Consider the following 112484-nt stretch of genomic DNA (forward strand, 5'->3'; position numbering starts at 1 on the left):
CCGGCGCGCTGCTGACCGGCGCCGGCTTTTCGCTGGTCTTCCCGGCGCTAGGCGTGGTGGCGGTGAAAGCGGTGCCGCAGGCGAATCAGGGCAGCGCGCTGGCGACCTACACCGCCTTTATGGATTTAGCGTTGGGGATCACCGGGCCGATCGCGGGCTTTATTATGAGCTTTGCGGGCGTGCCGCTGGTCTATCTGCTGACGGCGCTGCTGGTCTGTCTGGGGCTGTTCTGCACGCTGCGGCTGGCGCGTCGGCTGCCGACGGCGTCGGAAGAGGCGCAGGAAGGGTAAAAAAGCGGCCTCCGACCGAGGCCAAAAAAGTGTCGCAAGACACAGATAAGGGTAGGGCGACGCGGCGGACGAAAAGCCCGCCGCGCGATAGTCAGGCCTGCAGCAGCGCGATGCTGTGGCGGATCTGGCGCTCAATCTCAGCGGGGCTCCAGCCGTTAAGCTCGGACGAGAAGGGCTCGAAGGCGTAGACGCCTTTATAGCCGAGCATCTCCAGCCGCTTCACCTGCGCCACGCTGTTCAGCACGTCGCGGTCGCTCAGCATAATGCGCTCTTCATCGGTGAGTTCGGCGGTGGCGCGCCGATCTTCCACGCCGGAAAGGTGCACCAGGCCAATCATCTCGACGTCGATCTCCGCCGGAAACTCCTGCTCGGCATGCTCATACAGATGGTGGTGAAAGGTGTCGATCACCAGCTTAAATGGCGCCTGCGCGTCGCGGATCAGCTGCTGCGCCTGCACCGCCGAGCGCAGCGAGCTGACCGGGAAGCCTAGCGGCTCGACCAGCCCCTGTACGCCATGCTGCGCAAAGCGCGGCGCCAGCGTGCGGAGCGCTGCCAGCGTTTCCTCCGGCGTAATCTCGACGCCTTCGTTCAGCGGGCACATCACCAGCGCTCTGGCGCCGATCGCCTGCGCGTCGCGCAGCAGCGCGTCAGCGTTGGCCAGCAGCGCCTCATCTACGCGGTTAAAGGGGTAGAGCGCGTTGATGGTCACTACGTCGATATTGTATTTCGCTATCAGGTCGCGCGTCTGCTCATGGGTCAGATCGTCACACACCTTTCCGCTCGGCATGTCGTTACGCAGTTCCACCTTGTTCAGGCCCAGGCGCTGAACCAGCTGGAAAAAGGCTTCTAATGAAAGGGTCGGCGCAATTTTACGGTTAATACAGAAACGGGTCGGATCGATGGCCATGCTGCGGCTCCTGTAGCGATGCAAGAGATAAGGGAATAAGCTGAGGGAGAAGAGAACATTTATTTCATAAATAGTGAATTATGAAATGTAAAGGTTGAGATCTGCCTCTCATTAATTTCATTTTGCGTCTTCGCCGCGCTGCTTTATCCCTTCTGATAAACAGTAAATCGCGCTTAATTCGCCTGGCAACATGCACTCTGCGCCCTTACCGCGCGCGGTTTTTTACGCCAGCGGGAAAAATGCGATCCATGCCGCTAAAAGGGAATTTTTCAAAAACTTTTATTTGAAAAATTTATTTCACTGTAATAGCTTCATAGCATGCTTTCGGTTTTGCCTGGTCAGACAGCATGGCGTCACGCTGAGGCTCTGCAGGGAACTCACACATCTTAAGAGGCTATGAAATGAACATCACAGGAAACTTCATTGGCGGTCAGATTACCTACAGCGCCAGCAACGAAACCATCCCTGTCTATGACCCGGCGACCGGAAAAGTGGCGCGCGAGCTTACCCAGAGCACCGGCGCGGAAGTCGCCGAAGCGATTAAAGTCGCCCATGAGGCCTTTCCCGCCTGGTCGAAAACCTCGCCGCTGCGCCGCGCCCGCGTGCTGTTTAACTTCAAGGCGCTGATGGAGCAGCATCGCGACGAACTGGCTGAACTGATTGTGTCCGAACACGGCAAGGTATGGTCGGACGCGCAGGGCGAGCTGACGCGCGGGCTGGAAGTCGTGGAGTTCGCCTGCGGCATTCCGCATCTGATCAAAGGCGAATATTCCGCCAACGTCGGCACCGGCGTCGACAGCTACTCGCTGATGCAGCCGGTCGGCGTAGTAGCGGGCATTACGCCGTTTAACTTCCCGGCGATGGTGCCGCTGTGGATGTTCCCCATTGCGCTGGCCTGCGGCAACACTTTCGTGCTTAAGCCACCGGCGCTCGATCCCTCGGCGGCGGTGCGTATGGCCGAACTGCTGAAAGAGGCGGGTCTGCCGGACGGCGTGTTCAACGTGGTCCACTCCTCTAACGAAGACGCCGAACAGCTTTATAAAGATCCGCGCATCGCGGCGGTAAGCTTCGTCGGCTCGTCCGGCGTCGCCGAACATATCTACAAAACCGCGAGCGCCCACGGCAAACGCGTGCAGGCGTTCGGCGCGGCGAAAAACCACGCCATCGTCATGCCGGACGCCGATCTCGATGCGACGGTAAACGCCATTATGGGCGGCGCGTTCGGCTCGGCCGGCGAGCGCTGCATGGCGCTGCCGGTGGTGGTCGCGGTCGGCGACGACACCGCCGACAAACTGATTGCGCGCCTGACGCCGCTGATTAACGCGCTGCGCGTCGGGCCTGGCATTAAGCAGGGGGCGGAAGAGAATGAGATGGGGCCGGTCGTCTCCGCCGCGCACCAGAAAAAGGTGCTGGGCTATATTGATAAGGGCGAGCAAGAGGGCGCGAAGCTGGTGGTCGATGGCCGCAACTTCCAGGTAGCGGGCCATGCGGAAGGTTACTACGTTGGCGGCACGCTGTTCGACAACGTGACGCCGGAGATGACCATCTGGCGCGAAGAGATTTTCGGGCCGGTGCTGAGCATTATGCGCGCGCCGGACTACGCCAGCGCGCTGCAGCTGGTTAACAGCCATGAGTTCGGCAACGGCAGCGCCATTTTCACCAGCAACGGCAATATCGCGCGCGAGTTCGTGCAGGATGTGGAAGCGGGCATGGTCGGCGTCAACGTACCGGTGCCGGTGCCGATGGCGTTCCACAGCTTCGGCGGCTGGAAGCGTTCGGTGTTCGGCGCGCTCAACGTGCACGGGCCGGATGGCGTGCGCTTCTATACCCGCATGAAAACCGCCACCGCGCGCTGGCCGAGCGGCCAGCAGACGGTCTCGGAATTCAGCATGCCGACCCTGAGCTAAACCCATAACGCCATCATTACCGCTACAGGCCTGCGGCGACGCGCCTGTAGCGGCTTGTTTGCAGATTAAAACAGGAGAGTGGGATGTCTTTTCTTGCAAAAGCGCAGCAGCCGGACGCCAGCGGCCGCATCCAGCACGTCACCCCGGAAAGCGCGGGATGGCGCTATGTCGGTTTTGATGCCTATCTGTTGAAAAAAGGCGACAGGCTGCGGCTGAGCAGCGGTGACAATGAGCTTTGCCTGGTGCTGGTCGCAGGGCTCGCCTCGGTGAAAACGCGCCACGCTGAATTTCCCGGCATCGGCAAGCGCATGTCGCCCTTCGAGCGCGTGCCGCCCTATTCGGTGTATGTGCCACATCACGACGAGGTGGAGATCGTCGCCGACAGCGATCTGGAGCTGGCGGTCTGCAACGCTCCTGGCCAGGGCAACCTGCCGGCGCGCCTGATCGCGCCAGCGGATGTCGGCGTCGAGCAGCGCGGCAAGGGGCGCAATCAGCGTCTGGTGCACAATATTCTGCCGGACAACCAACCGGCCGACAGCCTGCTGGTGGTCGAGGTCTATACCAACGAGGGCGATACCAGCTCTTATCCGAGCCATAAGCACGACGAAGAAAACAGCGAAAACGAAACCTACCTGGAAGAGACCTACTATCACCGTTTCGATCCGGAGCAGGGCTTCGCCATGCAGCGCGTCTACACCGACGATCGCTCGCTCGATGAGTGTATGGCGCCCTACAACCGCGACGTGGTGACCGTGCCGCGCGGCTACCATCCGGTGGCGACCATTGCCGGCTACAACAACTACTATCTGAACGTGATGGCCGGCCCGGTGCGGCTGTGGAAATTCACCTGGGAGAAAGATCACGCCTGGGTAAACAGCGATAGCTATCCGCGCGGCTAGCGGAGGCTGCATTCAGAAATAAAAAAGGGCAACTCTGGAGTTGCCCTTTTTAATGCTACAAACTGGATTTACGCGCTGGCGTTATTCAACGCCAGCGACACCGCCAGCGTCTGCGCCAGGCAGAGCGAGGCGACCTGCGAACGGAACCCGTCCACCTGCGCTTCGCGCACCACAAAACAGACGTCGCTAAAGGCCGCCAGCGGGCTGACCTGGCTGTCGGTAATGGCGATTTGATGCGCGCCGCGCTTCGCGCCCATCTCCACCAGCTCTACCGCTTCGCGCGCGTAGGGAGAGTAGCTGATGGCGATAACCACATCCTTCGGGTTCACCAGGCTGAGCTGCTCGGTGAACATGCCGCCCAGGCCATCGATCAGGAAAGCGCGACGTTCAAGATGACGCAGCGCGTAAACCAGATAGGAGGCGACGCTAAACGAGCGGCGCAGGCCGATGACATAGATATTCTCCGCCTCGTTCAGCAGCTGCACCGCTTTGTTGAGCTGGTCAGGATTGACCTGCATCGCCAGCTGCTGCAAGGCCTGGCTGTTGACCATAGTGAAGACGTTCAGGATCTCGGCCGGGCTTTCCGGCGAAGTAGCGGCGTCGTCGGTGGCGGTCTGGCGGAACAGACGCGCGCGCTCGGTATAGTTGACCGTCTCTTCCATCAGGTGCTGACGAAAAACCTGTTTCATTTCGTTGAAGCCGCTAAAGCCGAACGCGTTGGCGAAGCGAATCAGCGTCGACGGCGGCACGTCAGCCTGCGCGGCGATAGAGGCCACGGTGTCAAAGGCGATGCTGTTGCTGTTGTCGAGAATATAACGAGCCACCTGTTTCAGGCGCTTGCTCAGCGTTTCGTAGCGGCGACGAATATCATCCTGTAACAGAGAGAGTTGGGTTGGGTTATTGGTCATTACTTCGGCCCGTCAAAAAAGAAATATGGCTGGATAATGAGCGCTATAGTACCAGATGGATGGAAAATTTCATTTGTTTGCGCCCACAGCGGGGTTTATTTCATCGCTTTATGAATTACCTCACATAATGCAGGGAATGTGGCGGGAATAGCGGTGAAAAGCAGAGGAAAAAGCGGAACGGACCATTCTGCGCGGCAGTGAAGCGCGCAGGATGGTCCGGCGACCGAGATTACAGTCCGGCGTGTTCGCGAATATATTTGCGCGCCTTCACCGCATATTCAAACGGATTGGCCAGCGCCGGATCCTGCTCGGCTTCTACCACCATCCAGCCCTTATAGCCGTAATCATCCAGCATCTTAAACACCGGCTTAAAGTCGATAACGCCGTCGCCCGGCACGGTGAAGGTGCCTTTCTTCACGCCGTCGAGGAAGCAGAGGTGGTTATCCCGTACTTCGGCGACGATCTCGTCGCGAACATCTTTCAGGTGAACGTGAAAAATACGCGGCAGGTATTTCTGCAGCACGTCGAGCATCGCCTGCTGCGAGCCTTCGGAGTAGTAGATATGCCCGGTATCGTAGAGCAGCCCGACATTGTCATTGGTCAACGCCATAAAGCGGTCGATCTCTTCCACGGTCTGAATGCCGGTGCCCATATGATGGTGGAGCGTCACGCGCATCCCTTTCGCCGCGGCGATCTCCGCCAGTTCGTTATAGCCTTCGGCCGTCAGGCGCCACTCTTCGTCAGTAAAGATCGGCTTTTGCTCCAGCACCGGCAGCGTGGTGCCCTGGATGCTTTTGCTCTGCTCGGAACAGCCGATAACGCGCGCGCCCATGGCGTGCAGAAAATTCATATGGTTGACGAATTCGTCGATGGTTTTCGCTTTCTCGCCGCTGGCGAAAAAGGTGCTGAACCAGGCGTTGCAAATTTCGATGCCGCGAATGTCGAGCATCGGCTTCAGGACCGCCGGATCGCGCGGATATTTGCTGCCGACTTCGCTGCCGGTAAAGCCCGCCAGCGCCATCTCGCTCACCGTCTGCTGAAAGGTGTTCTCTTTGCCCAGCTCCGGCATATCATCGTTGGTCCAGCCGATCGGCGCGATGGCCAGTTTTACATTCTCTTTGTTCATCTGTTTAGTCCTGACGGGTCAGGGCGGCCGCAGCCGCCCGCAGGGAAAGGGAAAGGCTTATTTTTTGTCGTAGAAGGCGGGACGCGGCGGCATTTCCACCGGCTCGATGGCGCCGCTCTGCTGCGCTTTCAGGCAGGCGTCGGCGGCCACCGAGGCGGCGAAGCCGTCCCAGGCGGACGGGCCGGTTAGTTCGCCCGCCTTCACGTCGTTGATAAAGGCCTGCAACTCAACGTCATACGCCTCGATAAAACGATCTTTCCAGTCGGTCAGGATGGTGGTGGAGAGTTTGGCTTCGCTGCGCAGCTGCACCGAGGCGGGCTCCGGCAGCTTCGCGATGCCGGTTTCGCCGACGACCTCGCACTGGATGTCGTAGCCGTAGGCGCAGTTAACGAAGATCTCCACGTCGATGCGCACCCCTTTTTGCGTTTCGAACAGCACGATTTGCGGATCTTTCAGGCGCGCGTGCGATTTCGACGTTACGCGCGGGAAGACCACCTGCACGCTTTTATAGTCGTCGTTGGTCAGCCAGCGCAGCACGTCCAGCTCGTGGATCAGGGTATTGGTGATCGCCATGTCGGTGGTGTAGCTCTCTGGCACCGACGGGTTGCGGTGCGCGCAGTGCAGCATCAGCGGCTCGCCGATGCCGCCGTCGGCGATCGCTTTCTTCAGCGCGCGGTAGCCCGCGTCATATGGACGCATAAAGCCGACCTGCACCAGACGCTTGCCGTGCTGGATCTCCGCATCCACCACGCGACGGCAGCCTTCCGCGCTCAGCGCCAGCGGCTTTTCGCAGAACACCGGCTTGCCGGCGGCGATGGCCGCCAGCGTGAACTCTTCATGCGTCGGGTCCCAGGAGGTCACCAGAATCGCGTCGACTTCCGGCGACCGGATAACCTGATGGCCGTCGGCGTAGACCTCCGCTTCGATATTCAGACGCTGCAGCGCGGCGCGCGCGCCGTCGACGTTGATATCCGATACCGCCACCACTTTTGCCCCCTGCAGGACATTATTGCAGCGACGAATATGTTCCTGGCCGATTGCGCCGGCACCGATAACGCCAAGTTTCAAAGTCATAATTACACCTGTAGGGTTCATAGCGAGGAATAAAGGGCCGGATGTTCCGACCGGAATATTAGTATTTGCGCGCCTGGTCGAGGTGGGCGTTAAGCTTCTCCGCCACCGCCTGCGTGCGCTCGGAGGTGGAGGCCTGCGCCACGCCGACGTGCCACCAGCTGAAATATTTGTGCACCATGGTTTTCGGCAGCACCTTGATGTCGATAAGCGTGGAAACGCTCTGCTTCTGCGCATCTTCCAGCGCCTCCGCTAGCTGCTCCAGCGTCGTCACGCGATAAGTTTTGCAGCCGTAGCCCGCCGCGATGGCGGCGAAGTCCACCGGCACGAAGCCGCCGTCCAGCTTGCCGCCTTCCGGATTGCGGAAACGGAACTCGGTGCTGAAGCTGTCCATGCCGTGCTCCATCTGCAGATTGTTGATGCAGCCGTTGGTCATATTGTCGAACAGCACCACGTTGATCTTGGCGCGCTCCTGAATCGAGGTGACCAGCTCGGAGTGCAGCATCATAAAAGAGCCGTCGCCCAGCAGCGCGTAGACCTCGCGGTGCGGCTGCGCCAGCTTCGCGCCCAGCGCGGCGTTGACCTCATAGCCCATACAGGAGTAGCCGTACTCAACGTGGTACGAGTTGTAGTCGCGGGTGCGCCAGACGCGCTGCAGATCGCCCGGCAGACTGCCCGCTGCCGCGACAATCACTGCATCCTTTGGGAGCTGCTCGTTTAGCGTGCCGAGCACGCGGCTCTGGGTGAGCACTGACTGCGTCAGGCGATTGAATTCGGCGAACACCGCGTCGCGATCGAGATGGTCGGCAATTTCCGGGATAAAGCCGTCGCCGCTGTATTCCACCTGATAGACGCGCTGCGTCTCTTTCAGCAGTTTGCTCTGCGCCTGCGCGATCTGATCGCCCCAGTCGTTGCGGTAGTTTTTATCCGCCAGCCCCGCCTCCAGCGCGACAAGCGCCTCGCGCGCGTCCGCCAGCAGCTGCACGCCGTCGAGCTTGTAGCTGTCGAAGTTGCTGACGTTGACGTTAAGGAAGCTGACCTCGGGATGCTGGAAGATCCATTTTGATGCGGTGGTGAAGTCGGTGTAGCGCGTGCCGACGCCAATCACCAGGTCCGCCTCTTTCGCCAGCAGGTTGGCGGCCAGACAGCCGGTTTCGCCCACGCCGCCAACGTTGAGCGGATGGTCAGAGACGATTGTGCCTTTGCCCGCCTGGGTTTCGGCGAAGGGGATCTGATAGCGCTCGGCGAACTGGCGCAGCGCCTCGCCCGCTTCGGAATACTTCACGCCGCCGCCCAGCACGATCATCGGCTTGCGCTTGCGGCCGATCAGCGTCAGCGCGTCGCCGAGCTGCGCGGCGGTCGGCAGGCGGCGATCGAGACGGTGTACGCGTTTCTGGAAGAAGTAGTCCGGGAAATCCCAGGCTTCGCTCTGCACGTCCTGCGGCAGCGCGAGGGTCACCGCGCCGGTTTCGGCGGGATCGGTTAGCACGCGCAGCGCGTTGATGCAGGCGGTCATCAGCTGCTCAGGACGGCTGACGCGATCCCAGTATTTGCTGACGGCGCGGAAGGCGTCGTTAGTGCTGATGCTGAGATCGTGGCTCTGCTCAATCTGTTGCAGCACCGGATCGGGCTGACGCGTCGCGAAGACGTCGCCCGGCAGCAGCAGTAAAGGAATGCGGTTGGCGGTGGCGGTGGCCGCCGCGGTGATCATATTGGCGGCGCCCGGCCCGACCGACGAACTGCAGGCGATGATCTGACGGCGCAGAGACTGTTTAGCAAAGCCCATCGCGGCGTGCGCCATGCCCTGTTCATTGCGGCCCTGATAAACAATCAGATCGCCGCTATCCTGCTCCAGCGCCTGTCCCAGCCCCAGCACGTTGCCGTGACCAAAGATAGCGAAGAGGCCTTTTACGAACTTCGTTTCCACGCCGTCAACATTAATGTATTGATTATCAAGAAACTTAACCAGCGCCTGCGCGGTGGTCATTCTGATCGTGGCCATATGCTTTTCCTTTACATGCTGCAACCTGGTAGCAGGTCAGCGACGTGGCGTGCCGCAGAAGCGACCGCAGGTAACTGAAACGTGAAGCGATTATAAACAAATATATTTTTCATAAAATACGATTACAGAAGAAACATTTCATTTTGCGATTGAGATCAAATTTAACCGCGAAACGCGCTCTTCAGCGTAAAGGGGAGCAGGCTAAGTGAAACAACAAGCGAGAAAAGAGGCAGATCTGAATAATTTCATTCTCTTTCAGCGGCTTCTGTGCGGATCGGCGCAGCTGGCGCGGTACGCCGCCTGGCCTTGAAACAGGGCGAAACAGCGTAAACATGGCGCGCATAATAGGCAGGCGATGCAGAGTTTTACCTGGTTCACAAAATCGCGACGGACGTTTCATTTCATATTGTGTTTGGAATATTTATTCCTCATACTCGCCTTATCGTCAGTCTGGCAAAGGCCAAAACCAGACGCACGCCGGGATGTCGGCTCTCTTGCCCGCGTGTCTGCTTATCACAGAAGGAAAACACAGGTATGAGTACACAACAGAAGCGGCTTGATGTGATTTGTATTGGGCGCATCGCCGTCGACCTTTACGGTCAGCAAATTGGCGCGCGGCTGGAGGATATGAGCACCTTTGCCAAATATCTCGGCGGCTCCTCCGGCAACGTCGCTTACGGCACCGCGATTCAGGGGCTGAAGTCGGCGATGCTGGCGCGCGTGGGTGATGAGCACAACGGCCGCTTTCTGCGCGAAGAGCTGGAACGCGTAGGGTGTAATACCGACGGACTGATTACCGATAAGCAGCGCCTGACCGGGCTGGTGATCCTCGGCATCAAAGATGAAGAGAGCTTTCCGCTGATTTTCTACCGCGATAACTGCGCGGATATGGGGCTGGTGCCGGACGATATCGACGAAGATTTTATCAATGCGTCGCGCGCGGTGGCGGTGACCGGCACCCATCTGTCGCATCCGCAGACGCGCGCCGCGGTGCTGAAAGCGCTCGACATCGCGAAGCGCAACGGCCTGCGCACCGCGCTCGATATTGATTATCGCCCGGTGTTGTGGGGGCTGACCTCGCTCGGCGACGGCGAAACGCGTTTTATCGAGTCGCAGCAGGTGACGCGCCAGCTGCAGGAAGTGCTGCACTATTTCGACCTGATCGTCGGCACGGAAGAGGAGTTCCATATCGCGGGCGGCAGCACCGATACGCTGGCGGCGCTAAAAAGCGTGCGCCAGGCGACGCAGGCGACGCTGGTGTGCAAGCGCGGTCCGCTGGGCTGCGTGGTGTTCGAGGGCGATATCCCTGACAGCTGGGAGCAGACGCGCCTGCACAGCGGCGTGCGGGTCGAGGTCCTTAACGTGCTGGGCGCGGGCGACGCTTTTATGTCCGGCCTGCTGCGCGGCTGGCTTAACGACGAGGGCTGGGAGCAGGCGTGCCGTTACGCCAATGCCTGCGGCGCGCTGGTGGTCTCGCGTCACGGCTGCGCGCCGGCGATGCCGACCAAAGCGGAGCTGGATGATTTCCTCAGCCGCGACCGCGAGGTGAAACGCCCCGATCTCGACGCGCGCCTTAACCATCTGCATCGCGTCACCACGCGCAAACAGCGCTGGCCGGAGCTGAACGTCTTCGCCTTCGACCATCGCAAACAGCTGGCCGATATGGCGCGCGAAGCGGGCGTCGACGAGAGCAGGATCCCGGCGCTGAAGGTGCTGTTGCTGAAGGCCGCTGAAGAGGCGGCGCGCGAGGCGGGGCTGGAGAGCAAGAGCGGCATTCTGGCCGATACCACTTACGGCCAGAAGGCGCTGAACGCCATTACCGGCAAAGGCTGGTGGATTGGCCGTCCCATCGAGCTGCCCGGCTCGCGGCCGCTGCGGCTGGAGCACGGCAATATCGGCTCGCAGCTGATCGACTGGCCCGCCGAGCACGTGGTGAAATGTCTGGTGTTCTACCATCCAGACGACAGCGCCGAGATGCGCAAAGAGCAGGACGATCTGGTGCTCGACGTCTGGAAAGGCTGCAACAAGAGCGGGCATGAACTGCTGCTCGAGGTGATTCTGCCAGAGAGCAATCCCGATCGTGACGAGGCCCACTATCTCACCATTCTCAGCCACTTTTATCAGCTGGGCATTCAGCCCGACTGGTGGAAGCTGCCGCCGCTGTCGGCGGAGAGCTGGCAGGCGATCGGCGGCCTGATCGAACAGCAGGATCCCCACTGCCGCGGCATTTTGCTGCTGGGACTCGACGCGCCGGAAGAGAAGCTGAAAGCGGGGTTCGCCGCGGCGGCGCAGGCGCCCTGGGTGAAAGGTTTTGCCGTCGGGCGCACGATTTTCGGCCAGCCGTCGCGCCAGTGGCTGCAGGGCGAGCTGGATGACGCGGCGCTGGTGGAGAAGGTGAAGGGTAACTATCTGCGGCTGATCGGCTACTGGCGCGACGCGCGCGGTTAAAGATAAAAAAACGGCGGGAATATCCCGCCGTTTTTGTTTGGGGCATAGTGCTAGCGCGGGCGGCATGGCGCGATCGCAAAGTCGCTCAAGGCTTCCCTGCTCGCTCGGCCCGCGCCTTCCCTGGCGCGGGACGCTTTGCTCTTCGCGCCATGCCGCCCACGCTTAAACTTCTCAGCCGTCTGTTAAAACCGCCTTATTTCAGCGTGATGCTCTGAACGATGCTGTCCGCGTCGCTCTGCGCCTGCTGCTGGTTGTCGCCCGGCAGCGTAATCTGCAGCGTCAGCAGTTTGCCGTCGACCTTCGCCAGAATCACCGAGGACCATGAGGTCTGGTTATTGGCGGAGACCACGCTGTCCAGACGCTGCGCAGGCTGATCTTTCAGGGTAATGGCTTTATCGGACACCACCTGCAGCTGCGGGTCGCGGTTGCGCTGCTGCTGTTCCAGACGCTGCGCCAGCACGTCCAGCCCTTCGCTGGTGGCCTCGCCGGCGATGACGATAACGGCGCGCGCGCCGGTTTCATCGGCGTACACGTGCATATTGGTGGTCTGGTTGCCCAGCTTGCCGCTCTTGTCCGACATGCCTGCCGGCAGCGAGAAGCTCAGCTTGCCGTCCATCAGCGTAACGTTCTGCGCCGACTGGCTGGCGCTGGTGCCGTTGCTGCCGGTCGCGTCATCTTTCTTCTGATCGCAGGCCGCCAGGCCCAGCACCAGTAAGCCAATACCCGCATATTTCACTAAGTTTCGCATCTGAATCCCTTTATTTGATTCCAGTAAGGCGTTCATACAACTCGAATCAGGCGGCAAAAGCAACCGCCCGATTGTCAGAAGATCTTAGCGGGTCATTGCGAAAGGCTCTATCGCCGGTTAGCCGAAATTTATCTGCGGGCGCTGCGAGCGCTCCGCCAGACGTTTCAGCATCGCATTGAGCAGCACGCCATAGGCGGGCAGGAAGAAGACCAGGCAAATCAGGACCTTAAAGCTGTAGTCCACCAGCGCGATCTCGACCCAGTGCGCGGCCATAAACGGGTCCGTGCTCTTATAGAAGGCGATAAAGAAGAAGGCGAGCGTATCGCTGATATTGCCGAGGAACATGGCGCAGCCCGGCGCGATCCACCACTGCGGCAGCTGGCGCAGGCGGTTAAAGACGTGAACGTCGAGGATCTGCCCGAGCGCGTAGGCCATAAAGCTGGCGCAGGCGATGCGTGCGACAAACAGGTTAACGTTTTGCAGCGCCGCCAGGCCCTGCCACTGGCCCTGATAAAACAGGCTGGAGACCAGATAGGAGACAAACAGCGCCGGGATCATCACCGCGAGGATAATGCGGCGTGCCAGCGGCGCGCCGAAAATGCGCACGGTCAGGTCGGTCGCCAGAAAAATAAACGGAAAGCTGAATGCGCCCCAGGTGGTATTGAAGCCGAAAATGGAGACCGGCAGCTGCACCAGATAGTTACTGGAGATAATCACCAGCAGATGAAACAGAGAGAGCCAGATCAGCGCATGCTGACGCTGACGCAGAGAAAATGCGATCATAGTGGACCTTTTTCATATTGGGGTGAGGGAACCCATTGCCGCGCAAAGCTGAGCCCGCGCGACGGTGTCGATGTTAAAAACCGCGGCATCTTACCGCGTTGTGCTATTTACGCAATGGTTAATTTTAACGCAATCGTTCTCGTCTTGCGTCTGCGGGGCGCCGCGTTAAAATGAGCGCCCCCTGTTTAGAACCGAGTGATTTATGAGCGACAACTTCTCCCATGCCGACCATCAGCTGGATGCCCTGGGCCTGCGCTGCCCGGAGCCGGTAATGATGGTGCGTAAAACGGTCCGCACCATGCAGGATGGGGAAACGCTGCTGATTATCGCCGACGATCCGGCCACCACGCGCGATATTCCCGGCTTCTGCCGCTTTATGGAACATCGCCTGCTGGCGCAGCAGACCGACACCCTGCCTTATCATTATCTGATCCAGAAGGGCCTCGGCGCCTGATCGTCGAGGCGGCTACCTGCGACGCGCGCGCAGCAGCCGCAGCGCGTTAGCGGTCACCAGCGCCGTCGCCCCGGAGTCGGCGAGCACCGCCAGCCACAGGCCGGTCAGGCCCAGCAGCGTGGTGACCAGAAACAGCGCCTTCAGCCCCAGCGCAATGGCGATATTTTGCCGCAGCGTGGCGCGCGTGCGTCGCGCCAGCGCCACCAGCAGCGGCAGCAGCGGCAACGCATCGCGCGTCAGCGCGGCGTCGGCGGTCTCCAGCGCGATATCGCTGCCGCTTCCCATGGCGATGCCGATAGTGGCCGCCTTCATCGCGGGCGCGTCGTTGATGCCGTCGCCGACCATCGCCAGCGGGCGCTGCTGGCCCAGCGCGCGAAGGGCGTCGACCTTGTCGCCAGGCAGCAGACCGGCGCGAAAGTCGATGCCGAGTTCGCCGGCGATCGCCGCCGCCGCCCGCGGGTTGTCGCCGGTGAGCATCAGGCTCTCAATGCCCATTCTTTTCAGCTCCTCCAGGGCGTCGCGCGCGTCGGCGCGCAGGTTGTCGCGCAGCGCCAGCGCGCCCAGCGGTTCGCCGTCGCGCAGGATCGCCACCAGCGTTTGCCCCTGTTCTTCCTGCTGCAGGATCTGCGCGCGCTGCGCGGCGCTCAACGTGTCGACGCGGCCGGGCGACAGCAGCTCGATCTGCGCGCCTTCGACCTGCGCGGCGATGCCGCTGCCCGCCAGCGTCATCTGCTGACTGGCGGAGGGCAGGGCCAGCTGCCGCTCGCTGGCGGCCGCGACGATCGCGGCGGCCAGCGGATGCGTCGAGCCCTGTTCCACCGCCGCCGCCAGCGCCAGCAGCTCATCCTGCGAGGCTGAGGCGAAGCAGAGCACGGCGGTAACCTGCGGTTTGCCCTGCGTCAGGGTGCCGGTTTTGTCGAAGGCGACGGCGCGTATCTGGCTGAGGCGCTCCAGCGCCGCGCCGCCTTTAATCAGCGCGCCCTGGCGCGCGGCGGCGGCGAGGCCGGAGGTGATGGCGGCGGGCGTGGCGATCACCAGCGCGCAGGGGCAGCCGATCAGCAGCAGCGTCAGCCCTTTATAGATCCACGGCAGCCAGCCGCCGAAGCCGAGCAGCGGCGGCGCCACCATCACCAGCGCGGCCAGCAGCATAATCAGCGGCGTATAGAGGCGGCTGAAGCGATCGATAAAACGCTCGACCGGCGCGCGATGGCTTTCCGCCTCTTCAATCAGGGTGAGAATACGGTCGATAGCGCTGGCGCCGGGTTCAGAGGTCACTTCGAGCCGAATCAGCCGATCGACGCTGGTGGCGCCCGCCAGCAGCGCATCCCCTTTTTCACGCGTCACCGGCAGCGATTCGCCGGTCAGCGCGCTTTCATCCAGGCTCGCCTCGTCGCTCAGCAGGCGACCATCTACCGGCAGGCGTCCGCCCGCCGCCACTTCGATAACGTCGCCGGGGCGCAGCGCCGCCAGCGCCACGGTCTCCCGCCTGCCGCCATTAAGCCGCGTGGCGTTTTCCGGGCGTAGCGCCATCAGCTGCGTCACGCCGCTGCGCGCGCGGGCGGCGGCAAAAGCTTCCAGCCGTTCGCCCAGCAAAAACAGCAGCAGCACCATCGCCGCTTCGGCGTGGGCGCCGATCAGCAGCGCGCCGGCGGCCGCGACGCTCATCAGCATTTCGATAGTAAAGGGCGAGCCGCTGCGCGCGCGTTGCCAGGCGCCGCGCGCCACAGGCCACAGGCCGATCAGCGTCGTGAGGATAAACAGCCCGTCGCCCCAGCGCGGCATAAACTGGCTCAGTATCACGCTGGCGAGCAGCAAAGCGGCAAGCAGCAGCAGGGCGCGGTTTTCGCGCCAGCGGGAAGCGGGGCGGGGCGTTGGGGCGTCGTCGATCAGCGAGAAGCCGGCGCGCGTGACCGCCTGTTCAACCGCGGCGGAGACATCGGCGCTGGCCTCGACCAGCAGCTTTTCGCTGGCGAAGACGACGCGGGTGCGTAATACCTCGGGCAGCTGGCTGACGGCGGTTTCAACGGTGCGGGCGCAGCTCGGACAGTCCATGCCGCTGACGCGCCAGCTAAAGCGCCAGCCGCCGTGCCTGTCGCTCTCTTCGTCGCTGCCGCCGGAATGCTCCTCGCCGCCTGGGCTGCTGTCCGCCTCGCAGCAACCGCCGCCGCAGGCTGGCTGAACAGGCGAAGCGGCGCGGATATTGAGCCGCGCGGACGCGGCCCCAGGCAGGGCGCAGAGCGGTTTAGCGGCGGAATGGGGATGGCGAGAGCGGCCGCAGCCGCAGGCGTGTTCGTGATGATATTGCTGCATAAAACCTCCAGTAACGGACGGGCGATCCCGCCCGCTACTGCATCCTACACTCTGGAGTCGACTCCAGAGTCAAGGCTGGTTTTACATCAGAAGAGCCACAGCGAACGGACAATCATAAAGTGCCCGGCAAAGTAGCAGGCGGCGACGATGGCGCTGTCGGCGCGAAAACGGCGGCGATAGTGGCTGACGAACCAGACGATATTCGCCAGCAGCAGCAGGCTCGCGCCCACCACCAGCGTGAAGCTGTCGTCGGTAGGACGGAAAACATACTGCTCGGCGGCCAGCCAGGTCATCACCAGCGTCATGCCGATCAGCGTGCAAATCGGCCAGCGCAGCGTCTCCAGGCGATTCCAGATGGTCGCGATGGTGATGGCGCCGATAATCAGCAGCGTCAGCGGAATCGGCCAGTAAAAAGTCATCGTCATACTGGCGGCGAAGCAGATGGTGTACAGCAGGTGAGAGAGGAAGAAGGCGCCCAGCGCGTAGAGCATCTGCTGACGCGGCAGCAGCAGCAGCGCGTCGCCGACCAGCGTCGCGAGCAGCCCGGCGATAATCAAGTAATCGGTAGGTTTCAGCACCGGCGCCTGCCAGGCCCAGCCCACCATCAGCAACAGCGTAATAGGTTTGAATAGCCAGCGCTGCCACTGCGGGCCGCGATAGGATGCGTCAACATAGAGCCAACCGGAGAAAAGTACGGCAAGAAATGACCAAAGCATTGCTGCTCCCTTAAGGACAACCTGTCCATCAGATGGTGAAAATTCCCAATAAGTCGATCTCAGTTTAGGTTACGGCCTCGCAATGTGACAATCGGGCAACTCTGGTTGTATGCTTCTCCCGCATTGCTTTTCAGAGCTTAACGAGACGAGAAAAAACCATGAGCAAACCACCGCTACTCTTTTTTATCGTACTGGCCGTTATCGCCGTGCTGGCGACCCGCCAGTTTATCAAGCAGCGGCGCGAGACGGCGGTGAACGACGCCTCGCCGGTGCGCACGCTGATGGTGAAGGTCAAGACCAAACGGGAGTATCCGTCGCCCAACCGGCGTTCGCGCCAGCGCGAAGTCATCGCGGGGGAAGAGATGCGCTACGAAGCCTGGTTCCATCCTCTGAACGGCGCCAGCGATATTAAAGCGATTGTGGGCGAGCGTGACTACAACCAGATGGATACCGGCGCGAAGGGCGAGCTGAAGATGCAGGGGTCGCGTTTCGTCAGCTTTACCCCGGCGCCTTAAAAAGCGGGCTGTTCAGCCCGCTACGTTTACTTCTTCTTCGGAAAATTGGCCTTCTGCCACGCCAGCAGTTCAAACACGCCGAACAGAAAGATTTTGCACTGCGTCCAGCGATCGATCGGCGGCGCGTCCTTCGGCTGGGTGGCGCGCAGCAGCGTCAGCTGCAGCCCGTGCATCAGGATCATAAAGAATAGCGCGACGTGGATAAAATAGCGCAGCGGTTTAGGGTAGGGATCGACCAGGTTAAAAAGTAAAAAAGCCCAGACGCACAGCATTAACAGGCGGCCTAAATTAAGCAACATCGGATGTCTCTTGTTGTCGGTGATATAAACGATACGCCACTTGTCCGGCGATCTTCTCGCGATGCAGCGCCCAGCTAGCGGGCACCGGCGGCGCGCCGTGCTCGACTTCGCTCTCTACATAAATCATCGCCTCGTCCGCCAGCCAGCCATTCTGCTCCAGCAGCTGCAGCGTTTGCTCCAGCAACCCTTTGCGGAACGGCGGGTCGACGAACACCACGTCGTACGGCTCGCCGGAAGCGGCCAGCCAGTTGAGGGTATTGACGTTGATTACCTGCGCGTCGCTGGCGCGCAGGGTGTGTAAATTCTTCTCCAGCTGCTGCGCCACCGGACGTTCCAGCTCCAGCAGCGTCACCGAACCGGCGAAGCGCGACAGCGCCTCCAGGCCGAGCGCGCCGCTGCCGGCGAAACAGTCAAGGCAGCGCGCCTGCTGTAGCACCGGCGCCAGCCAGTTAAACAAGGTTTCACGCACGCGATCGGTGGTCGGGCGCAGACCGGCGCTGTCGGGCACCGGCAGTTTGCGTCCGCGCCACTGACCGCCGATGATGCGGATTTGTCCGGCACCGCCTGTGCCACGAGGGGTTTTACTCATCTTGCTCACAACTCGTCATAATTTGTTGCGTAGTTTAACGGGCGAACGGGTGAGAAGAAACGGTAAAAAAGGGTGCTGTGGTGCGCTGGCTGGAAAGTGTTAGACTAGTGAGTTGCTGAAGTCATACATAATTCTGCCGTTTTTCGCCCTTTCGGCGGTAAAAACCAGAGCTAATTTTTATCCCCTGGGAACAGCGAGCGACCGGGATTAAGCCATCGAGGAGTGTCGTCACACAATGGCAAAAGAGAAAAAACGTGGCTTTTTTTCCTGGCTGGGATTTGGCAAAGAAGAAGAGACACAACAGCCTGCTGAAGCGCCTGAACAGCAGCCAGATGAGGCCAGGCTAGCGCAGGCGGAAACCGAAGCGGCGCATACCGTCGAGCTGACCGAGCAGGTCGCCGAGGCGCAGCGCGAAGCGCCTGCGCCTGCCGCGGAAGAGCATGTCGCGGCGGAAGAGCATATTGCCGCAGAAGAGCACGTCGCCGCGGAGCCGGAAGCGATCGTCCAGAAAGCGCAGGACGCGGAAATTATCGCGCCGCTGGAGGAGATTGTTCCGGAAGAAGAGCCGGAGCTGGCGCCGACGCCTGTCGCAGACGAAATATTGCCGGAAACGCTGCCGGAAGAAGAGCAGCCGCTGGATGACGAAGAGCTGGCCGCGCTGGCGCTGGCGGAAGCGCCGCAGGACGAGGCGGCGGCAGAGATCGCCGCAGAAGCGGAAGCGATCGCCGTTGAGAGCGACGCGCAGAGTACGGTCAGCGATTTGCCGCTCGCCGCCGCGCCCGTTATTTCCCAGGAGCAGGAGCGTCCCACCAAAGAGGGATTCTTCGCGCGCCTGAAGCGCAGCCTGGTCAAAACGCGCCAGAACCTCGGCTCCGGCTTTATCAGCCTGTTCCGCGGTAAAAAAATCGACGACGAGCTGTTCGAAGAGCTGGAAGAGCAGCTGCTGATCGCCGACGTCGGCGTCGAGACCACGCGCCGCATTATTACTAACCTGACGCAGCAGGCGAACCGCAAACAGCTGCGCGACGCGGAAGCGCTCTACGGCCTGCTGAAAGCGGAAATGTCGGGCATTCTGGCGAAAGTGGACGCGCCGCTCGACGTCAGCGGCAAAGGGCCGTTCGTGATCCTGATGGTCGGCGTCAACGGCGTCGGCAAAACCACCACCATCGGCAAGCTGGCGCGCCAGTATCAGGCGCAGGGCAAATCGGTGATGCTGGCGGCGGGCGATACCTTCCGTGCGGCGGCCGTGGAGCAGCTGCAGGTGTGGGGCGAACGCAACAATATTCCGGTGGTGGCGCAGCATACCGGCGCAGATTCCGCCTCGGTGATTTTCGACGCCATTCAGGCGGCGAAAGCGCGCGGCGTCGACGTGCTGATCGCCGATACGGCTGGCCGTCTGCAGAACAAATCGCACCTGATGGAAGAGCTGAAGAAAATCACCCGCGTGATGAAAAAACTGGACGAAGAGGCGCCGCACGAAGTGATGCTCACCCTCGACGCCAGCACCGGCCAGAACGCCATCAGCCAGGCGAAGCTTTTCCATGAAGCGGTCGGCCTGACCGGCATTACCCTGACCAAGCTGGACGGTACGGCAAAAGGCGGCGTGATCTTCTCGGTGGCCGATCAGTTCGGCATCCCGATTCGCTATATCGGCGTCGGGGAAGGCATAGAAGATTTACGGCCCTTCAAGGCCGAGGATTTTATTGAGGCACTGTTTGCCCGAGAGGACTAATTGGGATGATTCGCTTTGAAGAGGTCAGTAAGGCATATCTCGGCGGGCGTCAGGCGCTGCAGGGCGTAGATTTTCATCTGCGTCCGGGCGAAATGGCGTTCCTGACCGGCCATTCCGGCGCCGGTAAGAGTACCCTGCTGAAGCTGATTTGTGGCATTGAGCGTCCGAGCGCGGGCCATATCTGGTTCAGCGGTCACGATATTTCACGGCTGCGCCACAGCGAGGTGCCGTTCCTGCGTCGCCAGATTGGCATGATCTTTCAGGATCACCACCTGCTGATGGATCGCTCGGTCTACGACAACGTGGCGATCCCGCTGATCATCTCCGGCGCCAGCGGCGAAGATATTCGCCGCCGCGTGTCGGCGGCGCTGGATAAAGTCGGTCTGCTCGATAAAGCGAAAAGCTTTCCGATTCAGCTCTCCGGCGGCGAACAGCAGCGCGTCGGCATTGCGCGCGCCGTGGTGAACAAGCCCGCCGTGCTGCTGGCGGACGAACCGACCGGCAACCTGGACGACGCGCTGTCGGAAGATATCCTGCGTCTGTTCGAAGAGTTCAACCGCGTGGGCGTCACCGTACTGATGGCGACGCACGACAGCGGGCTGATCGCGCGGCGACGCTATCGCGTCATGACGCTCAATCAGGGACGCCTGCATGGAGGCCACGATGGTCAATAAACGCAACAAGCGCCCCGCTGCGCCAAAAGCGAAAGCGCCGTCTAAAAGCAAAGCGCTGAAGGGCGGCTGGCAGGAACAGTGGCGCTATGCGTGGCGCGGCACCCTGTCGGATATGTATCGCCAGCCGCTGGCGACGCTGCTGACGGTGATGGTGATCGCCATCTCGCTGACGCTGCCCAGCGTCTGCTACATGGTGTGGAAAAACGTCAGCCAGGCCGCGACGCAGTGGTATCCCGCGCCGCAGCTGACGGTTTATCTGTCGAAAACGCTCGACGATACCGCCGCGGAAAATGTGGTGGCGCAGCTCAAGCAGGTCGACGGCGTGGATAACGTCAACTACCTGACGCGAGAAGAGGCGCTGAACGAGTTCCGCAACTGGTCGGGCTTTGGCGGCGCGATGGATATGCTGGAGCAGAATCCGCTGCCGGCGGTGGCGATCATCACGCCGAAGCTTAACTTCCAGAATTCCGACACCATGCAGAACCTGCGCGACAGCGTGGCGAAAGTGCAGGGCGTCGACGAAGTGCGCATGGACGACAGCTGGTTCGCCCGCCTGGCGGCGCTGACCGGGCTGGTAGGCCAGGTCGCGTCGATGATTGGCATTCTGATGATTGTCGCGGTGTTCCTGGTGATCGGCAACAGCGTGCGGCTCAGCATCTTCGCGCGGCGCGACACCATCAACGTGCAGAAGCTAATCGGCGCCACCGACGGCTTTATTCTGCGGCCGTTCCTCTACGGCGGCGCGCTGCTCGGCTTAAGCGGCGCGGTGCTGTCGCTGATCCTCTCTGAGGTGCTGGTGCTGCGTCTGCAGTCGGTGGTGGCGCAGGTGGCGCAGGTCTTCGGCACCACGTTCTCGCTGGAAGGCTTCTCGTGGGATGAGGGGTTGCTGCTGCTGCTGATCGCCGCGATCATCGGCTGGATCGCCGCCTGGCTGGCGACGGTACAACATTTACGTCGTTTTACGCCCCAGTAACCGCCTGCAACGTTTTTTTGGTATAATGTTCCTCTGCTGCCGACGATCCGGACGCAGAGGAATCTTCCTCTCTTCCCGCCTCGTCATCTGTGTGTAAAATATTCACTGCTATAATTGAACTTGTGGATAACTTGGCTACTCTAAGTAGCACAGATTGCTTTCGGGTTTTCCCCGGCGTTGACTTAAGGTAACGTCTGCTCAAAAGGGAAGACGCAGCAACTTAATAACCATGTGAGGGTTTGAATGACCAAAGAAATGCAAACTTTAGCTATTGCTCCTCTTGGCAACCTGGAATCTTACGTCCGGGCCGCCAACGTCTGGCCGATGCTGTCGGCAGAAGAGGAAAAAGCGCTGGCTGAACGGCTGCATTACCAGGGCGATCTGGATGCGGCTAAGACGCTGATCCTGTCTCACCTGCGCTTTGTAGTTCATATCGCTCGTAATTACTCCGGTTACGGCCTGCCTCAGGCGGACCTGATTCAGGAAGGGAACATCGGCCTGATGAAGGCGGTGCGTCGCTTTAATCCTGAAGTGGGCGTGCGTCTGGTCTCATTTGCCGTGCACTGGATTAAAGCCGAGATTCACGAATACGTGCTGCGTAACTGGCGTATCGTGAAGGTCGCTACCACGAAAGCGCAGCGCAAGCTGTTCTTTAACCTGCGTAAAACCAAGCAGCGTCTGGGCTGGTTCAATCAGGACGAAGTCGAGATGGTGGCGCGTGAACTGGGCGTAAGCAGCAAAGACGTGCGTGAAATGGAATCGCGTATGGCTGCGCAGGATATGACCTTCGATATGTCCGCCGACGATGAGAGCGGCGAAGGCAAAGCGATGGCGCCGGTGCTTTATCTGCAGGATAAAACCTCCGACTTCGCTGACGGCATCGAAGAGGATAACTGGGAATCGCACGCGGCGGACAAGCTGAGCGACGCGATGCAGGGCCTCGACGAGCGCAGCCAGCACATTATCCGCGCCCGCTGGCTGGACGAAGACAACAAAACCACGCTGCAGGAGCTGGCGGATCGCTACGGCGTGTCGGCCGAACGCGTACGGCAGCTGGAAAAGAACGCCATGAAAAAACTGCGCATGGCGATCGAAGCATAACGGAACCGCAAAAACGGGCGACGCGAAGTCGCCCTTTTTTTTGCCCGCTATTTAACCCAGCCATCCGCCTGTGCGCGAAAACCGCAGGCCTGCATAAACGCGGCGCGCTCGCCCTGATCCGCGCTGCCGTCGTCCGCCACCCACCAGCTTGAGATCGAGCCGTTCTGCGCGATGGTCTCTTCCACCAGATAACGCCCTACGCCGCGACGTCGCGTCACCTCGCGCACGTCCAGCTGTGAGATGTTTCCCTGCGTTCCCGCTATCGTCAGCTTTAACGCCCCCAGCAGCCGCGCATTGAAACGCGCGGCGTAAAGCCGGGCATTTTCATTCAGGCTGGCTTCCAGCGCCTCGATATCCTTATCCGGCCAGATTTTCGCAAGGTCGATGCGGTCCTGCGCGCTCAGCGTGGTCAGGCGCAGAATAGTGAGTTTCATAACAAACACCTGTACTAGTCGAAAGGGCATAGTGTAGCGAATTTAGACAGTCAGAGCGCCGTCACTTTTTTAAGTTGAAAACAGGTCAAAAGATGGCCTGGATGCCAGGATAGAGGAGAGAAAGAACAATTAGAGGCGCAAAAGCCAGCATAACGCGCTGGAGAAATGGCGGTATTGCCTGCATAACAACCAGATGATTATGCTGTTTCAGCTGGCTATTTCCCAATGTGTCAGTTGATTTACAGAAGAAACTTCCTGTTTAATAACCTGAAAAATAAAGCCTTATTACCAAAAAATACCGGAAAAGCACGCTAAATCATTCATAAACATCATTTTTCGGCTTTATCCGGTAGCAACAGCAAACCACAAATCACAGACACAACAAGATGGGGAAGTCCGCATGAAAATGAGTAAAGGCCGCGCATTACTGGCGGGTTGCGTTGCGCTGGCGATGAGCCACGCCGCCCTGGCTGCCGACATCAAAATCGCTATCGTCGGCGCCGTAACCGGCCCGGTCGCGCAGTATGGCGATATGCAGTTCACCGGCGCCGCGCAGGCGATTAAGGATATCAACGCCAAAGGCGGCGTAAACGGCAACAAGCTGGTGGGCGTAGAGTATGACGACGCCTGCGACCCGAAACAGGCCGTGGCGGTGGCGAACAAGGTCGTCAACGACGGCATCAAGTACGTTATCGGCCATCTTTGCTCCTCTTCTACCCAGCCTGCGTCAGACATCTATAACGACGAAGGCGTGCTGATGATTACCCCGGCGGCCACCGCGCCGGAGCTGACCGCGCGCGGTTACGAAACCATTATGCGCACCACCGGCCTGGACTCCGACCAGGGCCCGACCGCTGCAAGCTATATCCTCGATCAGATCAAGCCTAAACGTATCGCCGTGGTGCATGACAAGCAGCAGTACGGCCAGGGCCTGGCGGAGTCGGTGCAGAAAACCCTGAAGGCCAAAGGCGGCAACGTGGTGCTGTTTGAAGGCATCACCGCGGGCGATAAAGACTTCTCCACGCTGATCGCGCGCCTGAAGAAAGAGAACGTCGACTTCGTTTACTACGGCGGCTACTACCCGGAAATGGGCCAGATCCTGCGCCAGGCGAAAGCGGCTGGCCTGAACGCCGGCTTTATGGGGCCGGAAGGGGTGGGCAACGCCTCGCTCTCTAATATCGCAGGCGACGCCTCGGAAGGCATCTATGTGACGCTGCCGAAGCGCTACGACCAGCTGCCGGAGAACAAGGCGATCGTCGACGCCATTAAGACCAACAGCGCGCAGAACCGCAAAGATCCGACCGGTCCGTTCGTCTGGACCACCTATGCGGCGATCCAGTCGCTGGCGGCCGGCATTGAGCGCAGCAAGAGCGACGAGCCGGAAGAGATTGCGAAAAACCTGAAGGGCGGCGAGCCGGTACCGACAGTGATGGGCAACCTGAGCTGGGACCAGAAAGGCGATCTGAAAGGCTTCGAGTTCGGCGTATTTAAATGGCACAAAGACGGTTCCTCTACCGCAGTTAAGTAATCGTCCCATCGGCAGACCAATCCCTTGCCGCGTCGGCAGGGGATTTTCCCGTTCTTATGCAGGTCTTCACTATGTCCGAGCAGTTTCTTTATTTTATTCAGCAGATGCTTAACGGGGTTACCCTCGGCAGCACCTACGCGCTGATCGCCATCGGTTACACCATGGTTTACGGCATTATCGGCATGATCAACTTCGCCCACGGCGAGGTCTATATGATCGGCAGCTATGTCTCCTTTATCGTGATCGCCGCCCTGATGATGATGGGCATCGACACCGGCTGGCTGATGATCGCCGCCGGCTTCGTGATGGCGATCCTGATCTCCAGCGCCTACGGCTGGAGTATCGAGCGCGTCGCCTATAAGCCGGTGCGATCCTCGAAGCGCCTGATCGCGCTGATCTCCGCCATCGGCATGTCGATCTTCCTGCAAAACTACGTCAGCCTGACGCAGGGCTCGCGCGACCTCGCGCTGCCGAGCCTGATCACCGGCCAGTGGACGCTGGGCCAGAGCAACGGCTTCGCCGCTACCGTCTCCACCATGCAGATCGTGATCTGGCTGGTGACCTTCCTGGCGATGCTGGCGCTGACGCTGTTTATCCGCTATTCGCGTATGGGCCGCGCCTGCCGCGCCTGCGCCGAAGATCTGAAAATGGCGAGCCTGCTCGGCATTAACACCGACCGCGTGATTTCGCTGACCTTTGTGATCGGCGCGGCGATGGCGGCGGTGGCGGGCGTGCTGCTCGGCCAGTTCTACGGCTCGATTAACCCCTTTATCGGCTTTATGGCCGGTATGAAGGCCTTTACCGCCGCGGTGCTGGGCGGCATCGGCAGCATTCCAGGCGCGATGATCGGCGGCCTGGTGCTCGGCATCGCCGAAGCGCTGACCTCGGCCTATCTCAGCACCGAATATAAAGACGTGGTCTCTTTTGCGCTGCTGATCGTGGTGCTGCTGGTGATGCCTACCGGTATTCTGGGCCGCCCGGAGGTCGAGAAAGTATGAAATCCTCCTTTATTAATGCGCTGCTCTCCTCCGTGATGCTGCTGGTGCTGGCCAGCTTCTTTATGGGCATGCGCCTTGGCCTCGACGGTACGCGGCTGGTGGTGGAGAGCGCGGGAGACGTGCGCTGGAACTGGATTTTCGTCGGCTGCGGCGTGGTCTTTCTCTTTCAGCTGCTGCGTCCGTTCTGGCAGCGCGGCCTGAAAAAGATCTCCGGGCCGGCGCTGGTGCTGCCCGGCATTGACGGCTCCACGCCGAAGCAGAAGCTGTTTATGCTGGCGCTGATCGTCGTGGCGGTGGCCTGGCCCTTTTTCGTTTCGCGCGGCGCGGTGGATATCGCGACGCTGACCCTGATCTACGTGATGCTCGGCCTGGGCCTTAACGTGGTGGTCGGCCTCTCGGGTCTGCTGGTGCTCGGCTACGGCGGCTTCTATGCTATCGGCGCCTACACCTTCGCGCTGCTGAATCACTACTTCGGCCTCGGCTTCTGGGAGTGTCTGCCGCTGGCGGGCATCGTCTCGGCGCTGTTCGGGCTGCTGCTCGGCTTTCCGGTGCTGCGTCTGCGCGGCGACTATCTGGCGATCGTCACGCTCGGCTTCGGCGAGATCGTGCGTATTCTGCTGCTGAACAATACCTCTATAACCGGCGGCCCCAACGGTATCGCGCAGATCCCGAAACCCTCGCTGTTCGGTCTGGAGTTCGGTCGTAAAGTCTCCGAAGGCGGCTGGAGCACCTTCCATGAATTTTTCGGCCTGAAATATGACCCCAGCGACCGCGTGATTTTCCTCTATCTGGTGGCGCTGCTGCTGGTGGCGCTGACGCTGTTCGTGATTAACCGCCTGCTGCGCATGCCGCTGGGCCGCGCGTGGGAAGCGCTGCGCGAAGATGAGATCGCCTGTCGCTCGCTCGGCCTGAGCCCGACGCGCATCAAGCTGACCGCTTTTACCATTAGCGCCGCGTTCGCCGGCTTCGCGGGAACGCTGTTCGCCGCGCGCCAGGGCTTTGTCAGTCCGGAGTCCTTTACCTTCGTCGAATCCGCCTTCGTGCTGGCGATTGTGGTGCTGGGCGGCATGGGTTCGCAGTTCGCGGTGATCCTCGCCGCTATCCTGCTGGTGGTGTCGCGCGAGCTGATGCGCGACCTGAACGAATACAGCATGCTGGTGCTGGGCGGCCTGATGGTGCTGATGATGATCTGGCGTCCGCAGGGGCTGCTGCCGATGAAGCGTCCGCACCTGAAACTGAAGCAGAAACAAGGAGAGCAGGCATGAGTCAGCCTTTATTAGCCGTTGAAGGCCTGATGATGCGCTTCGGCGGCCTGCTGGCGGTCAATAACGTGGCGCTGGAGCTGCGCCCGCAGGAGATCGTTTCGCTGATCGGTCCCAACGGCGCGGGAAAGACCACCGTATTCAACTGCCTGACCGGCTTCTACAAGCCGACCGGCGGCACCATCAAGCTGCGCGATCAGCATCTGGAAGGCCTGCCGGGCCAGCAGATCGCCCGCATGGGCGTGGTGCGCACCTTTCAGCACGTTCGTCTGTTCCGTGAGATGACGGTAATTGAGAACCTGCTGGTGGCGCAGCATCAGCATCTGAAAAGCGGCCTCTTTTCAGGCCTGTTCAAAACCCCGGCGTTTCGTCGCGGCGAGAGCGAGGCGCTGGATCGCGCCGCCACCTGGCTGGAGCGCATCGGACTGCTCGATCTCGCCAACCGCCAGGCGGGGAATCTCGCCTACGGTCAGCAGCGCCGCCTGGAGATCGCGCGCTGCATGGTGACGCGCCCGGAGATCCTGATGCTGGACGAACCGGCGGCCGGACTCAACCCGAAAGAGACGCACGAGCTGGATGAGCTGATCGCCGAACTGCGCGGCGAGCACAAGGTCTCCGTTCTGCTGATTGAGCACGATATGAAGCTGGTGATGGGCATTTCCGACCGTATCTACGTGGTGAACCAGGGTACGCCGCTGGCTAACGGCACGCCGGAAGAGGTGCGTAACAATCCGGACGTGATCCGAGCCTATTTAGGAGAGGCGTAACATGGCAAACCCAATGTTATCCGTTAACAACGTCAGCGCGCACTACGGTAAGATCCAGGCGCTGCACAACGTCAGCCTGCATATCAGTCAGGGCGAAATCGTCACGCTGATCGGCGCCAACGGCGCGGGAAAAACCACGCTGCTCGGCACGCTGTGCGGCGAACCGCGCGCCACCCAGGGCAGCATTACCTTCGACGGCAAAACCATTACCGACTGGCAAACCGCGCGCATCATGCGCGAGGCGATCGCCATCGTGCCGGAGGGACGCCGGGTGTTTTCGCGCATGACGGTAGAAGAGAATCTGGCGATGGGCGGCTTTTTCGCCAGCCGTCAGGAGTATCAGACGCGCATCGCGCGCGTCTATGATCTCTTTCCGCGTCTGGCGGAGCGTAAAATCCAGCGCGCAGGCACCATGTCCGGCGGCGAGCAGCAGATGCTGGCGATCGGCCGCGCGCTGATGAGCCAGCCGCGTCTGCTGCTGCTGGACGAGCCTTCGCTGGGGCTGGCGCCGATAATTATCCAGCAGATCTTCGACACCATCGAGCAGCTGCGCAAAGAGGGGATGACCATCTTCCTGGTGGAGCAGAATGCGAATCAGGCGCTGAAGCTGGCGGATCGCGGCTATGTGCTGGAGAACGGGCACGTGGTGCTGGAGGATACGGGCGAGGCTCTGCTCTCCAACGAAGCCGTCCGCAGCGCTTACTTAGGCGCCTAGGCCTGGTTTACTTGCCATTTCGACGCCGGGCAGTGCTCGCCATCCTCACGTACTACGTGTACGCTCCGGTGGCTGTGCGCTGGCCGTCGTCGAACTGGCTGCGACACCGACGGCCCTTTGGCATTGAATAAGGCCTGGCTGCGCCGCCGACGGCCTTGCATCGGTGCGATAAAACATTTTAGGTAACTCCTTCATCTGGCCGTCATGCGGCTGTCATCTCGCTGTTATTAATCCGTCATTTTCCCGTGTCATGTTACTTCGCGAACAAAAAATGCGTGATATCGCGCGTAGCTACCTGCACAGGAAAATTCTATGTCCGTGTTTAAGACACAAAGCAGACTGATGAGTGTGGTTCTGGGCCTGGCCATCAGCGGCAACGCGCTGGCCGCCACTGAAATTCCTTTCTGGCACTCGATGGAGGGGGAGTTAGGCAAAGAGGTCGACTCTCTGGCGCAGCGTTTCAACCAGGCGCACCCCGACTATAAAATCGTGCCGACCTACAAAGGCAACTACGAGCAGAGCCTCGCGGCAGGCATCGCAGCGGTGCGTACCGGCAAAGCGCCGGTCCTTTTGCAGGTCTATGAAGTCGGCACCGCCACCATGATGGCTTCGAAAGCGATCGTGCCGGTGCATCAGGTCTTCCAGGACGCGGGCATTCCCTTCGATGAAAAACAGTTCGTGCCGACCGTGGCGGGCTACTACAGCGACGCCAGCGGCCATCTGATTTCTCAGCCGTTCAACAGCTCTACGCCGGTGCTCTACTACAACAAAGACGCCTTTAAAAAAGCGGGCCTGAACCCGGATCAGCCGCCGAAAACCTGGCAGGAGCTGGCGAAGGATGCCGACGCGCTGCGTAAAGCGGGCCTGAGCTGCGGCTACGCCAGCGGCTGGCAGGGCTGGATCCAGATCGAAAACTTCAGCGCCTGGCACGCCTTGCCGGTCGCCAGCAAAAACAACGGCTTCGACGGCACCGACGCGGTGCTGGAGTTCAACCAGCCGGTGCAGGTGCGCCATATCCAGATGCTGGAGGAGATGAACAAGAAAGGCGACTTCACCTACTTCGGCCGGAAAGATGAATCCACCGCCAAGTTCTATAACGGCGACTGCGGCATCACCACCGCCTCTTCGGGTTCGCTGGCGGATATCAAACACTACGCCAAATTCAACTTCGGCGTCGGCATGATGCCCTATGACGAAAACGTGCCGAACGCGCCGCAGAACGCCATTATCGGCGGCGCCAGCCTGTGGGTGATGAAAGGCAAAGACGCCAACACCTATAAGGGCGCCGCGGAGTTTATGCAGTTCCTCGCGCAGCCGGAAATCGCCGCCGAATGGCATCAGAAAACCGGCTACCTGCCGATCACCACCGCCGCTTACGAGCTGAGCAAGCAGCAGGGCTTCTATGACAAGAACCCTGGCGCGGATATCGCCACGCGTCAGATGCTGAACAAAGATCCGCTGCCGTTCACCAAGGGCATGCGTCTGGGCAATATGCCGCAGATCCGCACCATCGTCGACGAAGAGCTGGAAGGCGTCTGGACCGGCAAGCAGTCGCCGCAGGCCGCGCTGGATAGCGCGGTGAAACGCGGCAACGAACTGCTGCGCCGCTTTGAACAGCAGGTGAAATAATCTTAAAGGGCCGGCGCGTGCCGGCCCTGTTCTCTTTCTCAGACAGAGTACGCTATGTCTTCATCTCGTCCGGTGTTTCGCACCAGTCTGTTGCCCTATCTGCTGGTGCTGCCGCAGCTGCTGATTACCGCCATCTTTTTCCTCTGGCCCGCGGGCGAAGCCCTGTGGTATTCGCTGCAAAACCTCGATCCCTTCGGCATCTCCAGCACCTTTGTCGGGCTGGACAATTTCAGGCGCCTGTTTCAGGACAGCTACTATCTCGACGCCTTCTGGACCACCATCGTCTTCAGCACGCTGGTCACGGTGTGCGGCATGGTGCTGTCGCTGCTGTTAGCGGCGCTGGTGGATTACGTTATCCGGCTGCGCAAGCTCTATCAGACGCTGCTACTGCTGCCCTACGCGGTGGCGCCGGTGGTCGCGGCGGTGATGTGGATGTTTCTGTTCAATCCCGGCCTCGGCCTGATTAGCCACTTTCTCAACCAGCTTGGCTATAGCTGGAACTATGCTCAGAACAGCGGTCAGGCGATGTTCCTGATTGTCGTCGCCTCGATCTGGCAGCAGATGAGCTACAACTTCCTGTTCTTTTTCGCCGCGCTGCAGTCGATTCCGAAATCGCTGGTGGAGGCCGCGGCGATCGACGGCGCCGGGCCGGTGCGTCGCTTCTTCAACCTGTCGCTGCCGCTGATTACGCCGGTGAGCTTTTTCCTGCTGGTGGTGAACCTGATCTACGCCTTCTTCGACACCTTCCCGGTGATCGACGCCGCGACCGGCGGCGGGCCGGTGCAGGCCACCACCACGCTGATCTACAAAATCTATCGCGAAGGTTTTACCGGGCTGGATCTCTCTTCATCGGCGGCGCAGTCGGTGGTGCTGATGCTGCTGGTGATCGGTCTGACCGTTATACAGTTCCGCTTTGTTGAGCGTAAGGTGCAGTACCAATGATTGAAAACCGTCGCGGGCTGGATATCTTCAGCCACACGCTGCTGGTGCTGGGCGTGCTCACTATTCTTTTTCCGCTCTACGTCGCCTTCGTCGCCGCCACGCTGGACAACGAGGCGGTCTATCAGGTGCCGATGACCCTCATCCCCGGCACTCACCTGTGGGAGAACATCTCGCGCATCTGGACCCAGGGGGTTAACGGCAGCGGCCCGGCGTTCAGCCTGATGCTGCTGAACAGTCTGATTATGGCGTTCGGCATTACCGTCGGCAAAATCACGGTGTCGATGCTCTCCGCCTTTGCGCTGGTCTGGTTTCGCTTTCCGCTGCGCACGCTCTTTTTCTGGCTGATCTTTATCACGCTGATGCTGCCGGTCGAGGTGCGTATTTTCCCTACCGTGCAGGTGATCGCCGATCTCAATATGCTCGACAGCTACAGCGGCCTGACGCTGCCGCTGATGGCGTCAGCCACGGCGACCTTTCTGTTCCGCCAGTTCTTTATGTCGCTGCCGGACGAGCTGATCGAGGCGGCGCGCATCGACGGCGCCAGCGCGCTGCGCTTCTTTTGGGACATCGTGCTGCCGCTGTCGAAAACCAACCTCGCGGCGCTGTTCGTGATCACCTTTATCTACGGCTGGAATCAGTATCTCTGGCCGCTGCTGATCGTCAATGACGCCTCGCTCAGCACCGCGGTGGCGGGGATCAAAAGCATGATCTCCACCAGCGGATCGCCGACGCAGTGGAACGAAGTGATGGCGGCAATGTTATTAACCCTGATCCCACCGGTGGTGGTGGTGCTGGTCATGCAGCGCGCGTTCGTGCGTGGCCTGGTCGAGAGCGAGAAATAAGCATGGCAGGCGTAACCCTTCAGGCGGTAACCAAGTCCTACGACGGCAAGAATCAAATCATTCAGCCGCTGAATGTCACCGTCAACGACGGCGAATTTATGGTGATGGTCGGTCCCTCCGGCTGCGGCAAATCGACGCTGCTGCGCATGGTGGCCGGGCTGGAGCGCGTCACCTCCGGCGATATCTATATCGATGACAGATGCGTCACCCAGCTGGAGCCGAAAGATCGCGGCATCGCCATGGTGTTCCAGAACTACGCGCTCTACCCGCATATGACGGTCGAGGAGAATATGGCCTACGGGCTGAAGATCCGCGGCATGCGCAAAGAGCATATCCGCCTGCGCGTGCTGGAGGCGGCGCGCAGCCTGGAGCTGGATCAGCTGCTGAGCCGCCGTCCGCGCGAGCTTTCCGGCGGGCAGCGCCAGCGCGTGGCGATGGGCCGCGCTATCGTGCGCGAGCCCTCGGTGTTCCTGTTCGACGAGCCGCTCTCCAACCTGGACGCGCGGCTGCGCGTGCAGATGCGGCTGGAGCTGCAGCAGCTGCATCGCCGCCTGCAAACCACCAGCCTTTACGTGACGCACGATCAGGTCGAAGCGATGACGCTGGCGCAGCGCGTGATGGTATTGAACAAGGGCTTTGTCGAGCAGATCGGCACGCCGGTAGAGATCTACGAGCGTCCGGCCAGCCAGTTCGTCGCCTCCTTTATCGGCGCGCCGGCGATGAACCTGATTGACGGCCAGATCGGCAGCGACGGGACGCGCTTCAATATCGACAACTCCTGGTCCCTGACGCTCGGCGACATCAAGGCGAAGTGGGCGAGTCGCGCCGTGACGCTCGGCATCCGTCCGGAGCATGTGCGCATCAGCCCGCGCGAGCGCGAGGGCATTCCGCTGCGCATAGAGACGCTGGAGCTGCTCGGCGCGGACAACCTGGCGCACGGGCGCATCGGCGAGACGCCGCTGGTGGTGCGTCTGCCGCACAGCGAACGCCCGCAGGCGGGCAGCACGCTGTGGCTGCATCTGCCGTCGGATGCGTTACACTATTTCGATTCAACTACCGGAAAGCGTCTGGAATGAGCACATACAGCTGGCCCTATCCCCCTATCGTCGCCCATCGCGGCGGCGGCAAACTGGCCCCGGAAAATACCCTGGCGGCGATCGACGTCGGCGCGGAGTGGGGCCATACCATGATCGAGTTCGACGCGAAGCTGTCGCAGGATAAGCAGATTTTTCTGCTGCACGACGACACGCTGGATCGCACCAGCAACGGCTGGGGCGTAGCGGGAGAGCTGCCGTGGGAAAAACTGGCGCAGCTCGATGCGGGCGGCTGGTTCGGCAAGGCGTTCGACGGCGAACCGCTGGCGCTGCTTCCCGACGTGGCGGCGCGCTGTCGCCAGTACGGCATGATGGCGAATATCGAAATCAAACCCACTACCGGCAGCGAGGCGGAAACCGGCCGCGCCATCGCCCATGCGGCGAAGAGGTTGTGGCAGGGTATGACTGCGCCGCTGCTGTCGTCGTTCTCTTACGTGGCGCTAGAGTCGGCGATGCAGGCGGAGCCGGATCTGCCGCGCGGCCTGCTGCTTGATGAATGGGATGAGGCGTGGCAAAGCAAAACCGCCGCGCTGGCGTGCGTTTCAATTCACCTTAACCACAGGCTGCTCGACGCCGGGCGCGTCGCGGCGCTGAAGGCTGCCGGCCTGCATATTCTGGTCTACACGGTGAACGACCCGGAGCGGGCGCGCACGCTGCTGAAATGGGGCGTCGACGCCATCTGCACCGATCGCATCGACATCATTGGCCCCGACTTCCGTTAATTACGGTTTTGCTGCTGTCCCGGCTGCGTGTTGATGACGCGCTGCTGGGCGCTGCTGCGCTGTTCCTGCATTTTGCGCTGTATCTGCTGCGTCTGCTGCTGCTGATCCTGCTGCAGTTTGCTCTGCTGCTGCTGCTGCTGGATTTGCATCTGCGTCTGCATACGCTGCTGGCTTGGATTGTAGCCCGGCTGATTAGGTTGATTAGTGTTGTTCAGCATATTAGCCATGCCGCTAAGGGGCAGCAGCGCGGCAAAGACGATTAACCATTTTTTCATGTGACTTCCTCCGTCAGCGCGGCCTCACCGGCGTGTGATGCGCCGTGGCCGCAGCTATAAGTTTAGCAATCTCACAAACTTCTCCCCCAGGAACGCACCGAATTTGACTTAGATGTTATTTTTTTGCTGTATTTGTAAACACTTGCCTGCGTGATAACAAATGTAAACAACTGAAAAGGGTAGAGGGATGATGATGCGAGGAAATATACGCCAGCTTGGCTGGGCTGTGATGATGAGTTTAACGGTAGTCAGCGTCGCTGATGCCGCCGCGCCTGCCAGCGCGCCGCCCGTCTCTTATGGCGTCGAGGATGATACCTTTCATCCCGTTCGCGCGCAGAACGGCATGGTTGCTTCGGTGGATGCGCTGGCGACGCAGGTGGGCGTGGATATTCTGCGCCAGGGCGGTAATGCGGTGGACGCCGCTGTCGCCGTCGGCTTTGCGCTGGCGGTGACGCATCCGCAGGCGGGCAACCTGGGCGGCGGCGGCTTTATGCTGCTGCGCACCGCATCCGGCCGCGCCACCTCTATCGACTTCCGCGAAATGGCGCCGGGCCGCGCCTCGCGCGATATGTTCCTCGACAAACAGGGCAACGCCGACAGCAAGCTGTCGCTGACTTCGCATCTCGCCTCGGGCACGCCCGGCAGCGTGGCGGGCTTTGCGCTGGCGGCGCAAAAATATGGCACGCTGCCGCTCAGCACGCTGCTGGCGCCGGCGATTAAACTGGCGCGCGAAGGCTATGTGGTCAACGACGCGCTGGCGGACGATCTGAAAACCTACGGTAAGGAAGTGCTGCTGGCGCATCCCAACAGCAAGGCGATTTTCTTTAAGCCTGACGGCACGCCGTGGCAGAAGGGCGATCGTCTGGTGCAGAAGAATCTCGCTCACAGCCTGCAACTCATTGCGCAGCAGGGGCCGGACGCCTTCTATAAAGGCGAAATCGCCGATGAGATCGCCAGCGAGATGGCGCAGCATGGCGGCCTGATCGGCAAAGCGGATCTGGCGGCCTACCGCGCCGTTGAGCGTAAGCCGATCAGCGGCACCTATCGCGGCTATGAGATCTTCTCTATGCCGCCGCCCTCATCGGGCGGGATCCATATCGTGCAGATCCTCAATATCCTGGAAAACTTCGATCTGGCGAAAATGGGCTTTGGCAGCGCCGACGCGATGCAGGTGGTCGCCGAAGCGGAGAAATACGCCTATGCCGACCGCTCGGAGTATCTTGGCGATCCCGATTTCGTCAAAGTGCCGTGGCAGGCGCTCACCAGCAAAGCCTACGCGAAGTCGATCGCGCAGCAGATTGATGTGGCGAAAGCGCGTCCGTCGAGCGAGATTAAGCCCGGCAAGCTGGAACCTTATGAAAGCAACCAGACCACGCATTTTTCGGTTGTAGATAAGCAGGGCACGGCGGTCGCGGTGACCTATACCCTGAACACCAATTTCGGCAGCGGCATCGTTGCGGGCAACAGCGGCATCCTGCTGAACAACGAGATGGACGACTTCTCCGCCAAGCCGGGCACGCCGAACGTCTACGGACTGGTCGGCGGCGAAGCGAATGCGGTACAGCCCGCCAAGCGTCCGCTCTCCTCGATGTCGCCGACCATCGTGGCGAAAGGGGGCAAAACCTGGCTGGTGACCGGCAGCCCCGGCGGCAGCCGCATTATCACTACCGTGCTGCAAATGGTGGTGAACAGCGTCGATTTCGGGATGAACGTCGCAGAGGCGACCAATGCGCCGCGCTTCCACCATCAGTGGCTGCCGGATCAGCTGCGCGTTGAGAAGGGGTTTAGCCCGGATACGCTGCGTTTGCTGGAGAATAAAGGGCAGCATGTGAAGGTGTTGCCGGCGATGGGCAGCACGCAGAGCATTATGATTGGGCCGGACGGCACGCTGTATGGCGCGTCCGATCCGCGCACGCCAGGGGATTTGAGCGCGGGATATTAAGAGTTCGGGGCCAGGCTGGCCCCGTTTGCTATTTCAGCCGCGCCATATAGTGCGTGTCGATCATCTCGCCATGCCGCATAGCAAAAGCCTTCGCCGTGCCTTCAACTTCAAAGCCGAAATGGCGGTAGAGGGCAATGGCGGCGGGATTGTCGGCGAATACCGTTAGCTCCATGCGCGTCACCTGCAGCCAGTTGTCGCAAAGATCGACCGCCGCGCCAAGCAGCGCTTTGCCGACGCCGCGGTTGCGATACGCTTCATCGACGCCCATGCCCAGCGTGGCGCAGTGGCGACGGCGCGCAGGCGCGAGAATCTCCAGCGTCAGCTGGCCAACCACTTTTTCTTCGATGCAAGCGACCAGCGAATGTCCCGTCGGAGAGAGGTTGCTTAGCCGCTGCTGCCATTTTTGCAGCGAAGGCAGCGGTAGCTGTAGCGTATTCGCCATAGTGTCCGGCTGGCTGTAAATATGCATTAAGGCGGCGGCATCTTCAGGCGTAACGTGTCGCACCACAATCTCGCTCATCATCCTTCTCCTTGCGTTGACGGGAAAACCCTTTCAAACATCAAGGAAATCTTATTAATAATCAACAGAAAAGATCACAAAAGGCTTTACAGACGCGAATGATAATGATTATTATTGCGATGCGTTCTCGGGGCGTCCTCAGACAAACCGGAAAGCACGACATTGCTCACATTGCTTCCAGTATTACTTAGCCAGCTCGGGTGCTGGCTTTTTTTTGCCCGCCGCATTATTCAGCCCTGCTCATCATCCGCAAAGCGCTTGTTCACCTTTTTTGAACAGAGGCGTGAAGTTTTTCAGCTATCAATAGGTTCGCCTCAGGTTCAGACTGTTCTAAAACATTGAGGAGAACTGAACATGATTTACTTACGCAAAGCAGAAGAACGCGGCTACGCTAATCACGGCTGGCTGGAAAGCTGGCACACCTTCTCTTTCGCCAGCTATCACGACGCGAATTTTATGGGCTTTTCAGCGCTGCGCGTCATTAACGAAGATATCGTCGCCGCCGGGCAGGGCTTCGGCACGCACCCGCACAAAGATATGGAGATCCTGACCTATGTGCTCTCCGGCACCGTCGAGCATCAGGACAGCATGGGCAACAAAGAGCAGATCCCGGCGGGCGAATTTCAGATCATGAGCGCGGGCACCGGCGTGCGTCACTCTGAGTACAACGCCAGCAGCAGCGACCCGCTGCACCTGTATCAGATCTGGATTATTCCAGAGCGTACCGGCATCGAACCGCGTTACGCCCAGCGCCGCTTCCCGGACGTAAAAGGACGTCAGTTTGTGCTGACGCCGGACGCCCGTGAAGGATCGCTGAAGGTCTATCAGGATATGACGCTGTCGCGCTGGGTTTTCAGCGCAGGCGAAAAAGATGAGGTCGCTATCGAAACCGGCCGCCGCGTCTGGGTGCAGGTGGTTAAAGGCGAGATCCGCGTCAACGGCGAAACCGCCCGCACCAGCGACGCGTTTGCCGTCTGGGATGAGGCGAGCGTCACTCTGGAAGCCAGCAGCGACGCCGAAGTGCTGCTGTTCGATCTGCCGCCGGTTTAAGCGGTGACGGGGCGCGCACCGTCGCGCCCCGGTTTACAATTCTCCCGCCGAATAGTGATAGACTCATCGTAATTGTGACCCTGGGCGCATACGATGAAGAAAAAAAGACCGGTATTACAGGATGTTGCCGATCGTGTCGGCGTAACGAAAATGACCGTCAGCCGCTACCTGCGCAATCCTGAGCAGGTTTCCGCGCCGCTACGCGACAAGATTGCCGTCGCGCTTGATGAGCTGGGCTATATCCCCAACCGCGCGCCGGATATGCTCTCCAACGCCACCAGCCGCGCCATCGGCGTGCTGCTGCCCTCGCTGACCAACCAGGTGTTCGCCGACGTGCTGCGCGGCATCGAAGCGGTAACCGACGAGGCGGGCTATCAGACGCTGGTCGCCCACTTCGGCTACAGCCCGCAAAAAGAGGAGCTGCAGCTGCGTTCGCTGCTGGGCTGGAACATCGACGGCGTTATTCTCACCGAGCGCACCCATACTCCCGCCACGCTGCGCATGCTGGAAGTGGCGGGCATTCCGGTGATTGAGATGATGGACAGCGTTTCGCCGTGCCTCGACATGGCGGTGGGCTTCGACAACGTCGAGGCGGCGCGCCAGATGACGCACGCTATCCTGCGCAAAGGGCATCGCCATACGGTTTATCTGGGCGCGCGTCTTGATGAGCGCACCCTGCAGAAGCAGCAGGGCTACGAAAAAGCGATGCGCGAAGCGGGGCTGGAGCCGCGCAGTGTGATGATGGAAGAGGCCTCCTCTTTCAGCGCGGGCGGCATGCTGCTGTGCGAGGCGCAGCGTCGCTATCCGCAAACCGACAGTCTGTTCTGCACCAACGACGACCTGGCGGTCGGCGCGATGTTCGAATGCCAGCGTCAGGGATTAAAAGTCCCGTCGCAAATGGCGATTGCCGGCTTTCACGGCCATGATATTAGTCAGGTTGTGACGCCGCAGCTGGCGACCGTCCTGACGCCGCGCGAACGCATGGGACGCGAAGCGGCCGCCATGCTGCTGGCGCGTATCAGCGGCGATTTCAGCGTCTCCGCGCCGCTGGATATCGGCTTTGACATCAGCGAAGGCGGCAGCATCTGAATCTGGCATTTTTATGAGTCAGTTCACACTTTCGTGCTTTTCCGGCTAAACAGGGTTGCCAGCCTGGAGTGGGCTTAACACAATGGCAACCAGCATTGTTATCGGTAACATTGGCGAATTTACCTGCCGGAGCAGAAAAATGACTACTCAATCTTCGTCGCATCACGTCTTTATTCTGATGGGCGTTTCAGGCAGCGGAAAGTCCGTTGTCGCTAACCAGGTCTCCCACCAGCTCAATACCGCGTTTCTTGACGGCGATTTTCTTCATCCGCGCGCCAATATTTTAAAAATGGCCGACGGCCATCCGCTGGACGATAACGATCGTCAGCCATGGTTACAGGCGCTCAACGACGCCGCGTTCGCCATGCAGCGCACCCAGGCGATCTCTATCATCGTCTGTTCCGCGCTGAAAAAGCGCTACCGCGACATTCTGCGTCAGGGCAACGACAACCTGCGCTTTATCTACCTTAAGGGCGACTTCGACACCATCGAGTCTCGTCTGAAGGCGCGCAAAGGTCACTTCTTTAAACCGCAGATGCTGGTGACGCAGTTCGCCACGCTGGAAGAGCCGGGCGCAGACGAGCCGGACGTGCTGACGGTCGATATCAATCATTCAGTGGACGAAGTTGTTGCGGCTACGGTTGCGGCTATCGGGAAAGCCATCAACAAGGGTTAGTCATGAGTACCGCAACGCTGGTGTTAACCGCAGCAGGCTCTGTCCTGCTGCTGCTTTTTTTGGTGATGAAAGCGCGGATGCACGCTTTTGTCGCGCTGATGCTGGTATCGATTGGCGCAGGCCTCTGCTCCGGCATGCCGCTGGACAAGATCGCCGATACCATGCAGAAAGGCATGGGCGGCACGCTGGGCTTCCTGGCTATCGTCGTCGCGCTGGGCGCGATGTTCGGCAAAATCCTGCATGAGACGGGCGCGGTGGATCAGATCGCCATCCGCATGCTGAAAACCTTCGGCGAAAGCCGCGCCCACTACGCCATGGGCATCGCCGGCCTGATCTGCGCGCTGCCGCTCTTCTTTGAGGTGGCGGTGGTGCTGTTGATCAGCATCGCCTTCGCCGTGGCGCGCCGCACCCACGATAACCTGGTGAAGCTGGTGATCCCGCTGTTCGCCGGCGTGGCGGCGTCGGCGGCCTTTCTGCTGCCGGGCCCGGCGCCGATGCTGCTCGCCTCGCAGATGCACGCCGACTTCGGCTGGATGATCCTGCTCGGCCTGTGCGCCGCCATTCCCGGCATGTTGATCGCCGGTCCGCTGTTCGGTTCGCTGATTGCGCGTCACGTGACCTTTAGCGCGCCGCCGGAAGATCATCAGCCGGACGTCGACGCGGCGAAGCTGCCGTCGTTCGGCTTCAGCCTGGCGCTGATCCTGTTTCCGCTGATGCTGGTGGGGCTGAAAACCATCGGCGCGCGCTTTACCGAGCAGGGCTCTTCGCTGTATGAGTGGCTGGAGTTTATCGGCCATCCCTTTACGGCGATCCTCATCGCCTGCCTGGTGGCGATTTACGGCCTGGCCTACCGACAGGGCATGGATAAAGAGAAGGTGATGCAGGTGTGCGGCAGCGCGCTGCAGCCGGCGGGCATTATTCTGCTGGTCATCGGCGCGGGCGGCGTGTTCAAGCAGGTGCTGGTCGATTCCGGCGTCGGCCCGGTGCTGGGCCATGCGCTGACCGGCGCGGGGCTGCCCGTCGCGCTGGCCTGCTTTATCCTTTCCGGCGCGGTGCGCGTGATTCAGGGGTCGGCCACGGTCGCCTGCCTTACCACGGTCGGGCTGGTGATGCCGGTTATCGAGCCGCTGCACTACAGCGGCGCGCAGCTGGCGGCGCTCTCTATCTGCATCGGCGGCGGCTCCATCATCATCAGCCACGTTAACGATGCGGGCTTCTGGCTGTTCGGCCGCTTTACCGGCGCCACCGAAGGGGAAACCCTGAAGACCTGGACGCTGATGGAGACCATCCTCGGCACCGTCGGCGCCATTGTCGGCATGATCGCCTTTCAGCTGCTGTCGTAAATCAAAGCCGTCACGCCTGCGTGACGGCTTCTCGCTTAAGCCTCGAAAAACTCAACTTTGCCGCCGGACAGATGGTACATGCTGCCGACGATTTTGATTTTTTTCTGCTCTTCCAGCTGCTTCAGCACCGGGCTGTTGTTACGGATGCTTTCGATGGTCAGCTCGACGTTTTTGCGCGCCACCGCGTCGACGAAATCGTAGTTGCTGCCGCTACGCTCGCCGCTGTAGACGGTTTGCTCGATGGCCGGCTTAATCTCCTCCAGCAGGCCGGTCAGGTTGCCCAGCTCTGCGTTATCGATCGCGCCGCGCACCGCGCCGCAGCGCGTATGGCCCATTACCAGCACCACCTTCGCGCCGGCAACGGCGCAGGCGAACTCCATGCTGCCCAGCATATCGCGGTTGCTGATATTGCCGGCGACGCGCGCGTTGAAGGTTTCGCCGATACCGGCGTCCAGCACAATCTCAGCGGGCGCGCGCGAGTCGATGCAGCTCAGGATCACCGCCGCCGGGTACTGACCGGCAATGCTGTTGCGCTTCTGCGCCAGGTAATCATGTTTAACCGGGCGGTTTTCGCGAAAGCGCAGGTTGCCCTGCTTAAAGTGGGCGATGACCGCGTCCGGCGTCATGGCGTCGCGCTCCTCTTTGCTCAGCGAGGCGGCGAAAGAGAGGGTCGGCAGGCCCAGCGCGCCGACGCCGGTTACGGAGATCGCAGAAAGCGCGAGCGTTTTTTTCAGAATGGATCGACGGCCGGGCTGGGTAGGTTGAGCGGTTTTCATAGTGCGGTCCTGGTATGAAATTAATGGTTAACCGGCGCGATAATACGCAGCGAAACATTAATCAACTCAAAACCATACTAAGATAAAGGCTATTGGCGTCCAGAGGTTACAGCTTGAGGTAGACGCGAATGCCGTCCAGGAACATCTGCGTCGCCAGCATAATCAAAATCAGCCCCATCAGGCGCTCCAGCGCGTTGACGCCCTTGTCGCCCAGCAGCCGTAAAAACAGCCCCGACAGCAGCAGAATCGTCACTGTGACGCCCCAGGCGATCAGCAGCGCGCCGACCAGATGCCCCATCTGATTAGGATACTGATGCGATAGCAGCATCAGCGTGGCGAGCAGCGACGGGCCGGCGACCAGCGGGATCGCCAGCGGCACCAGAAAGGGCTCTTCGCCCGCGGGCAGGCCGCTGCTGCTGCTCTCGTCCGACGGGAAAATCATGCGGATGGCGATAAGAAACAGGATCACGCCGCCGGAAATCGAGACGGTTTCGGTGCGCAGATTAAGGAACGTCAGAATGCGTTCGCCCGCGAACAGAAACAGCAGCATCAGCACCAGCGCGATCAGCAGCTCGCGGATCAGCACCGCGCGCCGCCGCTTCGGCTCCAGATGCTTGAGCACCGACATAAAAATCGGCAGGTTGCCCAGCGGATCCATAATCAGCAGCAGTAAGATGGTCGCAGAAATCATTTCAGTCATTTTTTTGGTTATTCCTTTCATCCCGACGCGGGGTTATTAGCCGCGCTGCTGAAAAAGTTGGCGCAATCGAATTAATTCACTTGCCAGAAAAGCTGCATTTTGTAGAGTTGTTGGTCACAGGTAAATCCATTTATGACGCAGAGCGGAGTGAAACCCATTCCGTTCTTCCCTTCGGTAAGCAGGTCGGCCCTTATCGCTGACTGAGACGGACAGAAAATGAAGAATGTAGGTTTTATTGGTTGGCGCGGTATGGTCGGCTCCGTGCTGATGTCGCGCATGAGCGAAGAGCGTGATTTTGACGTGATCAATCCGGTCTTCTTCTCCACTTCGCAACTGGGACAGGCTGCGCCGACGTTTGGCGGCAAGTCCACCGGTGCGCTGCAGGATGCGTTTGATATCGAGGCGCTCAAGGCGCTGGATATCATTATCACCTGTCAGGGCGGCGATTATACCAGTGAAGTCTACCCGAAGCTGCGCGCCAGCGGCTGGCAGGGCTACTGGATTGACGCGGCCTCGACGCTGCGCATGAAAGACGACGCCATCATTATTCTCGATCCGGTCAACCATCAGGTGATTCGTCAGGGCCTCGACAAAGGCATCAACACCTTCGTCGGCGGCAACTGCACCGTCAGCCTGATGCTGATGTCGCTGGGCGGCCTGTTCGCCCAGGATCTGGTGGAGTGGGCCTCTGTCGCCACCTATCAGGCGGCGTCTGGCGGCGGCGCGCGCCATATGCGCGAACTGCTGACCCAGATGGGCATGCTGCATAACCACGTCGCCACCTCGCTGCAGGATCCGGCGTCGGCCATTCTCGACATTGAGCGCAGCGTCACCGAGCTGACCCGCTCCGGCACGCTGCCGACCGATAACTTCGGCGTGCCGCTGGCCGGCAGCCTGATCCCGTGGATCGACAAGCAGCTCGACAACGGCCAGAGCCGCGAAGAGTGGAAGGGCCAGGCGGAAACCAACAAGATCCTCGGCACGCAAAAAACCATTCCGGTCGACGGCCTCTGCGTGCGCGTCGGCGCGCTGCGCTGCCATAGCCAGGCCTTTACGCTGAAGCTGAAAAAAGATGTGCCGCTGGCAGAGATCGAACAGCTGCTGGCGTCGCATAACGAGTGGGTGAAAGTGGTGCCTAACGACCGCGAGCTGACCATGCGCGAGCTGACGCCGGCGGCGGTGACCGGCACCCTGACCACGCCGGTCGGCCGCCTGCGCAAGCTCAATATGGGCCCGGAATATCTCTCCGCCTTTACCGTCGGCGATCAGCTGCTGTGGGGCGCGGCCGAGCCGCTGCGCCGCATGCTGCGTCTGCTGGTCGACTAAAACAAAATACTAAGCGAGGCCGGGATGTTCCCGGCCTTTTGCCTGATTATTCTGAAATAAGTCAAACCGCTTAGCGTCTGTAAGTGATCGGCTTCCCTTTTTTACGTCCCCGCTAACAATTTTTCGCTTTCCGGGCTGGCAACCTGCAAGCCCAAGCTATGATTTAACAATGATGTGCCGGTTGTTGACTGTTTTGCATTTCGCACTGAATAGTTGTTGTACACGGCAAAGTTATTTTCCCACGGAGCGGTTTCCTTTCTCTGCCGTTGTACGCATGGCTCAATGAAGAGCAGCGCACCTGATGCGTGGCATAAGCCGCGCTCATTTCGGCTGCCATATAATCACAGGAAGAAAGTCATGTCAGAGCTTCCCGATCGCCTGGCGATCAATGCCCTGTTTGCGGGTAATTACTCCGATCCCTTCGCTTTGCTGGGGATGCACCAGACAGCCAACGGGCTGGAAGTCAGGGCGCTGCTGCCCGACGCTTCGGAAGTATGGGTAATAGAAACCAACACCGGGCGCAAAGTCGCCCAGCTAAAATGCCTCGATTCGCGCGGCTTTTTCAGCGCGGTGGTGCCGCGCCGTAAGAATATGTTTCGCTACCAGCTGGCGGTGAACTGGCACGGTCAGCAGAATCTGATCGACGACGCCTATCGCTTCGGGCCGCTGCTGCAGGAGATGGACGCCTGGCTGCTGGCGGAAGGCACCCATTTGCGCCCCTACGAAACCCTGGGCGCGCACGGCGCGGTGATTGACGACGTGCATGGCACGCGCTTTAGCGTCTGGGCGCCTAACGCGCAGCGCGTCTCGGTGGTGGGCGATTTCAACTTCTGGGACGGCCGCCGCCATCCGATGCGCTTCCGCCGCGAAATGGGCATCTGGGAGCTGTTTGTGCCCGGCGCGTACAACGGTCAGCTCTACAAATTCGAAATCGTCGATAACAGCGGCCAGCTGCGTATTAAAGCGGACCCTTATGCCTTCGAGGCGCAGATGCGCCCGCAAACCGCCTCGATGATCTGCGGCCTGCCGCCAAAGGTCGAGATGGCCGAAGAGCGTAAGGCGCGCAACGCATTCGATGCGCCGATCTCCATCTACGAGGTGCACCTCGGCTCGTGGCGTCGCCACACCGAGAACAACTTCTGGCTTAGCTACAAAGAGCTGGCGGAGCAGCTGGTGCCCTATGTTAAAGAGATGGGCTTCACCCATATCGAGCTGCTGCCGATTAACGAACATCCCTTCGACGGCAGCTGGGGCTATCAGCCGCTCGGCATGTATGCGCCGACGCGCCGCTTCGGCACGCGCGACGAATTTCTCTATTTCATCAACGCCGCGCACGAAGCGGGCCTGAACGTGCTGCTCGACTGGGTGCCGGGCCACTTCCCCAGCGACGATTTCGGCCTGGCGAAGTTCGACGGCACCGAGCTTTACGAGCACAGCGATCCGCGCGAAGGCTATCATCAGGACTGGAACACCCTGATCTACAACTTTGGCCGCCGCGAAGTGAGCAACTATCTGGCGGGCAACGCGCTCTACTGGCTGGAGCGCTACGGTATCGACGGTTTGCGCGTCGATGCCGTGGCCTCGATGATCTACCGCGACTACAGCCGCGCCGAAGGCGAATGGGTGCCGAACCACTACGGCGGCCGCGAAAACCTCGAGGCGATCGCCTTTCTGCGCTACACCAACCGCACGCTGGGGCGCGCCGCGCCAGGCACCGTCACCATCGCCGAAGAGTCCACCGACTTCGACGGCGTGTCGCGTCCGCCGGAATCGGGCGGCCTCGGCTTCTGGTACAAATGGAACCTGGGCTGGATGCACGACACCCTCGACTACATGAAGCTCGACCCGGTCTACCGCAGCCACCATCACGACCTGATGAGCTTCGGCATGATGTACAACTACACCGAAAACTTCGTGCTGCCGCTCTCGCACGACGAAGTGGTGCACGGCAAGAAGTCGCTGCTGGACCGCATGCCGGGCGATCCCTGGCAGAAGTTCGCCAACCTGCGCGCCTACTATGGCTGGATGTGGGCCTTCCCCGGCAAGAAACTGATGTTTATGGGCGGCGAGTTCGCGCAGGGCAAAGAGTGGAACCACGACGTCAGCCTGGACTGGCATCTGCTGGAGGGCGCCGATAACTGGCACCACGGCATACAGCGGCTGGTGCGCGATCTCAACCACACCTATCGCCACTACGCGCCGATGCACCAGCTCGATTTCGACCCGGCCGGCTTTGAGTGGCTGGTGGTCGACGATCGCGAAAACTCGGTCTTCGTCTTTGTGCGCCGCGACCGCGACGGCAACGAAATTATCGTCGCCAGCAACTTTACGCCGGTGCCGCGCCACAACTATCGCTTCGGCGTTAATCAGGCGGGGAACTGGCGCGAAGTGATCAACACCGATCAGCACAGCTATCACGGCAGCGATACGCGCAACCCGGTGGTGCATACCGATGAGATCGCCAGCCACAACCGGCCGCAGTCGCTGTCGCTGACGCTGCCGCCGCTGGCGACAATCTGGCTGGTGAAGGAGGCGGAATGACGCTGCTTCCGGGACGTGCTGAGCCGCCAGGCGCCAGTTACGACGGCAAGGGCGTTAACTTTACGCTCTTCTCCCGGCATGCTGCGCGCGTCGAGCTTTGCCTGTTCGATCAGGGCAAAGAGAGACGCTTCGATCTTCCGGCGCGAACCGGTGATATCTGGCACGGCTACGCGGCCGCGCTAAAACCGGGGCAGCGCTACGGCTTCCGCGTTCATGGCCCCTGGGCGCCAGAGCGCGGGCACCGTTTTAATCCTGCCAAGCTGCTGGTCGATCCCTGCGCTCGCGCGGTTGAGGGCGACGTAACCGACGACCCGCGTCTCTACGGCGGCATTGAGCGGCCTGACGAGCAGGACAGCGCCGCCGTGGCGCCTAAATCGCTGGTGGTGGCGGAGGACTTCGACTGGGAAGGCGACGTTGCCCCGCGTACGCCCTGGGGCAACACGGTGATTTACGAGGCGCACGTCCGCGGCTTAACACAGCGGCATCCGGAAATTCCGGAATCGCTGCGCGGGACTTACGCTGCGCTCGGCCATCCTGTTATGGTGAATTACCTGCGCCATCTCGGCGTCACCGCGCTGGAGCTGCTGCCGGTGGCCCATTTCGCCAGCGAGCCGCGCCTGCAGCGCCTTGGATTAAGCAACTACTGGGGCTACAACCCGTTTGCGCTCTGGGCCGTCGATCCGCGCTACGCCTCGCAGGAGAGCGCGTCGCCTCTGCAGGAGTTTCAGCAGGCGGTGAAAAATCTGCACGCGGCGGGCATCGAAGTGCTGCTGGACGTGGTGTTCAACCACACCGCCGAGCTGGAGGAGATCGGCCCGACGCTGTCGCAGCGCGGCGTCGATAACGCCAGCTACTACTGGCTGAGCCCGCAGGGCGACTATGAAAACTGGACCGGCTGCGGCAATACCCTGAATCTCAGCGATCCTGAGGTGATGAACTGGGCGCTGGAGGCGCTGCGCTACTGGGTGCGCGTCTGCCACGTCGACGGCTTTCGCTTCGATCTGGCGCCGGTGCTGGGACGCACGCCCGATTTCTCAGCGCACGCGCCGCTGTTCGAGGCGATCAGAGCCTGCCCGCTGCTCTCGCAGGTCAAGCTGATCGCCGAACCCTGGGATATCGGGCCAGGCGGCTATCAGGTCGGCAATTTTCCGCCGCTGTTCGCCGAGTGGAACGACCATTTCCGCGACGATATGCGGCGCTTCTGGCTGCACCGCGACGTCAGTAACGGGGCGTTCGCGCGCCGCTTCGCCGCCTCCAGCGATCTGTTCCAGCGCGACGGCCGACTGCCGCACGCCGCGGTTAACCTGGTCACCGCGCATGACGGCTTTACGCTGCGCGACGTGGTGAGCTTTAACCATAAGCATAACCAGGCCAACGGCGAGGATAACCGCGACGGCAGCAACGGCAATTTTAGCTATAACCACGGCGTAGAGGGGCTGCGCGCCAGCTTCGACGTGATTGAGCGCCGTCGCCTGAGCACGCATGCGCTGCTGACGTCGCTGCTGCTGGCGCAGGGCACGCCGATGCTGCTCGCCGGCGACGAGCGCGGCCACAGCCAGCACGGCAACAACAACGCCTACTGTCAGGACAATATCCTGACCTGGCTCGACTGGCAGGAAGAAGAGAGCAGTCTGGTAGATTTTACCGCCGCCCTGATCCGTTTGCGTCAGCAGATCCCGGCGTTAACCGCCGATCGCTGGTGGCAAGAGGGCGACGGCAATGTGCAGTGGTTCAATGCCAGCGGCAGACCACTGCAGCGAGAGGAGTGGGAGCAGAAGGCGCACAGAATGCAGATCCTGCTCTCCGGCCGCTGGTTAATAACAATAAACGCCACGGATTCGGTGAGTGACATCGCCTTACCAGACGGAGAATGGCGTGCCGTTCCTCCTTTCGCCGGGGATGACAACCCCATTTTGTCGACTGTCTGGCATGGTCCCGCACACGGCGTGTGCGTGTTCCAAAAGCAATCATAAGGAGTCAGACATGGTTAAGTTAGACAGAACCGATCACCTGATGCTGGCCCGCCAGCTCCCTACACAGACGGTTGCGCTGATCCTCGCCGGGGGAAGGGGTACGCGCCTGAAAGACCTGACCGCCAAACGCGCCAAGCCAGCGGTGCATTTCGGCGGCAAGTTTCGCATCATCGACTTTGCGCTTTCCAACTGCATTAACTCCGGTATCCGCCGCATCGGCGTGATAACGCAGTACCAGTCGCACACGCTAACGCAGCACGTTCAGCGCGGCTGGTCTATCTTCAACGAAGAGATGAACGAGTTTGTGGATTTGCTGCCGGCGCAGCAGCGCACCTTAACTGAACACTGGTATCGCGGCACCGCAGACGCCGTGACCCAGAACCTCGACATTATTCGCCGCTATCAGGCGCAGTACATCGTGATTCTGGCCGGGGATCATATTTATAAAATGGACTATTCGCGCATGCTGCTCGACCACGTCGACGCCAACGCGAAGTGCACCATCGCCTGCCTGCCCGTGCCGCTGCACGAAGCGACCGCCTTTGGCGTGATGGCGGTGGATGAAAACAATAAAGTGATCGACTTTGTAGAGAAGCCGCCGCAGCCGCCCGCCATGCCCGGCGACGATACGCAGGCGCTGGCCAGTATGGGGATCTACGTGTTTAACGCCGATTATCTCTATCAGCTACTGGAGGAAGATCTACAGGAGCCTAATTCTAACCACGACTTCGGCAAAGATATTCTGCCGAAAGTGGTCGCGAGCGGCGAAGGATACGCCCATTCGTTTACGCTCTCCTGCGTGCAGCAGGATGAAAGTTCGCCGCCCTACTGGCGCGACGTAGGGACGCTGGAAGCTTACTGGCGCGCTAACCTCGATCTGGCGTCGGTGACGCCGGAGCTGGATATGTATGACCATACCTGGCCGATCCGAACGCATATGGAGCCGTTGCCGCCCGCCAAGTTCGTGCAGGACCGCTCGGGCAGCCATGGCATGACGATGAATTCGCTGATCTCCGGCGGCACCATCATCTCCGGCTCGGTCGTGGTGAACTCAGTACTGTTTCCACGCGTGCGCATTAACTCGTTTTGCAATATCGATTCTGCCGTACTGCTGCCGGACGTGGTGGTGGGACGCTCCTGTCGCCTGCGTCGCTGCGTGATCGATCGCGCCTGCGTGCTGCCCGAAGGCATGGTGATAGGAGAGAATCCTGATGAGGATAGTCGTCGGTTTTACCGTTCAGAAGAGGGTATCGTTCTGGTCACACGCGCCATGCTTGCCAGGCTGGCCAGCGCGTAGCCGCCAACGATAAAAAGCACCATATAATCGACGCGAGGATCGCGCCCGATCACTTATTAAGAGGCCGAGGATGCAGGTTTTACATGTCTGTTCAGAACTTTTTCCGCTGCTAAAAACCGGCGGGTTGGCTGATGTTGTTGGGGCATTGCCGCAGGCGCAGATTGCGGATGGTACGGATACGCGGGTGCTGCTGCCCGCTTTTCCCGATCTGCTTAAAGGGATCCCTGAAACGGAGGTGGTGGCCGAGTTGCAGACTTTCGCCGGTCCAACGCGGCTGCTGTTTGGCCATTTTAACGGCGTCGGCATCTATCTGATCGACGTGCCGACGCTCTACGATCGACCCGGCAGCCCGTATCACGATACGTCGCAGTTCGCCTATGTGGATAACTATTTGCGCTTCGCGCTGCTTGGCTGGATGGGGTGCGAAATCGCCAGCGGGCTGGATACTTACTGGCGGCCCGATATCGTTCATGCGCACGACTGGCATGCGGGTCTGACCTGCGCCTATCTGGAGGCGCGCGGACGTCCGGCAAAGTCGGTGTTTACCGTCCACAACCTGGCCTATCAGGGGCTGTTCGACGCGCGTCATCTGGAAGAGATCCAGCTGCCGAGAGCTTTCTTCGACATGCACGGGCTGGAGTTCTACGGACAGATCTCCTATCTGAAGGCGGGCCTCTTCTTCGCCGATCACATCACCGCCGTCAGCCCGACCTATGCGCATGAAATCACGCGCCCGGAGTTCGGCTACGGCATGGAATCGCTGCTGGAGCAGCGGCTGCGCGAAGGGCGTCTGAGCGGCATCCTTAACGGCGTCGATCCCGGCATCTGGGATCCGGCGCACGACCTGCTGCTGAGCGCGCGCTACAACCGCGACACGCTGGAGGCGAAGGCCGAGAACAAACGGCAGCTGCAAATCGCCATGGGGCTGAAGGTCGACGACAGCGTGCCGGTGTTCGCGGTGATCAGCCGTCTGACGCGGCAAAAAGGGCTGGACCTGGTGCTGGAGGCGCTGCCTGGCCTGCTGGCGCAGGGCGGACAGCTGGTGCTGCTCGGACAGGGCGACGCGGAGCTACAGCAGGGCTTTCTCGCCGCGGCGGCGGAGCATCCCGGCAGCGTCGGCGTGCAGATCGGCTATCACGAAGCCTTCTCGCACCGCATTGTCGGCGGCGCGGACGTCATCATGGTGCCGAGCCGCTTTGAACCCTGCGGCCTGACGCAGCTCTACGGCCTGAAATATGGCACGCTGCCGCTGGTGCGGCGCACGGGCGGCCTGGCCGATACGGTTAACGACAGTTCGCTGGAGAACCTGGCTGACGGCATCGCCAGCGGATTCAGCTTTGAAGACAGCAACGCCTGGTCGCTGCTGCGGGCGATTCGACGTGCTTTTGTATTGTGGTCGCGGCCTTCTCTCTGGCGTTACGTTCAGCGACAGGCGATGGGGATGGATTTCAGTTGGCAAGTGGCCGCGCAGGCCTACCGCGATCTTTACCAACGTTTGCTGTAACGAGAGACTGGGATAACTGATATGAATGCTCCTTTCACCTATACGTCGCCGACACTCACGGTCGAAGCGCTGAAACACTCGATTGCCTATAAGCTGATGTTCACCATAGGCAAGGATCCCTCCGTGGCGAACCAGCATGACTGGCTCAACGCCTCGCTACTGGCGGTGCGCGACCGCATGGTGGAGCGCTGGCTGCGCTCCAGCCGCGCGCAGCTGTCGCAGGATGTCCGTCAGGTCTACTACCTGTCGATGGAGTTTCTGCTGGGCCGAACGTTAGGCAACGCATTGATGGCGATGGGCATTTATGACGATCTCAATCAGGCGCTGGACGAGATGGGATTAAATCTGGCCGACCTGATGGAAGAAGAGAACGATCCCGGCCTCGGCAATGGCGGCCTCGGGCGCCTGGCCGCCTGTTTTCTCGATTCGCTCGCCACGCTGGGTCTGCCGGGACGCGGGTACGGCATCCGCTACGATTACGGCATGTTCCGGCAGAATATTATCGACGGCGAGCAGAAAGAGTCGCCCGATTACTGGCTGGAGTACGGCAATCCCTGGGAGTTCCAGCGCTACAACACGCGCTACAAAGTGCGCTTTGGCGGCCGTATCCAGCACGAAGGAGCGAAGGTGCGCTGGCTGGAAACCGAAGAGATCGTCGCGATGGCGTACGATCAAATCATCCCTGGCTTCGACACCGACGCCACCAATACGCTGCGCCTGTGGGGCGCGCAGGCGAGCAACGAGATCAACCTCGGTAAGTTCAACCAGGGCGATTACTTTGCCGCGGTAGAAGATAAAAACCATTCGGAAAACGTCTCACGCGTGCTCTATCCCGACGACTCCACCTATTCGGGACGCGAGCTGCGTCTGCGTCAGGAGTATTTTCTGGTTTCCGCCACGGTGCAGGATATTCTCAACCGCCACTGGCAGATGCACAAAACCTGGTCCAACCTTGCGGACAAAATCGCCATCCACCTGAACGATACCCATCCAGTGCTGGCGATCCCGGAGCTGATGCGTCTGTTAATCGACGAGCATAAATTCACCTGGGACGATGCGTTCGAAGTGACCTGCCAGGTCTTCTCTTACACCAACCATACGCTGATGAGCGAGGCGCTGGAAACCTGGCCGGTAGAGATGATCGGCAAGATCCTGCCGCGCCATCTCGGCATTATTTTCGAAATTAACGACTACTTCCTGAAGACCATTCAGGAGTATTACCCGGAAGACTGGGATCTGCTGTCGCGCATCTCGATCATCGATGAGAACAACGGCCGCCGCATTCGCATGGCGTGGCTGGCGGTAGTGGTGAGCCACAAAGTCAATGGCGTCTCTGAACTGCACTCCAACCTGATGGTGCAGTCGCTGTTCGCCGATTTCGCGCGTCTCTTTCCGGGCCGTTTCTGCAACAAGACCAACGGCGTGACGCCGCGTCGCTGGCTGGCGCTGGCGAACCCGGCGCTGTCGGAGCTGCTGGACGAAGAGATTGGCCGCACCTGGCGCACCGATCTTAGCCAGCTTGCCGAGCTTAACCAGCAGATCGACTATCCGGCGTTTATCGAGAAGGTGGCCGACGCCAAGTTCGATAACAAGCGTCGCCTGGCGGACTGGGTGGCGAAGAACATGGATGTGGTGCTGGATCCCCACGCCCTGTTCGACGTGCAGATCAAGCGTATCCATGAATATAAACGTCAGCTGCTGAACGTGCTGCACGTGATTACCCGCTATAACCGTATTAAAGCCGATCCGGGCGCCGACTGGGTGCCGCGCGTCAATATCTTCGCCGGCAAGGCGGCCTCGGCCTACTATACCGCTAAGCACATTATTCACCTGATCAACGACGTGGCGAGCGTGATCAACAACGATCCGCAGGTGAAGAACAAGCTGAAGGTGGTGTTTATCCCGAACTACAGCGTCAGCCTGGCGCAGATCATTATTCCGGCGGCGGATCTTTCCGAACAGATTTCCACAGCGGGCACCGAGGCGTCGGGCACCAGCAATATGAAGTTCGCGCTCAACGGCGCGCTGACCATCGGCACGCTGGACGGCGCCAACGTCGAGATGCTGGAGCACGTCGGCGAGGAGAATATCTTTATTTTCGGCAACACCACGCCGCAGGTGGAAGCCCTGCGCAGCAGCGGCTACAACCCGCGTAAATATTACGAAGAGGATGCCGAGCTGCATCAGGTGCTGACGCAGATCGCCTCCGGCGTTTTCAGTCCTCAGGAGCCAGGCCGCTACCGCAATCTGTTCGATTCGCTGGTGAACTTCGGCGACCACTATCAGCTGCTGGCGGATTACCGCAGCTATGTGGATACCCAGGATAAGGTGGATGAGCTTTACCGCAAGCCGGAAGAGTGGCAGCGCCGCGCGGCGCTGAATATCGCTAATATGGGGTACTTCTCTTCTGACCGGACCATCCAGGAGTATGCGGATGAGATTTGGCATATTAAGCCAGTGAGGCTCTGAGCGGGTTCCCGCCCGCTGGCGGGGTTGCCTGCTGCGCAAGCGGGCTTAGGTTCGCTGCGCGAACCGGCTCTGAGCGGGTTCCGCCCGCCAGGCGGCAGGGAGTTTCAGCCGCTCCGCTGCTGGCGTGCGTGTTAAGGGGCTCGCCAGCCCCTTAACAATCCCGGCTTCCGGCAGCCTCCACGCCGCGCTGCGCGCGGTCCCTTCGTTGCTTACGTCGGCCGACGGACCGCGCGGATTCGACATCCTGTCTCATGCCGCGCTCTCGCCGACGTCCTGTCGGCTCGTCCTGGCCGCCGTGCGCGCCTCAGCGTGTCAGATGCCTCGACCACACCCCCGCCTGCAACTCCTCAGCTTTTCGTTAACGGCTGTGCGGTCTGAAAGCAGTGTTCATGCTTACAGCAATAATGGTCGTCATGAAACAGATGAGACTTGCAGCGGGGGTTGTGGGGGCCATCGTAGCCGCTGAGCGGAGGAAGGATTTCAGGACGAGCGGCAGGGATGCCGCGAAGAGGCTGGCATGAGCCAGGGATGGCGAATCCAGCCGGTCCGTCAGAAATCCTGAGGGAGCGAAGGGACCCGCGCAGCGGGCGGGTGAGCTGGCCCGGGGCGCGGGTGCAGGGCCGGCGCCTACCGGCCCTGCTCGGTCGCCCGCAGCGGGCGAAATGAAACTGCCTCGCTGTTGGGCGAACGAAACCAGCACCTCAGCCCGCCTGCGCAGCAGGCAAAAAAAACGGGGCCGAAGCCCCGTTGATCTTATTTAGCTCGCCAGCGACAGGCTGGGCTTCTGGCTGTGCGTCGCCAGCCACTCCGCCACGCGCGCCTGCTGCGCTTCGTTCAGCCACATCCCTTGCTTGGTGCGTCGCCAGATAGCGTCATCCAGCTCGCGCACCCACTCGTTCTGCACCAGATAGCGCAGCTCGGCTTCATAAAAGTCGTGACCGAAATTCTCGCCCAGATCCTCAAGGCGCGTCGCGCCGTCGAGCAGCGTCTCGGTGCTGCTGCCGTAGGTGCGGGCGAAGTGACGCGCCATACCTTCGGTAATAAACGGATAACGACGACGCAGGCTGGCGGCGTAATCTTCACGCGTACCGGCGATATCGCCGCCCGGCAGCACGCAGTTTTTCGTCCATGCCGGACCGGCATTGGGGAAATACTTCGTCAGCTTCTCCAGCGCATGCTCCGCCAGCTTGCGGTAGGTGGTCAGCTTGCCGCCGAATACCGACAGCAGCGGCGCCTGGCCGTTGTCGTCGCGCACGTCCAGCGTATAGTCGCGGGTAATCGCCTGCGGTGAATCGGACTCGTCATCGCACAGCGGACGCACGCCGGAGTAGCTCCAGACCACATCGTCACGCACCAGCTGCTTTTTAAAATGGCTGTTGTAAATTTTAAGCAGATAGTCGATCTCGCTGTCGTCGATTTTGACGTTCTTCGGATCGCCTTTGTACTCGACGTCGGTGGTGCCGATAATCGAGAAGTCATCCATCCAGGGAATAACGAACACGATACGGTTGTCTTCGTTCTGCAGGATGTATGACTGCTTCTCGTTATGCACGCGCGGCACCACGATATGGCTGCCTTTAATCAGGCGGATGCCATACGGGGATTTCAGCTTCAGGCCGTCGTCAAACAGCTGTTTTACCCACGGGCCCGCCGCGTTCACCAGCGCTTTGGCGCGCCAGGTATAGGTTTTGCCGCTGTCGACATCTTCCGCTTCCACCATCCACAGGCCGCTTTCGCGCCAGGCGCGCGTCACGCGAGTGCGGGTGCGGACGTCGCCGCCACGCTTCACCACTTCCTGCGCGTTCAATACCACCAGACGGGCATCGTCTACCCAACAGTCAGAATATTCGAATCCGCGCGTGATTTCCGGCTTGAGGGCCGAATCCGCGCCAAAACGCAGGCTTTTACTGCCCGGCAGACTGGTGCGCTTGCCCAGGTGATCGTATAAAAACAGACCGGCGCGAATCATCCATGCCGGGCGCAGATGCGGACGGTGCGGCAGACGGAAGCGCATCGGGAAAGCGATATGCGGCGCCATTTTCAGCAGCACTTCGCGCTCGGCCAGCGCTTCGCTGACCAGGCGGAATTCATAGTGTTCGAGGTAGCGCAGGCCGCCGTGAATCAGCTTTGAACTGGCGGAAGAGGTCGCGCAAGCCAGGTCCCGCGCCTCCAGCATCAGCACTGACAGGCCGCGTCCTGCAGCGTCTGCTGCAATGCCGGCACCGTTGATGCCGCCGCCGATCACGATCAGGTCTTTGGTTTCCACGTCATCTCCTCCGATGTTCGGAATAGTTCATTAATGTTCGTTTTCGAGCATAATCATAATCGCAAACCAACATTGATGCCAGTGTTTAACGCTGCAAAAACATTTTTGCGTGATATAGCTAACATTCTTGTTGAGAAATAAATACAAGCCCGGACGCTTTGTCAGGTTATTGGGGCTGCTTATCGGGTTACACTAGGCGGTAATTGTGTCGTCTTAACGAGAGAATCATGGAAACCTTCGAATGCATTAACGTTCAGCAGGCCAGCGAGCATCTGGCGCAAGGCGCGCAGCTGGTCGATATTCGCGATCCGCAGAGCTTCGCGCTCGGCCATGCGGAAAATGCGCTGCACCTGAGCAACGGCAACCTTAACGCCTTTCTGGCCAGCGCCAGCCGTGAACTGCCGGTGCTGGTGATGTGCTACCACGGCAACAGCAGCAAAGGCGCCGCGCAATATCTGCTGAGTCAGGGCTTCAGCGCCGCCTACAGCATCGACGGCGGCTTCGACGCCTGGCGCGCCGCGTTTCCGACTCAGGTTGTCGCCGGCGGCGAGTGAGCCGCGCCCGATGAACAAGGAGAGTGATTAATGGTGCGCATTACCCAGTTTAATAACCCGCGCATGGCGCAGGCGTTCGTCGACTATATGGCGACGCGCGGCGTCGTGCTGCGCATCGAACAGGATGGCCATTACGTTATTCTGCTCGATGACGAGAGTCGCCTTGAAATGGTCGAAAACGAACTTCAGCAGTTCGTGCGCCAGCCGGACCATCCTCGCTATCAGGCCGCCAGCTGGCATACCGGCGACACCAAAAGCGGCCTGCGCTACGAGCGTAGCAATCTGTGGGGCAATATTCGCGATCGCGCCGGTCCGCTCACCATGACCGTGCTTTTTGCCTGTGTCGCGGTGTTTATCCTGATGCAGATTTTTGGCGATCAGACGGTGCTGCTGTGGCTGAGCTGGCCGGACGGCCCGGGCCAGTATCTCCAGGTATGGCGCTGGTTCAGCCACGCGCTGCTGCACTTTTCGCTGCTGCATATCCTGTTTAACCTGATGTGGTGGTGGTATCTCGGCGGCGCGGTGGAGAAGCGGCTCGGCAGCGGCAAGCTGTTTGTGATTATGCTGATCTCGGCGCTGCTCAGCGGTTTCGTACAGGCGAAATTTAGCGGCATCTGGTTCGGCGGTTTGTCGGGCGTGGTCTATGCGCTGATGGGCTACTGCTGGCTGCGCGGCGAGCGCGACCCTGAAAGCGGCGTCTATCTGGAACGCGGACTAATTGGTTTTGCTATCGTGTGGCTGGTCATCGGCTGGTATGGCGCGTTCGGGCTCGCTATCGCCAACGGCGCTCACGTCGCCGGTCTGCTGGTCGGGCTGGCGATGGCGTTTGTCGATACCCGTGCAGTGCGGCGCCGTTAGCGCCGGATAAGAAAAGAAAACAGGAGAGTAATGTGAAGCAGACGCAACGTCATGACGCCATTATCGATCTGGTCCGGCGTCAGGGATATGTCAGTACCGAAGAGCTGGTAGAACATTTTGAGGTAAGCCCGCAAACCATTCGCCGCGATCTCAACGACCTCGCCGATCAGAATAAAATTCAGCGTCATCACGGCGGCGCGGCGCTGCCTTCCAGCTCTGAAAATACCGCCTGGCAGGAACGTAAGATGATGTGGTCGGCGGAGAAAGCGCGCATCGCCGAACGCGTCGCCAGCGAAATTCCAGACGGCGCGACCTTATTTATCGATATCGGCACCACGCCGGAAGCGGTGGCCTATGCGCTGCTGAATCATAAAAATCTGCGCGTGGTGACCAACAATATCAACGTGGCCACGCTGCTGATGTGCAAGCCCGATTTTCGGCTGATTATCGCAGGCGGCGAGGTGCGCACGCGCGACGGCGGCATTATGGGCGAAGCGACGCTCGACTTTATCTCTCAGTTCCGCCTCGATTACGGCATTCTCGGCATCAGCGGCATCGATATGGACGGGTCGCTGCTGGAGTTCGACTATCACGAGGTGCGCACCAAGCGCGCCATTATCGAAAACTCACGCTGCGTGATGCTGGTGGTCGACCATTCGAAGTTCGGCCGCAACGCGATGGTGAATCTCGGCAATATGGGCCTGATCGACCAGCTCTATACTGACAAGCAGCCGCCCGCCAGCATTATGAAGGTGATCGAGCAGCATGAGGTGCAGCTCGAACTCTGCTGATTAAGTCTCTTTCGCCTCTGCGCTGTCGCGAGCGGTATCGCCTTAACCTGGGCTATATCGCTCGCTGATTTCAAAACCCGCCTTTTTCTTTGTTTCCTGTCGATTTTTTCCCCGCTGCCGTCTTTACTTAATGCTCAGTTTGCCTGTGCGCAGACGTTCATCACACCGCAACTCAACGGCTTTGGATTAAGACGCTAAGGGGAGAGCATGAAAGAGAGCGCACTGGATCGCGCGGCAGTCGCCGCCGGAATTTCCCTCACCTACACCAACGCCAAAGGCGAGCCGGAAGCGATCGGCGACGACACCAAAAGGGCGCTGCTCGCGGTTATGGGCGACGCTCGGCAAGAGAAGGGCGCGCCGCTGCCGCCGGTGCAGGTTTTTAGCGGCGGCGCGGCGCGGCAGCTCAATCCGCAAGGGCGCGGCCGCTATCAGTGGCGGCTGCGCAGCGAAAAAGGCCGCGAGTTTAGCGGCGAACTTGAGGCAGGCGAGCCATTTATGCTGCCGTCGCCGCTCGGACACGGCTATCACCAGCTGACGCTGAGCAAGGGCAAAAAAGCGTGGCAGACGCGCATTATCCTGACGCCGCGCCGCTGCTGGCTACCGGCGCCGCTGCGCAACGGCGAGAAGCGCTGGGGGGCGCTGGTGCAGCTCTATACCGTGCGCTCCACCGATAACTGGGGCATCGGCGATTTCGGCGATCTGCAGCAGTTTCTGGAACAGGTGGCGCAGCAGGGCGGCGACTTCGTCGGGCTCAATCCGCTGCACGCGCTCTATCCCGCGACGCCCGATTTCGCCAGCCCTTACAGTCCCTCATCGCGCCGCTGGCTGAACATTATCTATATCAGCGTGGCGCAGCTGGAGGATTTCCAGCAGAGCGCGGCGGCGCAAAAGTGGTGGAAAGCGGCGAAAACCCAGCGCGCGCTGGCGAAGGCGCGCGAGAGCGAATTTGTCGATTACGCCGCGGTGATGGCGCTGAAGCTCGCCGCGCTGCGTCACGCCTGGGCGCAGTTCAGCCTGCGCGCGGAAGATGACGCGCAGCGGCAGGCGTTCGCCGCGTTTGTGCGCGACGGCGGCGACAGCCTGCGCTATCAGGCGGCCTACGACGGCCTGCAGGCGGAGCGGAGCGCCGAAGATGCGGACGCCTGGGGTTGGCCAGCCTGGCCGGAAGGCTGGCGCAACAGCCAGTCGCCTGAGGTGCAGCGCTGGTGCGAAAGCCACGAAGAGGAGATCGCCTTCTGGCAGTGGCTGCAGTGGCTGGCGCAAAACCAGTTCGCTCAGTGCTGGGCGCGCAGTCAGGCGCTGAAGATGACGGTGGGGCTCTATCGCGATCTGGCGGTAGGCGTGGCGGAAGGCAGCGCGGAGACCTGGCACGATCCTGAGCTTTATCGCCTTGAGGCGTCGGTCGGCGCGCCGCCGGATCGCCTCGGACCGCTGGGACAGAACTGGGGCCTGCCGCCGATGGATCCGCACGTGATGCGCGCGCGCGGCTATCAGCCTTTTATCGACATGCTGCGCGCCAATATGCGCGACTGCGGCGCGCTGCGCATCGATCACGTGATGGCGCTGCTGCGGCTATGGTGGGTGCCGAAAGGAGAGACCGCCGATAAAGGCGCCTACGTCAGCTATCCGGTGCATGACCTGCTGGGCATTCTGGCGCTGGAGAGCCAGCGGCATCGCTGCATGGTGATCGGCGAAGATCTCGGCACGGTGCCGCCGGAAATCGTCGGTCTGCTGCGCGCCAGCGGCGTTTTCTCATGGAAGGTGATGTGGTTCGAGCAGCAGCGCGACGGCAGCTATCGCCTGCCCGGCGACTATCCGCGTCAGTCGATCGCCAGCGCCAGCACGCACGATCTGCCGACGCTGACCGGCTTCTGGGACGCGGGCGATTTCGCGCTGGGAGAAAAGCTCAAGCTCTATCCCAGCAAGGAGGTGCTGCAATCGCTGCATGAACAGCGCGCAAAACAGAAGCAGGCGCTGCTGGATGCGCTGCATCAGGCGGGCGTGATGCCGGCGCGCAGCGCGCGTCAGGCGGACAAGCTGGCGATGACGCCCGCGCTTAATCTGGCGATGCATAAGTTTCTCGCCGCGACCGGCAGCGCGCTGCTGGGGCTGCAGCCAGAAGACTGGACAGGAATGACCACGCCGGTAAACGTGCCCGGCACCGTCGATCAATATCCCAACTGGCGACGCAAGCTGGCGCAGCCGCTGGAGGCGATCTTTACGGATAAAGCGGTGACAAAGCTATTGAAGGCGGTAAGTCAGACGCGCAAAGGGGAGTAGCGAACGGCGCGCGACAGTCAGCGACTGTCGCGCGGAGGCGATTAGTAGTAGGAGTGCTCGCCGCGCTGGTGCTCGGTGAGATCGCGCACGCCTTTCAGATCGGGGAAAGCGGCCAGCAGCTCTTTCTCGATGCCGTCTTTCAGGGTGACGTCGATCATCGAGCAGCCGTTACAGCCGCCGCCGAACTGCAGAATGGCGAAACCGTCGTCGGTAATCTCCATCAGCGACACGCGACCGCCGTGACCGGCCAGCTGCGGGTTGATCTGCGCCTGCAGCAGATACTCGACGCGTTCCGTCAGCGGCGCGTCGTCAGAGACTTTGCGCATTTTGGCGTTCGGCGCTTTCAGCGTCAGCTGCGAACCGAGATTGTCGGTGACGAAGTCGATTTCGGCGTCTTCGAGGTAAGGCGCGCTCAGTTCGTCAACGTAGGCTGAAAGCTTCTCGAACTTCAGCTCCGTGTCGGTCGCTTCTACCGCGTCTGGCGGACAGTAAGAGACGCCGCACTCGGCGGTTGGCGTACCCGGGTTAATGACGAATACGCGGATCTGGGTGCCATCTTCCTGTTTTGACAGCAGTTTAGAGAAGTGCTCCTGGGCAGAGTCTGTAATTCGGATCATGGCAATTGCTCAATAGTTGACTAATTTAGTTGGTTATAATACGCCCATCACCGACGCTCTACAAGGTACGGCACAGGCACCAGATTTGTACGCTGGCCGCGCCGTGCGCCAGCAAAATGCGGCTGATCTCTCCCACGGTATGACCCGTTGTCACCACATCGTCTAGTAGCGCGATATGGCGCCCGCGCACGGCGATTTCAAGGCGGAAGGCGCCGCGCACGTTGCCGCGACGCTGCGAGGCGCGCAGTCGGTGCTGCAGCGCGCCGCGTCGCCTGCGGCGGACGCCGTCGCGGAATTCGCAGCCCAGCCAGCGCGCCAGCGGCTGCGCCAGCAGCGCCGCCTGATTGTAGCCGCGTCGGCAGGCGCGGCTTTTATGCAGCGGCACGCACAGCAGCAAATCCGGGCGCGTCAGCCCGCGCGTGCGGTGAGCGTTTAGCCAGCTTAGCAAAAGCAGCCGCGCCAGCATCACCCTGAGTGCGGTTACGCGGCAAAACTTCAGCTGATGCACCCAGCGGCGCAGCGGCGGTTGATAGTCGCCGACGCAGACCAGCGCCTGCCACGCGGGCGGCGAACGCAGACAGCGGCCGCAGGCGACACGAGACGATCCGGCCGGCAGGCCGCAGCGCGGACAGAGGATCGGCGGCGGCGGCAGGGCGCGCAGGCAGACGCTGCATAAGCCGTGCGCCGCGACGCGCAGCGGCAGCTGGCATAGCCAACAGAGGGCGGGCATTGGTAGCATAGCGGCCTCCTTAACCTTTTTACGGGATAGTAACTGATGACCTCGCTTTACTGGCGCACCTGCGGAGAAGGGAATGTGGATCTTGTGCTGCTGCACGGATGGGGCCTGAACGCCGAGGTGTGGCAAAGCATCGTGCCGCGACTCAGCCCCCATTTTCGCCTGCACCTGGTCGATCTGCCGGGCTATGGCCGCAGTCAGGCGTTCGGCGCGCTTTCGCTGGCGGAGATGGCGCAGCGGCTGCTGCCGCATCTGCCGCCGCGCGCGCTGCTGCTGGGCTGGTCGCTGGGCGGGCTGGTGGCGACCGAACTGGCGCTGCGCGCGCCGCAGCAGATCGCGGGAGCGATCAGCGTCGCCTCTTCGCCCTGTTTTACCGCTGGCGAAGAGTGGCCAGGCATCAAGCCGGAGACCCTGGCGACCTTTCGCGCGCAGCTTAACAGCGATTTCCAGCGCACCTTCGAGCGCTTCCTGGCGCTGCAGACGCTGGGCACCGACAGCGCGCGGCAGGACGCGCGCCGCTTAAAAGAGGTGGTGCTGGCGCAGCCGATGCCGCCGGTGGCGGTGCTGGATAGTGGGCTGGCGATCCTGCGCGAGGTGGATCTGCGCAGTCGGCTGTCTCACCTCGAGATGCCGTTTCTGCGTCTCTATGGCGCGCTGGACGGTCTGGTGCCGCGTCGTATCGCCTCATTGCTCGACGCCGCGCTGCCCGCGTCGCCTTCCATCGTGATGGAAAAAGCCGCGCACGCGCCCTTTATTTCGCATCCAGAGGCCTTCTGTCAGCATATTCTTGATTTCAGACAGGAGTTTTACCGTTAAACCGGACGCGAAGCTGGCAATTTTCTCATCAGCGACAATACTTTTCGGGTAGGCATGGCCGCTTAATGATGTGAATTATCCAGGGAGAGGATGATGCCGTTCCATCTCGCCTGACGCATCCGGCGTCTGCTTACATCTCACATAACGGAAATGAATGAGGGGTACTGTAATGAAGGTGATGAAATGGGTTGTAGCTTCTATGGTAATGGGCGCAGTGTCGTTTTCGGCGGTTGCGGCCAAGGAAGTGACCAAAGAAGAAGTGAAAAAGATGAATCTTCAGAAGATCGGTACGGTGAACACCACGGCGGAAACCACCTCGCCAATGGACGCCAAACGCGAACTTTCTAAACAGGCTGATGAAAAAGGAGGCAAATACTTCCTGGTGATCGCGGGCCGTGAACACGGCAAATTCAGCGCCACCGCGGAAGTCTATAAGTAATCAGCTACGCAGCCAGACAAATTGCCAGGCATCCAGCGTAAGCGGCTGGGTGCCATCAATTTTCTTATCCGTAATCACATCCTGAAAAAGTCGCGCCTCCGGCAGTTTCGCCTCCACCCTTTTTGCGCTCAGATTAAACACGCACAGCAGACCGCTATCCTCCTGCTGCGGATCGTGACGCCTCAGCACCAGTAGCGCGTTGTCGCTGTCGTAGAGCCTCATTGGGTTATCGGGATGAAAAGCGGGCTGGCGCGTGCGCAGCTGGATGAGCCGACTGAGGCGGGTATAGATGGCGTGGCGCAGGCTATCGCCGTCCGCCAGCGCCGCTTCAATCATCTTCAGGTCGAACTTCTGGCGGTTGATGGCGCGGTTGTGGCCCGCGGCTTTAACCCCTTCGTAGTCGTTGCGCGAGCCGAGAATGCTCTGAATATAGATAGCGGGCACGCCGGGGAAGGCCAGCAGAATCGCGTGCGCCAGCAGAAAGCGACGCAGGCGCGTCTCGTCGTCGTCGTTCTGGTGATTGAGGGCGTCAAGATAGGTGACGTTGATCTCATAGGGGCTAGTGGTGCCGTCGGGATTGTTTTTATAGGAGACCAGCGCCCCTTCCAGCGCCAGGTCGCGCACCAGCGCCACAATCTCCACCTCGGAGAGAATGCCGCGCGCCGGATTAAGCCCGATGCCGTCGTGCGACGCGAGAAAGTTAAAGAAGGTGGTGCCGCCTTTGCCGTGCTCCAGCGCGCCCGCCCACTGGCGCAGCGCGCGTCCGGAGCCGGAATGGATGGCGTGCAGCACCAGCGGCGGCAGGGAAAACTGATAGACCATCTGCGCTTCGTCATGCCCGTCGCCGAAGTAGCTGACGTTGTCTTTATGCGGCACGTTGGTTTCCGTGATGATCACCGTGCCGGGCGCGACCAGGTCGGCAATGGCGCGGAACAGCTTCACCAGCAAATGGGTTTTTTCCAGATGGATGCAGCGCGTGCCGGGCGTTTTCCACATATAGCCGACGGCGTCGAGGCGCACATAGTCCGCCCCTTTTTGCAGGTAGTCGAGCAGCACCTCCACCATGCGGATCAGCACCTCGGGATTGCCGAAGTTAAGATCGATCTGATCGGCGCTGAAGGTGGTCCAGATAAAGCGCATTTCGCCGTTCGCCATCTCGAACGGCGTCAGCAGCGGCGAGGTGCGCGGCCGCGTCACGCCGCTGAGATCGGTGGCGGGCGGCATGCTGATAAAGAAGTCGTCCCAGCCGGGATCGAGCGCCAGATAGTGTTTAAACCAGGCGCTGTGCGCCGACATATGGTTGCAGACAAAGTCGAACATCAGGCGCGTTTCCTGATGCAGCCTGGCGACATCCGCCCAGTCGCCGCACAGCGGGTTGACCTGATGGTAATCGATGACGGAAAAGCCGTCGTCGGAGGAGTAGGGGAAAAAGGGCAGCAGATGCACCAGCGGAAAAGTGGACTGCAGATGCTGCTGGTAAAAGCGGGAGAAGCTTTGCAGCGTCGGCACCTCCGCTTCGCGGAACTGATCGGCGTAGGTGATCAGCACCACGTCCTGTTCGTCCCAGTGCGCCTTGCGCGGCAGCTTAGTCGCGTCGCGCGCGGCGGCGATATGGCTCAGCAGACGCTCGCGCGCCGCCTGAGGAAAGGTATCGGCATAGATTTTATCGAGCAGCGCTGTGATCGTTTCCATCGCGAATTGGGTGCCACGTCCCGGGTTGTTTTTTATGCAGGCGTGTTTTCAGCGTAGCGTTAAGAGAGGGATTTTCAACTTTACAGAGGAGGTTACGCGCGCCCGACCCAGAATAAGTCGGGCGCGCGCAGGATTTAGCGTTTTTTGCCGAACGCCGCCGCCAGCGCATCGCCCATCGCGCTGTTGCCTGCGGGCTGGCTGTTCTGGCGCGCGCGCGGCTTCGCGCCGCCGGCCGGACGCGCACCGTCGCGCGGGGCGCCGCGGGCGCTGCTGCGCGCGTTGCTGTCGCCCGGCTGCTCATCCAGACGCATGGTGAGCGCGATACGCTTGCGCGGCAGATCGACCTCCAGCACTTTCACCTTCACGATATCGCCCGCTTTCACCACCTGATGCGGATCCTCGACGAACTTGTCCGACAGCGAGGAGATATGCACCAGGCCATCCTGATGCACGCCGATATCGACAAAGGCGCCGAAGTTGGTGACGTTGGTCACCGCGCCTTCCAGCACCATGCCCGGCAGCAGATCGTTAAGGGTTTCGACCCCTTCGGCGAACTGCGCGGTTTTAAACTCAGGGCGCGGGTCGCGGCCCGGTTTTTCCAGCTCTTTGATAATGTCGGTGACGGTCGGCAGGCCGAAGCGATCGTCGGTGAAGTCGACCGCCTTAACGTTGCGCAGGCTGCTGGGGTTGCCCATCAGATCCTGTAGCGCCTGCTCGGTCGCCGCCAGGATACGCTCCACCACCGGGTAGGCTTCCGGGTGTACCGTCGAGGCGTCGAGCGGGTTGTCGCCGTGGTTGATGCGCAGGAAGCCCGCGCACTGTTCAAAGGCTTTGGGGCCAAGACGGCTCACCTTGAGCAGCTGCTGGCGATTCTGGAAGCGGCCGTTTTCGTCGCGCCAGCTGACGATATTCTGCGCCATCATGCGCGTCAGACCGGCGACGCGCGTCAGCAGCGGCACCGAGGCGGTGTTGAGATCGACGCCGACGGCGTTCACGCAGTCTTCCACCACCGCGTCCAGCTTCTTCGCCAGCTGGCTCTGACTGACGTCGTGCTGATACTGGCCGACGCCGATCGATTTCGGATCGATTTTCACCAGCTCCGCCAGCGGATCCTGCAGGCGTCGCGCAATAGAGACCGCGCCGCGCAGCGAGACGTCGAGGTTCGGAAACTCCAGCGCCGCCAGCTCCGAGGCGGAATAGACCGAGGCGCCCGCTTCGCTGACGATCACTTTCTGTGCGGTCACGTGCGGATACTGTTTCTGCACCTCGAGGAAGAAGCGCTCTGTCTCGCGCGAGGCGGTGCCGTTACCGATCGCCACCAGCTCGACCTGATGTTTCGCGCAGAGCGCGGCGACCACGGTAGCGGCTTTAGCCGCCTGGCCGGTATGCGGATAAATAGTATCGGTCGCGACCAGCTTGCCGGTGGCGTCCACCACCGCGACCTTCACGCCGGTACGCAGGCCAGGATCGAGGCCCATCGTGGCGCGCATGCCCGCCGGCGCCGCCATCAGCAGATCGTGCAGGTTGCGGGCGAATACGTTGATCGCTTCGTCTTCGGCGCGCTCGCGCACCGTGCCCATCAGCTCCGTCTCCAGATGCAGCATCACCTTGATACGCCAGGTCCAGCTCACCACCGCTTTACGCCAGGCGTCGGCCGGCGCGCCGTTGAGGCGCAGGTTGAGATGCTCGGCGATCAGCGTTTCGCCATAGCTTTCGCGCGGCGGCTCGTCGAACTGGGGATCGGCGTTGAGGGAGAGCTGCAGCACGCCCTCGTTACGGCCGCGCAGCATCGCCAGCGCGCGGTGCGACGGCACGCTGTGCAGCGCTTCGTGATGATCGAAGTAGTCGCGGAATTTAGCCCCTTCCTGCTCTTTGCCTTCCACCACGCGCGACACCAGATGCGCGTTTTTCCACAGGTAATCGCGCACCTTCGCCAGCAGCGCGGCGTCTTCGGCGAAGCGCTCCATCAGGATATAGCGCGCGCCGTCTAGCGCGGCGCGCACGTCGGCGACGCCTTTATCGGCATCGACATACTGCGCGGCCAGCTGTTCGGGATCCTGCGACGCGTCCTGCCACAGGCTCTCGGCCAGCGGCTGCAGGCCGGCTTCAATGGCGATCTGGCCGCGGGTGCGGCGCTTGACTTTATAGGGCAGGTAGAGGTCTTCGAGTTCGGTTTTGTTCAGCGTGGCGTTGATGGCGCTGGCGAGTTCGTCGGTGAGTTTGCCCTGATCGTTAATGGACTTCAGAATCGACTGGCGGCGATCTTCCAGTTCGCGCAGGTAGCCGAGACGCGTCTCCAGCTGGCGCAGTTGGGTGTCGTCCAGACCGCCGGTCACCTCTTTACGATAGCGTGCGATAAACGGCACGGTGTTCCCTTCGTCCAGCAGACGCACGGCGGCTTCAACTTGCTCCGCACGCGCCTGCAGCTCACTGGCAATAATGTGGCTGAGATCTTTCATCATCGATTCTGTCTTGCTTACAGGGTTAAAAAACAGGGGACAGTTATACGGACTGAAAAGTGAAATTGCCAGCGATGGGGCCGGCTTTCAGCGATATTCTGAATCAGGCGTCCGGATAGGAAATCTCGTTGACGTACCAGAGCGCAGGCCCCAGCGGCGTCTCTACCGTCACGGCGTCGCCCGGCTCTTTTTTCAGCAGCGCGCGCGCCATCGGCGAGTCGATAGAGATGTAGTCTTTGCGGCCGAAAATCTCGTCGTAGCCGACGATGCGAAAGCGTTTGACCTCGCCCTCGTCATTCTCTACCTCTACCCAGGCGCCGAAGAAGACTTTGCCGTCCTGCTGCGGCGAATAGTCCACGATGCGCAGCGACTCAAGGCTTTTTGTCAGATAACGTACGCGCCGATCGATTTCGCGCAGGCGTTTTTTGTTGTACTGGTAGTCGGCGTTTTCGCTGCGATCGCCGAGGCTGGCGGCCCAGGTCACTTTTTTCGTCACTTCGGGACGCTCTTCGCGCCAGAGATAGTCAAGCTCGGCCTTTAGCTTGTCAAAGCCTTCACGGGTGATCAGTCGGGTTTTCATGCGTAGCGACTCGGAAGCGGAAAAGCAGGCAGTGTAAAGCAAAGCAGGCGCGGCAAAAAAGAGTCGGGGAACAGGTTTTCAACAGTGAAAACCCTTTGTGTCGTTCCCCGGTGGCGAAAGGGGCAGGTACAAAAAGAGAAAACGGCTTAAAGCGTTATTTTCCCGCCACGGTTGAGGTGGTGGTTGAAGAGGAGGTGCCTTTGTCGCCGCCGCCAGCGGTCGCCAGCGCCACGCCGAGCAGCGCAGCCACGGCGCCGACGCCGATAGCGTTAGAGTTGCCCTGCGCGGTGGTTGACGCCTGCGCGCCGGCGGCTTCGCCGGTTGCGGTCGCCGCGAAAGCCGGATTCAGAACGAGGGTGGCCAGCGCACCCAGCACTAACAACGTTTTTTTCATTATTGCTTTCCCTGTAGTGAAGCGAGTGAAAGCAGTGTGGTGCAATTCACATAAGGCGGAAAGATAGCTTTACTGATTGATTTACAGGACTTTATTTTTGAATGGTCTGAATCTCTGCAACAATGGCGCAAATCCGAGAGAAGCCTGCGGCACGGCGCGCCAGGGCTGATATTTTATGCTGTTGGCCAGCTGAGTTGACGGGAATCGCGGCCGCTCCGTCAGGCGACGAATGGCGCTAAAGTCAAATTGCGCGTTAACTGGTTGATCTGCAAGTTTGATTAATCCAGGGCGCGATTTTGCGGCCGTCGATAGCGAGAAAAAGCGCCTGACTTTCAGATTTGCCGTAAGCGGAATAAAAGACGCTTAAGGATGTGATTTTGCACTAAAGGCTGCGATAAAATTAAAGATAAGCTCCTGTTTAATATGCTTTGTAACAATTTCGGCTAGAATATAAACCATTAATGACTGTCACAGACAGACAACTTTTTTTAACAATATCGGCTCAGGCAATGGCGCCTTTGGGAGTAGAAAATGCAAGAGAACTACAAAATTCTGGTCGTTGATGACGATATGCGTTTGCGTGCGCTGCTGGAACGCTATCTCACCGAACAGGGCTTTCAGGTGCGCAGCGTCGCCAACGCCGAGCAGATGGATCGTCTGCTGACCCGTGAATCCTTTCATCTGATGGTGCTGGATCTGATGCTGCCGGGCGAAGATGGCCTGTCGATTTGCCGTCGTCTGCGCAGCCAGAGCAATCCGATGCCGATCATTATGGTGACGGCGAAAGGCGAAGAGGTCGACCGTATCGTCGGGCTGGAGATCGGCGCCGACGACTATATTCCGAAGCCGTTCAACCCGCGCGAGCTGCTGGCGCGCATTCGCGCCGTGCTGCGCCGTCAGGCCAACGAGCTGCCGGGCGCTCCTTCGCAGGAAGAGGCGGTGATCGCATTCGGCAAGTTCAAGCTGAATCTCGGCACGCGCGAAATGTTCCGCGAAGATGAGCCGATGCCGCTCACCAGCGGCGAGTTTGCGGTGCTGAAGGCGCTGGTCAGCCACCCGCGCGAACCGCTGTCGCGCGACAAGCTGATGAACCTGGCGCGCGGACGCGAATACAGCGCGATGGAACGCTCTATCGACGTGCAGATCTCGCGCCTGCGCCGCATGGTGGAAGAAGATCCGGCGCATCCGCGCTATATCCAGACGGTCTGGGGCCTGGGCTACGTATTCGTTCCGGACGGTTCTAAAGCATGAGGCGACTGCGCTTCTCGCCTCGCAGCTCATTTGCCCGCACCCTGCTGTTGATCGTGACCCTGCTGTTCGTCAGCCTGGTGACGACCTATCTGGTGGTGCTCAACTTCGCCATTCTTCCCAGCCTGCAGCAGTTCAACAAGGTGCTGGCGTATGAAGTGCGCATGTTGATGACCGACCGGCTGCAGCTGGAAGACGGCACGCAGCTGGAAGTGCCGCCCGCGTTTCGCCGCGAGATCTACCGCGAGCTGGGGATTTCGCTGTATACCAACGCGGCAGCCGAAGAGAGCGGGTTGCGCTGGGCGCAGCACTATGAATTCCTGAGCGAGCAGATGGGCCAGCAGCTTGGCGGGCCGACCGACGTGCGCGTCGAGGTCAATAAAAACTCGCCGGTGGTCTGGCTGAAAACCTGGCTGTCGCCTGACATCTGGGTGCGCGTGCCGCTGACTGAAATCCATCAGGGCGACTTCTCGCCGCTGTTCCGCTATACGCTGGCGATTATGCTGCTGGCGATTGGCGGCGCCTGGCTGTTTATCCGTATTCAGAACCGGCCGCTGGTGGATCTGGAGCACGCGGCGCTGCAGGTCGGCAAGGGCATTATTCCGCCGCCGCTGCGCGAGTACGGCGCCTCGGAGGTGCGTTCGGTGACGCGCGCCTTTAACCAGATGGCCTCCGGCGTTAAGCAGCTGGCGGACGACCGCACGCTGCTGATGGCGGGCGTCAGCCACGACCTGCGCACGCCGCTGACGCGCATTCGTCTCGCTACCGAGATGATGGGCGAGGAGGATGGCTATCTCGCCGAGTCGATCAATAAAGATATCGAAGAGTGCAACGCCATTATCGAGCAGTTCATCGACTATCTGCGCACCGGCCAGGAGATCCAGACCGAGCGCGCCGATCTCAACAGCGTACTGGGCGAAGTGGTGGCGGCCGAAAGCGGCTACGAGCGCGAGATTGAGAACGCCGTGATGCCGGAAGAGCTGATGCTGGATATCAACCCGCTGTCGATCAAGCGCGCGGTGGCGAACCTGGTGGTGAACGCGGCGCGCTACGGCAACGGCTGGATCAAGGTGAGCAGCGGTCGCGAACTGCACCGCGCGTGGTTTCAGGTCGAGGATGACGGCCCGGGCATCAAGCCGGAACAGCTGACGCACCTGCTACAGCCCTTTGTCCGCGGCGACAGCGCGCGCAGCACCAGCGGCACCGGCCTTGGGCTGGCGATTGTGCAGCGCATTATCGATGCGCATCAGGGATCGCTGGAAATTGGCGAGAGCGAGCGCGGCGGGTTGCGCATTCGCGCCTGGCTGCCGCTAACGGAGCAGAGCGCGCCGGGCAGCATCAGCGCGGCGCAAAGCTAAAACAGGCGCGGCGATCGCCGCGCCTGAAGGCTTACAGTACCGGACCTGCTTTAACCAGCGCGGCGCCCGCCGCGTTGTCGGTATACTTCTCGAAGTTAGTGATGAAGCGCTGCGCCAGATCGCGCGCCGCTTCCAGCCACTTCTCCTCGCTTTCCCAGCTGCTGCGCGGATCGAGCGTGGCGGCGTCGAGCTGGCCCAGCGCTTTCGGCACCTGCAGGTTGAACACCGGCAGCGTCTCGGTTTCGGCATCGTCCAGTTCGCCCGCCAGAATCGCGTTGATAATGGCGCGCGTATCCTTCAGCGAAATGCGTTTGCCGCTGCCGTTCCAGCCGGTATTGACCAGGTACGCCTGCGCGCCCGCGGCCTGCATGCGCTTCACCAGCACCTCGGCGTACTGCGTCGGATGCAGCGTCAGGAAGGCGGCGCCGAAGCAGGCGGAGAAGGTCGGCGTCGGCGCGGTGACGCCGCGCTCGGTGCCGGCCAGCTTGGCGGTAAAGCCGGAGAGGAAGTGATACTGCGTCTGCTCAGGCGTCAGGCGCGACACCGGCGGCAGCACGCCGAAGGCGTCGGCGGTCAGGAAAATCACTTTCTTCGCGTGGCCCGCTTTCGACACCGGACGCACGATATTGTCGATATGATCGATCGGGTAGGAGACGCGGGTGTTCTCGGTCTTGCTGTCGTCGTCATAATCGACGCTGCCGTCTTCGCGCACCACGACGTTCTCCAGCAGCGCATTGCGGCGGATAGCGCGATAGATTTCCGGCTCGGCCTGCTCAGAGAGTTTGATGGTCTTGGCGTAGCAGCCGCCTTCGAAGTTGAAAACGCCGTCGTCGTCCCAGCCGTGCTCGTCGTCGCCAATCAGCTGGCGTTCCGGATCGGTGGAAAGCGTGGTTTTGCCGGTGCCGGACAGGCCGAAGAACACCGCCACATCGCCCGCTTTGCCGACGTTGGCCGAGCAGTGCATCGAGGCGATGCCGCGCAGCGGCAGCAGGTAGTTCATCACCGCGAACAGCCCTTTTTTCATCTCGCCGCCGTACCAGGTGCCGCCGATCAGCTGCATCCCTTCGGTCAGGTTGAACGCCACGAAGTTTTCCGAGTGCAGCCCCTGCGCCTGCCAGTTGGGGTTGGTGCATTTCGCCCCGTTCAGCACCACAAAGTCAGGTTTAAAGGCGGCCAGCTCGCTTTCGCTCGGCTGAATAAACATGTTTTTGACGAAATGCGCCTGCCAGGCCACTTCGGTGACGAAGCGCACGCTGAGGCGTGAATCGGCGTTGGCGCCGCAGAATGCGTCGACCACAAACAGACGCTTGCCGGAAAGCTGTTCGGTCACGCAGGCTTTCAGCTGCTGCCAGGTCTCCTGCGACAGCGGCTGGTTGTCGTTTTTGCCTGTTCCTTGATCGTTCCACCACAGCGTGTCGCGGGTGGTGTCGTCGCGGACGATATATTTATCCTTGGGCGAGCGGCCGGTAAAAATGCCGGTATCGACCGCCACTGCGCCGCTTTGCGTCAGGGTGCCGCGCGCATAACCTTCCAGCTCGGGACGGAGTTCTTCGGTAAACAGCGTATCGAAATCGGGGTTGTGGACCACTTCGGTGGTGCCCTCGATGCCCAAAGCGGCAAGATCTTGCGAGGTCAGGCCGGTAACGCGCATGTGACTGCTCCTTAAATCGTTTTGGTACTGCACAGGCGAATAGTTATAGGTGCCGCGCAAGCCGTCCGCGTGCTGCTGGGCGGATGCACGATCGCGCGCAGTGTACTCTTCTGAGCCTGTGGGAAAAGCGTTGTCCGTCAGAAATGCGAACCAGGGCGCGTTAAGCAGTAAAAAGAGCCGCTTTTGAAACTAAAGTTAGCGGGGGCGGGTTATTTTACTTTGTAAATTAAGGGGATATCGCAGGAGAGAAAAGGGCGGCGAGGCCGCCCGAAGATAAATCAGTGGATGCTGTCGCTGTTTTCGCCTTCCGCGCCGCCTTTGCGGATCGCCGCAATGTCGACCGCGTCGTAGACGTAGTGCGTGCCGCAGTAGTCGCAGTGCATATCGACCTGGCCATCCTCTTCGATGATCTCGTCGACTTCGTGCTGAGGCAGGGTTTTCAGCACTTCGCCGCAGCGTTCGCGCGAGCAGGTGCACTTAAAGCTTACCGGCTGCGGATCGAATACCGTCGCCTCTTCCTGATGATAGAGGCGCCACAGGACGTCGGTCGCTGGCAGATCGATCAGCTCTTCGCTCTTCACGGTTTCGGTCAGCGTCGCCAGGTGGTTGAAGTCTTCGGTCTGGGTATCCTGCGCCGGCAGCACCTGCAGCAGAATGCCTGCGGCGCCTTTTTCATTGGTGCGAATAAACAGGCGGGTCGGCAGCTGTTCGGAGCGCATAAAATAGTCTTCCAGGCAGGCGGCCAGCGTTTCGCCTTCCAGGCCTACCACGCCCTGATAGCGCTCGCCTTTCTCCGGCGAAATGGTGATCGCCAGATAGCCGGTGCCGACCATGCTTTTCAGGGTGGCGTCCGCTGGAATCTCGCCCTTCACGCGCGCTACGCCGCGCAGCTCCTGGCGGTTATTGCCGTTGATGACCGCCAGCGAGAGCGGGCCGTCGCCCTGCAGCTGCACCGTGATATCGCCGTCGAATTTCAGCGTGGCGGTCAGCAGGCTGGTCGCGACCAGCAGCTCGCCGAGCAGCGTCTGCACCGGGGCCGGATAGTCATGGTTTTTGATGATTTCCTGCCAGGTGTGGCTGACATTCACCAGCTCGCCGCGTACGGCCACATTCTCAAACAGGTAACGAAGCAGTTGATCTTGTACAGACATAAATTTTCTCTCGTTGGGGCTAGGCCTGGTCGTCGCCCGTTAATTTAAATTTCATCAAATCGCGGCGCTCTTTTTTATCGGGGCGGCGATCGGGATGCGGCATGGTGAGCGCGTTCATTTTACGCGCCAGCGCCACCTTTTCCCGTTTTTCAATGCTGGCGGCGGTTTCGCTGTAGAGCTGCTGCGCCACGTCGGCCGGACCGCGCTTATCGCTCAGCGCGGTGACGATCACGGTGCGCTCGTCGTTGCCCTGGCGCAGCGTCAGCTCCGCCTCCAGCTCGACCAGCTTGCTCGGTTTGCTGCGCTGGCCGTTGTAGTGCACTTTGCCGCCTTCAATCATGTCGCGCGCCAGCGAGCGCGTTTTATAGAAGCGCGCCGCCCAGAGCCATTTGTCGAGGCGCACGCCTTCGCTGCTTTTCTCTTTCATTGCTGCTCCCGTTTACGCCAGCGCGCTGCACAGGGTGCGATAGTCGCGGACCGCCGCGTGACGCTGGAAGACCTGATCGGGACGCCCGGAGTCAGGGTTGCTGACGCCTAAACACCAGCCGATGCCCCAGCTTTTCGCCGCGTCGAGAATGGTCTCGTTGTCATCAATAAACAGCGTTCGCGGACGATCAAATCCGGTATGCTGCTCCACCGCCTGCCACAAGCGCGGGTCCTCTTTCGGATACCCAAAGGTATGGGTGGAAAGTAATAAATCAAGGTGCGGCGCAAGGCCGGTCTGCGCCAGTTTGATATCCAGGTTATAAGGATGGGCGTTGGTCAGCAGAATGGTGCGTTTTCCCGCCCGACGCAGCGCCTGCAAAAAGGGCACCGTATCTTCGCGCATCGCCGGCAGGCTACGCTTCGCATAGGTCATGGCGCGAATATCCAGCGCCAGCTCCGTCGCCCAGTAGTCCAGACAATACCAGTTTAGCGTATGCGCCACCGCCTGGTACTTTCCGGCGATCAGCGCCTCCGCCTCCGCCAGTGTAATGCCGCGCGTTTCGCTCAGCGTTAGCGGCACATGCTCCAGCCAAAAATGGCGGTCGAACGCCAGGTCCAGCAGCGTGCCGTCCATATCCAGCAGCACGGTATCGATTTGCGCCCAGTTCAGCGTCATCAGGCAGGTTCTCCGATAAAAAGCGGGCGACAGGGTAGCACAGAAAGAGGCGGGAGAGGGCAGGGCGCCGGCGGAACGGGCCGGGCGTCAGAACATCGAGCGCACGCTCTGCATGGTGCTGAGATTATGGTTGAAGCACTTGTCGTAGTACTGCTGGATATTCGCCATGCGCTGACGGTTGCGATGGATGCGGCGCAGCGCCAGCAGCGCGTTGACAATCGCGCAGGCCAGCAGAACCGCCAGCAGCAGCGTGGTGCCGAGGTAGCGCCACATCGCCATCGCGTCCGGCTCATTGTGCAGCGCGATATGGCGCGTGCCGTTGGCGTCCACCGACAGGCTGGTGATAATGCCGCTGGCGCTGAACGGCGTGTGCAGCAGCATGCCGGAGAGGCGCTGCAGCTCGCGCCACTGCGACGGCGCATCGAGATCGAACAGCGAGACCGTCGGCTGCGGCTGATTCACCAGCTGGCGGCCTTCGTCGCTGACGATAAGAAATCCGCCAGGCGGCGGGCTGTTAAGGTTTTCGGCGGCGCGGCGCGTCTCGCGGAAGAAGAAGCTGGAGGTGGCGGTATTGACCAGGTTTTCCAGCGCTTCGGCGCTGACCGGTCGCAGCAGCACGTTCATGCCGTTCAGCTGCCCGGAGTCGGCGCGGCGCACCAGCGTATCCCAGTCTTTGGCGTTGCCGAGATTCACCAGCGCGTTCTTCAGCCGCACGCAGTCCTGCTGCTGGCTACAGAGATCCTGCGTTTTCAGCACCAGGTCGGCGAAATCGTCCAGCAGGATCATGCCCGATTTCTGAATCGCCGAGGCGAGCTGCGGGTTGAGCTTGGGATCGGTATTGGTTTCCGGATGCAGCTGGCGCGTGGTCGCCTCCAGCAGCGCCGAGGCTTTATCGATGATATCGGACTGCGGCTGGGGCAGCGGCGAGGCGTTGTTCCAGTAGACGGCCGAACAGTCGAACGGCATATAGGCGTAGCTGCGGTTGCTCTGATAGTTATCGGGAACGGAGCACATGCCGGTGCCGTTAACTTTTAAAATATCGCCGACGTGCAGCGACTGCGCCGCCAGCTTGTCTACCTCGTTCACTTCCAGGCTCTCGGTGCCCTTGATCCAGGCCAGGCTGAGCTTGATCGGCATACTGAGCGGGATCCAGCTAATCAGCAGCGCCATCACCAGCAGCGAGCCGCAGGCCAGCACGACGTTTTTGCGCCAGCGCTGGATAGGGAAGTTGCGCACTTCGTCCTGCAGCGATAAGAAACGGCCCTGGCGAACGACCTGACGGTTCAGGTAGATCTCGACATCGGTGGTCTGGCCGAGATCGTGCGCCACATAGGGCAGCCAGTGTGGCGGGTAGGCGAGATCGATAATGCCCAGCGTGATATTGCTCTGCTCCTGATTAGACTCGCCGAACAGCCCCCAGCGCTTGGGCGCGCCGCGCAGGCAGTGTATGTCGCGCATGCGCTTCTGCGCGGGAATGTGAAACAGCGACCAGACGCTGGCGCCGATCATGGCGCAGCCCAGCAGCGCCAGCCAGCCCATCAGCGCGGCGGGCACCAGCAGGCTGATGAAAAAGAGCAGAAAGGCGAAGGTGATGGTCACCGCCTCGCGCGTGCCGTCCGGCCGCGTCAGCTGGTACTCTTCCAGCGTCTCTTTGCGCACCTGAAGCAGCTCGACGTTTTCGCTCTCTTCCTTGCGTATCGAGGCGTTGGTCGAGCCGGGACGCACCAGCGCCGGCAGCGACGGCTGATCGGTGCCGTAGTTGACCAGCGAATGGCCGTTAAGCGAGATCACCAGCGGAATCGTCTGGGTGCGGATCAGCTCAACGTAGTTCTCATCGGTTATATACTGTTCCCAGTGCGGCGGCAGATGCACTTCCACTTCGTCAAGGTAGTAGCGCCACTTGTGGGCATCGTCGGTCGACAGGCCATAGCGGGTAATGGCGCGCGTGACGGGGTAGACGTTGTTGCTCTGCGCGGTGAGCGTCAGATTGTCGAAAAGGGGATGTTTTTCACCGGGTACGGCGGGACGCGACTGCTTCGCAAGCGAGGCGACGTATTTTTCCACCGCGCGACGTTCGTCGTCGGTGAGTTTGCGGCAGGGCGGGCTGATAAAGGGCAGCGGTTTCGCCAATGGCGGACGATGCCGCATAGCGTACCAAAAGCCGATACCCGCCAGACCTGAGCAGACCAGCACTATGACCAATACAATAAGGATTGTGCTCATGCGTTGTTCAATGCAGCCAAAATCCTGCCTTCACTTTGGACTAATGCTCCCAGATAGAACTGTTATTTAAGACAATTTTGGCGGGAATAAACTATTCTGACAAGCTAAATGCCAGAGGAAATAACGCGCAAAATCATTAAATTAGAAGTTAATGCAGCATGCCTTGTCCGAATGTTAACCGGCAGAATCTGAATTAAACATCGGTCTTTTCTGAATTTTAACGTGCGACGTTGACTTATTGCAAAAGCGTTAACTGGCGCAGTCGCATTTGAGACCGCCCGACTGGGCGCGGCGTCTGGGGCCGAGGCTAAACTCGCTGTCGCACAAACGCCTGTGGTCAGGTAAGCTAATTTTTTTACCGCACCGCGCGGCGTTGAACGTCTGAGGCTGATATGAAGAACCCGTTAAAGAAACCCGACATCCTCAAAGTGGAAACCGTGGCGCGCTCGCGGCTGTTCACCGTTGAATCAGTCGATCTCGCTTTTAGCAACGGCGCGCGCCGCGTTTACGAGCGCATGAAGCCCTCCGAGCGCGAAGCGGTGATGATTGTCCCGATTATCGATAACCAGGTCGTACTGATTCAGGAGTATGCGGTTGGGCTGGAGAGCTATGAGCTGGGCTTCCCTAAGGGATTGATCGATCCCGGCGAGACCGTCTTCGAGGCGGCGAACCGCGAACTGAAAGAAGAGGTCGGCTTCGGTGCGGAGAAGCTGGAGTTTCTCAGCAAGCTGACCATGGCGCCTTCCTACTTCTCCAGCAAGATGAATATTGTGGTGGCGGAAGGGCTTTATCCTGAACGGCTGGAAGGCGACGAGCCGGAGCCGCTCATCGAGCATCGCTGGCCGCTGGAGGATCTGCTGGCGCTGCTGCAGGAGCCCGATTTTCGCGAGGCGCGCAACGTCAGCGCGCTCTTCCTGGTGCGCGAGTGGCTGGTGCAGCAGGGGCGACTGAGTTACTAACTTATTGCGTCGAATAAAAAGGCCGACATCGCTGTCGGCCTTTTTATTTTGCAATGTGCCAGCGCGGGTGGGATGGCCCGATCGCAAAGACGCAAAAAACGGCATCCCTGCCAGCTCGGCCCGCGCCATCCATAGCGCGGGACGCTTTGCTCTTCGGTCCATCCCACCCGCTTGTAGGCGTCCTCTGCTGTTTGTAAGAACAGCCCTGGATTGGATGTCAGCAGGGCTTAAAACAGCTCGTGGCTCTCGCCGTTATCCATAATGGTGGTGCCGACGTCATGCACCGAGTATTCCGTCGGCTGCGTGCCGTTAATGAAATACTCCTGGCGCGTATTGCCGCCGCCGTTGGCCAGCTTGCCGGTGCTGCGGTCGATAGTCACCGTGACGATGCCGTCCGGCGGCGTCAGCGGCTGCTCCGGCACGCCGTCCAGCGCGCTCTTCATATAGACATCCCACGCCGGCTGCGCGCTCTTCGCGCCGCCTTCATAACCGGAAATCTGGTCTGGAATCGCGCCCGACAGCGTGCTGCGGCCTAACGCGCGGCGCGCGTCGTCAAAGCCGATCCACACCGAGGTCACTACGCCAGGACCGTAACCAGAGAACCAGGCGTCCTTCGAACTGTTGGTGGTGCCGGTTTTACCGCCGATATCGTTGCGCTTCAGATCGCGCGACGCGCGCCAGCCGGTGCCCATCCAGCCGGGTTCGCCAAAGATATTGGAGTTGAGCGCGCTTTTGATCAGGAACGACAGCGGCGTGTTGATCACATGCGGTGCATACTGCTGACCGTCCGGCTGCGGCTGAGCGGGAACCTGCTCCAGCGCCGGCTGCGGCGCCGGCTGGTTCTGGTTCTGATCGGAGGTCGCGACGTTTTCTACGCTCTCCTCGTTCAGCGCCAGCGCCTTGCGAGTTTCGCCATAGATCACCGGTAGATTGCACTGCGGGCAGGCGATGCGCGGTTTCGCTTCGAAAATAACGCCGCCTTGCTCATTCTCGATCTTGCTGATGAAGTACGGGTCGACCAGGAAGCCGCCGTTCGCCATCACCGAGTAGCCGCGCGCCACCTGCATCGGCGTAAACGACGCTGCGCCGAGCGCCAGCGATTCGGTATGCACAATATTCTGCGCCGGGAAGCCGAAGCGCTGCAGATATTCCGCCGCGTAATCGACGCCCATGGCACGCATGGCGCGCACCATCACCACGTTTTTCGACTGACCTAATCCCTGACGCAGACGAATCGGACCGTCATAGGTAGGCGGCGAGTTTTTCGGCCGCCAGTCGGCGCCCGCGCCCGCATCCCAGCGCGAAATCGGCACGTCGTTCAGGATAGAGGCCAGCGTCAGACCGCGATCCATCGCCGCGGTGTAGAGGAACGGCTTAATGTTGGAGCCGACCTGACGCAACGCCTGGGTGGCGCGGTTGAACATGCTCTGATTAAAGTCGAAGCCGCCGACCAGCGCGCGCACCGCGCCGGTTTGCGGATCGAGCGACACCAGCGCGGAGTTGACGTCCGGCACCTGCGCCAGCCACCAGTCGTTATTGACCTTACGCACCCAAATCTGCTGACCCGTCTGCACCACCTGCGTCACGCTTCTCGGCGTTGGGCCCTGCACGGTATCCGACTTGAAGGCGCGCGCCCAGCGCACGCCGGCGAGGCCCAGCGAGACGCTGGTGCCATCTTTCAGCATCGCGGTCGCCTCGTCGCTGCTGGCCTGCGTGACAACGGCGGGCAGCAAGGGGCCGTAAACCGGCAGCGGCTTCAGCGCTTTCAGGATCTGCTCCTGGCTCCAGGCGGGTTCGCCCACTTTCCACAGCACGCTGGTCGGCCCGCGGTAGCCGTGACGCATATCGTAGGCCAGCACGTTATTGCGCACCGCCTCCTGCGCCGCCTGCTGGAGACGACGCGTCACGGTGGTATAGACCTTGTAGCCGTCGTTATAGGCACCGTCGCCGTAGCGCTTCACCATCTCCTGACGCGCCATTTCGCTCAGATAGGGCGACGAGAAGGCGATTTCCGGGCCGTGATAGCTCGCTTCCAGCGGCGCGCTGCGCGCTTCATCGTACTGCTGTTGGGTGATGTAGCCCTGATCCAGCATGCGCGACAGCACCACATTGCGACGCGCCAGCGCGCGGCTATGGGAGTAGAGCGGGTTAAAGGTAGAAGGCGCTTTCGGCAGACCGGCGATCATCGCCATTTCGCTCAGCGAAAGCTGGTCTACCGGCTTGCCGAAGTACACCTGCGCGGCGGCGCCGACGCCATAGGCGCGATAGCCGAGATAGATCTTGTTGAGATAGAGCTCAAGGATCTCATCTTTATTCAGCAGCTGCTCAATGCGAATGGCGAGGAACGCCTCCTTGATTTTACGCATCAGCGTGCGCTCAGGGCTCAGGAAGAAGTTACGCGCCAGCTGCTGCGTAATGGTGCTCGCGCCCTGGGAAGCATGGCCGGACATCAGCGCGATGCTGGCGGCGCGGAAAATGCCCACCGGATCGACGCCGTGATGCTCGTAGAAGCGGCTGTCTTCCGTGGCGATAAAGGCTTTGATCAGCTCTGGCGGCATCTGCTGCAGCGTCAGCGGAATACGGCGCTTCTCGCCGTACTGGGCGATCAGTTCGCCATCCGCGCTGTACACCTGCATGGGCGTCTGCAGGCGCACATCTTTCAGCGTGTTAACGTCGGGCAGCTGCGGCTCTATATATTTGTACAAACCATAAATCGAGCCAGCTCCCAGCAAGATGCAACACACTGCAAGGATTAATAAATACTTTACGAACTTCACCTGGAGTTTCCCATCTGTTGTCGTTTGAGCAGTTTATAAACAACCGCGCGGTAGTATAAAGGCAAGCCAGACGCTTTGATATGTCCTTTTACCCCTGTAGATAAGGAGATCGCGCGCATGGCTTTTCAGACATGGCAAGTCGGACTGGATATTCAGAATACGCAGCTCTGCGCTCTCGCTATACAGCGCCGGCGCGGCGGCTGGCAGCTGTGCCGCTGGTGGCAGCAAGGGCTGCCGCAAGATACGTTAAGAAACGGCGTGCTGCAATCTTCGCCTGAATTACAGGCGGCGCTGCGCATGCTGCGACAGCAGCTGCCGCAGCGCTATTCGCTGCGCGTCGGACTGCCCGCGCAGCTGGTGCTGCAGCGACCGCTGGCGCTGCCGAGCCAGCATCTGCAGGAGCCTGCGCTGGGACGTTACGTGACGGCGGCGGCGCAGCGGCTCTTTCCGGTCGAGCCGGAAGCGCTGACGCTCGACTACCGCGCCAGCGAAGCGGACCGCCAGCTTTACGTGACCGCCGCCCGGCAGGAGGTGATCGCCCAGTGGCTGACGCCGCTGCGGCAAAGCGCGCTGCTGCCGGCGGTATTTGAGCTTACGACCCATGCGCTGGCGCTCACGGCGCGCGCCGCTGGCCTGAATGACGACGCCGCGCTGCTGATCGGTCACGACGCGCAGTGGCTCTGGTACAGCCGCGCCAGCGAGAGCGTGGTCGGCAGCGCCAGCATAGAGACCGCGCCCGAAGAGGTGAGGCAGCGCTGTTTCCCGCAGGCCAGCGCGCTGTTCGGCTGCGCGCCGTCGCCCGAGCGGTTGCCCGACGCCTTCTTCTCTTTTTCGCCGTTCAGCCTGTTCGCCTGTCGCCAGCCGCCGCTGCCCCAGCAGGAAGCGGCGTTTTGCATCGCCGCCGGACTGGCGCTGCGCCCGGAGGATAGCTGATGATCGCGGTGAATATGCTGCCGTGGCGGCACGCGCGTCTGCGCCGCCAGCGGCGCGCCGTGCTGGGGCTGACGACGCTGCTGCTGCTGGCGCTGACGCTGACGACGGCCTCAGCGCTTTGGCGTCTCGACTGCGTCAGCCAGCATCTGCTCCGCGCCCAGAGCGAGGCGCGCGAGACGCTGACGGCGATCGCTCAGCGGATTAGCCAGCGGCGCGAACTGCAGCAGCAGCTGACGGCGCAGCAGGCAACGTGGCGGCGCGCGCGGCGTCACGCCGACGACCTGATGCGCTGGCACCGATTCTGGCAGGCGCTGCCGGCGCTTTTGCCGCAGCGGGTCTGGCTGGAGCGGGTAGAGAAGATGCCGACGCAGCTGCGTATCGAGGGACGCGCGCAGGAGGTGCGGGCGATTGGCGAACTGCGGCGCCGTCTCGGCGAGGCGGCGCTCTTTGCCATGGTGCGGCAGGGCAACGTCGAGCGTCAGCCAGATGGCGGCTATCGCTTTGCGCTACGCGCGCGTCTTGAGGAGATCGCCGATGAATAGCGCGCTGGAATACTGGCTGCATCTGCCGCTGCGCCGACAGCTCGGCATAGTAGCGGCATGCTTCGCCGCGGCGACGCTGGCGCTCTGGCTGCTATTTTTGCGGCCGCAACAGTTGGCGCAACAGGCGCTGCGCGCCGATATCGCCCGGCTTGAGCAGGCGTACCAGAAGCAGCTGGCGCAGCTCAATGCGCTGCCTGACGAGGCGTTGCTGCGCGCGCAGCTGGCCGATAGCGCGCGCCACTCTGAGGCGTCGTCCCGCGCCGCGCCGCTCGACGCCGTTCTGGCGGCGCGCGGCAGTCAGCTGCAGGCGTGGCAGCCCGAAACAGAGCCGCGCGCCCTAACGCTGCTGCTGGCGTGGGAGCAGTTTCTGCCGCTGTTCGCCGAACTGGCGCGCACCACGGCTCCCTTTCCGGCGCGCTTTCTGCTGGAGGCGCGACAGGGAAAGGTGCAGGCGAAGCTCTGGCTGGAGAGCGACGATGCGCGCTAAATGGCTGCCTCTCTGGCTGGCGGCGACCACGCTTTATGCCGCGCCGCGCGATCCGTTTCAGCCGCCGCCGGAGAGCCGGTGCGAGCCGCCAGCCGCGCTAACCGGCTGGCGGCTGCAGGGCGTGCTGGGACGTGCGCCGCGCCTGCGCGCCTGGCTGACGTCGCCGCAGGGAGGCGTCGTTAAAATCGCGGCAGCGGATCGCCTTCCGCTGCCGGGCTGGCGACTGAGCGCTATAGCGCCTCGCAGCCTGACGCTCACCGCAGGCAGCGGCTGCGCGCCGCAATTCGTCACACTCTCTCTCAAAGGAAGCGCTCATGCTCAGGATGACACTTTTACTGCTGACCAGCCTTTGGCTCGCGCCCGTCCAGGCCACTGACGATCTCAGCAACGGTGAACACGGCCAGCGGCTCAGCCTTAACTTCGACGACGCGCCGGTCGAGCGCATTCTGCAGGCGCTGGCGGACTATCAGCACGTGAACCTGTTAATCGCGCCAGGCGTAGAGGGCAGGCTGTCGCTGCGTCTCGACGACGTGCCCTGGCGGCAGGCGCTGTCGCTGGTGACGCGGCTGGCGGAGCTGACCGTCGTGGAAGAGGAGAACGTGCTGCTGGTTTACCCCGACAGCTGGCGCCAGCTAAAAGAGCAGCAGGCGCAGGCGGTCAGCGCACAGCAGGCGCCGCTCGCGCTGCGCGCCGTTACGCTGCGCTACGCCAGCGCGACGGAGGTCTACCGCAGCTTTCAGGGCGAGCGGCAGGCGCTGATGACGCCGCGCGGCAGCGTAACCCTCGACGCGCGCGCTAACGCGCTGCTGCTGCGCGATACGCCGGCGGCGCTCAGCGATGCCGAGCGCTGGCTGCGGGCGCTTGATGTGCCGCTCGAACAGGTAGAGCTGGCGGCGCATATCGTCACCATCAGCGAGGAGAGGCTGCGGGAGCTGGGCGTGAGCTGGAACCTGCCGGCTGGCGCTGAGGCGGTGACCGACGCGCTGCGCAATCCCCGGCTGGCGATCCCGCTGGCGGCGAGTTCGCCGGGGATCACCGCAGGCGTGACGCTGGCGCGGGTCGGCGGTCGGCTGCTCGACATGGAACTCAGCGCGCTGGAGCAGGAAAACCAGGTCGAGATTATCGCCAGCCCGCGCCTGTTCACCTCGCATCAGCAGAAGGCGATGATTAAACAGGGCAGCGAGATACCCTACGAGGTGTCGGCGGGCAACAGCGGCGCGACCACTATCGAATTTAAAGAGGCGGTGCTGGGCATGGAGGTCACGCCCAACGTGCTGGGCAATGGGCGCATCCAGCTGAAAATTCACCTCAGCCAGAACGTGCCGGGCCGCGCGGTGCAGAGCGGCGACGGCAGCGTCCTCTCCATTGATAAGCAGGAGATTGAAACCCAGGTCACGCTGAAAGATGGCGAAACGCTGGCGCTGGGCGGCATTTTTCAGCAGCAGCGCAGTCAGGGCGAAAGTCGCGTGCCGGTGCTGGGCCATATTCCGCTGCTGGGATCGCTGTTTCGCCATCAGACCGCGGAAAATAAAAAACGCGAGCTGGTCATCTTTATTACGCCGCGATTGGTCAGGGAAGCAGCGCTTTCCGCCGGATAAACCGGAAAATGCGCTCCCCAGTGCCAACTGCGTTGACGCAGGACAGGAATTAGCTTACAAGGTTTAGCGATTTTTAGAACGCTGTAACCGTCCCGACGGCGCGTATCCGTCAGGGTCAGATATCTCATCTGTAGGCGGCGCGTAAAAAGCGCAGCGCTAATGCGCATCGTTTCGCATATCGCACACCGGCCCCGCAAGGGGAATGCCGGAGGGCGATTTATTCGGTTGCCAAACGCCCTTGAGTGTTGAGATAATTTTTCGTCTGACTCTTGCTAACGCTCATGAGGTCTCAGTTCCTGTCCCGCCAGCGATATCGCTGAACGCGGGGTATCATCAACGAATTCTTAGTAATACCGACAAAATGGCAGAGAAACGCAATATCTTTCTGGTTGGGCCGATGGGTGCCGGCAAAAGCACTATTGGTCGTCAGTTAGCTCAGCAACTCAATATGGAATTTTTCGATTCCGATCAGGAAATTGAGCGACGTACCGGAGCGGATGTGGGCTGGGTATTTGACGTCGAGGGCGAAGCTGGATTTCGTGACCGCGAAGAAAAAATCATTAACGAGCTGACCGAAAAGCAGGGCATTGTCCTGGCGACCGGCGGCGGTTCCGTCAAATCTCGGGAAACACGCAATCGTCTCTCCGCCCGTGGTGTCGTGGTGTATCTTGAAACCACCATTGAGAAACAGCTGGCACGCACGCAACGCGATAAAAAGCGTCCGCTGCTGCAGGTTGATTCGCCGCCGCGTGAAGTGCTTGAAGCGCTGGCGGGTGAGCGCAACCCGCTCTATGAAGAGATCGCGGATGTCACCATTCGTACTGACGATCAAAGTGCGAAAGTGGTGGCCAACCAGATTATCCACATGTTGGAAAAAAACTGATCTAATGCCGAAAGGCTCAGTAACAGGTATCGAGCATCATGGAGAAGATCACCGTCTCACTGGGAGAGCGTAGCTATCCCATCACCATTGCCGCCGGACTGTTCAAGGATCCGGCTTCTTTTTGGCCGCTGAAAGCGGGCGATAATGCAATGCTGGTCACCAACCAGACGCTGGAGCCGCTCTATCTTGATAAGCTCTCGGCGCTGCTGACGGCCGCAGGCGTCAAAGTGGACCAGGTGATTCTACCCGACGGCGAGCAGTACAAAACGCTGGCCGTGATGGATGACGTCTTTACCGCGTTGCTACAAAAGCCGCACGGCCGCGACACCACGCTTATTGCGCTGGGCGGCGGGGTGATCGGCGATCTTACCGGCTTTGCGGCCGCCAGCTATCAGCGCGGCGTGCGCTTTATTCAGGTGCCCACCACGCTGCTGTCGCAGGTCGATTCTTCGGTTGGCGGCAAAACGGCCGTAAACCATCCGTTAGGCAAAAACATGATCGGCGCCTTCTACCAGCCCGCCTCGGTGGTGATTGATACCGACTGTCTGCGCACGCTGCCGCCGCGCGAGCTCGCTTCAGGCCTGGCGGAAGTGATCAAATACGGCATTATTCTGGACGGCGAGTTCTTTAGCTGGCTGGAGCAAAATCTCGATGCGCTGCTGGCGCTGGATGAACAGGCGACCGCCTGGTGCATTCGCCGCTGCTGCGAGCTTAAAGCGGACGTAGTCGCGGCCGATGAGCATGAACACGGCCAGCGTGCGCTGCTGAATCTGGGCCACACCTTCGGCCACGCTATCGAGGCGCATATGGGCTACGGCAACTGGCTGCACGGCGAAGCTGTCGCGGCGGGTATGGTCATGGCGGCGCGCACGGCGCAGCGTCTGGGCCAGTTCAGCGAGGCCGACACGCAGCGGATTATCGCGCTGCTGCAGCGCGCGGGTCTGCCCGTGCACGGCCCGGAAAGCATGAAGGCGGAAGCGTATCTGCCGCATATGCTGCGCGACAAAAAGGTGCTGGCGGGCGAGCTGCGGCTGGTGCTGCCGCTGGCGTTAGGCCGCTCCGAAGTGCGCGGCGGCGTGCCGCATGATATGGTGCTGGCTGCGATTAACGACTGTCAGAAACCCTGAATATAAGCAGTTAAGTGGTGACGCGGCGCGCGGGGTGCGCATGGCCGAATGCCGCTTTACGGAGGAGGCAAAATGGATGAGTTTAAACCGGAAGACGAGTTAAAACCTGACGCCAGCGACCGCCGTCCCTCGCGCCCGCGTAAGACGGCTTCCGCCCCTAAAGTGCCGGTTTCGCGCCAGCATATGATGATGGGCATCGGCATTCTGGTGCTGCTGCTGTTGGTGCTCGGCATTGGCTCGGCGCTGAAAGGCCCGGACGAGAGCAAACCGGCGTCAGGCAACGGCGCGGCTAACGCGCCGGCATCTGGCGGCAGCGGTGGCGAAAAGAGCATCGATCTTTCCGGCTCGACGCCGATGAGCGGCGGCCAGACGACGCCGGCGGAAGGCGCGGCCGCGAATAGCGCGCCGGCCGAAGGTACGACATCGCGCGACGTCTCCATGCCGCCGGTCTCCTCTACGCCGACCCAGGCGGCGCCGGTAGAAGCGCCAGCCAGCCAGCAGCGCGTTACCCTGCCCGGCGATCTCAACAGCGCGCTGAGCAATCAGCAGCAGCAGGTCGATAGCGCCGCACAGGGCGGCAGTTCACTGCCGACCGCGCCGGCAACCGTCAGCGGCAGCGCTGGCAACGGCAGCATAAGCGCGCCTGCGGCGACGCGTCCGACCTCGCAGCGTCCCGCTGCGCAGACGCATGCGTCACGCGAACCGGCGCATAAATCTTCGACCGCCAGCCGACCGGCGGCCAGCGAAAGCCGCACCCATACCACGCCGGCGCGTCCTGCTCTTAACGGCGCGACAGGCGGCAGCAGCACGGCAGCCAGCAGCGCGATCGGCAACGGCGCGGCCGCGAAATCGGTGCCAGGCGGCAACTACACGCTGCAGCTGAGCGGCGCTTCGCGCGCAGAGAGCCTGAACGCCTGGGCGAAAAAACAGAATCTCAGCGGCTATCATGTCTATAAAACCACCCGCAACGGCCAGCCGTGGTACGTGCTGGTGAGCGGCTCTTACGCTACTTCGGCGGATGCCCGACGCGCCGTCGCCTCGCTGCCCGCGGAAGTGCGTGCGCAGAATCCCTGGGTGAAGCCCGTAAGTCAGGTTAAGAAAGAAGCCAGCCAGTAAACTATGTGGGGCCGGTTAAGCCGGCCCCGTTGATAAGCGCCGTTCTGCTGTCGGTCCGCCACAGCTCCACAATAAGATGTATAACCACGACAGCATGAAGAAAAATCGCGCTTTCCTGAAATGGGCAGGAGGCAAATATCCCCTGATGGAGGATATCCGTCGCCATCTGCCGCAAGGCGACTGCCTGATTGAGCCTTTTGTCGGCGCGGGTTCGGTGTTTCTCAACACCGACTATGAGCGCTACCATCTGGCGGATATCAACAGCGACCTGATCAATCTCTACAATATCGTTAAGCAGCGCAGCGCGGCATTTATCGAGGACGCGCGTCGCCTGTTCTCGCCTGAAGGCAATACGTCGGAGTGCTACTACCAGCGCCGCATCGCCTTTAACGCCAGCCGCGACGCCTACGAGCGCGCGCTGCTGTTTCTCTATCTTAACCGTCACGGGTATAACGGCTTGTGCCGCTACAATCTGCGCGGCGAGTTCAACGTGCCCTTCGGCCGCTACCGCAAGCCCTACTTTCCGGAAGCGGAACTGCTGTGGTTCGCCGAGCGCGCGCAAAAGGCGACCTTTGTCTGCGAATCGTACGATGTTACCCTGACCAACGCGCAGGCGGGCTCAGTGGTCTATTGCGATCCGCCCTACGCGCCGCTGTCGGCGACGGCCAATTTTACGGCCTACCACACCAACAGCTTTAGCATGCGCGAGCAGCAGCATCTGGCGGAGCTGGCGTCGCGGCTGGCGCTCGAGAGCCGCATACCGGTTCTGATCTCAAATCACGATACCGCTCTGACGCGTCTCTGGTATCAGGATGCAGTATTACATGTGGTGAAAGCGCGGCGTTCTATCAGCCGAAGCATAACGGGTCGCACACAGGTCGACGAACTGCTGGCACTTTACTGCTAGTCTGTTTCGTCCGCGACCAGGCATTACGTCAGCCGCAAGGCTGGCGCACAACATTGGGAGAATCGGATGAAACAATATTTGCTGGCCCCTTCAATCCTGTCGGCGGACTTTGCCCGCCTGGGTGAAGATACCGCAAAAGCGTTAGCCGCCGGCGGCGACGTGGTGCATTTCGACGTGATGGACAATCACTACGTTCCCAATCTGACGATGGGGCCGATGGTGCTGAAAGCGCTGCGCGACTACGGCATTACCGCGCCGATTGACGTGCATCTGATGGTTAAACCGGTCGATGCGCTGATCCCGGACTTCGCCAAAGCAGGCGCCAGCTATATCACTTTTCATCCCGAAGCGAGCGAGCACGTCGACCGTACGCTGCAGCTGATCAAAGAACACGGCTGCAAAGCGGGCCTGGTGTTTAACCCGGCGACGCCGCTGAGCTATCTCGACTATGTAATGGATAAGCTCGACGTGATCCTGATCATGTCGGTCAATCCGGGCTTCGGCGGCCAGTCCTTTATTCCCGGCACGCTGGATAAGCTGCGCGAAGCGCGCAGGCGCATCGATCACGGCGGCTACAACATTCGTCTGGAAGTGGACGGCGGCGTCAAAATCGACAACATCGCGCAGATCGCCGCCGCCGGCGCCGATATGTTCGTCGCCGGTTCGGCGATTTTCGGCCATCCCGACTACAAGAAAGTGATTGATGAGATGCGTCACGAACTGGAGAAAGTTAATGGCTCATTTCACTGATATTCGCGCGCTGGCGTTCGACCTCGACGGCACGCTGGTGCACAGCGCGCCCGGCCTGTCGCAGGCGATCGACCTGGCGCTGGCTGATTTGCAGCTGCCGCCGGCGGGCGTGGAGCGCGCCTCGACCTGGATCGGCAACGGCGCGGACGTGATGATGTCGCGCGCGCTGACCTGGGCGCTGGGCCGGGAGCCGCAGCCCGACGAGCAGCGCGACGCGCGCGCCCTGTTCGACAAACACTACGCCGCGACGGTAGACGCGGGCAGCACGCTGTTTCCGCAGGTGAAAGAGACGCTGCTGGCGCTGCATGCCAAAGGGCTGCCGCTGGCGATCGTCACCAATAAGCCGACGCCGTTCGTCGCGCCGCTGCTGGCCTCCCTCGGCATCGCCGAGGCGTTTACGCTGATCATTGGCGGCGATGACGTTATCGTAAAAAAACCGCATCCGGCCGCGATTTTTCTGGTGCTTGGCCGCTTCGGCGTGCTGCCGAATCAGCTGCTGTTCGTCGGCGATTCTCGCAACGATATTCAGGCGGCGCAGGCCGCTGGCGTGCCGAACGTCGCCATGACCTATGGCTACAACTACGGCGAGCCGATCGCCGACAGCAAGCCTGACCTGACCCTCGACTCTTTTGATGAACTTTTGCCCCTTCTCGGGCTGCACTAATCAGGACACAAGTATGAAACCCATTGTTTTCAGCGGCGCACAGCCGTCCGGCGAACTTACCATTGGCAACTATATGGGTGCGCTGCGTCAGTGGGTGCAGATGCAGGACGATTTCCACTGCATTTACTGCATCGTCGATCTGCACGCTATCACCGTTCGTCAGGATCCGGCGGCGCTGCGCAAGGCGACGCTGGATACGCTGGCGCTCTATCTCGCCTGCGGAATCGATCCCAGCAAGAGCACCATCTTCGTGCAGTCGCACGTGCCGGAACACGCTCAGCTGAGCTGGGTGCTGAACTGCTACGCCTATTTCGGCGAGCTGAGCCGCATGACGCAGTTCAAGGACAAGTCGGCGCGCTACGAAGAGAACATCAACGCGGGTCTGTTCGATTATCCGGTGCTGATGGCGGCGGATATTCTGCTCTACCAGACCAATCAGGTGCCGGTAGGCGAAGATCAGAAGCAGCACCTTGAGCTGAGCCGCGATATCGCGCAGCGCTTCAACGCTATCTACGGCGATATTTTCCGCGTGCCTGAACCCTTTATTCCGAAATCGGGCGCGCGCGTGATGTCGCTGCTGGAGCCGACGCGCAAGATGTCCAAATCGGACGATAACCGCAATAACGTCATCGGCCTGCTGGAAGATCCGAAGTCGGTGGTGAAGAAGATCAAACGCGCCGTGACCGACTCCGAAGAGCCGCCGGTAGTGCGTTACGACATCAAAGAGAAAGCGGGCGTCTCGAACCTGCTGGACATTCTTTCCGGCGTTACCGGCAAAACCATCGCCGAGCTGGAAGCGGAGTTCGAAGGCAAGATGTATGGCCACCTGAAAGGCGCGGTGGCGGATGCGGTATCGGGCATGCTTACCGAGCTGCAGGAGCGTTATAACCGCTACCGCAACGACGAAGCTTTCCTGGAGCAGGTGATGCGCGACGGCGCGCAGAAAGCGCGTGAGCGCGCGCAGGAAACGCTGAAGAAGGTGTACGAAGCGATCGGCTTTGTCGCCGCGCCCTGAAACGGGAGCTTAAGTGACTGTTATGAACGGCGGGTTTGTACCCGCCGTTTTTATTTCTGCATAGCGCAAGCTGCTTAAAACCAGCGCAGGCGATCGCGCAGCGACACCACGCTGCCGATAATTATCAGCGACGGGCTCTCTACCTGCTGCGCCAGCTCGCTGAGCCGATCCAGCGTGCCGGTCACCACGCGCTGCCGCGTGCTGGTGCCGTTCTCAATCAGCGCCGCCGGCATATCCCCGCGCATGCCGTGACGCATCAGCTGCTGCTGAATATGCGGCGCCTGCGACAGCCCCATATAGAACACTAACGTCTGCTGCTCGGCAGCCAGTTTCTCCCACTCCAGCGCATTTTTCTGCTGCAGATGGCCGGTCACCAGCCGCACGCTCTGGGCATGATCGCGGTGCGTCAGCGGAATGCCGCTGTAGGCCGAGCAGCCCGACGCCGCCGTGACGCCCGGCACCACGCTGAACGGAATCTGCTGCGCTGCCAGCGCCTCCAGCTCCTCGCCGCCGCGGCCGAAAATAAAGGGATCGCCGCCTTTTAGCCGCACGACGCGCCTACCGCGCTGCGCCTGCTCCAGCAGCAGCTGATTGATCTGCTCCTGCGGCACGCAGTGATGTCCGGCGCGCTTGCCGACGAAAATGCGCTCCGCGTCGCGGCGCACCAGATTCAGGATCTCCTCGGAGACCAGCCGGTCGTAGACAATCACGTCCGCCTGCTGGATCTGCTGCAGTCCTTTCAGTGTCAGCAGTCCGGCGTCGCCCGGTCCAGCACCGACCAGCGTCACCTCGCCCTGAGCAGGCAGCGCGTCGCAGAATAGCGCGTCGACCAGCTGCGCCGCGCGCGCGCCGTCGCCGTTGGCCAGCGTCTGCGCCAGCCGATCGCTGGTGAAAAAGCGCTCCCAGAAAAAGCGTCGCTGCGCCATTGAGGCGAAACGCTGTTTAACGCGCGTGCGCAGCGTGCCCGCTAGCGACGCCAGCTGGCCGAGATGCTGCGGCAGCATCGCCTCGATTTTTTCGCGCAGCAGGCGGGCAAGCACCGGCGCGCGGCCGCCGGAAGAGACCGCAACCATCAGCGGCGAACGATCGATAATCGACGGCATAATGGCGCTGGCCTGCTCCGGCGCGTCCACCAGATTACAGAAGATACGGCGCGCTTCGGCGGCCTGCGCCACCTGCTGATTCACCGCGTCGTCATCGGTGGCGGCGACCACCAGCCAGCACTCATCCAGCCAGGCGTCGTTGAACGCGCCCGGAATCAGCGCCAGCTCGCCGCGATCGGCCCACTGCTGGAACGCCGGGGAAAAGTGCCGCGCGCCGACGTGCAGATCGGCGCCGGCGGCCAGCAGCAGCCGCGCTTTGCGCTCGGCGACGTCGCCGCCGCCCACCAGCAAACAGCGCTTGCCCTGCAGGCGACAAAAAAGGGGAAAGTAGTCCATAGCGCATCCTGAAAGCGAGAAGAGAGGGCAGGCCGCCGACGCGCGGGGCGTCGGCGGCGTAGCATAGCATCAGGGCGAGGAGGAGATCAGGCGCAAACCTCGACCTTGCCCGCGTTGACGCGAACGGGATAAGCGGCGACAGAGCGCGACGCATCCTCCATACAGCAGCCGTCGCTGAGGCGAAAACGCTGTTTCTTTAGCGGACTGGCCACCCAGAGGCAGCCTTCATGCTCGGCGATAATGCCGCGCGACAGCACGCTGGCCTGGGCGAAGGGATCGATATTGCTGATGGCGAACAGCTCGCCATCGTCGCGCGGCCGGAAAATGGCGATCTGCTGGTTATTTACCAGCGCGCATACGCCGGTAGCGGGCAGGATTTGCTGCAGATCGCAGACGGGCGTCCACTGGCTCATACTTCGCTCTCCTCGATCAGGGTGACGGCGATGCGCTCTTCCGGCCGCGCCGGACGATGCTGACTGCGTTCGGCCACCATCTGCACGTTGGGGTCGCGCAGCGGCGCGTTGATGAAGTGGGCGAAGCGCGCCTGCTGCGCGGGATCGCCCACCGCCTCTTTCCACTCGCAGCGCACGCGGGCGCGCAGCTCGCCTAGCTCCGCCTCCAGCTTGCTGTTGATGCCCAGCTTGTCGTCGACAATCACGCTGCGCAGGTAGTCGATGCCGCCTTCCAGACTCTCCAGCCACAGCGAGGTGCGCTGCAGCCGATCGCCGGTGCGGATATAGAACATCATAAAGCGGTCAAGGTAGGCGATCAGCGTATCGCTATCGAGGTCGGCCGCCAGCAGATCGGCGTGGCGCGGCTTCATGCCGCCGTTGCCGCAGACGTAGAGGTTCCAGCCTTTTTCCGTGGCGATAATGCCGACGTCTTTGCCCTGCGCCTCGGCGCATTCGCGCGTGCAGCCCGAGACGCCGAACTTCATTTTGTGCGGCGTGCGGATGCCTTTGTAGCGATTCTCCAGCGCGATGCCGAAGCCGAGGCTGTCGCCGACGCCGTAGCGGCACCAGGCGCTGCCGACGCAGGTTTTCGCCATGCGCAGCGCTTTGGCGTAGGCCTGGCCGGTTTCAAAGCCCGCGGCGATAAGCTGTGACCAGATAGCGGGCAGATCGTCTTTCTGCGCGCCGAACAGGCCGATGCGCTGCGAGCCGGTGATTTTGGTGTAGAGGCTGTAGCGTTCGGCAATCTCGCCAATCACCTTCAGACCCTGCGGCGTGATTTCGCCGCCGGGCGAGCGCGGGATCACGGAGTAGGTGCCGTCTTTCTGGATATTGCCGAGGAAGAGATCGTTGCTGTCCTGCAGCGGCGTATGCTGCGGCGCCAGCACAAAGTCGTTCCAGCACGACGCCAGCAGCGACGCCACCGTAGGTTTGCAGACTTCGCAGCCGTAGCCGGTGCCATATTTCGCCAGCAGCGCGTCGAAGGTTTTAATCTCCTCGACGCGGATCAGGTGATAAAGCTCCTGGCGCGAGTAGGGGAAGTGAGCGCAGAGATGATTATTGACCTCGATGCCCTGACGGCTCAGCTCGGCGTTCAGCACCTGCGTCACCAGCGGAATGCAGCCGCCGCAGCCGGTGCCGGCGCGGGTCTCGCTCTTCAGCGCGGCGACGGTATGGCAGCCGCCCTGAATCGCTTTGATGATGTCGCCTTTGCTGACGTCGAAGCAGGAGCAGATCTGCGCGCTATCCGGCAGCGAATCGACCCCCATTACCGGTTTTTCGCCGCTGCCGGCGGGCAGGATCAGCCCTTCTGGATTTTCGGGCAGCGGAATGGCGTTGAGCACCAGCTGCAGAAGATTGCCGTAGTCGCTGGTATCGCCTACCAGCACCGCGCCGAGCAGGGTTTTGCCATCTTCGCTGACGATCAGGCGTTTGTAGACCGAACGGCTCTCATCCAGCCAGACGTAGCTGCGCGCGCCCGGCGTACGGCCGCGCGCGTCGCCGATGCCGCCGACGTCCACGCCGAGCAGCTTGAGTTTGGCGCTCATGTCGGCGCCCTGGAAAACGCTGTCGCGGCCGGTTAAGGCGTCGCTCGCCACCTGCGCCATTTTATAGCCGGGCGCCACCAGGCCGAAGACGCGGCCCTGCCAGGCGGCGCACTCGCCGATGGCGTAGATCGCCGGATCGCTGGTGCGGCAGCGGTCGTCGACGGCGATGCCGCCACGCTGACCGAGCGCCAGACCGCACTGCTTCGCCAGCTTGTCCTGCGGACGAATGCCGGTAGAGAAGACGATAAAATCGACGTCGAGCGCGCTGCCGTCGGCGAACTCCAGCGTTTTGCCGCCCGCGGCGTGATGCACGATCTGACGGGTATTTTTGCTGGTGTGCACCTGCACGCCCATCTCTTCGATTTTACGACGCAGCTGCTCGCCGCCCTGGACGTCGAGCTGCTCCGCCATCAGCACCGGCGCGAACTCAATCACGTGGGTTTCCACGCCCAGGTTTTTCAGCGCGCCAGCGGCTTCCAGGCCGAGCAGGCCGCCGCCGATTACCGCGCCGCGTTTGCTGCGGCGCGCGCAGGCTTCAATGGCGTTGAGGTCTTCGATGGTGCGATAGACAAAGCAGTCGGCCCCTTCCGCGCCGTTGATCGGCGGGATCCAGGGGTAAGAGCCAGTGGCGAAAATCAGCGTGTCGTAGCTCACCGCGCGGCCGGTATTGGAGTGGATCAGCTTCTCTTCGCGGTTGATGGTGATGGCGCGCTCGCCCAGCAGCAGATTGACCTGATGTTTTTCATAGTAGCCTTCGCGAACCAGAGAGAGTTCTTCGGCAGTATGGTGAGAGAAATAAGCGGAAAGGTGGACGCGGTCATAGGCGACGCGGGGTTCTTCGCAGAAGACGGTTAACGCGAACTGGCCGGGTTCGGCTTTGTCGATCAGCTCCTCAATAAAGCGATGCCCAACCATGCCGTTACCGATAACGACGACATTGTGCTTGCTCATGCTTGCCTCAAAATTGCGGGAATTGAGGCTACAATAGCGCGCCGTTTTTAGCTCATATTGATATACATCAAGCGCCTTTCTGTATACCTATTATGAGGTATATCGCTGTTTTTGAAGTGTTTTTTGTAAGTTATTCGATTTACTGAAAAAAAGAGCTGGATCACATTTCAGGGCGGGGAAAAGAAGAGGGCGGCCTGCGCCGCCCTGCTTCATCAGTGCATCACGTGGCCGTGCTGGCGGTGCCGGGTGACAAAGCCCAGCAGCACGCACATCACGAACACCACGGCGTAGAGACCATTCGCCGTCAGCAGCGCGGCATGGACGCCGCCTTGCTTCACGATCGGGCTGGTCACCACGAAGGTCAGCATGGTGCCGACCGTGCCGCAGGTGAGAATAAAGTTCACCAGCTTCGGCGAGGAGACTTTGGTCTGCAGCGAGCCAAGCGTAATGATGGTGGTGTAGATGGCGCTGGAGCTGAAGCCCAGAATCATGATCACCCAGCGCAGCATGCTGGCGTCTGTGGTGCTGACGAACCAGTACATCAGCAGCGTCGCCAGGCCGGCCAGCACCATCAGGATGCGTTGCAGATCGAAGAAGCGCAGCAGGAAGCTAAAGGCCCACATGCCGACCATATAGGCGGTCCAGAAGTTGCCGACCAGCTGGCCCGCGCTGGCGATATCCATGCCCATGGTTTTGGTGGCGTACTCCGGCACCCAGGAGATAAAGCCGAGCTGGCCGAGGATGTAGCAGAGCGCGGCCACGGCGAGAAACAGCACGCCGACGCCCCATTTCTCTTTCTCCACCGTCGGGCTGTTTTCCGGCTTGCGCAGCACCGGGAACTCGACGCACAGCGTCAGAACGAAAATGGCGACGTAGATAATGCCGATGCAGACATAGACCCAGTACCACGGCAGCGCGCGCGCCAGCAGGATGCCAGCCAGCACGGGAAACAGCGTGCCGGCCATGCTGAAGAAGGAGTCGGTGAACAGCAGGCGCGAACCGCGCTGACGGCCTTCATAGAGATGGGTGATCAGGAAGGTGCCGATCGACATGGTGATGCCGCTGACCACGCCCAGCACAAACATACAGAGCGAGAAAACGGAGAGATCGCGGCTGGTCATCAGGCCCAGCACCGCCAGCACCATCAGAATAAAGCCGAAAATCAGCTGGCGCTTCAGCGGCACGATAACCATCAGCCAGGCGTTCAGGAACACCGAGACCAGAATGCCGGCGTTCAGGAAGGTAAAGGTATTTCCCATGCTCTCAATCGGCAGCTGGAAATCCTTCGCGATGTCGCCCATGACCATGCCGGTGACGATCACCAGCGCGCCGGTCAGCGCGTACGAGAAAAAGCTTATCCAGGTAAGCCCGATACGATTACGATTTGTCATGTTTTGAACCTGTGGAAAACAGAGAGGGCGGCGTAAAACTGTCAGAAAGTGTAAACGGAACTGTGATCTTAATAAATAAAGACTGAAAATCAGTTTTCATATTTCATTCATAATGTGATTTATGTCACGAAAACGTTTGCGCGGGCGATTCTGCTGGCTTGAGCAACCCGTGCGTAAATAACGGTAAAACGCTGGCTCTTGTATTTTATGCTCTTTACAATCAGTGTCGTTAAAAGCTGCTCTCCAAGGTAAGGACTCATTCATGCTTAAACGTACTCTTACAGCGGCCGTCGCCCTGTTTGCGCTCTCCTCCGTTTCCGCCTCGGCGCTGGCTGCCAAAGGCGATACGCACGTCCTGTTCACCACGTCCGCCGGTAATATCGAACTCGAACTGAATAATCAAAAAGCGCCGGTTTCGGTGAAAAACTTTGTTGACTACGTTAACAGCGGTTTTTACAACAACACGATTTTTCATCGCGTGATCCCGGGCTTTATGGTGCAGGGCGGCGGCTTTACCGCTGACATGCAGCAGAAACAGACCAACGCGCCGATCAAGAACGAAGCGGACAACGGTCTGCGCAACCTGCGCGGCACCATCTCTATGGCGCGCACCGCCGATAAAGACAGCGCCACCAGCCAGTTCTTTCTCAACGTCGCCGATAACGCCTTCCTTGACCACGGCCAGCGCGACTTCGGCTATGCGGTTTTTGGTAAAATTGTGAAAGGAATGGACGTGGCCGATAAAATCGCCCAGGTCCCGACTAAAGATGTCGGCCCTTATCAAAATGTGCCGGTAAAACCGGTAGTTATCCTTTCCGCCAAAGTCCTGCCCTGAGCTATAGCGCCGCCATCCTCTGGCGGCCTCGCCTTGTCCGTCTCCGGCAAAGGGAAAATTTGCTCCTATACTCAGCTTCGAGAGTGTGGACAACCCTGAGCAGGAGGCGGCATGGCAAACAAACTCACCGAGAAACAGAAAAATACGCTCTGGCAGCAGCGACGCGTCGTCAGCTATCAGGCCAGCTGTCGGCTGGACGGCTTAACCCTGGCGGAGCCTGCCAGCGCTTACGAACAGGCTGACGCGGCCGAAGCGCGACTCGATTCGCTGAGGAGGCAGTATGGCGCCGAATAGCAGCGTGGCCCGCGATCCCTATCTGTGGCAGAACGACAACGTGCTGAAAAACCGTCTGGATATCCACGACGCCGCTCAACTGCGCAAGGCGGAGCTGGCGTTCAGCGCCGCGCGCCTCGCCACCCTGGAGCTGGGGCCGGCCACCATCGGCCTGCCTTTCCTGCGCCATATTCATCGCACGCTGTTTCAGGATGTCTACGGCTGGGCGGGCGAGCTGCGCACCATTGATATCTGGCGCGACGACACGCCGTTTTGCCACTTCGAATACATCGAAAAAGAGGGCAATACGCTGATGGACGCGCTGGAAGAGGAAGAGGGACTGCGCAATCTGGAAGAGGCGGATTTCGCGGCGCGCATCGCGCACTACTACTGCGAAATCGCGATGCTGCATCCCTTCCGCGCAGGCAACGGTCGCGCCCAGCGCATCTTCTTCGAGCAGCTGGCGCTGCACGCCGGCTATTTTCTTGACTGGCAGAAGGTCGAGCCAGCGCAGTGGCGCGAGGCCAGTCAGGCGGGCGCGGACGGCGATCTGGCGCCGCTGGAGGCGGTTTTTGCCCGCGTCGTGAGTCGCGCCAGCCTGTAAAACGCGTAGAATAGCGGCGGTTTTCTCAGTCAGGACGGACTATGCTGCTGCTAATCGACAACTATGACTCCTTTACCTGGAATCTTTATCAGTACTTCTGCGAGCTTGGCGCGCAGGTACGCGTAGTACGCAACGACGCCATCACGCTGGAAGAGATGGCGGCGCTGCCGCTATCGCATCTGGTGATTTCGCCAGGGCCCTGTACGCCCGACGAGTCAGGCATTTCGATGGCGGCGATCCGCCACTTCGCCGGGCGCATTCCGGTGCTCGGCGTCTGCCTGGGTCACCAGGCGATCGCTCAGGCTTACGGCGCAAAAATCGTGCGCGCCCGCCAGGCGATGCACGGCAAAACCTCCGCTATCGCCCACAACCAGCGCGGCGTGTTCCGCAACCTCAACCATCCTCTGACCGTTACGCGCTACCACTCCCTGATCGTGGCGTGGGACTCACTGCCCGACGCGTTCGAGATCACCGCCTGGAGCCTGAAAGAGGGCGAGCCGGATGAGATCATGGGCTTTCGTCATCGGGAAATGGCGCTGGAAGGAGTGCAGTTTCATCCGGAAAGCATTCTGAGCGAGCAGGGACACCAGCTACTGCGTAATTTTCTTGAATCCTGAAGTTATGTTTGCCTTCGGTTGATTTATTATGCATATTTTATGACTATTATTTCACTGTGGCTCAATAAATAATCAAAGGTGGTCGTCGATGGCAGCGGAGAAAATTGCGGTAACGCGGGAAACGTTCGATAACGTCATTTTGCCTGTTTATGCACCCGCGCAGTTCGTGCCGGTCAAAGGCAAGGGCAGCCGCGTCTGGGATCAGCAGGGCAAAGAGTATATCGACTTTTCCGGCGGCATCGCCGTTACGGCGCTGGGCCACTGTCATCCGGCGCTGGTCGAGGCGTTGAAAACTCAGGGCGAAACCCTGTGGCATCTGAGCAACGTCTTTACCAACGAGCCGGCGCTGCGCCTTGCCAGCAAGCTTATCGCCGCCACCTTCGCCGATCGCGTCTTCTTCGCCAACTCCGGCGCGGAAGCGAACGAGGCCGCTTTCAAGCTGGCGCGCTACTACGCCTGTCAGCGCCACAGCCCGTTCAAAAGCAAAATCATCGCCTTCCACAACGCGTTTCACGGCCGCACGCTGTTTACCGTTTCCGTCGGCGGCCAGCCGAAATATTCCGACGGCTTCGGGCCGAAACCTGCGGATATCGTGCACGTTCCCTTTAACGATCTCGAGGCGGTAAAAGCGGTTATCGACGACCATACCTGCGCCATCGTGGTCGAACCGATTCAGGGCGAGGGCGGCGTAATGCCCGCGACGCCAGAGTTTATGCAGGGGCTGCGCGCGCTGTGCGATAAGCATCAGGCGCTGCTGGTGCTGGACGAGGTGCAGAGCGGCATGGGACGCAGCGGTAAGCTGTTCGCCTATGAGCACTACGGCGTGACGCCGGATATCCTTACCACCGCCAAAGCGCTGGGCGGCGGCTTCCCGGTCAGCGCCATGCTGACAACCGAGGATATCGCCTCAACCATGTCGCCGGGCGTGCACGGCACCACCTATGGCGGCAATCCGCTCGCCTGCGCGGTCGCGGAAGCGGCGCTGGACGCGATCAATACGCCGGAGGTGCTGGAGGGCGTTCAGGCGCGTCGCGAGCAGTTCGTCGCGGCGCTGAAGGCGATCGACGCGAAGCGGGATCTCTTCTCTGATATCCGCGGCAAAGGGCTGCTGATCGGCGCGGCGCTGAAGCCGCAGCACGCCGGTAAGGCGCGCGACATCCTTAACGCCGCAGCGGCGGAAGGGCTAATGGTGCTGGTGGCGGGCACCGACGTGATCCGGTTTGCGCCGTCGCTGGTGATTGAGCCCACCGATATTGAAGAGGGCATGGCGCGTTTCGCCCGGGCGGTAGAACGCGCGCTGACCGCCTGACTATCCTTTCCGCAAATGTCTGATTAGCCAGCGGCCATGGTGCGGCCGCTGGCTCCACGCCAGCGACGAGATGGTATGCATCACGTTAAGATGCTCCAGAATGCGCTTCACATGCTGCTCGAGAATCGTCGTCGGCCCTTCATCCAGGTTTTCTATGCCCGCCATCACGTTAGTTTGCGATCCCGGTCCGTCATACTCCAGCCGCTGCTGGCAGCGCTGCAGCGCCACTTCGCACGACTGCAGATAGCGCTGCGCCAGGTCCGGCGTCAGCATGGTGTGCTCGCGGGCGAGGATGGTCATGGCGTTGATATGCTCGACGATAAACTGGCTGTGCGTCACCCACAGGCGCATATCTTTCAGGTACTGGGCGTTGAAGCCCGGCTCCTGCATCGCCTGATTGAGCGAGTTGAAGAGCGCGTTGTGCGCCTGATTGACCTGCATGCGCTGCCAGGCCAGCTTCTTCGCCTCCTGCTCCGGCCCCAGCAGCAGCCGCAGCGCATCCTGATAGGTTTCCAGCGCGTCGTGGGCGTTTTGACGCAGCAGCCCGCTCTGCCACTGCGGCCACAGCCACAGCATGCCGCCGAAGGCGATCAGGCAGCCCATCAGCGTGTCCATCAGACGCGGCAGTAAAAACTGCGCGCCGTTCAGCGACAGCAGCTGCAGCGAGTAGACCGCCGTCACGGTAAAGCCAATCATCGACCAGCCGTAATATTTACGCGTCACCAGATAGCTCACCAGCGTCACCACCAGCATAAACAGCAGCACCAGCGATTCCGGCACCGCGAAGCGCAGCGAGGCGGCGGCGATCACCAGGCCGGCGAAGGTGCCCAGCGCCCGGTGCTGGATGCGCACCCGCGTGGCGCTGTAACCGTTCTGGCTGACGAACATAATGGTCATCAGGATCCAGTAGGGCTTGGGAATATCGAACAGCATCGCCAGCGCGCTGCCGAACATCAGCATCACGGCGAAGCGTGCCGCGGTGCGCAGCGCGGCGGACTTCAGCGACAGATAGCTGCGCAGCGCCGGCAGCAGCGGCAGGCGGCGCTGGCGATCGGTCATCAGGTCGCGCTGGTAGAGCGGTTTTTGCGTGCGCAGCACGCGCGCGATGCGGCTGAAGTGGTAGTAGCAGAAGTGGCCCACCGGATTATCGGGATGCTGACGGGCGATTTTCTCCAGCGCGCCGAGCGGCTTCTCCATATCGAAACGACTCGGCAACTGATGGTAGAGAATGGCGTCGGCCAGCGCGCGCAGCCGCGCCGAGATAATTTTGGCGTTCCAGCGGATCACCGCTTCGGCGTGGCTGCGCTCTACCAGCTTCTGCACCTCTTCCGGCTGATGCAGGCTGACGGAGATATGCTCCTGCAGGTCGAGCGCCACCTGAAACGCGCGCGTCAGCCGTTTGTGGCTGTTGTCGCGGCTGGCGGAGAGCATATGCATCTGCTGATAGCAGGTGTTGATCAGATCGACCGCTTTCTGCTGGCGCGCCAGCAGCGGCGGCAGCGCTTTTTCCGGGTCGGTAAGCTGGGTCAGCAGGGTATATTTCGCGTCGCAGTAGTCCGCCAGCTCGCGGTAGATCAGGCTCAGGGTTTCGCGCATCGGCTGCTCTTTCCACAGCCAGAACCAGAACCAGTTGAAGAGTCCGTACCAGAGCGTGCCGCCGATATAGAGCAGCGGCGGCACATAGATCGGCAATCGGCCGATCAGGCTCAGGGTAAAGATGGCCGCCACCAGCGTGCCGGAGAGCAGGCGGCCGTGCAGCGGGCTGATTTCGCCGGTGACGCCCAGCAGCAGCGGCAGAGCAAAGAGCACGGCAGGCAGCGGCACCCCTTTCAGGGTTAAGAGCTGGATCAGGAAGCTGCCGAGCGCGAACAGCGAGCCGCCGACGATGAGACGTTTGAAGAAGCGCTTATGGGGCGTATCCAGACCCGCGACGTTGCAGCAGGCGGGAACCAGAGAGAAAAGCAGGCCTTTTTGCAGATCGCCGAACAGCCAGCCGAGCGCCACCGGAATGCAGAGCACCAGCGTCTGCCGCAGGGCATAGTTAACTTCGGGGTGATAGATGATTCGGCGCCACATCACTTCACTAAAAACAGTAACGGCGTGACGGTGACATCACGCCGTGAGTGAGAGGAAATCAGCGGGTGCCGTAAACGACAATGGTTTTGCCGTGTGCGGAAATCAGATTCTGGTCTTCCAACATTTTCAAAATGCGGCCCACGGTTTCACGCGAGCAACCAACGATTTGGCCAATTTCCTGACGAGTAATTTTGATTTGCATGCCGTCGGGATGCGTCATGGCGTCTGGCTGCTTCGCCAGGTTAAGCAGGGTTTGTGCAATACGTCCGGTCACGTCGAGGAAAGCTAAATTGCCCACTTTTTCCGATGTAACCTGCAGACGGCGCGCCATCTGCGAAGAGAGACGCATTAAAATATCCGGATTCACCTGGATAAGCTGACGGAATTTCTTGTAGGAAATTTCCGCTACTTCGCACGCGGTTTTCGCACGTACCCAGGCGCTGCGCTCCTGACCTTCTTCAAACAGGCCAAGCTCGCCGATAAAATCACCCTGATTCAGGTAAGAGAGGATCATCTCTTTGCCCTCTTCATCTTTGATCAGCACCGCAACGGAACCTTTCACGATGTAGTAGAGGGTTTCAGCCTTCTCACCCTGATGAATCAGCGTACTTTTGGATGGATATTTGTGAATATGGCAATGGGACAGGAACCATTCGAGTGTAGGGTCTGTTTGCGGTTTGCCGAGAACCATTCGCTATTATCCTCTGTTGTAATCGTGCCCAAAACGCGGGGAGATGAGTCCCTGCCAGGCGATGAAAGCTTCAAGCGTTTCCCCTAAAGGAGATTATTCGGGCCTTATTTTGCGCCAGGCGCTTGAGATGTCCCGTCTTCGTCCCTATCAGAACGAACTATTTTCAGCACTGTTTGTAGCACAGCTTTTGCCGACTGTCTTCTGTTGTCTCGCTTCAGCAAAGGGGGGATTACTCTGGATTGCTGTTTGCCAGGTGAACGCGTACTCTGGCGGCAAACGGGCTATTCTCGAGGTAGAAACATGCAGGCAAGAGTGAAGTGGGTCGAAGGATTAACCTTTCTCGGCGAGTCGGCGTCGGGACATCAGATCCTGATGGACGGCAACTCCGGCGATAAAGCGCCTAGTCCGATGGAGATGGTGCTGATGGCCGCGGGCGGCTGTAGCGCCATCGACGTGGTCTCTATTTTGCAAAAAGGCCGCAACGATGTGGTGGACTGCGAGGTGAAGCTGACCTCGGAGCGTCGCGAAGAGGCGCCGCGCCTGTTTACCCATATTAATCTGCATTTCGTGGTCACCGGCAAGGCGCTGAGCGATAAAGCGGTCGCGCGCGCGGTGGATCTCTCGGCGGAGAAGTACTGTTCGGTGGCGTTAATGCTGGGCAAAGGCGTAGAGATGACCCATAGCTATGAAGTGGTCGCGCTGTAAAAAAGCGCACTGTACGTAAGGAGCGGGTAGCAAGGCCCGAAGAGCAAAGCGTCCCGCGCCATGGACAAAAACGCCGGGAGCGTTTTTGAACAACGCAACGCGTTGGCCCGTTTACGGGCGCCCCATCAAGGATGAGGGGCGTATACGCGCGGGCCGAGCTGGCAGGGATGCCGTTTTTTGCGTCTTTGCGATCGGGCCTTGCTACCCGCGACCGCGCCAGACCTGGTCAGGCGATCTGTTTGCCTTCCATCAGCCGCTGCACCAGCGGCGCCATAATCAGCTCCATCGCCAGCCCCATCTTGCCGCCCGGCACCACCAGCGTATTGATGTGCGAAATAAATGAGCCCTGCAGCATCGCCAGCAGATAGGGGAAGTCGATATTCTCCAGCCCGCGAAAATGGATCACCACAAAGCTCTCGTCCAGCGACGGAATTTCGCGCGCGGCGAACGGGTTCGAGGTATCGACGGTCGGCACGCGCTGGAAGTTAATGTGGGTGCGCGAGAACTGCGGCGTGATGAAGTTGATGTAATCCTCCATCGAGCGCACCACCGAGTCCATCACCGCCTCGCGCGAGTGGCCGCGCTCGCCGGTGTCGCGCACCAGCTTCTGGATCCACTCCAGGTTGACGATCGGCACCACGCCCACCAGCAGATCGACCTTCTCCGCCACGTTATGCTGCTGCGTGACGACGCCGCCGTGCAGCCCTTCGTAAAACAGCACGTCGGTATTTTCCGGCAGCGGCTGCCACGGCGTAAAGGTGCCGGGCACCTGGTTCCAGGGCACCGCTTCGTCGTAGGTGTGCAGATATTTGCGCGACTGGCCTTTGCCCGCATTGCCGTAGTCGATAAAAGTCTGCTCCAGCAGGCCGAAATCGTTGGCTTCCGGGCCGAAATAGCTGATGTGACGCCCTAAATCGCGCGCCTTGCGGATCGCCATATCCATTTCCGGCCGCGTATAGCGGTGGAAGCTGTCGCCCTCCAGCTCGGCGGCGTGCAGATTGAGCTGCTGGAAAATTTTACGAAACGCCAGGCTGGTGGTGGTGGTGCCGGCGCCGCTGGAGCCGGTTACCGCAATAATCGGGTGTCGTGCTGACATGAAAAAGCTCCCTTTAAAGTCGGGCGATGAGCATTGTTAACACGAAAAGCGCCTCGACGCATCAGCCGCGGAATTCGCTGCGCGGCATGATATTGATGGTTTCATGCAGTTCCGACCAGACCAGCACCACGTCGCCGCGCTCCAGCTGGCGGCGCACGTCGGCCACCTTTTGCGCCAGGCTGCGCTCCTGCTCGCCATAGTCGGTGCCTTCGCGCAGCACAAAGGCTTCGATCAGGTTGGTAAGGGTGTCGGGATCGAGCTGTTGCCAGGGAATAATCATGATGAGAGCCACTGTGTAAGCCACTGCGGCACACGCTGCTCGAGCCACATCTGCGGTTGACGCAGCGTGCCGCCGACAAAGCCAACGTGTCCGCCATGCGGCGTGAGTTGATAGGTGGTACTGGCTGAGAGCCGATCCAGCTGCGGGATCACCTCGTCAGTCATAAAAGGATCGTCTTTCGCGTGAATGATCAGCAAGGGCTTGCGCACATTTTTCAGCAGCGGCATGGCGCTGGCGCGACGGTAATAGTCGCCCGCGTCAAGAAAGCCGTGGGCGCGGGCGGTAATGGCGTCGTCGAAGTCGCGCAGGCGACGCAGCGCTCTGAGCTGCGGCAGATCCACCGGCAGCGTTCCCGGCCAGGCGAGGAGTTTGCGCTCGGCGTTCTTTTTCAGCTGGTCGAGCAGATAGCGCTGATAAAAGCGCGAAAATCCCTGTTCCAGCTTCAGGCTACACGGCTCCAGCAGCAGCGGCGCGGAGACGATCACCCCGGCGTCGAGCGGCGCGGCGTCGCCCAGCCTGCCGAGCAGGCAGCCCAGCATATTGCCGCCGAGCGAGACGCCTACCGCAGCGGTCGGCGCATCGCCCCAGCGCGTTTTCAGCCAGCGCAGAAAAAAGGCGGCGTCTTCGGTTTCGCCGGAGTGATAGATGCGATGCAGGCGGTTCGGCTCGCCGCCGCAGCCGCGAAAGTGCATCACCACGCCGAGCCAGCCGTGACGCTGGCAGGCGTGCATCAGCCCGTGAGCGTAAGGACTGTGGAAGTTGCCCTCCAGACCGTGAAACAGCACCACGCGCGGCTTATGGCTCGCCTGCTGCGGATCTTCGCTCCAGGCGAGATCGACGAAGTCGCCGTCCGGCAGGTCGAGGCGCTGCCAGTGCGGACGCAGCAGCAGGCGACGGCGCACCAGACGCGGCAGCACCGTCTGCAGATGCGGATTGCGCAGGGCGCGCGGCGGCATAAAGCTCGCCGCTGCCTCAGGAGTAAAATTCATATCGCCAGCACTTGTCTGATCCATATCACACTGTTAGCTTCGTTAGGCTTGTTGCGAATCTGGGGGTAAGGAGCGCCCGTTCATGGAACTGAGCCTGTTTTTCTCAATGTTAGGTTTTCTCTGGGTCGCTGCTATCACGCCAGGCCCTAATAATATGTTACTCACCGCGTCCGGCGCCAATTTCGGCTTCTGGCGCACGGTGCCGCTGATGATCGGCATTATGATCGGCATGCAGCTGATGTTGCTGATGGTGGCGTTCGGCGTCGGCAGCCTGATCCTGCTCTATCCCGCGCTGCACCTTATCCTGAAGATCGCCGGCAGCCTTTATCTGCTCTGGCTGGCGTGGAAAATCGCCACCGCCGCCTATGAAGAGCTGGAAACCGGCGACGCGCCGCCGAAACCGATGCCGTTCTGGCAGGGGGGCCTGCTGCAGCTGATCAATCCGAAAGCCTGGCTGATGGCGCTGGGCGCGATCGCCAGCTTTAGCCTTGCCGGCTCCGCCTATCTGCACTCGGTGACGGCCATCAGCTTCGGCATGTTTCTGGTTAACCTGGTGGCGGGCGTTATCTGGATCGGTTTCGGCGCGCTGATCGGCCGCATTCTGCGCAGCCGCCGCGCCTGGACCATTTTTAACCTGGCGATGGGGCTGCTGACCGCCGCCTGCGTGCTACTGATCTGGCGCTGAGCTAGCTGGAGGCGCGCTCGACGCGCCTCCACGGCAGCACTTCGCGCACCACGGGCGACGTCGGACGGCGAATGCGCTGTAGCAAGAGCTGCACGCTGCGCGCGCCCAGTTGATACATCGGCTGCTCGACGGTGGTCAGCGGCGGGTTGAGGCTGCTGGTAAAGGGGATGCCGTCAAAGCCGACGACGGCGAGATCCTCCGGCACGCGCAAACCCGCCTCCCGCGCGGCGTGCACCACGCCTACCGCCAGCACGTCCGATACCGCCAGCACCGCGTCAGGCGGTTCGGGCTGCTGCAAAAGCTGGCGCAGCGCCTGGCTGCCCGCCTCGCATGAAATCTCCCTGGTATAAGCCACGCCGCGCCACGGCAGCGCCAGCTGATCCAGCCCTGCGCGATAGCCCGCCTCCCGCTGGTGTGAATAGAGGTAGCGCATATCGCTGTTCACCAGCCCGATACGGCGGCGGCCTTTGCCCGCCAGATAGCGCACCGTCTGCTGCGCCGCATCGCGGTTATCGATAGCCACGGAAGAAGCCGGTATAGCGGGATCGTACTCTGCGCACTGCACCCAGGGCGCGTCGCCGATAAGGGCGGCGATATCCTGCAGCGCAGACGCCGCATCCATGGTGATAACGCCATCCACCACTTTGCCGGTCAGCAGGCCGAGATAGGCGGATTCGCGCCGCAGCTGCGAGGCGGAGTTGCAGAGCAGAATATGGTAGCCCTGCGCCTCTGCTTCCGCTTCGATACCCTGCACCACGCGCGAGCAGAAGGGATTGGTAATATCGGAGATCAGCACCAGCAGCATATGGCTCTGGGCGGTGCGCAGCTGGCGCGCCAGCAGATTGGGCTGATAGTCGCTGGCGGAGATCGCCGCCAGCACCCGATCGCGCGTATCCGCTTTCACCCCTGGATGATCGTTAAGCACGCGGGATACCGTTGCTTTTGATACGCCCGCCAGCAGCGCGACCTTCTCGATGGACATGTTGCCGCAACCCTTTTTTCGTCGGTTTACCGTAGAGCCTTATCAATAGCACAGCGGCAATGTGAGCGCCTGCCATTTTGTCTCAATAATGGCGTATCTATTGCCAGATTTCGCATCAGCTTTGCCGATCATGATCTAAGAACATCTGTTTATTAAGAATAATTTTTAATTCCTTTATGAAATCATCGTCGCTGGCGACACTGCGCCCATCATCAAATCCTGGCGGAGTGCGACATCATGGCAGTAAAGAGACCCTTAACCCTTCTGGCCGCGGCGCTTTCGCTGCTGGTTTTTCAGGCGCAGGCCGTCAATGTGACGGTGGCGTACCAGACCTCCGCCGAACCGGCCAAAGTCGCGCAGGCGGACAACACGTTCGCCAAAGAGAGCGGCGCGACCGTCGACTGGCGTAAGTTCGACAGCGGAGCGGGCGTGCTGCGCGCGCTGGCGTCGGGCGACGTGCAGATCGGCAATATCGGCTCCAGCCCGCTGGCGGTGGCCGCCACCCAGCAGCTGCCGATCGAAGCCTTTTTACTGGCGTCCCAGCTCGGCAACTCTGAGGCGCTGGTAGTGAAGAAAAGCATCAGCGGCCCGAAAGATCTGATTGGCAAGCGCATCGCCGTGCCCTTTATTTCCACCACCCACTACAGCCTGCTGGCGGCGCTGAAGCACTGGGGCATCAAGCCGACCGAAGTGCAGCTGGTGAACCTGCAGCCGCCCGCGATTATCGCCGCCTGGCAGCGCGGCGATATCGACGGCGCCTACGTCTGGGCGCCCGCCGTCAACCAGCTCGAGAAAGATGGCAAGGTGCTGACCGACTCTTCCCAGGTTGGGCAGTGGGGATCGCCGACGCTCGACGTCTGGGTAGTGCGCAAAGATTTCGCGAAGGCGCATCCTGAGGTGGTGACCGCCTTCGCCCGCAGCGCCCTTGAGGCGCAGAAACCCTATATCGACAATCCGGATGGATGGCTGAAGCAGCCGGATAACCTGAGCAAGCTGTCGCGCCTGAGCGGCGTGCCGGAGGCGCAGGTGCCGGATCTGGTGAAGGGCAATACCTATCTCACGGCGCAGCAGCAGGTAGAGCAGCTGGGCAAGCCGGTGAATAAAGCGATTGTCGATACGGCGCATTTCCTGAAAGAGCAGGGCAAAGTGCCGCAGGCGAATGCCGACTACAGCGACTTCGTCACCACCCGCTTTGTCGAGCCGCTGGCGAAACAGTAAGGAGAACCCCATGCTGCGCATCGCTCATCTCAACGCGCGTTATGACGGACGACCCGCGCTGCAGGATATCAACCTGCAGCTGGATAAAGGCGAACTGCTGGTGGCGCTCGGACCGTCGGGCTGCGGCAAAACCACGCTGCTGAACCTGATCGCCGGCTTTTTGCCGGTCGAGTCCGGCAGCATCACGCTGGAAGGGAAAACCATCAGCGGGCCGGGCGCGGAGCGCGGCGTGGTGTTTCAGCATGAAGGGCTGCTGCCGTGGCGCAACGTGCTGGACAATGTGTCGTTCGGTTTGCAGCTTGCGGGAATGGCGCGCGGCGAGCGCAACGCCATCGCGCGGCGGCTGATTAAGAAGGTGGGGCTGGAAGGCGCGGAGAACCGCCCCATCTGGCAGCTCTCCGGCGGTCAGCGCCAGCGCGTCGGCATTGCCCGCGCGCTGGCAGCAGATCCGCAGCTGCTGCTGCTCGACGAGCCTTTCGGCGCGCTGGACGCCTTTACCCGCGAGCAGATGCAAACGCTACTGCTGACGCTGTGGCGCGACAGCGGCAAGCAAATTTTTCTTATCACACACGATATCGAAGAGGCGGTGTTTCTCGCCAGCGAGCTGCTGCTGCTTTCGCCGGGGCCGGGCCGCATCGTAGAGCGCCTGAAGCTTAACTTCGGCCAGCGCTTCGCCGCCGGCGAACCCTGCCGCGCCATTAAATCCGATCCTGACTTTATTGCGCAGCGCGAATATGTGCTGAGCCGGGTGTTCGAGCAGCGGGAGGCCTTTGCATGAGCGCGGTGATTAACGACAAAACCACGGCGGCGCGTCGACGTTTGCGCTGGCCCTTTTCCCGCTCGTTCAGCCTGAGCCTGCTGAGCCTGGCGCTGCTGCTGCTGATCTGGTGGAGCGTCACGGCGCTGGGGCTGATTAGCCCGCTGTTTCTGCCGGCGCCGCAGCAGGTGCTGAGCAAGCTGCTGCTGATCGCCAGCCCGCAGGGCTTTATGGACGCTACGCTGTGGCAGCATCTCGCCGCCAGCCTGACGCGCATGCTGGTCGCCCTGTTCGCCGCGGCGGCCATCGGCATTCCGGTCGGCATCGCGATGGGGCTGAGCCCGGCGGTGCGCGGCCTGCTCGACCCGCTGATTGAACTCTATCGTCCCGTGCCGCCGCTCGCCTATCTGCCGCTGATGGTAATTTGGTTCGGTATCGGCGAGACCTCCAAAATCCTGTTGATCTATCTGGCGATTTTCGCGCCGGTCACGCTCTCGACCCTGGCGGGCGTGCGCAATACGCAGCAGGTGCGCATCCGCGCCGCGCAGTCGCTGGGCGCCAGCCGCTGGCAGCTGCTGCGCTGGGTGATCCTGCCCGGCGCGCTGCCGGAGATCCTGACCGGCCTGCGCATCGGCCTCGGCGTCGGCTGGTCGACGCTGGTGGCGGCGGAACTAATCGCCGCGACGCGCGGGCTCGGCTTTATGGTGCAGTCCGCCGGCGAATTTCTGGCAACCGACGTGGTGCTGGCGGGCATCGCCGTCATCGCGCTGATCGCCTTTACCTTAGAACTCGGGCTGCGCGCCCTGCAGCGTCGGCTGACGCCCTGGAACGGAGAACAATCATGAACGAAAAGCTGAACATCACCGCGCTCGGCCCTTACATTGGCGCGCAGGTGGCGAATCTCGATTTAACCCGGCCGCTCAGCGACGCCCAGTTTGAACAGCTCTATCACGCGCTGCTGCGCCATCAGGTGCTGTTTCTGCGCGACCAGCTGATTACGCCGCATCAGCAGCGCGCGCTGGCGGCGCGCTTCGGCGATCTGCATATTCACCCGGTTTATCCGCATGCCGAGGGCGTGGAGGAGATCATCGTGCTGGATACGCATCAGGATAATCCGCCGGATAACGACAACTGGCACACCGACGTGACCTTTATCAACACGCCGCCGGCGGTGGCGATTCTGGCGTCAAAGCTGCTGCCCGAGTCAGGCGGCGACACCCTGTGGGCGAGCGGCATCGCAGCATATGAAACCCTTTCCGCCCCGATTAAGACGTTGCTGGAGGGGCTGCACGCCGAGCACGACTTCAGGAAGTCGTTCCAGGAGTATAAATATCGTCGAACCGAGGAGGAGCATCAACGCTGGCAGGAGGCGGTGGCGAAGCATCCGCCGGTGCAGCATCCGGTGATCCGCACCCATCCGGTGAGCGGGCGCAAGGCGCTATTCGTTAACGAAGGATTTACCACGCGGATTGTCGAGCTGAGCGAGAAAGAGAGTCACGCCGTGCTGGAGCTGCTCTATGCGCATGCGACTAAGCCGGAGTTTCAGGTGCGCTGGCGCTGGCAGCCGAATGACGTGGCGATCTGGGATAACCGCGTGACGCAGCACTATGCGAATGCGGATTATTATCCGGCAAGGCGGGTGATGCATCGGGCGACGGTGCTGGGGGATCGGCCTTTTTAAAAGGTCCGTACTGCTTACATTAAAACGTCCGTACCGGGCTGCGACCGCGTTGCTGCGCCACGCCATAATGCTCACATACGTCAGTATGCTCCGCTTATGGCGTGCTTATATTAAAACGTCCGTACCGGGCTGCGACGGCGTTGCTGCGCCGCGCCATAATGCTCACATACGTCAGTATGCTCCGCTTATGGCGCGGCTGGCGCCTTGTCTCGCTCCGGTACGATCGTTTTAAGTCCGCGAAAAGCGAAAAGCGAAAAGCGAAAAGCGAAAAGCGAAAAGCGAAAAGCGAAAGTCAGGAGGCGAGCATCGCCTCCAGCTGCTCCTGAGCATCCAGCCACGCCATCTCGGCCTCTTCCAGCGCCGCTTTGCTCTCTGCCTGACGCTGCAGCGCCGCGGTCAGATCCGCTTTGCGGGATGGATCGTAAATGTCGCCGTCGGCCAGCTGGTTTTCCGCTTCGGTGAGCTGGCTCTGACATTTCGCCATCTGCTTCTCCAGCTTCTCGATCGCTTTGCGCAGCGGCTGCGTCTGCGTGCGCAGCTCAGCCTCTCGACGCTTTTGATCTTTGCGCGCCTGCGCGCTGTTGCCGTTGCCCTGCTTCGGCGCGGCGTCCGCCTGCGCCTGCTGCTTCTGCAGGTCGCTCAGCCACTGCTGGTAATCCTCCAGATCGCCCGGGAAGACATCGACCTTGCCGTCATGCACCAGATAGAGATCGTCGGTGGTGGCGCGCAGCAGATGACGATCGTGCGAGACCACCACCAGCGCGCCTTCGAAATCGATCAGCGCTTCGGTCAGCGCCTGGCGCATGTCGAGATCGAGGTGGTTGGTCGGTTCGTCGAGCAGCAGCAGGTTAGGGCGCTGCCAGACGATCAGCGCCAGCACCAGCCGCGCCTTTTCGCCGCCGGAGAAGCGCGCCGTGACTTCGCTGACCTTGTCGCCCTGGAAGCCGAAGCCGCCGAGATAGTCGCGCAGCTGCTGCTCCAGTACCTTCGGCGCGATACGCGCCAGATGCTGCAGCGGTGACTCGTCGCTGCGCAAATACTCCAGCTGATGCTGCGCGAAGTAGCCCAGCTTAATGCCTTTCGCCAGCCCGACTTCGCCGTCGAGCGGAGTTAGTTCGCCTGCCAGCAGCTTAATCAGCGTCGATTTGCCCGCGCCGTTGCGGCCCAGCAGGCCGATGCGCGAGCCCGGCACCAGATTGAGCTTGATGGCGTCGAGAATAATGCGCTCGCCGTAGCCTGCGGTGACTTTCTCCATCTTCAGCAGCGGGTTGGGCAAACTTTCCGGCGCGCGGAAGCTGAAGCTGAAGGGGTTGTCGACGTGCGCCGGCGCGATCATCTCCATGCGTTCCAGCATCTTGATGCGGCTCTGCGCCTGCTTCGCCTTCGAGGCCTTGGCGCGAAAGCGGTCGATATAGCTTTGCAGGTGCGCCACTTTCTCCTGCTGGCTTTCAAACAGCGCCTGCTGCTGCGCCAGCTTAGCGACACGCTGGCGTTCGAACGAACTGTAGTTGCCGGTGTACTCGTAGAGGCTTTCCTGCTCGATATGGATGATCTTATCCACCACCGGATCGAGGAAGTCGCGGTCGTGCGAGATCAGGATCAGCGTGCCTTCGTAGCTTTTCAGCCAGCGCTCCAGCCAGATCACCGCGTCGAGATCGAGGTGGTTGGTGGGTTCGTCAAGCAGCAGCAGATCTGAACGGCAGACCAGCGCCTGTGCAAGGTTAAGGCGCATACGCCAGCCGCCGGAGAAGTCGCTCACCGGACGGTTCAGCTGCTCCTGGCTAAAACCGAGGCCATGCAGCAGGCTTGAGGCGCGGGCGTGAATGCTCCACGCCTGAATCGCGTCCAGCTTGCCGTGCAGCAGCGCGATGGCGTTGCCGTCGTTGCGCTGATTGGCGTCCGCCAGCTGCGCCTCAAGCTCGCGATATTCGCGATCGCCGTCGATAACGTATTCCAGCGCCGGTTTGCTCAGCGCCGGGGTCTCCTGGTTAACCCAGGCCAGCGCCCAGTTGCCGGGAAAGGTCACGCCGCCGGCGTCGCTGGCGATCTCGCCTTTTAACAGCGACA

Annotated in this window: 104 protein-coding genes (2 of these 104 running past the window's edge); 63 read left to right on the plus strand and 41 right to left on the minus strand. The window is 60.9% G+C overall.

What is annotated here, in order from left to right:
- On the plus strand, window positions 1-290 hold the 3' portion of the coding sequence (locus AC6I7Z_RS01035; protein WP_497812862.1) for an MFS transporter. Its footprint begins 928 nt before the window's first position; the window shows 290 of its 1218 coding nt (coding positions 929-1218); its start codon lies beyond the left edge, outside the window; it ends in the stop codon at window positions 288-290.
- A gap of 91 nt (window positions 291-381) precedes the next feature.
- Here the strand turns inward: AC6I7Z_RS01035 and AC6I7Z_RS01040 are convergent, their stop codons facing one another.
- A complete protein-coding gene (locus AC6I7Z_RS01040) occupies window positions 382-1197 on the minus strand; it encodes a TIM barrel protein (RefSeq protein ID WP_497812863.1) in 816 nt (271 codons plus the stop codon).
- Window positions 1198-1598: 401 nt separating this feature from the next.
- Here AC6I7Z_RS01040 and AC6I7Z_RS01045 point away from each other — a divergent pair, with 401 nt between their 5' ends.
- A complete protein-coding gene (locus tag AC6I7Z_RS01045; protein ID WP_497812864.1) occupies window positions 1599-3104 on the plus strand; it encodes a CoA-acylating methylmalonate-semialdehyde dehydrogenase in 1506 nt (501 codons plus the stop codon).
- 83 nt (window positions 3105-3187) lie between these two features.
- Window positions 3188-4003, plus strand: coding sequence for a 5-deoxy-glucuronate isomerase (iolB, locus tag AC6I7Z_RS01050; protein ID WP_497812865.1), 816 nt, complete (start codon window positions 3188-3190; stop codon window positions 4001-4003).
- A gap of 68 nt (window positions 4004-4071) precedes the next feature.
- Here iolB and AC6I7Z_RS01055 read toward each other — a convergent pair whose 3' ends face one another.
- The 4 genes from AC6I7Z_RS01055 to iolD form a co-directional block, all read right to left on the minus strand.
- Window positions 4072-4911 (minus strand): MurR/RpiR family transcriptional regulator, encoded by an 840-nt coding sequence (locus AC6I7Z_RS01055; RefSeq protein WP_033753250.1) that lies wholly within the window; start codon window positions 4909-4911, stop codon window positions 4072-4074.
- A 229-nt stretch (window positions 4912-5140) separates the two neighbouring features.
- The gene (iolE, locus tag AC6I7Z_RS01060; RefSeq protein WP_497812866.1) at window positions 5141-6037 is read right to left on the minus strand and encodes a myo-inosose-2 dehydratase; all 897 of its coding nucleotides are present in this window, start codon (window positions 6035-6037) and stop codon (window positions 5141-5143) included.
- Window positions 6038-6094: 57 nt separating this feature from the next.
- Window positions 6095-7111, minus strand: a complete 1017-nt coding sequence (iolG, locus tag AC6I7Z_RS01065; protein WP_497812867.1) for a bifunctional inositol 2-dehydrogenase/D-chiro-inositol 1-dehydrogenase — start codon at window positions 7109-7111, stop codon at window positions 6095-6097.
- Between the two features lie 58 nt (window positions 7112-7169).
- Window positions 7170-9110, minus strand: a complete 1941-nt coding sequence (iolD, locus tag AC6I7Z_RS01070; RefSeq protein ID WP_497812868.1) for a 3D-(3,5/4)-trihydroxycyclohexane-1,2-dione acylhydrolase (decyclizing) — start codon at window positions 9108-9110, stop codon at window positions 7170-7172.
- Window positions 9111-9644: 534 nt separating this feature from the next.
- Here iolD and AC6I7Z_RS01075 point away from each other — a divergent pair.
- Complete coding sequence (locus tag AC6I7Z_RS01075) at window positions 9645-11558, plus strand: bifunctional 5-dehydro-2-deoxygluconokinase/5-dehydro-2-deoxyphosphogluconate aldolase (protein ID WP_497812869.1); 1914 nt, start codon at window positions 9645-9647, stop codon at window positions 11556-11558.
- Between the two features lie 193 nt (window positions 11559-11751).
- On the opposite strand, the gene AC6I7Z_RS01080 is transcribed toward AC6I7Z_RS01075, so the two are convergent.
- Window positions 11752-12306 carry a DcrB family lipoprotein gene (locus AC6I7Z_RS01080; protein ID WP_497812870.1) on the minus strand — a complete coding sequence of 185 codons (555 nt, stop codon included), beginning with the start codon at window positions 12304-12306 and terminating at the stop codon, window positions 11752-11754.
- 117 nt (window positions 12307-12423) lie between these two features.
- Entirely contained in the window at window positions 12424-13089 is a 666-nt protein-coding gene (locus AC6I7Z_RS01085) for a 7-cyano-7-deazaguanine/7-aminomethyl-7-deazaguanine transporter (RefSeq protein WP_497812871.1), read from the minus strand.
- A gap of 202 nt (window positions 13090-13291) precedes the next feature.
- Here AC6I7Z_RS01085 and tusA point away from each other — a divergent pair, with 202 nt between their 5' ends.
- Window positions 13292-13543, plus strand: coding sequence for a sulfurtransferase TusA (gene tusA, locus AC6I7Z_RS01090; RefSeq protein ID WP_033753239.1), 252 nt, complete (start codon window positions 13292-13294; stop codon window positions 13541-13543).
- 12 nt (window positions 13544-13555) lie between these two features.
- Here the strand turns inward: tusA and AC6I7Z_RS01095 are convergent, their stop codons facing one another.
- A complete protein-coding gene (locus AC6I7Z_RS01095) occupies window positions 13556-15853 on the minus strand; it encodes a zinc/cadmium/mercury/lead-transporting ATPase (RefSeq protein WP_497812872.1) in 2298 nt (765 codons plus the stop codon).
- A gap of 86 nt (window positions 15854-15939) precedes the next feature.
- On the minus strand, window positions 15940-16569 hold the full coding sequence (locus AC6I7Z_RS01100) for a lysoplasmalogenase (protein WP_497812873.1): 630 nt from the start codon (window positions 16567-16569) through the stop codon (window positions 15940-15942).
- 158 nt (window positions 16570-16727) lie between these two features.
- Here AC6I7Z_RS01100 and AC6I7Z_RS01105 point away from each other — a divergent pair, with 158 nt between their 5' ends.
- On the plus strand, window positions 16728-17084 hold the full coding sequence (locus tag AC6I7Z_RS01105; RefSeq protein WP_497812874.1) for a DUF2500 domain-containing protein: 357 nt from the start codon (window positions 16728-16730) through the stop codon (window positions 17082-17084).
- 26 nt (window positions 17085-17110) lie between these two features.
- On the opposite strand, the gene AC6I7Z_RS01110 is transcribed toward AC6I7Z_RS01105, so the two are convergent.
- Entirely contained in the window at window positions 17111-17383 is a 273-nt protein-coding gene (locus tag AC6I7Z_RS01110; RefSeq protein WP_048784732.1) for a DUF1145 family protein, read from the minus strand.
- The gene (rsmD, locus tag AC6I7Z_RS01115; protein ID WP_048784730.1) at window positions 17373-17972 is read right to left on the minus strand and encodes a 16S rRNA (guanine(966)-N(2))-methyltransferase; all 600 of its coding nucleotides are present in this window, start codon (window positions 17970-17972) and stop codon (window positions 17373-17375) included. The genes AC6I7Z_RS01110 and rsmD overlap by 11 nt, the downstream gene beginning before the upstream one ends.
- 235 nt (window positions 17973-18207) lie before the next feature.
- On the opposite strand from rsmD, the gene ftsY reads away from it, so the two are divergent.
- The 4 genes from ftsY (at window position 18208) to rpoH (ending at window position 22452) form a co-directional block, all read left to right on the plus strand.
- On the plus strand, window positions 18208-19704 hold the full coding sequence (gene ftsY, locus AC6I7Z_RS01120) for a signal recognition particle-docking protein FtsY (protein ID WP_497812875.1): 1497 nt from the start codon (window positions 18208-18210) through the stop codon (window positions 19702-19704).
- A gap of 5 nt (window positions 19705-19709) precedes the next feature.
- On the plus strand, window positions 19710-20378 hold the full coding sequence (gene ftsE, locus AC6I7Z_RS01125; RefSeq protein ID WP_033753218.1) for a cell division ATP-binding protein FtsE: 669 nt from the start codon (window positions 19710-19712) through the stop codon (window positions 20376-20378).
- A complete protein-coding gene (ftsX, locus tag AC6I7Z_RS01130; RefSeq protein ID WP_033753217.1) occupies window positions 20368-21351 on the plus strand; it encodes a permease-like cell division protein FtsX in 984 nt (327 codons plus the stop codon). Before ftsE ends, ftsX begins: the two co-directional genes overlap by 11 nt.
- A 243-nt stretch (window positions 21352-21594) precedes the next feature.
- Complete coding sequence (rpoH, locus tag AC6I7Z_RS01135) at window positions 21595-22452, plus strand: RNA polymerase sigma factor RpoH (RefSeq protein ID WP_033753215.1); 858 nt, start codon at window positions 21595-21597, stop codon at window positions 22450-22452.
- Between the two features lie 47 nt (window positions 22453-22499).
- Here the strand turns inward: rpoH and panM are convergent, their stop codons facing one another.
- Window positions 22500-22886 carry an aspartate 1-decarboxylase autocleavage activator PanM gene (gene panM, locus AC6I7Z_RS01140; RefSeq protein ID WP_497812876.1) on the minus strand — a complete coding sequence of 129 codons (387 nt, stop codon included), beginning with the start codon at window positions 22884-22886 and terminating at the stop codon, window positions 22500-22502.
- Between the two features lie 400 nt (window positions 22887-23286).
- Between panM and AC6I7Z_RS01145 the strand changes: the two genes are divergently transcribed.
- The 10 genes from AC6I7Z_RS01145 to ugpQ all read left to right on the plus strand — a co-directional run bounded on the left by AC6I7Z_RS01145 (window position 23287) and on the right by ugpQ (window position 33385).
- A complete protein-coding gene (locus AC6I7Z_RS01145) occupies window positions 23287-24414 on the plus strand; it encodes a branched-chain amino acid ABC transporter substrate-binding protein (protein ID WP_033753212.1) in 1128 nt (375 codons plus the stop codon).
- Between the two features lie 71 nt (window positions 24415-24485).
- Window positions 24486-25412: a high-affinity branched-chain amino acid ABC transporter permease LivH gene (gene livH / locus AC6I7Z_RS01150; protein ID WP_497812877.1), complete on the plus strand. Its 927-nt coding sequence runs from the start codon at window positions 24486-24488 to the stop codon at window positions 25410-25412.
- Window positions 25409-26677, plus strand: coding sequence for a high-affinity branched-chain amino acid ABC transporter permease LivM (locus AC6I7Z_RS01155; protein ID WP_497812878.1), 1269 nt, complete (start codon window positions 25409-25411; stop codon window positions 26675-26677). The genes livH and AC6I7Z_RS01155 overlap by 4 nt, the downstream gene beginning before the upstream one ends.
- A complete protein-coding gene (gene livG / locus AC6I7Z_RS01160) occupies window positions 26674-27441 on the plus strand; it encodes a high-affinity branched-chain amino acid ABC transporter ATP-binding protein LivG (protein WP_497812879.1) in 768 nt (255 codons plus the stop codon). Before AC6I7Z_RS01155 ends, livG begins: the two co-directional genes overlap by 4 nt.
- A 1-nt stretch (window position 27442) precedes the next feature.
- Window positions 27443-28156: a high-affinity branched-chain amino acid ABC transporter ATP-binding protein LivF gene (gene livF / locus AC6I7Z_RS01165; protein WP_497812880.1), complete on the plus strand. Its 714-nt coding sequence runs from the start codon at window positions 27443-27445 to the stop codon at window positions 28154-28156.
- A 312-nt stretch (window positions 28157-28468) separates the two neighbouring features.
- Complete coding sequence (ugpB, locus tag AC6I7Z_RS01170; protein ID WP_497812881.1) at window positions 28469-29785, plus strand: sn-glycerol-3-phosphate ABC transporter substrate-binding protein UgpB; 1317 nt, start codon at window positions 28469-28471, stop codon at window positions 29783-29785.
- A 54-nt stretch (window positions 29786-29839) separates the two neighbouring features.
- A complete protein-coding gene (gene ugpA / locus AC6I7Z_RS01175; RefSeq protein WP_497812882.1) occupies window positions 29840-30727 on the plus strand; it encodes a sn-glycerol-3-phosphate ABC transporter permease UgpA in 888 nt (295 codons plus the stop codon).
- Window positions 30724-31569: a sn-glycerol-3-phosphate ABC transporter permease UgpE gene (gene ugpE / locus AC6I7Z_RS01180; protein ID WP_033753200.1), complete on the plus strand. Its 846-nt coding sequence runs from the start codon at window positions 30724-30726 to the stop codon at window positions 31567-31569. The genes ugpA and ugpE overlap by 4 nt, the downstream gene beginning before the upstream one ends.
- Window positions 31570-31571: 2 nt before the next feature.
- Window positions 31572-32645 carry a sn-glycerol-3-phosphate import ATP-binding protein UgpC gene (locus tag AC6I7Z_RS01185; RefSeq protein ID WP_497812883.1) on the plus strand — a complete coding sequence of 358 codons (1074 nt, stop codon included), beginning with the start codon at window positions 31572-31574 and terminating at the stop codon, window positions 32643-32645.
- Window positions 32642-33385 carry a glycerophosphodiester phosphodiesterase gene (ugpQ, locus tag AC6I7Z_RS01190; RefSeq protein WP_497812884.1) on the plus strand — a complete coding sequence of 248 codons (744 nt, stop codon included), beginning with the start codon at window positions 32642-32644 and terminating at the stop codon, window positions 33383-33385. The genes AC6I7Z_RS01185 and ugpQ overlap by 4 nt, the downstream gene beginning before the upstream one ends.
- On the opposite strand, the gene AC6I7Z_RS01195 is transcribed toward ugpQ, so the two are convergent.
- Window positions 33382-33660: a DUF2756 domain-containing protein gene (locus tag AC6I7Z_RS01195; RefSeq protein ID WP_033753191.1), complete on the minus strand. Its 279-nt coding sequence runs from the start codon at window positions 33658-33660 to the stop codon at window positions 33382-33384. The genes ugpQ and AC6I7Z_RS01195 overlap by 4 nt on opposite strands.
- 187 nt (window positions 33661-33847) lie before the next feature.
- Between AC6I7Z_RS01195 and ggt the strand changes: the two genes are divergently transcribed.
- Entirely contained in the window at window positions 33848-35602 is a 1755-nt protein-coding gene (gene ggt / locus AC6I7Z_RS01200; protein ID WP_497812885.1) for a gamma-glutamyltransferase, read from the plus strand.
- 28 nt (window positions 35603-35630) lie between these two features.
- On the opposite strand, the gene AC6I7Z_RS01205 is transcribed toward ggt, so the two are convergent.
- Window positions 35631-36122 (minus strand): GNAT family N-acetyltransferase, encoded by a 492-nt coding sequence (locus AC6I7Z_RS01205; RefSeq protein ID WP_313590458.1) that lies wholly within the window; start codon window positions 36120-36122, stop codon window positions 35631-35633.
- A 354-nt stretch (window positions 36123-36476) separates the two neighbouring features.
- Here AC6I7Z_RS01205 and AC6I7Z_RS01210 point away from each other — a divergent pair, with 354 nt between their 5' ends.
- From AC6I7Z_RS01210 to gntU, 4 genes are all read left to right on the plus strand, one after another.
- Window positions 36477-37172, plus strand: coding sequence for a pirin family protein (locus AC6I7Z_RS01210; RefSeq protein WP_497812886.1), 696 nt, complete (start codon window positions 36477-36479; stop codon window positions 37170-37172).
- A 93-nt stretch (window positions 37173-37265) separates the two neighbouring features.
- Window positions 37266-38261, plus strand: a complete 996-nt coding sequence (gntR, locus tag AC6I7Z_RS01215; protein ID WP_033753178.1) for a gluconate operon transcriptional repressor GntR — start codon at window positions 37266-37268, stop codon at window positions 38259-38261.
- A gap of 139 nt (window positions 38262-38400) precedes the next feature.
- Entirely contained in the window at window positions 38401-38937 is a 537-nt protein-coding gene (gene gntK / locus AC6I7Z_RS01220; RefSeq protein ID WP_033753176.1) for a gluconokinase, read from the plus strand.
- Window positions 38938-38939: 2 nt separating this feature from the next.
- Window positions 38940-40280, plus strand: coding sequence for a gluconate transporter (gene gntU / locus AC6I7Z_RS01225; protein ID WP_033792632.1), 1341 nt, complete (start codon window positions 38940-38942; stop codon window positions 40278-40280).
- A 35-nt stretch (window positions 40281-40315) separates the two neighbouring features.
- Here the strand turns inward: gntU and AC6I7Z_RS01230 are convergent, their stop codons facing one another.
- Both AC6I7Z_RS01230 and AC6I7Z_RS01235 read right to left on the minus strand, forming a co-directional pair.
- Window positions 40316-41056, minus strand: a complete 741-nt coding sequence (locus AC6I7Z_RS01230; protein ID WP_497812887.1) for a carbonic anhydrase — start codon at window positions 41054-41056, stop codon at window positions 40316-40318.
- A 106-nt stretch (window positions 41057-41162) separates the two neighbouring features.
- Window positions 41163-41756, minus strand: coding sequence for a YhgN family NAAT transporter (locus tag AC6I7Z_RS01235; protein WP_033753533.1), 594 nt, complete (start codon window positions 41754-41756; stop codon window positions 41163-41165).
- A gap of 216 nt (window positions 41757-41972) precedes the next feature.
- Between AC6I7Z_RS01235 and asd the strand changes: the two genes are divergently transcribed.
- From asd to glgP, 6 genes are all read left to right on the plus strand, one after another.
- Entirely contained in the window at window positions 41973-43082 is a 1110-nt protein-coding gene (asd, locus tag AC6I7Z_RS01240; protein ID WP_497812888.1) for an aspartate-semialdehyde dehydrogenase, read from the plus strand.
- Window positions 43083-43439: 357 nt separating this feature from the next.
- The gene (glgB, locus tag AC6I7Z_RS01245) at window positions 43440-45623 is read left to right on the plus strand and encodes a 1,4-alpha-glucan branching enzyme (protein ID WP_497812889.1); all 2184 of its coding nucleotides are present in this window, start codon (window positions 43440-43442) and stop codon (window positions 45621-45623) included.
- On the plus strand, window positions 45620-47596 hold the full coding sequence (glgX, locus tag AC6I7Z_RS01250; RefSeq protein ID WP_497812890.1) for a glycogen debranching protein GlgX: 1977 nt from the start codon (window positions 45620-45622) through the stop codon (window positions 47594-47596). The genes glgB and glgX overlap by 4 nt, the downstream gene beginning before the upstream one ends.
- A gap of 10 nt (window positions 47597-47606) precedes the next feature.
- Window positions 47607-48893, plus strand: coding sequence for a glucose-1-phosphate adenylyltransferase (glgC, locus tag AC6I7Z_RS01255; protein ID WP_096072183.1), 1287 nt, complete (start codon window positions 47607-47609; stop codon window positions 48891-48893).
- A gap of 70 nt (window positions 48894-48963) precedes the next feature.
- A complete protein-coding gene (glgA, locus tag AC6I7Z_RS01260) occupies window positions 48964-50397 on the plus strand; it encodes a glycogen synthase GlgA (protein ID WP_497812891.1) in 1434 nt (477 codons plus the stop codon).
- Window positions 50398-50418: 21 nt separating this feature from the next.
- Window positions 50419-52866 carry a glycogen phosphorylase gene (glgP, locus tag AC6I7Z_RS01265; RefSeq protein ID WP_497812892.1) on the plus strand — a complete coding sequence of 816 codons (2448 nt, stop codon included), beginning with the start codon at window positions 50419-50421 and terminating at the stop codon, window positions 52864-52866.
- A gap of 45 nt (window positions 52867-52911) precedes the next feature.
- Here the strand turns inward: glgP and AC6I7Z_RS01270 are convergent, their stop codons facing one another.
- Together AC6I7Z_RS01270 and glpD are read right to left on the minus strand one after the other, a co-directional pair.
- Window positions 52912-53109 (minus strand): hypothetical protein, encoded by a 198-nt coding sequence (locus tag AC6I7Z_RS01270; RefSeq protein WP_497812893.1) that lies wholly within the window; start codon window positions 53107-53109, stop codon window positions 52912-52914.
- A 514-nt stretch (window positions 53110-53623) separates the two neighbouring features.
- Window positions 53624-55132: a glycerol-3-phosphate dehydrogenase gene (gene glpD, locus AC6I7Z_RS01275; RefSeq protein WP_497812894.1), complete on the minus strand. Its 1509-nt coding sequence runs from the start codon at window positions 55130-55132 to the stop codon at window positions 53624-53626.
- Between the two features lie 227 nt (window positions 55133-55359).
- Between glpD and glpE the strand changes: the two genes are divergently transcribed.
- The 4 genes from glpE to malQ all read left to right on the plus strand — a co-directional run bounded on the left by glpE (window position 55360) and on the right by malQ (window position 59615).
- Window positions 55360-55686 (plus strand): thiosulfate sulfurtransferase GlpE, encoded by a 327-nt coding sequence (gene glpE, locus AC6I7Z_RS01280; RefSeq protein ID WP_033753152.1) that lies wholly within the window; start codon window positions 55360-55362, stop codon window positions 55684-55686.
- A 33-nt stretch (window positions 55687-55719) separates the two neighbouring features.
- The gene (gene glpG / locus AC6I7Z_RS01285) at window positions 55720-56544 is read left to right on the plus strand and encodes a rhomboid family intramembrane serine protease GlpG (protein WP_497815378.1); all 825 of its coding nucleotides are present in this window, start codon (window positions 55720-55722) and stop codon (window positions 56542-56544) included.
- 32 nt (window positions 56545-56576) lie between these two features.
- On the plus strand, window positions 56577-57335 hold the full coding sequence (locus tag AC6I7Z_RS01290) for a DeoR/GlpR family transcriptional regulator (RefSeq protein ID WP_033753150.1): 759 nt from the start codon (window positions 56577-56579) through the stop codon (window positions 57333-57335).
- Between the two features lie 207 nt (window positions 57336-57542).
- On the plus strand, window positions 57543-59615 hold the full coding sequence (gene malQ, locus AC6I7Z_RS01295) for a 4-alpha-glucanotransferase (protein ID WP_497812895.1): 2073 nt from the start codon (window positions 57543-57545) through the stop codon (window positions 59613-59615).
- A 41-nt stretch (window positions 59616-59656) separates the two neighbouring features.
- Here the strand turns inward: malQ and nfuA are convergent, their stop codons facing one another.
- Together nfuA and gntX are read right to left on the minus strand one after the other, a co-directional pair.
- A complete protein-coding gene (gene nfuA, locus AC6I7Z_RS01300) occupies window positions 59657-60232 on the minus strand; it encodes a Fe-S biogenesis protein NfuA (RefSeq protein ID WP_497812896.1) in 576 nt (191 codons plus the stop codon).
- Window positions 60233-60290: 58 nt separating this feature from the next.
- Window positions 60291-60971: a DNA utilization protein GntX gene (gene gntX / locus AC6I7Z_RS01305; RefSeq protein WP_497812897.1), complete on the minus strand. Its 681-nt coding sequence runs from the start codon at window positions 60969-60971 to the stop codon at window positions 60291-60293.
- Window positions 60972-61007: 36 nt separating this feature from the next.
- Here gntX and bioH point away from each other — a divergent pair, with 36 nt between their 5' ends.
- Both bioH and AC6I7Z_RS01315 read left to right on the plus strand, forming a co-directional pair.
- Window positions 61008-61784, plus strand: coding sequence for a pimeloyl-ACP methyl ester esterase BioH (gene bioH, locus AC6I7Z_RS01310; RefSeq protein WP_497812898.1), 777 nt, complete (start codon window positions 61008-61010; stop codon window positions 61782-61784).
- A 169-nt stretch (window positions 61785-61953) separates the two neighbouring features.
- Window positions 61954-62223: a YdgH/BhsA/McbA-like domain containing protein gene (locus tag AC6I7Z_RS01315; RefSeq protein WP_033753138.1), complete on the plus strand. Its 270-nt coding sequence runs from the start codon at window positions 61954-61956 to the stop codon at window positions 62221-62223.
- Here the strand turns inward: AC6I7Z_RS01315 and AC6I7Z_RS01320 are convergent, their stop codons facing one another.
- From AC6I7Z_RS01320 to yjbE, 4 genes are all read right to left on the minus strand, one after another.
- On the minus strand, window positions 62224-63915 hold the full coding sequence (locus tag AC6I7Z_RS01320) for an alpha-amylase family glycosyl hydrolase (RefSeq protein WP_497812899.1): 1692 nt from the start codon (window positions 63913-63915) through the stop codon (window positions 62224-62226). It abuts the gene before it with no gap.
- A gap of 134 nt (window positions 63916-64049) precedes the next feature.
- The gene (locus AC6I7Z_RS01325; protein ID WP_497812900.1) at window positions 64050-66377 is read right to left on the minus strand and encodes a Tex family protein; all 2328 of its coding nucleotides are present in this window, start codon (window positions 66375-66377) and stop codon (window positions 64050-64052) included.
- A 100-nt stretch (window positions 66378-66477) separates the two neighbouring features.
- Window positions 66478-66954, minus strand: a complete 477-nt coding sequence (greB, locus tag AC6I7Z_RS01330) for a transcription elongation factor GreB (RefSeq protein ID WP_048781651.1) — start codon at window positions 66952-66954, stop codon at window positions 66478-66480.
- Between the two features lie 154 nt (window positions 66955-67108).
- Window positions 67109-67348: an exopolysaccharide production protein YjbE gene (gene yjbE, locus AC6I7Z_RS01335; protein WP_434124831.1), complete on the minus strand. Its 240-nt coding sequence runs from the start codon at window positions 67346-67348 to the stop codon at window positions 67109-67111.
- A 531-nt stretch (window positions 67349-67879) separates the two neighbouring features.
- Between yjbE and ompR the strand changes: the two genes are divergently transcribed.
- A complete protein-coding gene (ompR, locus tag AC6I7Z_RS01340; protein WP_001157751.1) occupies window positions 67880-68599 on the plus strand; it encodes an osmolarity response regulator transcription factor OmpR in 720 nt (239 codons plus the stop codon).
- Window positions 68596-69954: a two-component system sensor histidine kinase EnvZ gene (envZ, locus tag AC6I7Z_RS01345; RefSeq protein ID WP_497812901.1), complete on the plus strand. Its 1359-nt coding sequence runs from the start codon at window positions 68596-68598 to the stop codon at window positions 69952-69954. The genes ompR and envZ overlap by 4 nt, the downstream gene beginning before the upstream one ends.
- A 31-nt stretch (window positions 69955-69985) precedes the next feature.
- On the opposite strand, the gene pckA is transcribed toward envZ, so the two are convergent.
- The 5 genes from pckA to AC6I7Z_RS01370 form a co-directional block, all read right to left on the minus strand.
- Complete coding sequence (gene pckA / locus AC6I7Z_RS01350) at window positions 69986-71605, minus strand: phosphoenolpyruvate carboxykinase (ATP) (RefSeq protein ID WP_033753526.1); 1620 nt, start codon at window positions 71603-71605, stop codon at window positions 69986-69988.
- Between the two features lie 278 nt (window positions 71606-71883).
- A complete protein-coding gene (gene hslO, locus AC6I7Z_RS01355) occupies window positions 71884-72756 on the minus strand; it encodes an Hsp33 family molecular chaperone HslO (RefSeq protein WP_497812902.1) in 873 nt (290 codons plus the stop codon).
- A gap of 19 nt (window positions 72757-72775) precedes the next feature.
- Window positions 72776-73183: a ribosome-associated heat shock protein Hsp15 gene (gene hslR / locus AC6I7Z_RS01360; protein WP_033753111.1), complete on the minus strand. Its 408-nt coding sequence runs from the start codon at window positions 73181-73183 to the stop codon at window positions 72776-72778.
- Between the two features lie 12 nt (window positions 73184-73195).
- Window positions 73196-73858: a GMP/IMP nucleotidase gene (yrfG, locus tag AC6I7Z_RS01365; protein WP_497812903.1), complete on the minus strand. Its 663-nt coding sequence runs from the start codon at window positions 73856-73858 to the stop codon at window positions 73196-73198.
- 87 nt (window positions 73859-73945) lie between these two features.
- Window positions 73946-76081 carry an intracellular growth attenuator family protein gene (locus AC6I7Z_RS01370; RefSeq protein ID WP_497812904.1) on the minus strand — a complete coding sequence of 712 codons (2136 nt, stop codon included), beginning with the start codon at window positions 76079-76081 and terminating at the stop codon, window positions 73946-73948.
- A 392-nt stretch (window positions 76082-76473) separates the two neighbouring features.
- Between AC6I7Z_RS01370 and nudE the strand changes: the two genes are divergently transcribed.
- On the plus strand, window positions 76474-77040 hold the full coding sequence (nudE, locus tag AC6I7Z_RS01375; protein WP_033753103.1) for an ADP compounds hydrolase NudE: 567 nt from the start codon (window positions 76474-76476) through the stop codon (window positions 77038-77040).
- A 227-nt stretch (window positions 77041-77267) separates the two neighbouring features.
- Here nudE and mrcA read toward each other — a convergent pair whose 3' ends face one another.
- Complete coding sequence (gene mrcA / locus AC6I7Z_RS01380) at window positions 77268-79817, minus strand: peptidoglycan glycosyltransferase/peptidoglycan DD-transpeptidase MrcA (protein ID WP_497812905.1); 2550 nt, start codon at window positions 79815-79817, stop codon at window positions 77268-77270.
- A gap of 117 nt (window positions 79818-79934) precedes the next feature.
- On the opposite strand from mrcA, the gene pilM reads away from it, so the two are divergent.
- From pilM to trpS, 12 genes are all read left to right on the plus strand, one after another.
- Window positions 79935-80750, plus strand: a complete 816-nt coding sequence (pilM, locus tag AC6I7Z_RS01385; protein WP_497812906.1) for a pilus assembly protein PilM — start codon at window positions 79935-79937, stop codon at window positions 80748-80750.
- The gene (locus tag AC6I7Z_RS01390) at window positions 80750-81292 is read left to right on the plus strand and encodes a PilN domain-containing protein (RefSeq protein ID WP_497812907.1); all 543 of its coding nucleotides are present in this window, start codon (window positions 80750-80752) and stop codon (window positions 81290-81292) included. The genes pilM and AC6I7Z_RS01390 overlap by 1 nt, the downstream gene beginning before the upstream one ends.
- Window positions 81285-81779 carry a HofO family protein gene (locus AC6I7Z_RS01395; RefSeq protein WP_497812908.1) on the plus strand — a complete coding sequence of 165 codons (495 nt, stop codon included), beginning with the start codon at window positions 81285-81287 and terminating at the stop codon, window positions 81777-81779. The genes AC6I7Z_RS01390 and AC6I7Z_RS01395 overlap by 8 nt, the downstream gene beginning before the upstream one ends.
- Window positions 81769-82155, plus strand: a complete 387-nt coding sequence (locus AC6I7Z_RS01400) for a HofP DNA utilization family protein (RefSeq protein WP_497812909.1) — start codon at window positions 81769-81771, stop codon at window positions 82153-82155. The genes AC6I7Z_RS01395 and AC6I7Z_RS01400 overlap by 11 nt, the downstream gene beginning before the upstream one ends.
- Complete coding sequence (gene hofQ / locus AC6I7Z_RS01405; protein ID WP_497812910.1) at window positions 82094-83377, plus strand: DNA uptake porin HofQ; 1284 nt, start codon at window positions 82094-82096, stop codon at window positions 83375-83377. Before AC6I7Z_RS01400 ends, hofQ begins: the two co-directional genes overlap by 62 nt.
- A gap of 361 nt (window positions 83378-83738) precedes the next feature.
- Window positions 83739-84260, plus strand: coding sequence for a shikimate kinase AroK (aroK, locus tag AC6I7Z_RS01410; protein ID WP_033753090.1), 522 nt, complete (start codon window positions 83739-83741; stop codon window positions 84258-84260).
- A gap of 38 nt (window positions 84261-84298) precedes the next feature.
- Window positions 84299-85387: a 3-dehydroquinate synthase gene (gene aroB, locus AC6I7Z_RS01415; protein WP_497812911.1), complete on the plus strand. Its 1089-nt coding sequence runs from the start codon at window positions 84299-84301 to the stop codon at window positions 85385-85387.
- A gap of 72 nt (window positions 85388-85459) precedes the next feature.
- The gene (locus AC6I7Z_RS01420) at window positions 85460-86503 is read left to right on the plus strand and encodes an SPOR domain-containing protein (RefSeq protein WP_497812912.1); all 1044 of its coding nucleotides are present in this window, start codon (window positions 85460-85462) and stop codon (window positions 86501-86503) included.
- A gap of 94 nt (window positions 86504-86597) precedes the next feature.
- Window positions 86598-87410: an adenine-specific DNA-methyltransferase gene (gene dam / locus AC6I7Z_RS01425; protein ID WP_497812913.1), complete on the plus strand. Its 813-nt coding sequence runs from the start codon at window positions 86598-86600 to the stop codon at window positions 87408-87410.
- Window positions 87411-87476: 66 nt separating this feature from the next.
- Window positions 87477-88160, plus strand: coding sequence for a ribulose-phosphate 3-epimerase (gene rpe / locus AC6I7Z_RS01430; protein WP_033753082.1), 684 nt, complete (start codon window positions 87477-87479; stop codon window positions 88158-88160).
- Complete coding sequence (locus AC6I7Z_RS01435) at window positions 88144-88824, plus strand: phosphoglycolate phosphatase (RefSeq protein ID WP_497812914.1); 681 nt, start codon at window positions 88144-88146, stop codon at window positions 88822-88824. The genes rpe and AC6I7Z_RS01435 overlap by 17 nt, the downstream gene beginning before the upstream one ends.
- 13 nt (window positions 88825-88837) lie before the next feature.
- Window positions 88838-89839, plus strand: a complete 1002-nt coding sequence (gene trpS, locus AC6I7Z_RS01440) for a tryptophan--tRNA ligase (protein WP_497812915.1) — start codon at window positions 88838-88840, stop codon at window positions 89837-89839.
- 74 nt (window positions 89840-89913) lie between these two features.
- Here the strand turns inward: trpS and cysG are convergent, their stop codons facing one another.
- The 4 genes from cysG to tsgA form a co-directional block, all read right to left on the minus strand.
- Window positions 89914-91278: a siroheme synthase CysG gene (cysG, locus tag AC6I7Z_RS01445; protein ID WP_497812916.1), complete on the minus strand. Its 1365-nt coding sequence runs from the start codon at window positions 91276-91278 to the stop codon at window positions 89914-89916.
- Window positions 91279-91364: 86 nt separating this feature from the next.
- Window positions 91365-91691: a nitrite reductase small subunit NirD gene (nirD, locus tag AC6I7Z_RS01450; protein WP_497812917.1), complete on the minus strand. Its 327-nt coding sequence runs from the start codon at window positions 91689-91691 to the stop codon at window positions 91365-91367.
- Window positions 91688-94228, minus strand: coding sequence for a nitrite reductase large subunit NirB (gene nirB / locus AC6I7Z_RS01455; protein ID WP_497812918.1), 2541 nt, complete (start codon window positions 94226-94228; stop codon window positions 91688-91690). Before nirB ends, nirD begins: the two co-directional genes overlap by 4 nt.
- A 212-nt stretch (window positions 94229-94440) precedes the next feature.
- The gene (gene tsgA, locus AC6I7Z_RS01460) at window positions 94441-95619 is read right to left on the minus strand and encodes an MFS transporter TsgA (protein WP_497812919.1); all 1179 of its coding nucleotides are present in this window, start codon (window positions 95617-95619) and stop codon (window positions 94441-94443) included.
- Window positions 95620-95881: 262 nt separating this feature from the next.
- On the opposite strand from tsgA, the gene ppiA reads away from it, so the two are divergent.
- The 5 genes from ppiA to argD all read left to right on the plus strand — a co-directional run bounded on the left by ppiA (window position 95882) and on the right by argD (window position 99257).
- Window positions 95882-96454, plus strand: coding sequence for a peptidylprolyl isomerase A (gene ppiA, locus AC6I7Z_RS01465; protein WP_048781616.1), 573 nt, complete (start codon window positions 95882-95884; stop codon window positions 96452-96454).
- A 111-nt stretch (window positions 96455-96565) separates the two neighbouring features.
- The gene (locus AC6I7Z_RS01470; protein ID WP_497812920.1) at window positions 96566-96748 is read left to right on the plus strand and encodes a YhfG family protein; all 183 of its coding nucleotides are present in this window, start codon (window positions 96566-96568) and stop codon (window positions 96746-96748) included.
- Window positions 96735-97331, plus strand: a complete 597-nt coding sequence (locus tag AC6I7Z_RS01475) for a putative adenosine monophosphate-protein transferase Fic (protein WP_497812921.1) — start codon at window positions 96735-96737, stop codon at window positions 97329-97331. The genes AC6I7Z_RS01470 and AC6I7Z_RS01475 overlap by 14 nt, the downstream gene beginning before the upstream one ends.
- A 41-nt stretch (window positions 97332-97372) precedes the next feature.
- A complete protein-coding gene (locus AC6I7Z_RS01480; RefSeq protein WP_497812922.1) occupies window positions 97373-97948 on the plus strand; it encodes an aminodeoxychorismate synthase component II in 576 nt (191 codons plus the stop codon).
- 88 nt (window positions 97949-98036) lie between these two features.
- Window positions 98037-99257, plus strand: coding sequence for a bifunctional acetylornithine/succinyldiaminopimelate transaminase (gene argD, locus AC6I7Z_RS01485; protein WP_497812923.1), 1221 nt, complete (start codon window positions 98037-98039; stop codon window positions 99255-99257).
- Here the strand turns inward: argD and AC6I7Z_RS01490 are convergent, their stop codons facing one another.
- A complete protein-coding gene (locus AC6I7Z_RS01490) occupies window positions 99258-101333 on the minus strand; it encodes a YccS/YhfK family putative transporter (RefSeq protein WP_497812924.1) in 2076 nt (691 codons plus the stop codon). It lies immediately after the preceding gene.
- 58 nt (window positions 101334-101391) lie between these two features.
- Entirely contained in the window at window positions 101392-102024 is a 633-nt protein-coding gene (crp, locus tag AC6I7Z_RS01495; RefSeq protein WP_000242758.1) for a cAMP-activated global transcriptional regulator CRP, read from the minus strand.
- Window positions 102025-102324: 300 nt separating this feature from the next.
- Between crp and AC6I7Z_RS01500 the strand changes: the two genes are divergently transcribed.
- Window positions 102325-102729: an OsmC family protein gene (locus AC6I7Z_RS01500; protein WP_033753042.1), complete on the plus strand. Its 405-nt coding sequence runs from the start codon at window positions 102325-102327 to the stop codon at window positions 102727-102729.
- 226 nt (window positions 102730-102955) lie between these two features.
- Here AC6I7Z_RS01500 and AC6I7Z_RS01505 read toward each other — a convergent pair whose 3' ends face one another.
- The 3 genes from AC6I7Z_RS01505 to AC6I7Z_RS01515 form a co-directional block, all read right to left on the minus strand.
- Window positions 102956-103825 carry a phosphoribulokinase gene (locus AC6I7Z_RS01505; RefSeq protein WP_497812925.1) on the minus strand — a complete coding sequence of 290 codons (870 nt, stop codon included), beginning with the start codon at window positions 103823-103825 and terminating at the stop codon, window positions 102956-102958.
- Window positions 103826-103886: 61 nt separating this feature from the next.
- A complete protein-coding gene (locus AC6I7Z_RS01510) occupies window positions 103887-104105 on the minus strand; it encodes a YheU family protein (protein WP_033753035.1) in 219 nt (72 codons plus the stop codon).
- Window positions 104102-105118, minus strand: coding sequence for a hydrolase (locus AC6I7Z_RS01515; protein WP_497812926.1), 1017 nt, complete (start codon window positions 105116-105118; stop codon window positions 104102-104104). Before AC6I7Z_RS01515 ends, AC6I7Z_RS01510 begins: the two co-directional genes overlap by 4 nt.
- Window positions 105119-105176: 58 nt before the next feature.
- Here AC6I7Z_RS01515 and AC6I7Z_RS01520 point away from each other — a divergent pair, with 58 nt between their 5' ends.
- Window positions 105177-105779 (plus strand): LysE family translocator, encoded by a 603-nt coding sequence (locus AC6I7Z_RS01520; RefSeq protein ID WP_497812927.1) that lies wholly within the window; start codon window positions 105177-105179, stop codon window positions 105777-105779.
- A 1-nt stretch (window position 105780) separates the two neighbouring features.
- Here AC6I7Z_RS01520 and AC6I7Z_RS01525 read toward each other — a convergent pair whose 3' ends face one another.
- Window positions 105781-106761, minus strand: coding sequence for a LacI family DNA-binding transcriptional regulator (locus AC6I7Z_RS01525; RefSeq protein WP_497812928.1), 981 nt, complete (start codon window positions 106759-106761; stop codon window positions 105781-105783).
- A gap of 237 nt (window positions 106762-106998) precedes the next feature.
- On the opposite strand from AC6I7Z_RS01525, the gene tauA reads away from it, so the two are divergent.
- The 4 genes from tauA to tauD are packed head-to-tail and all read left to right on the plus strand — an operon-like array spanning window position 106999 to window position 110417.
- Window positions 106999-107979 (plus strand): taurine ABC transporter substrate-binding protein, encoded by a 981-nt coding sequence (gene tauA / locus AC6I7Z_RS01530; protein ID WP_497812929.1) that lies wholly within the window; start codon window positions 106999-107001, stop codon window positions 107977-107979.
- 10 nt (window positions 107980-107989) lie between these two features.
- Window positions 107990-108757 carry a taurine ABC transporter ATP-binding subunit gene (gene tauB, locus AC6I7Z_RS01535; RefSeq protein WP_497812930.1) on the plus strand — a complete coding sequence of 256 codons (768 nt, stop codon included), beginning with the start codon at window positions 107990-107992 and terminating at the stop codon, window positions 108755-108757.
- Window positions 108754-109581, plus strand: coding sequence for a taurine ABC transporter permease TauC (tauC, locus tag AC6I7Z_RS01540; protein ID WP_048784960.1), 828 nt, complete (start codon window positions 108754-108756; stop codon window positions 109579-109581). The genes tauB and tauC overlap by 4 nt, the downstream gene beginning before the upstream one ends.
- Window positions 109578-110417 (plus strand): taurine dioxygenase, encoded by an 840-nt coding sequence (gene tauD / locus AC6I7Z_RS01545; protein ID WP_497812931.1) that lies wholly within the window; start codon window positions 109578-109580, stop codon window positions 110415-110417. The genes tauC and tauD overlap by 4 nt, the downstream gene beginning before the upstream one ends.
- Before the next feature lie 292 nt (window positions 110418-110709).
- Here the strand turns inward: tauD and AC6I7Z_RS01550 are convergent, their stop codons facing one another.
- Window positions 110710-112484: the 3' portion of an ABC transporter ATP-binding protein gene (locus AC6I7Z_RS01550; RefSeq protein ID WP_497812932.1), read on the minus strand. 130 nt of this gene lie beyond the right edge of the window; only the last 1775 of its 1905 coding nucleotides appear in the window; the start codon falls outside the window, past its right edge; the stop codon is at window positions 110710-110712.

The sequence above is a fragment of the Pantoea sp. X-Soil-MYKO-1289 genome (assembly GCF_059730625.1).

Bases quoted from the DNA above. Each gene is read 5' to 3' on its own strand.
- AC6I7Z_RS01525 (WP_497812928.1), bottom strand. From the start codon at position 106,761: ATGTCCATCGAGAAGGTCGCGCTGCTGGCGGGCGTATCAAAAGCAACG.
- AC6I7Z_RS01100 (WP_497812873.1), bottom strand. From the start codon at position 16,569: ATGCTTTGGTCATTTCTTGCCGTACTTTTCTCCGGTTGGCTCTATGTT.
- ftsY (WP_497812875.1), top strand. From the start codon at position 18,208: ATGGCAAAAGAGAAAAAACGTGGCTTTTTTTCCTGGCTGGGATTTGGC.
- AC6I7Z_RS01270 (WP_497812893.1), bottom strand. From the start codon at position 53,109: ATGTCGAATCCGCGCGGTCCGTCGGCCGACGTAAGCAACGAAGGGACC.
- pilM (WP_497812906.1), top strand. From the start codon at position 79,935: ATGGCTTTTCAGACATGGCAAGTCGGACTGGATATTCAGAATACGCAG.
- AC6I7Z_RS01105 (WP_497812874.1), top strand. From the start codon at position 16,728: ATGAGCAAACCACCGCTACTCTTTTTTATCGTACTGGCCGTTATCGCC.
- panM (WP_497812876.1), bottom strand. From the start codon at position 22,886: ATGAAACTCACTATTCTGCGCCTGACCACGCTGAGCGCGCAGGACCGC.
- ftsE (WP_033753218.1), top strand. From the start codon at position 19,710: ATGATTCGCTTTGAAGAGGTCAGTAAGGCATATCTCGGCGGGCGTCAG.
- iolE (WP_497812866.1), bottom strand. From the start codon at position 6,037: ATGAACAAAGAGAATGTAAAACTGGCCATCGCGCCGATCGGCTGGACC.
- AC6I7Z_RS01395 (WP_497812908.1), top strand. From the start codon at position 81,285: ATGAATAGCGCGCTGGAATACTGGCTGCATCTGCCGCTGCGCCGACAG.
- AC6I7Z_RS01230 (WP_497812887.1), bottom strand. From the start codon at position 41,056: ATGAAAACCGCTCAACCTACCCAGCCCGGCCGTCGATCCATTCTGAAA.
- malQ (WP_497812895.1), top strand. From the start codon at position 57,543: ATGAAAGAGAGCGCACTGGATCGCGCGGCAGTCGCCGCCGGAATTTCC.
- AC6I7Z_RS01480 (WP_497812922.1), top strand. From the start codon at position 97,373: ATGCTGCTGCTAATCGACAACTATGACTCCTTTACCTGGAATCTTTAT.
- AC6I7Z_RS01145 (WP_033753212.1), top strand. From the start codon at position 23,287: ATGAAAATGAGTAAAGGCCGCGCATTACTGGCGGGTTGCGTTGCGCTG.
- AC6I7Z_RS01235 (WP_033753533.1), bottom strand. From the start codon at position 41,756: ATGACTGAAATGATTTCTGCGACCATCTTACTGCTGCTGATTATGGAT.
- yrfG (WP_497812903.1), bottom strand. From the start codon at position 73,858: ATGACGCTGAACTGGGCGCAAATCGATACCGTGCTGCTGGATATGGAC.
- gntR (WP_033753178.1), top strand. From the start codon at position 37,266: ATGAAGAAAAAAAGACCGGTATTACAGGATGTTGCCGATCGTGTCGGC.
- tsgA (WP_497812919.1), bottom strand. From the start codon at position 95,619: ATGACAAATCGTAATCGTATCGGGCTTACCTGGATAAGCTTTTTCTCG.
- aroB (WP_497812911.1), top strand. From the start codon at position 84,299: ATGGAGAAGATCACCGTCTCACTGGGAGAGCGTAGCTATCCCATCACC.
- AC6I7Z_RS01475 (WP_497812921.1), top strand. From the start codon at position 96,735: ATGGCGCCGAATAGCAGCGTGGCCCGCGATCCCTATCTGTGGCAGAAC.
- AC6I7Z_RS01390 (WP_497812907.1), top strand. From the start codon at position 80,750: ATGATCGCGGTGAATATGCTGCCGTGGCGGCACGCGCGTCTGCGCCGC.
- tauA (WP_497812929.1), top strand. From the start codon at position 106,999: ATGGCAGTAAAGAGACCCTTAACCCTTCTGGCCGCGGCGCTTTCGCTG.
- ompR (WP_001157751.1), top strand. From the start codon at position 67,880: ATGCAAGAGAACTACAAAATTCTGGTCGTTGATGACGATATGCGTTTG.
- livH (WP_497812877.1), top strand. From the start codon at position 24,486: ATGTCCGAGCAGTTTCTTTATTTTATTCAGCAGATGCTTAACGGGGTT.
- hslR (WP_033753111.1), bottom strand. From the start codon at position 73,183: ATGAAAGAGAAAAGCAGCGAAGGCGTGCGCCTCGACAAATGGCTCTGG.
- AC6I7Z_RS01470 (WP_497812920.1), top strand. From the start codon at position 96,566: ATGGCAAACAAACTCACCGAGAAACAGAAAAATACGCTCTGGCAGCAG.
- dam (WP_497812913.1), top strand. From the start codon at position 86,598: ATGAAGAAAAATCGCGCTTTCCTGAAATGGGCAGGAGGCAAATATCCC.
- ugpB (WP_497812881.1), top strand. From the start codon at position 28,469: ATGTCCGTGTTTAAGACACAAAGCAGACTGATGAGTGTGGTTCTGGGC.
- greB (WP_048781651.1), bottom strand. From the start codon at position 66,954: ATGAAAACCCGACTGATCACCCGTGAAGGCTTTGACAAGCTAAAGGCC.
- nfuA (WP_497812896.1), bottom strand. From the start codon at position 60,232: ATGATCCGAATTACAGACTCTGCCCAGGAGCACTTCTCTAAACTGCTG.
- AC6I7Z_RS01110 (WP_048784732.1), bottom strand. From the start codon at position 17,383: ATGTTGCTTAATTTAGGCCGCCTGTTAATGCTGTGCGTCTGGGCTTTT.
- argD (WP_497812923.1), top strand. From the start codon at position 98,037: ATGGCAGCGGAGAAAATTGCGGTAACGCGGGAAACGTTCGATAACGTC.
- gntU (WP_033792632.1), top strand. From the start codon at position 38,940: ATGAGTACCGCAACGCTGGTGTTAACCGCAGCAGGCTCTGTCCTGCTG.
- iolD (WP_497812868.1), bottom strand. From the start codon at position 9,110: ATGGCCACGATCAGAATGACCACCGCGCAGGCGCTGGTTAAGTTTCTT.
- AC6I7Z_RS01185 (WP_497812883.1), top strand. From the start codon at position 31,572: ATGGCAGGCGTAACCCTTCAGGCGGTAACCAAGTCCTACGACGGCAAG.
- nudE (WP_033753103.1), top strand. From the start codon at position 76,474: ATGAAGAACCCGTTAAAGAAACCCGACATCCTCAAAGTGGAAACCGTG.
- cysG (WP_497812916.1), bottom strand. From the start codon at position 91,278: ATGGACTACTTTCCCCTTTTTTGTCGCCTGCAGGGCAAGCGCTGTTTG.
- AC6I7Z_RS01315 (WP_033753138.1), top strand. From the start codon at position 61,954: ATGAAGGTGATGAAATGGGTTGTAGCTTCTATGGTAATGGGCGCAGTG.
- AC6I7Z_RS01370 (WP_497812904.1), bottom strand. From the start codon at position 76,081: ATGAGCACAATCCTTATTGTATTGGTCATAGTGCTGGTCTGCTCAGGT.
- glgA (WP_497812891.1), top strand. From the start codon at position 48,964: ATGCAGGTTTTACATGTCTGTTCAGAACTTTTTCCGCTGCTAAAAACC.
- AC6I7Z_RS01420 (WP_497812912.1), top strand. From the start codon at position 85,460: ATGGATGAGTTTAAACCGGAAGACGAGTTAAAACCTGACGCCAGCGAC.
- iolG (WP_497812867.1), bottom strand. From the start codon at position 7,111: ATGACTTTGAAACTTGGCGTTATCGGTGCCGGCGCAATCGGCCAGGAA.
- AC6I7Z_RS01325 (WP_497812900.1), bottom strand. From the start codon at position 66,377: ATGATGAAAGATCTCAGCCACATTATTGCCAGTGAGCTGCAGGCGCGT.
- AC6I7Z_RS01055 (WP_033753250.1), bottom strand. From the start codon at position 4,911: ATGACCAATAACCCAACCCAACTCTCTCTGTTACAGGATGATATTCGT.
- AC6I7Z_RS01500 (WP_033753042.1), top strand. From the start codon at position 102,325: ATGCAGGCAAGAGTGAAGTGGGTCGAAGGATTAACCTTTCTCGGCGAG.
- AC6I7Z_RS01320 (WP_497812899.1), bottom strand. From the start codon at position 63,915: ATGGAAACGATCACAGCGCTGCTCGATAAAATCTATGCCGATACCTTT.
- AC6I7Z_RS01085 (WP_497812871.1), bottom strand. From the start codon at position 13,089: ATGATCGCATTTTCTCTGCGTCAGCGTCAGCATGCGCTGATCTGGCTC.
- AC6I7Z_RS01510 (WP_033753035.1), bottom strand. From the start codon at position 104,105: ATGATTATTCCCTGGCAACAGCTCGATCCCGACACCCTTACCAACCTG.
- gntX (WP_497812897.1), bottom strand. From the start codon at position 60,971: ATGCTACCAATGCCCGCCCTCTGTTGGCTATGCCAGCTGCCGCTGCGC.
- tusA (WP_033753239.1), top strand. From the start codon at position 13,292: ATGAGCGACAACTTCTCCCATGCCGACCATCAGCTGGATGCCCTGGGC.
- AC6I7Z_RS01095 (WP_497812872.1), bottom strand. From the start codon at position 15,853: ATGCAGCAATATCATCACGAACACGCCTGCGGCTGCGGCCGCTCTCGC.
- AC6I7Z_RS01490 (WP_497812924.1), bottom strand. From the start codon at position 101,333: ATGTGGCGCCGAATCATCTATCACCCCGAAGTTAACTATGCCCTGCGG.
- AC6I7Z_RS01435 (WP_497812914.1), top strand. From the start codon at position 88,144: ATGGCTCATTTCACTGATATTCGCGCGCTGGCGTTCGACCTCGACGGC.
- bioH (WP_497812898.1), top strand. From the start codon at position 61,008: ATGACCTCGCTTTACTGGCGCACCTGCGGAGAAGGGAATGTGGATCTT.
- tauB (WP_497812930.1), top strand. From the start codon at position 107,990: ATGCTGCGCATCGCTCATCTCAACGCGCGTTATGACGGACGACCCGCG.
- rsmD (WP_048784730.1), bottom strand. From the start codon at position 17,972: ATGAGTAAAACCCCTCGTGGCACAGGCGGTGCCGGACAAATCCGCATC.
- glpE (WP_033753152.1), top strand. From the start codon at position 55,360: ATGGAAACCTTCGAATGCATTAACGTTCAGCAGGCCAGCGAGCATCTG.
- rpe (WP_033753082.1), top strand. From the start codon at position 87,477: ATGAAACAATATTTGCTGGCCCCTTCAATCCTGTCGGCGGACTTTGCC.
- rpoH (WP_033753215.1), top strand. From the start codon at position 21,595: ATGACCAAAGAAATGCAAACTTTAGCTATTGCTCCTCTTGGCAACCTG.
- ggt (WP_497812885.1), top strand. From the start codon at position 33,848: ATGATGATGCGAGGAAATATACGCCAGCTTGGCTGGGCTGTGATGATG.
- glgX (WP_497812890.1), top strand. From the start codon at position 45,620: ATGACGCTGCTTCCGGGACGTGCTGAGCCGCCAGGCGCCAGTTACGAC.
- livG (WP_497812879.1), top strand. From the start codon at position 26,674: ATGAGTCAGCCTTTATTAGCCGTTGAAGGCCTGATGATGCGCTTCGGC.
- tauC (WP_048784960.1), top strand. From the start codon at position 108,754: ATGAGCGCGGTGATTAACGACAAAACCACGGCGGCGCGTCGACGTTTG.
- AC6I7Z_RS01045 (WP_497812864.1), top strand. From the start codon at position 1,599: ATGAACATCACAGGAAACTTCATTGGCGGTCAGATTACCTACAGCGCC.
- trpS (WP_497812915.1), top strand. From the start codon at position 88,838: ATGAAACCCATTGTTTTCAGCGGCGCACAGCCGTCCGGCGAACTTACC.
- hofQ (WP_497812910.1), top strand. From the start codon at position 82,094: ATGCTCAGGATGACACTTTTACTGCTGACCAGCCTTTGGCTCGCGCCC.
- gntK (WP_033753176.1), top strand. From the start codon at position 38,401: ATGACTACTCAATCTTCGTCGCATCACGTCTTTATTCTGATGGGCGTT.
- AC6I7Z_RS01515 (WP_497812926.1), bottom strand. From the start codon at position 105,118: ATGGATCAGACAAGTGCTGGCGATATGAATTTTACTCCTGAGGCAGCG.
- aroK (WP_033753090.1), top strand. From the start codon at position 83,739: ATGGCAGAGAAACGCAATATCTTTCTGGTTGGGCCGATGGGTGCCGGC.
- crp (WP_000242758.1), bottom strand. From the start codon at position 102,024: ATGGTTCTCGGCAAACCGCAAACAGACCCTACACTCGAATGGTTCCTG.
- AC6I7Z_RS01080 (WP_497812870.1), bottom strand. From the start codon at position 12,306: ATGCGAAACTTAGTGAAATATGCGGGTATTGGCTTACTGGTGCTGGGC.
- hslO (WP_497812902.1), bottom strand. From the start codon at position 72,756: ATGTCTGTACAAGATCAACTGCTTCGTTACCTGTTTGAGAATGTGGCC.
- ugpA (WP_497812882.1), top strand. From the start codon at position 29,840: ATGTCTTCATCTCGTCCGGTGTTTCGCACCAGTCTGTTGCCCTATCTG.
- AC6I7Z_RS01520 (WP_497812927.1), top strand. From the start codon at position 105,177: ATGGAACTGAGCCTGTTTTTCTCAATGTTAGGTTTTCTCTGGGTCGCT.
- ppiA (WP_048781616.1), top strand. From the start codon at position 95,882: ATGCTTAAACGTACTCTTACAGCGGCCGTCGCCCTGTTTGCGCTCTCC.
- AC6I7Z_RS01205 (WP_313590458.1), bottom strand. From the start codon at position 36,122: ATGAGCGAGATTGTGGTGCGACACGTTACGCCTGAAGATGCCGCCGCC.
- livF (WP_497812880.1), top strand. From the start codon at position 27,443: ATGGCAAACCCAATGTTATCCGTTAACAACGTCAGCGCGCACTACGGT.
- AC6I7Z_RS01195 (WP_033753191.1), bottom strand. From the start codon at position 33,660: ATGAAAAAATGGTTAATCGTCTTTGCCGCGCTGCTGCCCCTTAGCGGC.
- pckA (WP_033753526.1), bottom strand. From the start codon at position 71,605: ATGCGCGTTACCGGCCTGACCTCGCAAGATCTTGCCGCTTTGGGCATC.
- AC6I7Z_RS01210 (WP_497812886.1), top strand. From the start codon at position 36,477: ATGATTTACTTACGCAAAGCAGAAGAACGCGGCTACGCTAATCACGGC.
- tauD (WP_497812931.1), top strand. From the start codon at position 109,578: ATGAACGAAAAGCTGAACATCACCGCGCTCGGCCCTTACATTGGCGCG.
- AC6I7Z_RS01505 (WP_497812925.1), bottom strand. From the start codon at position 103,825: ATGTCAGCACGACACCCGATTATTGCGGTAACCGGCTCCAGCGGCGCC.
- AC6I7Z_RS01400 (WP_497812909.1), top strand. From the start codon at position 81,769: ATGCGCGCTAAATGGCTGCCTCTCTGGCTGGCGGCGACCACGCTTTAT.
- glgC (WP_096072183.1), top strand. From the start codon at position 47,607: ATGGTTAAGTTAGACAGAACCGATCACCTGATGCTGGCCCGCCAGCTC.
- envZ (WP_497812901.1), top strand. From the start codon at position 68,596: ATGAGGCGACTGCGCTTCTCGCCTCGCAGCTCATTTGCCCGCACCCTG.
- ugpQ (WP_497812884.1), top strand. From the start codon at position 32,642: ATGAGCACATACAGCTGGCCCTATCCCCCTATCGTCGCCCATCGCGGC.
- yjbE (WP_434124831.1), bottom strand. From the start codon at position 67,348: ATGAAAAAAACGTTGTTAGTGCTGGGTGCGCTGGCCACCCTCGTTCTG.
- AC6I7Z_RS01040 (WP_497812863.1), bottom strand. From the start codon at position 1,197: ATGGCCATCGATCCGACCCGTTTCTGTATTAACCGTAAAATTGCGCCG.
- glgP (WP_497812892.1), top strand. From the start codon at position 50,419: ATGAATGCTCCTTTCACCTATACGTCGCCGACACTCACGGTCGAAGCG.
- nirB (WP_497812918.1), bottom strand. From the start codon at position 94,228: ATGAGCAAGCACAATGTCGTCGTTATCGGTAACGGCATGGTTGGGCAT.
- AC6I7Z_RS01155 (WP_497812878.1), top strand. From the start codon at position 25,409: ATGAAATCCTCCTTTATTAATGCGCTGCTCTCCTCCGTGATGCTGCTG.
- ftsX (WP_033753217.1), top strand. From the start codon at position 20,368: ATGGTCAATAAACGCAACAAGCGCCCCGCTGCGCCAAAAGCGAAAGCG.
- asd (WP_497812888.1), top strand. From the start codon at position 41,973: ATGAAGAATGTAGGTTTTATTGGTTGGCGCGGTATGGTCGGCTCCGTG.
- glgB (WP_497812889.1), top strand. From the start codon at position 43,440: ATGTCAGAGCTTCCCGATCGCCTGGCGATCAATGCCCTGTTTGCGGGT.
- iolB (WP_497812865.1), top strand. From the start codon at position 3,188: ATGTCTTTTCTTGCAAAAGCGCAGCAGCCGGACGCCAGCGGCCGCATC.
- nirD (WP_497812917.1), bottom strand. From the start codon at position 91,691: ATGAGCCAGTGGACGCCCGTCTGCGATCTGCAGCAAATCCTGCCCGCT.
- ugpE (WP_033753200.1), top strand. From the start codon at position 30,724: ATGATTGAAAACCGTCGCGGGCTGGATATCTTCAGCCACACGCTGCTG.
- AC6I7Z_RS01075 (WP_497812869.1), top strand. From the start codon at position 9,645: ATGAGTACACAACAGAAGCGGCTTGATGTGATTTGTATTGGGCGCATC.